Origin of the sequence: Streptomyces sp. NPDC004539, from assembly GCF_040610055.1 — a bacterium.
GTDB lineage: Bacteria > Actinomycetota > Actinomycetes > Streptomycetales > Streptomycetaceae > Streptomyces.
The window spans coordinates 1-115,343 of the sequence record NZ_JBEXLS010000014.1 but is presented as its reverse complement, the minus strand read 5'-3'; the positions used below and the strand labels follow the sequence as shown (position 1 = coordinate 115,343).

The 115,343-nt window shown below is 72.2% G+C and carries 90 protein-coding genes, 6 pseudogenes and 1 riboswitch (1 of these 97 running past the window's edge); of the genes and pseudogenes, 53 read left to right on the top strand and 43 right to left on the bottom strand.

From position 1 onward, the window contains the following. Both ABZX85_RS27485 and ABZX85_RS27480 read right to left on the bottom strand, forming a co-directional pair. A protein-coding gene (locus ABZX85_RS27485) for a hypothetical protein (protein ID WP_355873822.1) crosses the window boundary here: on the bottom strand, nt 1-303 show its 5' portion. The gene continues 87 nt to the left of window position 1, outside the view; only the first 303 of its 390 coding nucleotides appear in the window; it begins with the start codon at nt 301-303; its stop codon lies off the left edge, out of view. 66 nt (nt 304-369) lie between these two features. Beyond that, the gene (locus ABZX85_RS27480; RefSeq protein ID WP_355873819.1) at nt 370-1,482 is read right to left on the bottom strand and encodes an epoxide hydrolase family protein; all 1,113 of its coding nucleotides are present in this window, start codon (nt 1,480-1,482) and stop codon (nt 370-372) included. A 40-nt stretch (nt 1,483-1,522) separates the two neighbouring features. On the opposite strand from ABZX85_RS27480, the gene ABZX85_RS27475 reads away from it, so the two are divergent. Next, the gene (locus ABZX85_RS27475) at nt 1,523-2,524 is read left to right on the top strand and encodes a YafY family protein (protein WP_355873816.1); all 1,002 of its coding nucleotides are present in this window, start codon (nt 1,523-1,525) and stop codon (nt 2,522-2,524) included. Between the two features lie 419 nt (nt 2,525-2,943). Here the strand turns inward: ABZX85_RS27475 and ABZX85_RS27470 are convergent, their stop codons facing one another. The 5 genes from ABZX85_RS27470 to ABZX85_RS27450 all read right to left on the bottom strand — a co-directional run bounded on the left by ABZX85_RS27470 (nt 2,944) and on the right by ABZX85_RS27450 (nt 8,198). Next, on the bottom strand, nt 2,944-3,402 hold the full coding sequence (locus ABZX85_RS27470) for a hypothetical protein (RefSeq protein WP_355873814.1): 459 nt from the start codon (nt 3,400-3,402) through the stop codon (nt 2,944-2,946). A 348-nt stretch (nt 3,403-3,750) separates the two neighbouring features. Next, nucleotides 3,751-4,953, bottom strand: coding sequence for a Gfo/Idh/MocA family oxidoreductase (locus ABZX85_RS27465; RefSeq protein WP_355873811.1), 1,203 nt, complete (start codon nt 4,951-4,953; stop codon nt 3,751-3,753). Nucleotides 4,954-4,992: 39 nt separating this feature from the next. Next, nucleotides 4,993-6,339, bottom strand: a complete 1,347-nt coding sequence (locus ABZX85_RS27460; protein ID WP_355873808.1) for a sugar ABC transporter substrate-binding protein — start codon at nt 6,337-6,339, stop codon at nt 4,993-4,995. A gap of 10 nt (nt 6,340-6,349) precedes the next feature. Continuing rightward, nucleotides 6,350-7,279, bottom strand: a complete 930-nt coding sequence (locus ABZX85_RS27455) for a carbohydrate ABC transporter permease (RefSeq protein ID WP_355873805.1) — start codon at nt 7,277-7,279, stop codon at nt 6,350-6,352. Nucleotides 7,280-7,295: 16 nt separating this feature from the next. Further along, on the bottom strand, nt 7,296-8,198 hold the full coding sequence (locus ABZX85_RS27450; RefSeq protein WP_355873802.1) for a sugar ABC transporter permease: 903 nt from the start codon (nt 8,196-8,198) through the stop codon (nt 7,296-7,298). A gap of 165 nt (nt 8,199-8,363) precedes the next feature. Between ABZX85_RS27450 and ABZX85_RS27445 the strand changes: the two genes are divergently transcribed. Then, nucleotides 8,364-9,524 carry an ROK family transcriptional regulator gene (locus ABZX85_RS27445; protein ID WP_355873799.1) on the top strand — a complete coding sequence of 387 codons (1,161 nt, stop codon included), beginning with the start codon at nt 8,364-8,366 and terminating at the stop codon, nt 9,522-9,524. A gap of 159 nt (nt 9,525-9,683) precedes the next feature. On the opposite strand, the gene ABZX85_RS27440 is transcribed toward ABZX85_RS27445, so the two are convergent. Together ABZX85_RS27440 and ABZX85_RS27435 are read right to left on the bottom strand one after the other, a co-directional pair. After that, a complete protein-coding gene (locus ABZX85_RS27440) occupies nt 9,684-10,703 on the bottom strand; it encodes an aldo/keto reductase (RefSeq protein ID WP_355873796.1) in 1,020 nt (339 codons plus the stop codon). Between the two features lie 20 nt (nt 10,704-10,723). Continuing rightward, nucleotides 10,724-11,626 (bottom strand): helix-turn-helix transcriptional regulator, encoded by a 903-nt coding sequence (locus ABZX85_RS27435; RefSeq protein ID WP_355873793.1) that lies wholly within the window; start codon nt 11,624-11,626, stop codon nt 10,724-10,726. A gap of 176 nt (nt 11,627-11,802) precedes the next feature. Between ABZX85_RS27435 and ABZX85_RS27430 the strand changes: the two genes are divergently transcribed. Continuing rightward, complete coding sequence (locus ABZX85_RS27430) at nt 11,803-13,248, top strand: MFS transporter (protein ID WP_355873790.1); 1,446 nt, start codon at nt 11,803-11,805, stop codon at nt 13,246-13,248. Between the two features lie 170 nt (nt 13,249-13,418). Here the strand turns inward: ABZX85_RS27430 and ABZX85_RS27425 are convergent, their stop codons facing one another. Beyond that, on the bottom strand, nt 13,419-14,060 hold the full coding sequence (locus ABZX85_RS27425) for a superoxide dismutase (RefSeq protein ID WP_355873788.1): 642 nt from the start codon (nt 14,058-14,060) through the stop codon (nt 13,419-13,421). 133 nt (nt 14,061-14,193) lie between these two features. On the opposite strand from ABZX85_RS27425, the gene ABZX85_RS27420 reads away from it, so the two are divergent. Beyond that, entirely contained in the window at nt 14,194-14,661 is a 468-nt protein-coding gene (locus ABZX85_RS27420; protein WP_355873785.1) for a Fur family transcriptional regulator, read from the top strand. Nucleotides 14,662-14,764: 103 nt separating this feature from the next. Here the strand turns inward: ABZX85_RS27420 and cobN are convergent, their stop codons facing one another. Beyond that, entirely contained in the window at nt 14,765-18,346 is a 3,582-nt protein-coding gene (gene cobN / locus ABZX85_RS27415; RefSeq protein WP_355873782.1) for a cobaltochelatase subunit CobN, read from the bottom strand. A 33-nt stretch (nt 18,347-18,379) separates the two neighbouring features. Further along, a riboswitch (cobalamin riboswitch) is annotated at nt 18,380-18,517 on the bottom strand. 44 nt (nt 18,518-18,561) lie between these two features. On the opposite strand from cobN, the gene ABZX85_RS27410 reads away from it, so the two are divergent. From ABZX85_RS27410 to ABZX85_RS27400, 3 genes are read left to right on the top strand one after another with little or no spacing between them, the layout of a single operon-like run. Next, nucleotides 18,562-19,782 carry a cobalamin biosynthesis protein CobG gene (locus tag ABZX85_RS27410; RefSeq protein ID WP_355874155.1) on the top strand — a complete coding sequence of 407 codons (1,221 nt, stop codon included), beginning with the start codon at nt 18,562-18,564 and terminating at the stop codon, nt 19,780-19,782. Then, the gene (locus ABZX85_RS27405) at nt 19,779-20,423 is read left to right on the top strand and encodes a precorrin-8X methylmutase (protein ID WP_355873779.1); all 645 of its coding nucleotides are present in this window, start codon (nt 19,779-19,781) and stop codon (nt 20,421-20,423) included. Before ABZX85_RS27410 ends, ABZX85_RS27405 begins: the two co-directional genes overlap by 4 nt. Next, nucleotides 20,420-21,907, top strand: a complete 1,488-nt coding sequence (locus ABZX85_RS27400) for a precorrin-2 C(20)-methyltransferase (RefSeq protein ID WP_355873776.1) — start codon at nt 20,420-20,422, stop codon at nt 21,905-21,907. The genes ABZX85_RS27405 and ABZX85_RS27400 overlap by 4 nt, the downstream gene beginning before the upstream one ends. A 10-nt stretch (nt 21,908-21,917) precedes the next feature. Here ABZX85_RS27400 and ABZX85_RS27395 read toward each other — a convergent pair whose 3' ends face one another. Both ABZX85_RS27395 and ABZX85_RS27390 read right to left on the bottom strand, forming a co-directional pair. Continuing rightward, nucleotides 21,918-23,009 carry a HoxN/HupN/NixA family nickel/cobalt transporter gene (locus ABZX85_RS27395; protein ID WP_355874153.1) on the bottom strand — a complete coding sequence of 364 codons (1,092 nt, stop codon included), beginning with the start codon at nt 23,007-23,009 and terminating at the stop codon, nt 21,918-21,920. Between the two features lie 110 nt (nt 23,010-23,119). Then, nucleotides 23,120-23,881 (bottom strand): cobalt-precorrin-6A reductase, encoded by a 762-nt coding sequence (locus ABZX85_RS27390; protein ID WP_355873773.1) that lies wholly within the window; start codon nt 23,879-23,881, stop codon nt 23,120-23,122. A gap of 14 nt (nt 23,882-23,895) precedes the next feature. On the opposite strand from ABZX85_RS27390, the gene ABZX85_RS27385 reads away from it, so the two are divergent. Next, nucleotides 23,896-25,011: a cobalt-precorrin-5B (C(1))-methyltransferase gene (locus ABZX85_RS27385; RefSeq protein WP_355873770.1), complete on the top strand. Its 1,116-nt coding sequence runs from the start codon at nt 23,896-23,898 to the stop codon at nt 25,009-25,011. 4 nt (nt 25,012-25,015) lie between these two features. Here the strand turns inward: ABZX85_RS27385 and cobM are convergent, their stop codons facing one another. Continuing rightward, on the bottom strand, nt 25,016-25,765 hold the full coding sequence (cobM, locus tag ABZX85_RS27380; RefSeq protein ID WP_355873767.1) for a precorrin-4 C(11)-methyltransferase: 750 nt from the start codon (nt 25,763-25,765) through the stop codon (nt 25,016-25,018). Then, nucleotides 25,762-26,346: pseudogene (cbiT, locus tag ABZX85_RS27375) on the bottom strand (precorrin-6Y C5,15-methyltransferase (decarboxylating) subunit CbiT); the annotation flags it as partial. The pseudogene cbiT and the gene cobM, both read right to left, overlap by 4 nt. Nucleotides 26,347-26,511: 165 nt before the next feature. On the opposite strand from cbiT, the gene tsaD reads away from it, so the two are divergent. The 9 genes from tsaD to ABZX85_RS27330 all read left to right on the top strand — a co-directional run bounded on the left by tsaD (nt 26,512) and on the right by ABZX85_RS27330 (nt 36,960). Further along, nucleotides 26,512-27,546, top strand: coding sequence for a tRNA (adenosine(37)-N6)-threonylcarbamoyltransferase complex transferase subunit TsaD (gene tsaD / locus ABZX85_RS27370; RefSeq protein WP_355873764.1), 1,035 nt, complete (start codon nt 26,512-26,514; stop codon nt 27,544-27,546). After that, a complete protein-coding gene (locus tag ABZX85_RS27365) occupies nt 27,543-28,112 on the top strand; it encodes a GNAT family N-acetyltransferase (RefSeq protein WP_355873762.1) in 570 nt (189 codons plus the stop codon). Before tsaD ends, ABZX85_RS27365 begins: the two co-directional genes overlap by 4 nt. Nucleotides 28,113-28,257: 145 nt before the next feature. After that, entirely contained in the window at nt 28,258-29,355 is a 1,098-nt protein-coding gene (locus ABZX85_RS27360; RefSeq protein ID WP_355873759.1) for a LacI family DNA-binding transcriptional regulator, read from the top strand. Nucleotides 29,356-29,414: 59 nt separating this feature from the next. Then, nucleotides 29,415-31,013: an FAD-dependent oxidoreductase gene (locus tag ABZX85_RS27355; protein ID WP_355873757.1), complete on the top strand. Its 1,599-nt coding sequence runs from the start codon at nt 29,415-29,417 to the stop codon at nt 31,011-31,013. Nucleotides 31,014-31,056: 43 nt separating this feature from the next. After that, nucleotides 31,057-33,186, top strand: a complete 2,130-nt coding sequence (locus ABZX85_RS27350) for a hydantoinase/oxoprolinase family protein (protein WP_355873754.1) — start codon at nt 31,057-31,059, stop codon at nt 33,184-33,186. Then, the gene (locus ABZX85_RS27345; RefSeq protein ID WP_355873751.1) at nt 33,183-33,761 is read left to right on the top strand and encodes a hypothetical protein; all 579 of its coding nucleotides are present in this window, start codon (nt 33,183-33,185) and stop codon (nt 33,759-33,761) included. The genes ABZX85_RS27350 and ABZX85_RS27345 overlap by 4 nt, the downstream gene beginning before the upstream one ends. A 3-nt stretch (nt 33,762-33,764) precedes the next feature. After that, nucleotides 33,765-35,036: a transporter gene (locus ABZX85_RS27340; protein WP_355873748.1), complete on the top strand. Its 1,272-nt coding sequence runs from the start codon at nt 33,765-33,767 to the stop codon at nt 35,034-35,036. Between the two features lie 26 nt (nt 35,037-35,062). Continuing rightward, nucleotides 35,063-36,064, top strand: a complete 1,002-nt coding sequence (locus tag ABZX85_RS27335; RefSeq protein WP_355873745.1) for a hypothetical protein — start codon at nt 35,063-35,065, stop codon at nt 36,062-36,064. A gap of 53 nt (nt 36,065-36,117) precedes the next feature. After that, on the top strand, nt 36,118-36,960 hold the full coding sequence (locus ABZX85_RS27330; protein ID WP_355873743.1) for a hypothetical protein: 843 nt from the start codon (nt 36,118-36,120) through the stop codon (nt 36,958-36,960). Nucleotides 36,961-37,050: 90 nt separating this feature from the next. Here ABZX85_RS27330 and ABZX85_RS27325 read toward each other — a convergent pair whose 3' ends face one another. The 4 genes from ABZX85_RS27325 to ABZX85_RS27310 all read right to left on the bottom strand — a co-directional run bounded on the left by ABZX85_RS27325 (nt 37,051) and on the right by ABZX85_RS27310 (nt 41,773). Next, the gene (locus ABZX85_RS27325) at nt 37,051-38,181 is read right to left on the bottom strand and encodes an SGNH/GDSL hydrolase family protein (protein ID WP_355873740.1); all 1,131 of its coding nucleotides are present in this window, start codon (nt 38,179-38,181) and stop codon (nt 37,051-37,053) included. Between the two features lie 121 nt (nt 38,182-38,302). Further along, nucleotides 38,303-39,049, bottom strand: coding sequence for a helix-turn-helix domain-containing protein (locus ABZX85_RS27320; RefSeq protein ID WP_355873737.1), 747 nt, complete (start codon nt 39,047-39,049; stop codon nt 38,303-38,305). 84 nt (nt 39,050-39,133) lie between these two features. Beyond that, entirely contained in the window at nt 39,134-40,138 is a 1,005-nt protein-coding gene (locus tag ABZX85_RS27315) for an NADP-dependent oxidoreductase (protein ID WP_355873734.1), read from the bottom strand. Nucleotides 40,139-40,219: 81 nt separating this feature from the next. Beyond that, complete coding sequence (locus tag ABZX85_RS27310; RefSeq protein WP_355873731.1) at nt 40,220-41,773, bottom strand: GH32 C-terminal domain-containing protein; 1,554 nt, start codon at nt 41,771-41,773, stop codon at nt 40,220-40,222. A gap of 164 nt (nt 41,774-41,937) precedes the next feature. Between ABZX85_RS27310 and ABZX85_RS27305 the strand changes: the two genes are divergently transcribed. From ABZX85_RS27305 to ABZX85_RS27290, 4 genes are read left to right on the top strand one after another with little or no spacing between them, the layout of a single operon-like run. Further along, nucleotides 41,938-43,347, top strand: a complete 1,410-nt coding sequence (locus tag ABZX85_RS27305) for an extracellular solute-binding protein (RefSeq protein ID WP_355873728.1) — start codon at nt 41,938-41,940, stop codon at nt 43,345-43,347. Next, nucleotides 43,344-44,294 carry a sugar ABC transporter permease gene (locus ABZX85_RS27300; RefSeq protein WP_355873725.1) on the top strand — a complete coding sequence of 317 codons (951 nt, stop codon included), beginning with the start codon at nt 43,344-43,346 and terminating at the stop codon, nt 44,292-44,294. The genes ABZX85_RS27305 and ABZX85_RS27300 overlap by 4 nt, the downstream gene beginning before the upstream one ends. A 13-nt stretch (nt 44,295-44,307) precedes the next feature. Continuing rightward, a complete protein-coding gene (locus ABZX85_RS27295; RefSeq protein ID WP_355873722.1) occupies nt 44,308-45,171 on the top strand; it encodes a carbohydrate ABC transporter permease in 864 nt (287 codons plus the stop codon). Then, nucleotides 45,168-46,556 (top strand): glycoside hydrolase family 32 protein, encoded by a 1,389-nt coding sequence (locus tag ABZX85_RS27290; RefSeq protein WP_355873720.1) that lies wholly within the window; start codon nt 45,168-45,170, stop codon nt 46,554-46,556. The genes ABZX85_RS27295 and ABZX85_RS27290 overlap by 4 nt, the downstream gene beginning before the upstream one ends. 397 nt (nt 46,557-46,953) lie before the next feature. On the opposite strand, the gene ABZX85_RS27285 is transcribed toward ABZX85_RS27290, so the two are convergent. Both ABZX85_RS27285 and ABZX85_RS27280 read right to left on the bottom strand, forming a co-directional pair. After that, entirely contained in the window at nt 46,954-48,018 is a 1,065-nt protein-coding gene (locus tag ABZX85_RS27285) for a LacI family DNA-binding transcriptional regulator (RefSeq protein ID WP_355874151.1), read from the bottom strand. Between the two features lie 161 nt (nt 48,019-48,179). Further along, nucleotides 48,180-48,674, bottom strand: a pseudogene (locus tag ABZX85_RS27280) (ATP-binding cassette domain-containing protein); the annotation flags it as partial. Nucleotides 48,675-48,873: 199 nt separating this feature from the next. Here ABZX85_RS27280 and ABZX85_RS27275 point away from each other — a divergent pair. From ABZX85_RS27275 to ABZX85_RS27260, 4 genes and pseudogenes are all read left to right on the top strand, one after another. Further along, entirely contained in the window at nt 48,874-49,254 is a 381-nt protein-coding gene (locus ABZX85_RS27275) for a hypothetical protein (RefSeq protein WP_355873717.1), read from the top strand. Further along, nucleotides 49,251-49,946 (top strand): nucleotidyl transferase AbiEii/AbiGii toxin family protein, encoded by a 696-nt coding sequence (locus ABZX85_RS27270; protein WP_355873714.1) that lies wholly within the window; start codon nt 49,251-49,253, stop codon nt 49,944-49,946. Before ABZX85_RS27275 ends, ABZX85_RS27270 begins: the two co-directional genes overlap by 4 nt. A 20-nt stretch (nt 49,947-49,966) precedes the next feature. Next, a pseudogene (locus ABZX85_RS27265) lies at nt 49,967-50,246 on the top strand (transcriptional regulator). Nucleotides 50,247-50,455: 209 nt separating this feature from the next. Next, nucleotides 50,456-51,348: pseudogene (locus ABZX85_RS27260) on the top strand (IS982 family transposase). A gap of 38 nt (nt 51,349-51,386) precedes the next feature. On the opposite strand, the gene ABZX85_RS27255 reads toward ABZX85_RS27260, so the two are convergent. The 4 genes and pseudogenes from ABZX85_RS27255 to ABZX85_RS27240 form a co-directional block, all read right to left on the bottom strand. Then, nucleotides 51,387-51,881: a hypothetical protein gene (locus ABZX85_RS27255; RefSeq protein ID WP_355873712.1), complete on the bottom strand. Its 495-nt coding sequence runs from the start codon at nt 51,879-51,881 to the stop codon at nt 51,387-51,389. 320 nt (nt 51,882-52,201) lie between these two features. Further along, nucleotides 52,202-52,351: a hypothetical protein gene (locus ABZX85_RS27250; protein WP_355874175.1), complete on the bottom strand. Its 150-nt coding sequence runs from the start codon at nt 52,349-52,351 to the stop codon at nt 52,202-52,204. A 116-nt stretch (nt 52,352-52,467) separates the two neighbouring features. After that, nucleotides 52,468-53,259, bottom strand: a complete 792-nt coding sequence (locus ABZX85_RS27245; protein WP_355873709.1) for a serine/threonine protein kinase — start codon at nt 53,257-53,259, stop codon at nt 52,468-52,470. Nucleotides 53,260-53,330: 71 nt separating this feature from the next. Next, nucleotides 53,331-53,540: pseudogene (locus ABZX85_RS27240) on the bottom strand (VOC family protein); the annotation flags it as partial. Nucleotides 53,541-53,695: 155 nt separating this feature from the next. Between ABZX85_RS27240 and ABZX85_RS27235 the strand changes: the two are divergent. Beyond that, on the top strand, nt 53,696-54,442 hold the full coding sequence (locus ABZX85_RS27235) for a phosphotransferase (protein WP_355873707.1): 747 nt from the start codon (nt 53,696-53,698) through the stop codon (nt 54,440-54,442). Nucleotides 54,443-54,628: 186 nt separating this feature from the next. On the opposite strand, the gene ABZX85_RS27230 is transcribed toward ABZX85_RS27235, so the two are convergent. Beyond that, nucleotides 54,629-54,985, bottom strand: coding sequence for a metalloregulator ArsR/SmtB family transcription factor (locus ABZX85_RS27230; RefSeq protein ID WP_355873704.1), 357 nt, complete (start codon nt 54,983-54,985; stop codon nt 54,629-54,631). Between the two features lie 32 nt (nt 54,986-55,017). Then, nucleotides 55,018-56,349 carry an MFS transporter gene (locus ABZX85_RS27225; RefSeq protein ID WP_355873701.1) on the bottom strand — a complete coding sequence of 444 codons (1,332 nt, stop codon included), beginning with the start codon at nt 56,347-56,349 and terminating at the stop codon, nt 55,018-55,020. A gap of 519 nt (nt 56,350-56,868) precedes the next feature. Between ABZX85_RS27225 and ABZX85_RS27220 the strand changes: the two genes are divergently transcribed. From ABZX85_RS27220 to ABZX85_RS27205, 4 genes are all read left to right on the top strand, one after another. After that, on the top strand, nt 56,869-57,981 hold the full coding sequence (locus ABZX85_RS27220) for a polyprenyl synthetase family protein (RefSeq protein ID WP_355873698.1): 1,113 nt from the start codon (nt 56,869-56,871) through the stop codon (nt 57,979-57,981). Further along, nucleotides 57,978-59,345 carry a cytochrome P450 gene (locus ABZX85_RS27215; protein ID WP_355873695.1) on the top strand — a complete coding sequence of 456 codons (1,368 nt, stop codon included), beginning with the start codon at nt 57,978-57,980 and terminating at the stop codon, nt 59,343-59,345. The genes ABZX85_RS27220 and ABZX85_RS27215 overlap by 4 nt, the downstream gene beginning before the upstream one ends. After that, nucleotides 59,345-61,126 (top strand): hypothetical protein, encoded by a 1,782-nt coding sequence (locus tag ABZX85_RS27210; RefSeq protein WP_355873693.1) that lies wholly within the window; start codon nt 59,345-59,347, stop codon nt 61,124-61,126. The genes ABZX85_RS27215 and ABZX85_RS27210 overlap by 1 nt, the downstream gene beginning before the upstream one ends. Before the next feature lie 178 nt (nt 61,127-61,304). Then, nucleotides 61,305-62,102 (top strand): alpha/beta fold hydrolase, encoded by a 798-nt coding sequence (locus ABZX85_RS27205; protein WP_355873691.1) that lies wholly within the window; start codon nt 61,305-61,307, stop codon nt 62,100-62,102. A 25-nt stretch (nt 62,103-62,127) separates the two neighbouring features. On the opposite strand, the gene ABZX85_RS27200 is transcribed toward ABZX85_RS27205, so the two are convergent. The 3 genes from ABZX85_RS27200 to ABZX85_RS27190 form a co-directional block, all read right to left on the bottom strand. Continuing rightward, on the bottom strand, nt 62,128-64,824 hold the full coding sequence (locus tag ABZX85_RS27200; RefSeq protein WP_355873688.1) for an AAA family ATPase: 2,697 nt from the start codon (nt 64,822-64,824) through the stop codon (nt 62,128-62,130). A 527-nt stretch (nt 64,825-65,351) separates the two neighbouring features. Continuing rightward, nucleotides 65,352-72,611, bottom strand: a complete 7,260-nt coding sequence (locus ABZX85_RS27195) for a type I polyketide synthase (RefSeq protein WP_355873685.1) — start codon at nt 72,609-72,611, stop codon at nt 65,352-65,354. Between the two features lie 55 nt (nt 72,612-72,666). Beyond that, nucleotides 72,667-73,473 carry a methyltransferase gene (locus ABZX85_RS27190; RefSeq protein ID WP_355873682.1) on the bottom strand — a complete coding sequence of 269 codons (807 nt, stop codon included), beginning with the start codon at nt 73,471-73,473 and terminating at the stop codon, nt 72,667-72,669. A gap of 167 nt (nt 73,474-73,640) precedes the next feature. On the opposite strand from ABZX85_RS27190, the gene ABZX85_RS27185 reads away from it, so the two are divergent. Next, nucleotides 73,641-74,300: an O-methyltransferase gene (locus ABZX85_RS27185; RefSeq protein ID WP_355873679.1), complete on the top strand. Its 660-nt coding sequence runs from the start codon at nt 73,641-73,643 to the stop codon at nt 74,298-74,300. Nucleotides 74,301-74,544: 244 nt separating this feature from the next. Here ABZX85_RS27185 and ABZX85_RS27180 read toward each other — a convergent pair whose 3' ends face one another. The 4 genes from ABZX85_RS27180 to ABZX85_RS27165 all read right to left on the bottom strand — a co-directional run bounded on the left by ABZX85_RS27180 (nt 74,545) and on the right by ABZX85_RS27165 (nt 80,455). Next, nucleotides 74,545-75,609, bottom strand: coding sequence for a histidinol-phosphate transaminase (locus ABZX85_RS27180; RefSeq protein WP_355873677.1), 1,065 nt, complete (start codon nt 75,607-75,609; stop codon nt 74,545-74,547). A gap of 120 nt (nt 75,610-75,729) precedes the next feature. Further along, nucleotides 75,730-77,073 carry an MFS transporter gene (locus ABZX85_RS27175; protein ID WP_355873674.1) on the bottom strand — a complete coding sequence of 448 codons (1,344 nt, stop codon included), beginning with the start codon at nt 77,071-77,073 and terminating at the stop codon, nt 75,730-75,732. A gap of 94 nt (nt 77,074-77,167) precedes the next feature. Next, on the bottom strand, nt 77,168-78,475 hold the full coding sequence (locus tag ABZX85_RS27170; RefSeq protein WP_355873671.1) for a cation:proton antiporter: 1,308 nt from the start codon (nt 78,473-78,475) through the stop codon (nt 77,168-77,170). 237 nt (nt 78,476-78,712) lie between these two features. Next, a complete protein-coding gene (locus ABZX85_RS27165) occupies nt 78,713-80,455 on the bottom strand; it encodes a tryptophan 7-halogenase (protein ID WP_355873668.1) in 1,743 nt (580 codons plus the stop codon). A gap of 451 nt (nt 80,456-80,906) precedes the next feature. Here ABZX85_RS27165 and ABZX85_RS27160 point away from each other — a divergent pair, with 451 nt between their 5' ends. After that, the gene (locus tag ABZX85_RS27160; protein WP_355874148.1) at nt 80,907-81,866 is read left to right on the top strand and encodes a PDR/VanB family oxidoreductase; all 960 of its coding nucleotides are present in this window, start codon (nt 80,907-80,909) and stop codon (nt 81,864-81,866) included. A gap of 24 nt (nt 81,867-81,890) precedes the next feature. Here the strand turns inward: ABZX85_RS27160 and ABZX85_RS27155 are convergent, their stop codons facing one another. The 5 genes from ABZX85_RS27155 to ABZX85_RS27135 form a co-directional block, all read right to left on the bottom strand. After that, nucleotides 81,891-84,215 carry a pyruvate dehydrogenase gene (locus ABZX85_RS27155; protein ID WP_355873665.1) on the bottom strand — a complete coding sequence of 775 codons (2,325 nt, stop codon included), beginning with the start codon at nt 84,213-84,215 and terminating at the stop codon, nt 81,891-81,893. 27 nt (nt 84,216-84,242) lie between these two features. Then, on the bottom strand, nt 84,243-85,124 hold the full coding sequence (locus ABZX85_RS27150; RefSeq protein WP_355873663.1) for a fumarylacetoacetate hydrolase family protein: 882 nt from the start codon (nt 85,122-85,124) through the stop codon (nt 84,243-84,245). Further along, nucleotides 85,121-87,205, bottom strand: a complete 2,085-nt coding sequence (locus ABZX85_RS27145) for an FAD-dependent oxidoreductase (RefSeq protein ID WP_355873660.1) — start codon at nt 87,203-87,205, stop codon at nt 85,121-85,123. Before ABZX85_RS27145 ends, ABZX85_RS27150 begins: the two co-directional genes overlap by 4 nt. 162 nt (nt 87,206-87,367) lie before the next feature. Beyond that, complete coding sequence (locus ABZX85_RS27140) at nt 87,368-88,462, bottom strand: LuxR C-terminal-related transcriptional regulator (protein ID WP_355873657.1); 1,095 nt, start codon at nt 88,460-88,462, stop codon at nt 87,368-87,370. A 159-nt stretch (nt 88,463-88,621) separates the two neighbouring features. Next, a complete protein-coding gene (locus ABZX85_RS27135) occupies nt 88,622-89,581 on the bottom strand; it encodes a LysR substrate-binding domain-containing protein (protein WP_355873654.1) in 960 nt (319 codons plus the stop codon). Between the two features lie 47 nt (nt 89,582-89,628). Here ABZX85_RS27135 and ABZX85_RS27130 point away from each other — a divergent pair, with 47 nt between their 5' ends. From ABZX85_RS27130 to ABZX85_RS27085, 10 genes are all read left to right on the top strand, one after another. After that, nucleotides 89,629-90,567, top strand: a complete 939-nt coding sequence (locus tag ABZX85_RS27130) for a nitrilase-related carbon-nitrogen hydrolase (RefSeq protein ID WP_355873651.1) — start codon at nt 89,629-89,631, stop codon at nt 90,565-90,567. 118 nt (nt 90,568-90,685) lie between these two features. Next, nucleotides 90,686-91,606: an alpha/beta fold hydrolase gene (locus ABZX85_RS27125; RefSeq protein WP_355873649.1), complete on the top strand. Its 921-nt coding sequence runs from the start codon at nt 90,686-90,688 to the stop codon at nt 91,604-91,606. A 96-nt stretch (nt 91,607-91,702) separates the two neighbouring features. Continuing rightward, on the top strand, nt 91,703-92,506 hold the full coding sequence (locus ABZX85_RS27120) for an IclR family transcriptional regulator C-terminal domain-containing protein (protein WP_355873646.1): 804 nt from the start codon (nt 91,703-91,705) through the stop codon (nt 92,504-92,506). 190 nt (nt 92,507-92,696) lie between these two features. Next, a complete protein-coding gene (locus ABZX85_RS27115) occupies nt 92,697-93,326 on the top strand; it encodes an ABC transporter permease (RefSeq protein WP_355873643.1) in 630 nt (209 codons plus the stop codon). Between the two features lie 25 nt (nt 93,327-93,351). Continuing rightward, nucleotides 93,352-94,323 (top strand): ATP-binding cassette domain-containing protein, encoded by a 972-nt coding sequence (locus ABZX85_RS27110; RefSeq protein WP_355874145.1) that lies wholly within the window; start codon nt 93,352-93,354, stop codon nt 94,321-94,323. Beyond that, nucleotides 94,320-95,081: an ABC transporter permease gene (locus tag ABZX85_RS27105; protein ID WP_355873640.1), complete on the top strand. Its 762-nt coding sequence runs from the start codon at nt 94,320-94,322 to the stop codon at nt 95,079-95,081. The genes ABZX85_RS27110 and ABZX85_RS27105 overlap by 4 nt, the downstream gene beginning before the upstream one ends. Nucleotides 95,082-95,139: 58 nt before the next feature. Then, nucleotides 95,140-96,090 (top strand): glycine betaine ABC transporter substrate-binding protein, encoded by a 951-nt coding sequence (locus ABZX85_RS27100; protein WP_355873637.1) that lies wholly within the window; start codon nt 95,140-95,142, stop codon nt 96,088-96,090. Further along, a complete protein-coding gene (locus ABZX85_RS27095) occupies nt 96,087-96,944 on the top strand; it encodes a nitrilase-related carbon-nitrogen hydrolase (protein ID WP_355873634.1) in 858 nt (285 codons plus the stop codon). The genes ABZX85_RS27100 and ABZX85_RS27095 overlap by 4 nt, the downstream gene beginning before the upstream one ends. Next, complete coding sequence (locus tag ABZX85_RS27090) at nt 96,937-97,770, top strand: DUF6282 family protein (RefSeq protein WP_355873632.1); 834 nt, start codon at nt 96,937-96,939, stop codon at nt 97,768-97,770. The genes ABZX85_RS27095 and ABZX85_RS27090 overlap by 8 nt, the downstream gene beginning before the upstream one ends. Before the next feature lie 33 nt (nt 97,771-97,803). Further along, nucleotides 97,804-100,656: an FAD-binding and (Fe-S)-binding domain-containing protein gene (locus tag ABZX85_RS27085; protein ID WP_355873629.1), complete on the top strand. Its 2,853-nt coding sequence runs from the start codon at nt 97,804-97,806 to the stop codon at nt 100,654-100,656. 52 nt (nt 100,657-100,708) lie between these two features. Here ABZX85_RS27085 and ABZX85_RS27080 read toward each other — a convergent pair whose 3' ends face one another. Continuing rightward, nucleotides 100,709-101,677, bottom strand: coding sequence for an acetylxylan esterase (locus tag ABZX85_RS27080; RefSeq protein WP_355873626.1), 969 nt, complete (start codon nt 101,675-101,677; stop codon nt 100,709-100,711). Between the two features lie 210 nt (nt 101,678-101,887). Between ABZX85_RS27080 and namA the strand changes: the two genes are divergently transcribed. Continuing rightward, nucleotides 101,888-102,964: an NADPH dehydrogenase NamA gene (namA, locus tag ABZX85_RS27075; protein WP_355873623.1), complete on the top strand. Its 1,077-nt coding sequence runs from the start codon at nt 101,888-101,890 to the stop codon at nt 102,962-102,964. A gap of 93 nt (nt 102,965-103,057) precedes the next feature. Then, nucleotides 103,058-103,441, top strand: coding sequence for a helix-turn-helix domain-containing protein (locus tag ABZX85_RS27070; RefSeq protein WP_355873620.1), 384 nt, complete (start codon nt 103,058-103,060; stop codon nt 103,439-103,441). Between the two features lie 2 nt (nt 103,442-103,443). On the opposite strand, the gene ABZX85_RS27065 is transcribed toward ABZX85_RS27070, so the two are convergent. The 3 genes and pseudogenes from ABZX85_RS27065 to mmsB all read right to left on the bottom strand — a co-directional run bounded on the left by ABZX85_RS27065 (nt 103,444) and on the right by mmsB (nt 106,572). Continuing rightward, complete coding sequence (locus ABZX85_RS27065; protein ID WP_355873617.1) at nt 103,444-104,415, bottom strand: LysR family transcriptional regulator; 972 nt, start codon at nt 104,413-104,415, stop codon at nt 103,444-103,446. A gap of 90 nt (nt 104,416-104,505) precedes the next feature. Beyond that, a pseudogene (locus ABZX85_RS27060) lies at nt 104,506-105,620 on the bottom strand (MFS transporter); the annotation flags it as partial. A 19-nt stretch (nt 105,621-105,639) separates the two neighbouring features. After that, entirely contained in the window at nt 105,640-106,572 is a 933-nt protein-coding gene (gene mmsB, locus ABZX85_RS27055) for a 3-hydroxyisobutyrate dehydrogenase (protein ID WP_355873614.1), read from the bottom strand. A gap of 234 nt (nt 106,573-106,806) precedes the next feature. Between mmsB and ABZX85_RS27050 the strand changes: the two genes are divergently transcribed. Genes ABZX85_RS27050 through ABZX85_RS27010 form a run of 9 tightly spaced genes read left to right on the top strand, consistent with a single transcriptional unit; the run spans nt 106,807 to nt 115,165 of the window. Beyond that, nucleotides 106,807-107,112, top strand: a complete 306-nt coding sequence (locus ABZX85_RS27050) for an MSMEG_0570 family nitrogen starvation response protein (RefSeq protein ID WP_355873611.1) — start codon at nt 106,807-106,809, stop codon at nt 107,110-107,112. Beyond that, the gene (locus ABZX85_RS27045) at nt 107,109-108,425 is read left to right on the top strand and encodes an MSMEG_0569 family flavin-dependent oxidoreductase (RefSeq protein ID WP_355873609.1); all 1,317 of its coding nucleotides are present in this window, start codon (nt 107,109-107,111) and stop codon (nt 108,423-108,425) included. Before ABZX85_RS27050 ends, ABZX85_RS27045 begins: the two co-directional genes overlap by 4 nt. 8 nt (nt 108,426-108,433) lie before the next feature. Beyond that, a complete protein-coding gene (locus ABZX85_RS27040; protein ID WP_355873606.1) occupies nt 108,434-109,249 on the top strand; it encodes an amidohydrolase family protein in 816 nt (271 codons plus the stop codon). Between the two features lie 48 nt (nt 109,250-109,297). Continuing rightward, nucleotides 109,298-109,822: an MSMEG_0572/Sll0783 family nitrogen starvation response protein gene (locus ABZX85_RS27035; protein ID WP_355873603.1), complete on the top strand. Its 525-nt coding sequence runs from the start codon at nt 109,298-109,300 to the stop codon at nt 109,820-109,822. A gap of 10 nt (nt 109,823-109,832) precedes the next feature. Then, complete coding sequence (locus tag ABZX85_RS27030; protein WP_355873602.1) at nt 109,833-110,918, top strand: MSMEG_0568 family radical SAM protein; 1,086 nt, start codon at nt 109,833-109,835, stop codon at nt 110,916-110,918. Then, entirely contained in the window at nt 110,888-112,420 is a 1,533-nt protein-coding gene (locus ABZX85_RS27025; RefSeq protein ID WP_355873599.1) for an MSMEG_0567/sll0787 family protein, read from the top strand. Before ABZX85_RS27030 ends, ABZX85_RS27025 begins: the two co-directional genes overlap by 31 nt. Continuing rightward, complete coding sequence (locus ABZX85_RS27020) at nt 112,417-113,265, top strand: carbon-nitrogen hydrolase family protein (RefSeq protein ID WP_355873597.1); 849 nt, start codon at nt 112,417-112,419, stop codon at nt 113,263-113,265. Before ABZX85_RS27025 ends, ABZX85_RS27020 begins: the two co-directional genes overlap by 4 nt. Next, the gene (locus tag ABZX85_RS27015) at nt 113,262-114,098 is read left to right on the top strand and encodes a carbon-nitrogen hydrolase family protein (RefSeq protein WP_355873595.1); all 837 of its coding nucleotides are present in this window, start codon (nt 113,262-113,264) and stop codon (nt 114,096-114,098) included. Before ABZX85_RS27020 ends, ABZX85_RS27015 begins: the two co-directional genes overlap by 4 nt. After that, the gene (locus ABZX85_RS27010) at nt 114,095-115,165 is read left to right on the top strand and encodes an MSMEG_0565 family glycosyltransferase (RefSeq protein ID WP_355873593.1); all 1,071 of its coding nucleotides are present in this window, start codon (nt 114,095-114,097) and stop codon (nt 115,163-115,165) included. Before ABZX85_RS27015 ends, ABZX85_RS27010 begins: the two co-directional genes overlap by 4 nt. Nucleotides 115,166-115,343: the final 178 nt, after the last annotated feature.

Here is a 115,343-nt window from a genome sequence, read left to right as displayed (position 1 = left end):
GCGCTCGTCCGCGAGGCGGGTGGCGATGGACACGTTGCGCTGGGACCACATCGACCGCGGCCTACGCGGCGTGTAGCGCTGCGCGAAGGTGGCCTCGTCCCAGCCGCACTTCTGTCCGTCGATCCACCCGGCGCACAGCGCCTCCTCCAGACCCTCGTCGTAGGTGAGGGTCGTGGGCGCGGTGGTCCCCTTCTTCGCGATCAGGACCCAGACGGAGGCGGCGGTGTCCTCGTTGGCGATCAGCCACGCGCGCCAGGCGGCGGCGTCCTCCACGACGACGATCTCGTCGGGATGGGGAATCATCAGCGCAAACTCCTTCGGGGTGCGGACGGCGGGAAGGCCGTCCGCACCCGGACCGGGGGTAGGGGGTCAGGTGCGGTCGCGGAAGAACGCGCGCAGGTCGTCGGCGAGGGGTTGGGGTGCTTCCCAGGCGGTGAAGTGGCCGCCGGAGGGCATGTCCGTCCAGTGTTGGAGGTTGAGGGAACGCTCGACGAGGGAGCGGGGTGGGTGCTGGAGGTCGGCGGGGAACTGCACGAAGCCCACGGGGACGGTGGTCGGGGGGCGGGAGAGGATCTCCGGGAGCGTGGTGGAGTTCTCGTAGTAGTAGCGCACCGAGGACGGCCCGGTCTGTGTCACCCAGTACAGGGTCAGGTTGTCCAGGATCGCGTCGATGCCCAGTGCGGTCACGGCGTCGCCGTCGGACCAGGACTGGTACTTCTCGAAGAACCAGGCGGCCAGCCCTGCCGGGGAGTCGTTGAGGCCATAGGCGAGGGTCTGCGGTTTGGAGGACTGCACCATCTGGTAGGCGCTCTCCTGCCGCGACCACTCCTGGGCGTCCTGGAGGAACTGCCGCTCGGCGTCGTCCAGGGTGGACGGGTCGACGAAGGTGTGCCAGAACGGCAGGTCCGTGAGGTGCAGGCCGGTCACGCGGTCGCCGTGGCCGCGCGCAAGGGCTTCGGCGATCTGTCCGCCGCAGTCGCCGCCGTGGACGCCGTACCGCTCCAGACCCAGGCGTTCCATCAGGCCCGCGAACAGGTCGGCGGTACGAGCCGCGCCTGTGCCGGGAGTCTGCGGCCGGTCGGAGAAACCGAAGCCGGGGATGCTCGGGACGACGAGGTCGAAGTCGTCCGCCAGCAGCGGCACGATCTTCTCGAAGCGCAGGAACGAGTCCGGCCAGCCGTGCAGGAGGAGCAACGGCGGCTTGCCGCGGGTGCCGGCGCGTACGAAGTGGATGCCGTCCGACATGAAGTGGTCCAGCCGGTTCAGCCGTTCCTCGCTCGCCTTCCAGTCATGGCCGCTCCAGCGGTCCACCAGAGTGCGCAGCGCGGACAGCGGGGTTCCCCGGGACCAGTCGTCGGCGACCGCGTCCGGCCATCGGGTGGCCGCCAGCCGCTCGCGCAGTTCCGCGAGGTCCTTGTCGGGGACGTCGATGGTGTAGGGGGTGGGGTGGTTCTCGTTCATGACGTCCATACTTACAGCCATTGCGGAAGATTAGCTTCCGCAATCCGGTACGATTTATCCCGTGGCCGCCACCTCGGAACGCACCCTGCGCCTGCTCTCTCTCCTCCAGACCAGACCCGTCTGGTCCGGCGACGACCTCTCCCGCCGCCTCGATGTCACCTCCCGAACCCTGCGCACCGACATCAACCGGCTGCGGGAACTCGGCTACCGCATCGAGGGTGTCCCCGGCGCCGGCGGCGGCTACCGCCTCGGCTCCGGCGAGAGTCTCCCCCCGCTCCTGTTCGACGCCGACGAAGCCTTCGCCGTACTGATCGGCTTGCGCCGCACGACCGCCGCAGGCGGGGACGAGGCCGCCGAACGCGCCGTCGCCAAAGTCGTCCGCCTCCTGCCTGCCCGGCTGCGCGCGCAGGCACAGGCCGTCGCCGAATACACCACCGCCGACCCCCAGACCGTCCCCGACCCCGACCTCGTCACCGTCCTCACCACCGCCTGCCGCGAACACACCCGTGTACGCGTCGACTACACATCCGCCACCGGCGACACCACCACCCGCGAGATCGAACCCCACCGCGTCGTCGGCGCGCGCCGCCGCTGGTACCTCCTGGCCTGGGACCTCACCCGTGACGACTGGCGCACCCTGCGCCTCGACCGTATGCACCTCACCCAGGTCATCGCCGCCCCCCGCTTCACCCTCCGGCCCCTGCCGGCCGACGACATCACCGCGTATGTCCTCGACCGCGTCCTGCGCACGCCCTGGCCGTACCAGGCCGAACTCATTGTTGAGGACGCCGCACACCACGTCGCCGACCGGCTGCCTTCCAACGCCGTCGTCGAACCACTCACCCCCACCACCAGCCGCGTCACCCTCTCCGCCGACTCCCCCCGCCACCTCGCACCCCTGCTCGGCCACCTCGAAGCCGACTTCCGCCTCGCACACCCCGACCGCGACACCGAACTCGCCACCGAGATCCGACGCGTCCACCAGCGCTACGCCACAGCCCTCGGACCGGGACGCCCCGGACCGGCCCCGTCCGACAGTCCACCCGCCCCGGCTGAGGGGTGAGGTGCCAGCCGCCATTCTTCGTCGTCTTCGAGAGTGCCGGGGTCCCACAAGAAACGCGGCCCTGTTCGGGTTCGCCGGTTGTGACGGTGAACGTAGCGGCTCTGATCGGCGCCGCCGTGATGTTCGCCGCGAGCGACACCACGATCCCCAGCAGAAAAGCCGCCCGTGTCCCGGCTGGGGCTTCAAGATCCGTTCCCAGTGCACAATTTTTCGGGAGCTTCCGGGAACTCGCAGGTGGAAGCGGGATGTACTCCCGGACGGAAAAGGGCCATGATCCGGCAAAAAGCAGATGATCCGGGCCGTACGCCGAGTTCTGTTCGGCGAGAGAAGCCGTGCGTCGTCTCGGCGTACCGGCAGGGATCGAGGGCCCTTCGTGCGGCCCCCGATCCCCGTCACCGATCAGCCCGCGACAGCCTCCGTCAGGCGACGACCGAGAAGGACGCGCAGCTGGAGAACGTGCCCTTCACGACGCACGCGTCGCCGTAGTACGTGTCGCCCTCCGTGAGGTTCCCGGTCCCCCAAGGGCTCCAGTACGGCGAGGAGTGGCCGCGGGTGGTGGCCTTGTGGGAGTCGGAGGTGCGCAGGGTCGCTTCGATGCCGTAGCCGTCGGCGACGTTGTCGTAGGCGATGAGCGCGTCGCCGGGGTCGGTGTTCCCGTCGCCGTTGAGGTCGCCGCCGGGGTCCTGGCTCCACCAGACCTGGCCGGCGTAGACGCCGTCGAGGTAGACGTTGACTCCGCCGTACGGGGAGCGGAGGGTGCTGATCGCGACGGCGGTGGCTTCCTTGGTGGTGGGTTCCGCCTGGGCTGCGGTCTGCGTGCCCAGGACGAATCCGAGAGCCGCGAGGCCCACCAGGGCATGCTTGAGATGTACGCGCATGAGAATCCCCCAATTTCAGTGCTGCGTGAGTGGGCGGCCTCGGAGCCGCCTCGGCGCATATGCAAGCACCTCATTTTGTGCTGGACACATCAAAAAACGAGATCCGGACATGGATCTGTCCGAAAACCAACTCCGGTGCGGCGGAGCCGAGTTGACGCCGGAACATGCTCAAAAAAGGAGGGCGCCGTACAAGTGGAAGCGGAATCGCGCCTTGCGTGTGTTCCGGAGGCGCTCGGCCGATGGCCTCACCCCGTCCCCGGTCCTCCGCACCACAGCCGACCGCCCGGCGCCACGCCGTTCCCCGCGGCGACGGACGCCGGACGGCCGTGCCATGCCGTCCGCCGCGCGTCACCCCTGCGGCGCGTCTCCGAAGTCAGGGATCTCCAGGCGTGCCCCGCCCTGCCGCGCCGAGTCGTGGGCGATGACGCCCGGGAGGGTGTAGCGGGCGGCCTGCCAGGCGTTGACCGGGGGAAGGGTGCGGGTGGTGACCGCGGTGACGAAGTCGTCGACCAGGAAGTGGTGGCTTCCCTCGTGGCCGTTGTGGAGGTGGTCGAACTCCCGGGGGAGGCGGGTGCGGTCGTGGACCGGGGCGGAGCCGGAGGTGAAGGCGGCGCGCAGGTCGGGGGCGATGTGCTGGAGCGACGGGTCGTCGGGAGAGAGGGTGGGCTTGGGTTCCAGTAGGTCGCTTATGTCCTTCACCCCCTTCTTGTCCTGCCAGAACGCCACCGTCGCGAGCTGCTCCATGCTGGCCTCCGTGCCGAAGAACCGGAACCGCGATTCACGGATGTGGGAGGGGTAGCCGACCCGCCGGAACTCGTTGGTGCGGAACGACCCCCCGCCCGCGACCTCGAACAGCGCGGTCGCGTTGGAGAAGTCGTTGCCGAACTGGCTGACCTCTTTGTCGAACACCCCGTCACCCCGGCCGTCCACGACCCCGATCGCCGAGACGCTCACGGCGTGGGTCTGCCAGGCACCGAGCACCCCGCCCACCGAGTGCGTCGGGTACAGCAGCGGCGGATAGCTCGCCGTGGCCTTCCAGTCGTCGCCGCCGCTGTACTGGTACGCCTCGTAGAACCCGAGGTCCATGTCGTGGACGTAGTCGCCCTCGGCGTAGAAGACCCGTCCGAAGGCGCCCTTGGCGATCTGGTCGCGGGCGTGCACGGTCGCCGGGTTGTACTGGCTGGTCTCCCCCATCATGTACGTCAGCCCGGTCGCCCTGACGGCGTCGATGATCGCCGCGATCTCCTGCGTGCTGACGGCCATGGGGACGGCGGAGTACACGTGCTTGCCCGCGTCCAACGCCTGGAGCACCAGCGGGCCGTGGGTCCAGCGCTGGGTGAAGATCGCGACGGCGTCCACCGACGGAGACTCCAGCATGGCCTCGTAGGAGGGGAAGGTACCGGCGAGGGAGTGCGTGGCGGCGAGCTGGTCGGCGCGTTCGGGCAGCAGGTCGGTGACGTGGACGTCGCCCACTCCGGGGTGGGCCTGGAACAGGGCGGCGAACTGGCCCGAGAACTGGCCGGCGCCGACGATGCCGAGCGAGAACGTCATGAGGTGGGTGTCCTTCACTGGTCGGTGAGCTGAGGGGGGTTACTGGGAGAGGATCAGGTCGATCTGGCGGTTGGTCTTGTCCAGGTCGCTCACGGGTTTCCCGTTGGCGTAGATGTCCTGCATCGCCGGGCGCATGAGCGCGAAGACGTCCGCCGCGTAGTTGGTGATCGGGAAGGAGAACGTCGTGAAGTCCTTCGGGTCGGCGATCGGCCGGGTGAAGGCGGTGACGTCGATGCCCTTCTTCCGGTAGGCGGCGACCGCGGCCCGGGTGCCCTCGGGGGTGGCCGGGAAGACGATGCCGTACTCCCCGACCGTCTTCTGGCAGGCGTCGGAGGACAGGTACTTGACCCACTTGAGCGCGCCGGGCTTGTTGGCGGCGTGGCGGGAGACCGAGTCGGCGAGGCCGTTCATCATGGTGGCGCGTTTCCCGGTCGGGCCTGCGGGCGGGACGGCGGTGGCGACGTCCAGATCCTTGAAACCGGCGTACGTGGAGATCATCCAGGCGCCGTCGAAGGCGGTCGCGGCTCGGCCGGAGGAGACCTGGACATTCGCCTGGTTGGAGGAGTTGTAGGCGGTGAAGGGGGCCAGGTAGCCCTTCTTCGCCAGGCCGAAGTACCAGTCGACGACCGACTGGAACGTGCCGCTGTCGTACTGGTACTCGGTGCCCCAGCGCTTCTTGTCGGTGTAGGTCCAGCCGGCGGAGGCGGCGAAGGTGCTCCACTGGGTCTGGCCGTCGGCGTCCCCGGCGCCGTTGGTCGCGAGGCCGTACACCTTGACGTTGTTCTTGTCGAAGCCCTGCTCGTCGCCGCGCCGGCCGTTCTTGTCGACGGTCAGGTGGGCGATGGCCTTCTCGAAGGTGCCGCCGTCCTCGGGGTTCCACGACAGGTCGTTGAGCCGGTCCGCGGTGAGGCCCGCCGCCGTCGTCAGTTTCTTGTTGTAGAAGAGGGCGACGGTGTCCCAGTCCTTCGGGGCGCCGTAGCGGTGGCCGTCCTGGCCCGTCCAGTTGTCGGCCAGGCCGGGCTGGTAGGCGGAGGCGTCGATGCCGAGGCCGTCGAGGGGTTCGAGGACCTTGAGGTCGGCGAACTGGCCGAACTTCTGGATGTGGTCGGTGAAGACGTCCGGCTGGGTGCCCGCGATGAAGCTCGCGGTGAGCTTGGTCCAGTAGTCGTCCCAGCCCAACTGGGTGATCTTCACGCGCAGTCCGGGGTTCTCCTTCTCGAAGCCCCGGGCGCAGGTCTGGTAGGCGGGGAGCTGGTTGGCGTCCCACAGCCAGTACGTCACCGTGTCCGACGACGATCCCGTCCCGGCGCCTCCCGCGCAGCCCGCCGTCAGGGCCAGCGCCAGTGCTCCGGTCAGGGCCGTCGCCCCGCGCAGCCGTATCCGCATGTCAGCCCCTCTACTTGATTCCGGTGAAGCCGATGGAGCCGACGATGCGGCGCGCGCTGAACGCGAACAGCACGAGCATCGGCAGGGCCGTGATGAGCGTGGCGGCCATCAGCCCGGACCAGTCGGCGCCGGACTGCGGGGTCTGCGAGCGGAACACGGCGAGGGCCACGGTGAGGACCCGCGAGCTGTCGCTGTAGGAGACCATCAGCGGCCAGAAGTAGTCGTTCCAGGCGGTGATGTACGTCAGGACGGCGAGCGTCAGGACCGGTCCGGACGCCATCGGCAGCAGCACCCGGAAGAAGATCCGGATCTTGCCCGCGCCGTCGAGCAGGGCGGCCTCCTCGACCTCCTTGGGCACGTTCATGAAGAACTGGCGCAGGAAGAACACCGCGAACGGCGTCATGAACATCGTCGGCAGGGCGATCCCCGGCAGGGTGTCGATGAGGCCGAGTTCCTTGATGAGGACGAAGTTGGGCAGCAGCGTGAAGAGCGCCGGCACCATGAGGCCCGCCAGGAACAGCCCGAACACCTTGTCCCGGCCGGGCCAGCGCAGGCGGGCGAAGGCGTAGGCGGCCATCGAGGAGAAGAAGATCTGGCACACGGTCACCAGCGTCGAGACGATCACCGAGTTGAGCAGGTAGCGCCAGAACTCCAGCCCGCCGCCCGCGCCGCCCTGCGCGATCGCCTCCTTCGTCGACTGGAGTCCGAGCGCGCGGGCGAACCCCGATCCGGTCAGGTCGACGGGCAGCGGATCGGTGGGGTGGGCGGCGAGTCCGGCGTTGGTGGACAGCGCGGTGCGCAGAATCCAGTAGAACGGCAGCAGGGTGATCAGTACGACCCCGGCCATCACCAGCCAGGCGGCGGCCCGGCCCGGGGAGATCCGGCGGGCTCGCGCCGGCCGTCCCGGGCGGGTCTTCGTCGTCACGGTCACGGTCGTCATGGCGGCTCCTTTCCCGTCAGCCGAGGTCGGTCCGGCCGGCCCGGGTGAGCCGGTACTGGAGGACGGTGATGGCGCTCAGCACGACCAGCAGGGCGACGGACATGGCGGACGCGTAGCCGAACTGGAAGCGGCCGAAGGCCGATTGGTAGATGTAGAGCTGGAGGACGTTCGTCGCGTTCGCCGGTCCGCCGCCGGTCGTCACGGCGACCGTGTCGAACACCTGGAACGATCCGATGACCGTCATGATCAGGACGACCGCGAGGACCGGCCTCAGCAGCGGCATCGTGATCCGCCAGAACATCCGCCACTCGCCCGCGCCGTCCACCCTGGCCGCCTCGTACAGACCGTCGGGGATGGCCTGCAACCCGGCGAAGAGCAGCAGCGCGGTGTAGCCGACGTGCCGCCACACGTTGATGAAGGCGATGGTGGGGAGCGCCCACGTCTCGTCGGCGAGGAACGGGATGCGGTCGAGGCCCAGCGCCGCGACGATCTCGTTGCCGACGCCGAGCTGGGTGTCGAGTATCCACAGCCAGACGACGCCCGCGACCACGTTCGACATGAGGTAGGGCGCGAGGACGACCCCGCGCAGCAGGGCGGAGCGGGTCAGCCGCTGGAGGAGGACGGCGATCGCGAGGGCCGTCACCGTCTGGACGCCGATGTTCATGAACACGTAGGAGACCGTGACCTTCAGGGAGTCCCAGAAGATCGGGTCGTGCGCCATGCGGACGTAGTTGTCGAGGCCGGTGAACTCGGCCGGGGTGAGCAGGTTGTAGCGGGTGAAGCTCAGGTAGACGCCCCGCAGGGTGGGCCAGAGCAGGAACACCAGGAAGCCCAGGAGGGCGGGGGCGATGAAGACGGCGGCTAGTCGTCCGTCACCGCGCGGGGTGCGCGATGGTGGACTGTGGGCGGCGATGGTCATCGGGAGACTCCCTTGTCTGCGGCGGCTCACCCTCGGCACATACTTTTGAGCCAAAAGTATGTGCCGTCAAGGGGTGCGCACAGACCTTCCTCGCGGACCGTTCCTGACCTAAAATCGAGTTACTTGCTTTCACGCCAGAAGAAACCATGTGAGGGTCCGCGTTCCATGACCACAGCTGCCGCCAGTTGGCTGCCCCTGAGCCCCGGTGAGCGTTCGGTGGCGATCGAGGTGCTCGGCCACGGCCCGCTCTCGCGCACCGAACTCGCCCGCCGGCTCGGCCTCTCCCAGGGCAGCCTGACCCGGCTGACCAAGCCGCTCATCGAGTCGGGCGTGCTGATCGAGGTCCCCGAGTCGGGCGCTCCCGCCGGTCTGCGCCAGGGGCGCCCCTCGCAGCCGCTGGACATCGTCGCCGAGTCCCGTTCCTTCGCCGGCTTCAAGGTCACCGCCGACATGGTCTACGGCGTGGTCACGACCCTCCGGAGCGACATCGTCGACCGCCTCGACCGTCCGCTCACCGGCCACGACCCCGGTGAAGTCGCGGGCCTGCTGGCCGAGATGACCGCCGAGCTCGCCGCCCGGCATCCGGCGCTCGCCGGGATCGGCATCGGCGTGGGCGGGCGCGTCCGCGACCGGGCCGTGGTCGCGGAGTCACCCTTCCTCCAGTGGCACGACGTACCGCTGGCCGCGCTCGTCGAGGAGCGCACCGGGCTGCCGGTGGTCGTCGAGAACGACGTCGCGGGGCTGGTCGAGGCCGAGACGTGGTTCGGCGCAGGCCGTGGCCTGGACCGTTTCGTCGTCCTGACCATCGGCGCGGGCATCGGCTACGGCCTGGTCCTCGGCGGCCGGCGGGTGCCCAGCACCGAGGAGGACGGCGGTTTCGGCCGGCACTGGCTCCTCGACCCGAACGGCCCGCTCACCCCGTACGGCGAACGCGGCAGCGCGGTGTCCCTGCTGACCATCCCCAGCATCCGCTACCAGCTCCGCGCCGCCACCGGCCACGACCTCGGCTACGACGAGATCCTCGCCCTAGCCGCGCAGGGCGAGCCCATGGCCGCCCGGGTCGTCGACGAGGCCGCCCGCGCGCTGGGCACGCTCGTCGCCCAGATCGCCAACTTCGCGATGCCCCAGAAGATCCTGCTCGCCGGGGAGGGGGTCGGGCTCCTCGACACGGCCGGGGAGAGGGTGTGGGCGACGATCCGCGCCAACCGGCATCCCCTGGCCACCGCCGTCGACCTGGAGACCAAGGTCTCCGACTTTCATGACTGGGCTCGGGGGGCGGCTGTTCTCGCGATCCAGATGCTGGTTCTGGGGATGGTGGAGGCGTGACGCCGTCCTGAGGGGAGCGGCGGGCGTCAGATCCGTAGCACTCGGGTCCGGCCGGCAGGCAGTCGGCGCGTCGGCTCTCCCCGGCGTCCGCCGGCTCCGCGAGCGGCGTACGGAGACACCGCCCTCCCCTCGGCGGAACCCCTGCGTGCCACTCCGGTGTCAGCGACGTCGCTGGTCCGCCCGGAGGTCGAAGTCGCCGTAGCTGTTGTCGACGGGGTTGACGGTCACGCCGGGGGCCACGATCTCGTCGATGCGGTCGAGGACCTCGGTCGGGAGAGTGATGTCGGCGGCGGGGAGGAACGCCTCCAGTTGCTCCATGGTGCGGGGACCGATGATCGCCGAGGTGACGCCGGGGTGGTTGATCGCGAAGGCGACGGACAACTCGATGAGGGTGAGGCCGGACTTCTCCGCCAGGACCGAGAGCTCCTCGACGGCGTCGAGCTTGCGGCGGTTGGCGGGGGTGGTCATGTCGAAGCGGGCCCGGGGACGGGCCGTGGAGACCGGTTCGGTGGACGCGTCCTTGCGGTAGCGGCCGGAGAGCCAGCCGCCGGCGAGGGGGCTGTAGGTGAGGGTGCCCATGCCGTGGCGGCGGGCGGTGGGCAGGACGTCCTCCTCGATGCCCCGGACGAGGATGGAGTACGGCGGCTGCTCGGTGACGAACCGTTCCAGGTTGCGTTCGCGGGAGACCCACTGGGCCTCCACGATCTGGGAGCCGGAGTAGGAGGAGGAGCCGAGGTAGCGGATCTTGCCCTGGTGGACGAGGTCGGAGAGGGCGCCGAGGGTCTCGGCGACGTCGGTGTCGGGGCTGGGCCGGTGGACCTGGTAGAGGTCGATGTGGTCGGTGCCGAGCCGGCGCAGCGAGTCCTCGACCGCGCGGACGATCCAACGCCGCGAGCCGCCCTGGTGGTTGGGGTCGTCCTGGCTCATCGGCATGAAGAACTTGGTCGCGAGGAACACGTCGTCCCGGCGGCCCTTGAGCGCCTTGCCGACGATCTCCTCGGAGACACCGCCGGAGTAGACGTCGGCGGTGTCGACGAAGTTGATCCCGGCGTCGAGGGCGCGGTGGATGACGCGTACGGAGTCGGCCTCGTCGGGGTTGCCCCAGGGGCCGAACATCATCGCGCCCAGGCACAGGGGGCTGACCTTGACGCCGGTGCGGCCGAGCGGTCGGTACTGCATGGGAAGTGCTCCTTGTCGTGTCACGCGGGGAGGGCGGTGTCCGTGCTCGCCCAGCCGGCCAGGAGGGCGAACGCCTCCCGCTCGGGCGAGTCCGGTTCGGGGGTGTAGACGTTGAGGCGCAGTCCGGGATCGGCCGGCAGGTCCAGCGCCTCGTAGGGCAGGGCGAGTTCACCGACCAGGGGATGGCGGAGGTGCTTCACGCCGGAGCGGTGGAGTTTCACGTCGTGGCGGGCCCAGCGGCGTGCGAACTCGTCGCTCCTGGTGGTGAGTTCCCCGATGAGGTCGGTGAGCGCCTTGTCGTGCGGTGCCCGGCCGGTCTCGGTGCGCAGAAAGGCCACCGCGTCGTCGGCCCCCTTGGACCAGTCCACCCAGAAGGCGGGGGCCGCCGGGTCCAGGAACAGGAAACGCGCGGTGTTCACCGGGCCGTGCTGCGCGAACAGGGGGGAGTCGTAGACCGGCGCGTACAGCGCCCTGCCGAGTGTGTTCGCGGCCAGGACGTCGAACCGTCCGTTGCGCGCGTAGGCCGCCGCGCCGGTCATCGAGTCGAGAATCCGCAGGATCGTGGGCCGTACCCGGGAGACGGCCGGTGCGGGGCGCCGTCCCGAGGGGTTCGCGGCGCGGGCCAGGTCGTAGAGGTGGCCGCGTTCGGCCTCGTTGAGCTGGAGCGCGTGGGCCAGGCCGTCCAGCACGGAGTCCGAGGCGCCGCTGAGGTTGCCGCGCTCCAGCCGGATGTAGTAGTCGACGCTCACCCCCGCGAGCAGGGCGACCTCTTCGCGGCGCAGCCCGGGGACGCGGCGATGGCCGCCGTACGTCTGGAGCCCGGCCTGTTCCGGAGTGATCCGTGAGCGGCGGGTCCGCAGGAACTCGCGGATCTGGTCGGCTGGGGACACCGGTCTCGGGGCGGGGCGGGGGTCTGGGGCCATGGGTGGTTCCTCCTGCGTGCCGTGCGAAAAACCTGTCGGCCCTTTCACCGTAGATCCGAAGGCGATCACCAGGGAGGCACTGTCGTTCCCTGGAACAGGAGGGACTCCCCCGCGCGACCGGAACGGCGTTGCATGGCCGAGGCCGTCAAGGGCCGAAGCCGAACCGAAGGAAGAACGTGCGCGCAGCACCCCTGTCCACAGCCGGCGGGACGACGAGGGAGCCGGACACGACCGCCCCGGCCCGTCCCGCGCTGATCCTCGCGATCATCTGCGTCAGCTATTTCATGGTCATCCTGGACAACTCGATCGTGTTCACCGCGCTGCCGCAGATCCGTGACGCGATGGGCTTCTCCCAGACCGGCCTGTCATGGATCACGAACGCCTATGTCCTGGTCTTCGGCGGTCTGCTGCTCCTGGGCGCGCGGGCCGGTGACCTGTTCGGGCACCGCCGGATGTTCCTGTTCTCGCTGATCGTCTTCTCCGTCACCTCGCTCCTGGTCGGTGCCGCGCAGACCGACTGGTGGCTGATCGGTGCCCGTGCCCTGCAAGGCGTCGGGGCCGCCGTGCTGGCGCCGTCCGCGCTGTCCCTGCTGACCCGGAGTTTCGCCGAGGGACGCGCGCGGGACCGGGCGATGGCGGCGTACAGCGCGGTCGCCGGGATCGGCGCCGCCCTCGGTCTGGTCGTCGGAGGGCTGGTGGCGGACCTGATCTCGTGGCGGGCCGGGTTCCTCCTCAACGTCCCGATCGGCGTCCTGATGATGGCGCTGGCGGTGCGGTTCCTCCCGGAGACCGTCCGGCAGCAGGGCCGTTTCGACGTGCCGGGGGCGCTGTTCGCGACGCTGGGGTCCACCTCGCTGGTCCTGGGGATCGTGGAGGCCGCCGACCGGGGCTGGACGGCCGGGTTCACCGTGGTGCTGCTCGTGGCCGGGGCGGTCGTGCTGGGACTGTTCGTCCTGGCGGAGCGCCGGGCCGTCCAGCCGATCGTGCCGCTGCGGCTGTTCGCGAGCCGTGAGCGCGGCGGCGCCTATCTGGCGCGGATGCTCTACATGGGCGGGATGATGGGATTTTTCTTCTTCACCGCGCAGTTCCTCCAGGGCGTCTACGACTGGACACCGCTCCGGGCGGGGCTGGCCTTCCTTCCCATGACGCTGGTCAACTTCGCCTTCGCCGTCGCGGGGCCCCGGCTCCTCGACCGGGTCGGCGCGTCCGTGACCCTCGGCACGGGGACCGTCCTCACCGCGATCGGCATGGTCTGGCTCAGCCGTCTCGGCCTCGACACGCCGTACGCCACCGGGGTCGCGCTGCCGATGGCCGTCATCGGCGCCGGTCAGGGGCTGGCGCTGGCCCCGCTGACCTCCAGCGGCGTCGCGGGGGTCTCCCCGGCGGACGTGGGGGCGGGGTCGGGGCTGGTCAACACCGTCCACCAGATCGGCAGCGCGCTGAGCCTCAGCATCCTGACGGCCCTCGCGGCGGCCGTGTCGACGGGCACCGCCGCCGCCGACATCGCCGACCGCACGGGGACGGCGCTCACCGGCGCCGCCGTCCTGCTCGTCCTCGCGGCCCTGGCCGTCCTGACCCTCGTCCTGCCGGCCCGCGCGTCCCGCACCTCCCGCATCGAATAGCCCCTGATGACGCAGGCCCTCGGCCTCGTGGCCCTCGGTGGACCGGCTCCGGAACGGGTGAAGGGCTCCCCCGAGTCACGTCCTCGGGGGAGCCCTTCGTCCTACCGCCCGCCGCACGTGAAGGTTGAGAAGACGATCACGAGGCGGGACGCCCAGAAACCCGCGGAAGATCAGGGGTTGAGCAGCAGCACGTCCGCGCGGGACTTCGCGGCGGCGTACCGCTTCGCGACGTCCTGCCAGTTGACGACGGCCCACATCGCGTCGATGAAGTCGACCTTCTGGTTCTTGTACTGGAGGTAGAAGGCGTGCTCCCAGGCGTCGAAGACGAGGACCGGCACGGAGCCCTGGCCGACGTTGCCCTGGTGGTCGTAGACCTGCTCGACGATGAGGTGGCCGCTGAGCGGCTCGTAGGCGAGGACGCCCCAGCCGGAGCCCTGCGTGGTGGCGGCGGCCTTGGTGAGCTGCGCCTTGAAGTTCGCGAAGGAGCCGAAGGACTCGGCGATCGCGTCCGCGAGGTCGCCGACGCCGTCGGCCGCGAGGGGCTCGCCGCCGCCGTCACCGGTCATGTTGTGCCAGTAGATGGAGTGCAGGATGTGGCCGGAGAGGTGGAACGCGAGGTTCTTCTCCAGGCCGTTGATCGACCCCCACTGTTCCTTGTCGCGCGCTTCGGCGAGCTGCTCCAGCGTGTCGTTCGCGCCTTTGACGTACGCCGCGTGGTGCTTGTCGTGGTGCAGTTCGACGATCTGCGGGTTGATGACCGGTTCGAGCGCGGCGTAGTCGTAGGGAAGCTCCGGGAGCGTGTAAACCGCCATGTCCAACGTCCTCCGACATAATTGCAAAGAGTGTGCAGTTGCACGCTAACAGCAGAAGCGGCGGAACGCGGCTCGGGCATTGGTCCTAGGTCCGCGGTCGTGTCGCGCAGCCGTGGAACGAGGTGGCGTCACCGTGCCGGAAACACGCCGATCACCGCAGACCGGCAACCCGACGGAGGCTCACGCCCTGTTGCGGCGGCACGGGTTCAGGTGCACGCCGGGGCGCCTGCGGATTCTGGAGACGCTCCGCGCGGCCGGCGGGCATCTCTCGATCGGCGAGGCGTGCGCGCGGCTGGCGGAGAGCGGGAAGGCCGTCCACCCGGCCACCGTGTACCGGACGCTGGAGGCGCTGACCGACGCCGGACTGACGCACACGATGCCGGGCCCCGGTCCGGCGCGGTACGGCCTGACCGAGCGGCCCCACCATCACGCCGTGTGCCGCGCCTGCGGGGCCGTCGCGACGCTGGAGCCGGAGCGCCTCGCGGATGTCGCGGCCAGGATCGAGGAGGTGACGGGGATCGGGCCGGACGCGTCGGGGTCGCTGTTCGTCTACGGGCACTGCGCGGGCTGCGCCGGCCGGCGGACACGCGGGGAGGGGTGAGGCGGCGCCGGACGGGACGCTGTCAAGCAGAGCACCGCCTCACACTTGTTGCAGGCTAGTTGTTATTGCAACTCATAGGCAATAGCTCCCGCCCGGCCCGCCCTCACTCCCCGCCCTCCAGATCCCCCTCCGTCTCCAGGTACACCCGCCGCAGCGCGTCCAGCACCGCCGGGTCCGGCTTCTCCCACATCCCCCGCGACTCCGCCTCCAGCAGCCGTTCCGCGATCCCGTGCAGCGCCCAGGGGTTGGCCTGCTGGAGGAACTCCCGGTTGGCCGGGTCCAGGACGTACGTCTCGGTGAGCTTGTCGTACATCCAGTCGGCGAGCACCCCCGTCGTCGCGTCGTAGCCGAACAAGTAGTCCACGGTCGCGGCGAGTTCGAAGGCCCCCTTGTAGCCGTGGCGGCGCATCGCCTCGATCCAGCGGGGGTTGACGACGCGGGCGCGGAAGACGCGGGAGGTCTCCTCGACGAGGGTGCGGGTGCGGACGGTCTCGGGGCGGGTGGAGTCGCCGATGTACGCGGCGGGGGCGGTGCCGCGCAGGGCGCGGACGGTGGCGACCATGCCTCCGTGGTACTGGAAGTAGTCGTCGGAGTCGGCGATGTCGTGCTCGCGGGTGTCGGTGTTCTTCGCGGCGACCTCGATGCGCCGGTACGCCGTCTCCATCTCCTCGCGCGCGGGACGCCCGTCCAGCTCACGGCCGTACGCGTAGCCGCCCCACACCGTGTAGACCTCCGCGAGGTCAGCGTCGGTGCGCCAGTCGCGGGAGTCGATGAGCTGGAGGAGACCGGCGCCGTACGTCCCCGGGCGGGAGCCGAAGATGCGGGTGGTGGCCCGGCGTTCGTCGCCGTGCGCCGTCAGGTCGGCCTGGACGTGGGCGCGGACGTTGTTCACCGAGGCGGGTTCGTCGAGCCCGGCCACCAGGCGTACGGCGTCGTCCAGGAGGGCGATGGTGTGCGGGAACGCGTCCCGGAAGAAGCCGGAGATGCGCAGGGTGACGTCGATGCGGGGGCGGCCCAGCTCGTCGCAGGGGATGGGCTCCAGGCCCGTGACCCGGCGTGAGGCGTCGTCCCAGAGCGGGCGGACGCCGAGCAGGGCGAGGGCCTCGGCCACGTCGTCTCCCGCCGTGCGCATGGCGCTGGTCCCCCACAGGGAGAGGCCGACGGACGTGGGCCACTCGCCGTTGTCGGCGCGGTACCGCTCCGCGAGTGACTCCGCGAGGGCCTGGCCGGTCTCCCAGGCCAGCCGGGACGGGACCGCCTTGGGGTCGACGGAGTAGAAGTTGCGGCCGGTCGGCAGGACGTTGACCAGGCCGCGCAGCGGGGAGCCGGAGGGGCCGGCCGGGACGAAGCCGCCGGCCAGCGCGTGGACCGTGTGCTCCAGCTCCGCCGTGGTCGCCGCCAGACGCGGGACGACTTCGCGGGCCGCGAACTCCAGGACGGCGGCGACCTGTTCGCCGTGCGCCGTGGGGACTGCGGCCGGGTCCCAGTCCGCGTCCTCCATCGCCTGCACGAGCGCGCGGGCCTGTTCCTCCGCCGCGTCGGCCGTGGTGCGGGTCGCCGCCGACTCGTCGAGGCCGAGCGCCTCGCGCAGGCCGGGCAGGGCGGTGGTGCCGCCCCAGATCTGGCGGGCGCGCAGGATCGCGAGGACGAGGTTGACGCGGTCGGCGCCGGCCGGCGGGTTGCCGAGGACGTGCAGTCCGTCGCGGATCTGGGCGTCCTTGATCTCGCAGAGCCAGCCGTCGACGTGCAGGAGGAAGTCGTCGAAGCCGTCGTCCTCGGGACGGTCCTCCAGGCCGAGGTCGTGATCGAGCCTCGCGGCCTGGATCAGGGTCCAGATCTGGGCGCGGATCGCCGGGAGTTTCGCCGGGTCCATGGCGGCGATCTGGGCGTGTTCGTCGAGGAGTTGCTCCAGGCGGGCGATGTCGCCGTAGGAGTCGGCGCGGGCCATCGGCGGGACGAGGTGGTCGACGAGGGTGGCGTGGACGCGGCGTTTGGCCTGGGTGCCCTCGCCGGGGTCGTTGACGAGGAAGGGGTAGACCAGCGGGAGGTCGCCGAGGGCCGCGTCGGGGCCGCAGGCGGCGGACAGGCCCGCGTTCTTGCCGGGGAGCCACTCCAGGTTGCCGTGCTTGCCGAGGTGGATCATCGCGTCGGCGCCGAACCCGCCGTCCTCGGCGCGGGCCGCGATCCAGCGGTAGGCCGCCAGGTAGTGGTGGGAGGGCGGGAGATCGGGGTCGTGGTAGATCGCGATGGGGTTCTCGCCGAAGCCGCGCGGGGGCTGGATGAGGATCAGCAGGTTCCCGAAGCGCAGCGCCGCGAGGACGATGTCCCCGTCCGGGTTCGCGCTGCGGTCGACGAACATCTCGCCCGGCGCCGGCCCCCACTTCTCCTCGACCGCCTCCCGCAGCTCCCCGGGCAGCGAGGCGAACCAGCGCCGGTAGTCGGCCGCCGGAATCCGCACCGGGTTGCGGGCGAGCTGCTCCTCGGTCAGCCAGTCCTGGTCGTGCCCGCCCGCCTCGATGAGCGCCCGGATCAGCTCGTCCCCGTCACCGGAGGCCATCCCGGGGACGTCGTCGAAGACGTACCCCGCCTCGCGCAGCCGGTGCAGCAGCGCGATCGCGCTGGCGGGGGTGTCCAGGCCGACCGCGTTGCCGATCCGGGAGTGCTTCGTCGGGTAGGCGGACAGCACCAGCGCGACCCGCTTCCCGGCGGCCGGGATGTGCCTCAGCAGCGCGTGGCGTACGGCGATCCCGGCGACGCGGGCCGCGCGCTCGGGGTCGGCGACGTACGCGGGGAGGCCGTCGGCGTCGATCTCCTTGAAGGAGAACGGCACGGTGATCAGGCGGCCGTCGAACTCGGGGACGGCGATCTGACTGGCCGCGTCCAGCGGGGAGACGCCCTCGTCGCTCTCCTCCCACGCGGCGCGCGAGCCGGTCAGGCACAGGGCCTGGAGGATCGGTACGTCGAGGGAGGTGAGCGCGCCCGCGTCCCAGGACTCGTCGTCACCGCCGGCCGACGCCTCGGCGGGGCGGGTGCCGCCGGCCGCGAGGACCGTGGTGACGATGGCGTCGGCGGCGCCGAGCGTGGCGATCAGCTCGGGTTCGGGGGCCCGCAGCGAGGCCACGTACAGCGGCAGCGCCCGGCCGCCCGCCGCCTCGACCGCGTCGCACAGGGCGTGCACGAAGCCGGTGTTGCCGCTCATGTGGTGGGCGCGGTAGTAGAGCACGGCGACCGTCGGGCCCTCGGCGTCGCGGGGCGCGCGCTCCAGCGCGCCCCAACTCGGCGCGGGCGCGGGCGAGTCGAAGCCGTGGCCGGTCAGCAGGACCGTGTCCGACAGGAACCGGGCGAGCTGCTCCAGGTTGGCCGGGCCGCCGTGCGCGAGGTAGGCGTGCGCCTCGGCGGCGATCCCGACGGGAACCGTGGAGGCCGCCATCAGCTGGGCGTCGGGCGCCTGTTCACCGGTGAGGACGACGACCGGCCGCCCGTCGGCGAGCAGCAGGTCGAGCCCGTCCTGCCAGGCCCGCAGCCCGCCGAGGAGGCGGACGACGACGAGGTCGGCGCCGTCGAGGAGCGCGGGCAGGTCGTCCAGGGGGAGGCGGGCGGGGTTGGCGTACCGGTAGGGGACCGGGCCGTTCGCGGCGCGGGCGCTGAGCAGGTCGGTGTCGGACGTCGACAGGAGCAGGATCATGCGGCGTCGGCCTTCCTCGGGGTGTCCACGCCCCGGGCGAGAACTGGACGGCGGGAGTTCCTGACTCGCCCGGCGGCCGGGCTCACAGTGGCGGGACCGTGCCGGAGTCGCACCGGCTTCCTCCCCTGGTCGGTGACGGACCCTCATGATCCGCCGAGGAGCATAGTAAGGGTCACTGAAAGAGGGCAGGGCATACATCCGGTGTGATCGTAGGTATGCTCACGGCCGTGCCCACGCCTCCTGCCCGTCCGTCGTCCCAGGCCACAGCCCTCTCGCGGGGCCGCGACGACGCCTGCCCCGGCGCGCTGCGCCTGCACGCGGCGGACGACGGCGCGCTCGCCCGCGTCCGGATTCCCGGTGGGGTGCTGCGCACCGGACAGGCGCGTGCGCTCGGCCTCGCCGCCCGTGAACTCGGCGACGGGGAACTGCATCTGACCTCGCGCGGAAACGTTCAGCTGCGCGGCCTCACGCCGGACGGCGGGGCCGAACTGGCGGAGCGGCTGGAGGTGGCCGGGCTGCTGCCGTCCTGGCGGCACGAACGCGTCCGCAACGTCGTCGCCTCCCCCCTGTCCGGTCTCGACGGCCGTAGTCTCCTCGATGTCCGGCCGTGGCTGCGGGAGCTGGACGCGCTGCTGTGCGCGAGCGGGCCGGCGGCGAGGCTGTCCGGGAGGTTCCTGTTCGCGCTGGACGACGGGCGCGGGGACGTGGCGGCGCTCGGCGCCGACGTGAGTGTGCTGGCCGCGCCGGACGGGGGCGCGTGGGTGCGGGTCGGGGCGTCGCCGGATGCCGTGCGCGTGCCGGCCGGGGACGCCGCGCGGGCCGCGGTGCGGGCGGCCGAGGCGTTCGTGGAGGTGAGCGGCGGACGGGTCTGGCGGGTGTCCGAACTCCCCTGCGGCGGCAAGGAGTTGGTCTCGTACCTGGGTGAGCCGGCGCGTCCCGTGTGGCCCCGGTCCGCCGAGCCGGCCCCCGGTACGGTCACCGCGCCCGACGGGACGACGAGCCTGTCCGTCCTGGCCCCGCTGGGCCGCCTGACCGCCGCCCGGTGGGACGCGCTCACCGACGCCTCCTCCGACGAACTGCGGCTGACACCGTGGCGCGGAATGGTCCTCCCGGCCGTTCCCGCCGGCCGGCTCGCCGGTCTCGACGCCATGGGCCTGGTCACCGGACCGGACTCCCCCTGGCTCGGGGTCGGCTCCTGCGTCGGGCGGCCCGGCTGCGCGAAGGCGCACGCGGACGTCCGTACCGACGCGGCGGCCTGCCTCACGGGCGGCGGCGGACTCCCCGTCCACTGGTCCGGCTGCGAGCGCCGCTGCGGACGCCCGCGCGGCGACCACGTCGACGTCCTCGCCGTCCCCGGCGGCGGCTACCGGATCTCCGGTGCGCCGTCCTCCCTGTCCACCCTCGCCGCCGATGTGGCGGCGGCCCGTCACGCATGACCCGTAGGAGCACGGTGTTCGAGTACGAGAAGGACGGCGCGGCGATCTACCGTCAGTCGTTCGCCACCATCCGCGCGGAGGCCGACCTCGCGGGGCTGCCCGCCGACGTCTCCCAGGTCGCGGTCCGGATGATCCACGCCTGCGGGATGACCGACCTCGTCCGGGACCTCGCGTACACGCCGGGCGTGGTGGCGCGCGCCCGCGAGGCCCTGCGGGCCGGGGCGCCGATCTTCACCGACGTCCAGATGGTGGCCAGCGGCGTGACCCGCAAGCGCCTCCCCGCCGCCAACGACGTGCTGTGCACGCTCTCCGACCCGGCCGTCCCCGCGCTCGCCGCGAAGCTGGGCACGACCCGCAGCGCCGCCGCCCTCGAACTGTGGCGGGACCGGCTGGAGGGCGCGGTCGTCGCCGTCGGCAACGCGCCCACCGCGCTGTTCCGGCTGCTGGAGATGATCGAGGAGGGCGCGCCCCGCCCCGCCGCCGTCATCGGCGTCCCGGTCGGTTTCGTGGGCGCCGCCGAGTCCAAGGACGCGCTCGCCGGGCACCCGTCCGGTCTGGAGCACCTGGTGGTGCGCGGCCGGCGCGGGGGCAGCGCCATCGCCGCCGCCGCGCTCAACGCGATCGCGAGCGAGGAGGAGTGACCGGCAAGCTGTACGGCGTCGGACTCGGCCCCGGCGACCCGTCCCTGATGACCGTACGGGCCGTCGAGGTCATCGCCGAAGCGGATGTGATCGCCTATCACAGCGCCCGGCACGGCCGGTCCATCGCGCGCTCGATCGCGGCGAAGCACCTCCGCGCCGACCACGTCGAAGAACCGCTGGTCTACCCCGTCACGACGGAGACCACCGACCACCCCGGCGGCTACCGGGGCGCCATGGAGGAGTTCTACACCGAGGCGTCCGCCCGGCTCGCCGCGCACCTCGACGCCGGGCGCACGGTCGCCGTCCTCGCCGAGGGGGACCCGCTCTTCTACGGCTCGTACATGCACATGCACAAGCGGCTCGCCGACCGCTACGACACCGAGGTGATCCCCGGCGTCACCTCGGTGTCCGCCGCAGCCGCCCGCCTCGGCACCCCGCTCGCGGAGGGCGAGGAGATCCTGACGATCCTGCCGGGCACCCTCCCCGAGGAGGAGCTGACCGCACGGCTCGCCGCCACGGACACGGCCGTGGTGATGAAACTGGGCCGGACCTTCACCAAGGTCCGCACCGCGCTGGAGAGTTCGGGCCGCCTCGCCGAGGCGCGGTACGTCGAGCGGGCCACCATGGACGGGGAGCGGCTCGCCCCGCTCGCCGACGTGGACGCCGGGTCGGTGCCGTACTTCTCCGTCGCCGTCCTGCCGAGCCGGGTCGACGCCCCGGCGCCCGTGCGGGAGTCGGGCGAGGTCGTCGTGGTCGGCACCGGTCCCGCCGGGCCGCTGTGGCTGACCCCCGAGTCGCGGGGTGCGCTGGCGAGCGCGGACGACCTGGTCGGCTACACGACCTACCTGGACCGGGTGCCGGTCCGTCCCGGCCAGCGGCGGCACGGCTCGGACAACCGGGTCGAGGCCGAGCGCGCCGAGTTCGCGCTCCAGCTCGCCCGCAAGGGGCGCAAGGTCGCCGTCGTCTCCGGTGGCGACCCCGGGGTCTTCGCGATGGCGACCGCCGTCCTGGAGGCCGCCGCGCAGGACATGTACGCGGACGTGCCGGTGCGGGTCCTGCCCGGGGTGACCGCCGCCAACGCGGCAGCCGCCCGCGCGGGGGCTCCGCTGGGCCACGACTACGCGACGGTCTCCCTCTCCGACCGGCTCAAGCCCTGGGACGTCATCGCCGGGCGGCTCCGCGCCGCCGCCTCGGCGGATCTGGTGCTCGCGCTGTACAACCCCGGTTCGCGCAGCCGTGACTGGCAGGCCGGCAAGGCCCGTGACCTGCTGCTGGAACACCGGTCCCCGGACACCCCGGTGGTGGTCGCCCGGGACGTGGGCGGCTCCGGCGAGCGGGTGCGGATCGTGCGGCTGGCCGACCTGGACCCGGCCGAGGTCGACATGCGCACGATCCTGCTGGTCGGCTCCTCACAGACCCGGGTCGTACGGCGCGGGGGCGGCGAGGAGGTCGTCTGGACCCCTCGCCGGTATCCGCGGGCGTGAAGTGAGCGTGCTACTCGGCGCCCTGTTCGACGGTGGCGGGGGCCGGTCCCTGGGCCAGCCCCGCCGTCCACTTCTCCTCGATCCGGCCGACCTTCCACACGATCAGGGCGAGCGCCCAGGTGGCGAAGAAGAGGCCGACGATGACGTATCCGATGATGTTGAGGTCCAGGCCGGAGACCCAGTCCCAGAACGGTCCGTGCAGGTCCGCCTTGTCGGCGATCAGGCCCAGGAGTTCGACCGTGCCGATGATGAGGGCGACGGCGACGGAGAGGCCGGTGATGGTGAGGTTGTAGTAGACCTTGCGGACCGGCTTGGAGAACGCCCAGCCGTAGGCGAAGTTCATGAACGAGCCGTCGATGGTGTCGAGGAGCGACATGCCGGCCGCGAAGAGGACCGGCAGGCAGAGGATCGCGTACCAGGGCAGGCCCGAGGCCGCTCCGGAGCCGGCCAGGACGAGGAGGGCGACCTCGGTGGCGGTGTCGAAGCCGAGGCCGAAGAGGAGGCCGAGGGGGTACATCTGCCAGGGCTTGGTGATCGACTTCATCAGGCGGCCGAGGATGCGGTTCATGAAGCCGCGGTTGTTGAGCTGCTCTTCGAGGGCGGCCTCGTCGAAGTGGCCCGAGCGCATCTGCCGGAACACCTTCCAGATGCCGGCCATGATCACCAGGTTGATGATCGCGATGAGGTAGAGGAACGTCCCGGAGACGGTCGTACCGATCCAGCCGGTGACGCTGTGCAGCGCGGAGTCGTCGTTCTCCACGGGGCCGGCCAGCTCCTTCACGCCGAGGGAGAGCAGGAAGGCGAGGGCGAAGACGATGCTGGAGTGGCCGAGGGAGAACCAGAAGCCGACCGACAGCGGGCGCTGGCCCTCGCTCATCAGCTTGCGGGTCGTGTTGTCGATCGCGGCGATGTGGTCGGCGTCGAAGGCGTGGCGCATGCCGAGGGTGTAGGCGGTGACGCCGATCCCGATGCCGAAGGTCTTCGTCCCCAGGCTGTAGTGCTCGGGCGCGACGATCGCGACGAGCGTGAACCAGCCGATGACGTGCAGTGCCAGGATGAAGGCGGCCATGCCGCCGACGCTCGCCCACTCCTTGCGGGTCATGGACGTGCGGATGCGGTGCCAGCTCAGCGATCGGTTTTCAGCCACACATTCCAGGTTGCTGCAACAAGGTCGCAGGTAAAAGAGGATCTCAGCAAAGCCCGGGTCAGGGTTCAGCCAGCGTCCGGGAAACTCCCCTGGTCGCGTACGTCCGTGAGCCACCTGACCGCCTGCTCCGGCTCGGCCACCGTCGGCACGCCCTCGGGTACGGGCGGCCGGCGCACCACGACCACCGGCACCCCCGCCTGCCGGGCCGCCGCCAGCTTCGGCGCGGTGGCCGCTCCCCCGCTGTCCTTCGTGACGACGACATCGATCCGGTGCCGGAGCAGCAGTTCGCGCTCCCCGGCGAGGGAGAACGGGCCCCGGTCGAGGAGGACCTCCATGCGGGCGGGGTGCGGGGGCTCGGGCGCGTCGACGGAGCGGACGAGGAACCACAGGTCGTCCAGATCCGCGAAGGCGGCGAGTCCCATGCGGCCGGTCGTCAGGAAGACCCGGCGGCCGAGCGCGGGCAGCAGGGTCGCCGCGTCCTCCAGGGACCCGGCCTCGTGCCAGTCGTCCCCCTCGCCGGGGACCCAGCCGGGGCGGCGCAGGGCGAGCAGGGGGACACGGGTCGCGGCGGCGGCGAGTGCCGCGTTGAAGCTGATGGTCCCGGCGAAGGGGTGGGTGGCGTCGACGACCGCGTCCACCTCCCGCTCGCGCAGCCACGCGGCGAGCCCGTCGGCGCCGCCGAAGCCGCCGATGCGCACCTCGCCGGGCGGCAGCCGGGGGGCGGCGACCCTCCCGGCCAGCGAGGACGTCACCCGCAGCGCCCGTCCCGTCAGGAGTTCGGCGAGGCGGCGGGCCTCACCGGTGCCACCGAGAATCAGTACGTGCACGAGAGACACCTTCCTTGAACGAGCCCAAGGGCGCGCGCGGCGCCCAACTGAAGCACACCGGTCTGCGTCCCGGCTGGACGACCGGCGCCTGCGCGACCGCCGCGACGACGGCCGCGTACACCGCCCTGCTGACCGGGGACTTCCCGGACCCGGTGACGATCACCCTGCCCCGGGGGCAGACCCCGGCTTTCGCGCTGGCCGCCGAGGAGCTGGCCCAGGGGCGCGCGACGGCCGGGATCGTCAAGGACGCCGGTGACGACCCGGACGTCACGCACGGCGCGCTGGTCCGAGCGAGCGTACGGCGGCTCCCGGCGGGGTCCGGCGTCGTCTTCCGGGCCGGTCCCGGGGTCGGCACGGTCACCCGGCCCGGTCTGCCGCTGGCCGTCGGTGAACCCGCCGTCAACCCCGTCCCCCGGCAGATGATGCGCGAGCACGTCGCCGCGCTCGCCGAACGGTACGGCGACGGCGGCGACGTCGAGATCACCGTCTCCGTCGACCACGGCGAGGAGATCGCCCGCTCCACCTGGAACCCCCGCCTCGGCATCCTGGGCGGCCTGTCGATCCTCGGCACGACCGGGATCGTCGTCCCGTACTCGTGCTCGGCGTGGATCGACTCCATCCGGCGCGGCGTGGACGTCGCGCGGGCGGCGGGGCGTACGCATGTCGCCGGGTGCACGGGGTCGACGTCGGAGAAGACGGTCACCGGCGTGTACGGCCTCCCCGAGGACGCGCTCCTGGACATGGGGGACTTCGCGGGGGCGGTCCTCAAGTACGTACGGCGGCATCCCGTGGAGCGGCTGACGATCTGCGGCGGGTTCGCCAAGCTGTCCAAGCTGGCGGCCGGTCATCTGGACCTGCACTCCGCGCGCTCCCAGGTCGACAAGGGGTTCCTCGCGGACCTCGCCCGCCGGGGCGGCGCCTCGCCGGAGCTGGCCGCCGAGGTCGCCGGTGCCAACACCGGGCTCGCCGCGCTCCAGGCGTGCGCGGCGGCCGGGGTTCCGCTCGGGGACCTGGTGGCGGTCGCCGCGCGCGACGAGGCGCTGGCCGTGCTGCGCGGGGCACCGGTCGCGGTGGACGTCATCTGCATCGACCGGGCGGGGGCGATCGTGGGGCGCAGTCCGGTGGCGTGAGCGGTCAGCAGACGTGCCGTTCGCGCTGCGGCGAGTACAGGTGGCTGTCGCCGAACTCCTCGGCGCCCAGGGTCCGTCCGACCATGATGACGGCCGTCCGCAGCACCCCCGCCTCCTTCACCTTCCCGGCGATCTCAGCCAGGGTCCCCCGGAGGATCAGCTCGTCGGGGCGGGAGGCGTAGGCGACGACGGCGGCCGGGCAGTCGGCGCCGTAGTGCGGGAGGAGTTCGGCGACGACCCGGTCGACGTACTTGGCCGCCAGGTGCAGCACGATCAGCGCGCCGCTGCGGCCGAGGGTGGCGAGATCCTCACCCTCGGGCATCGCGGTGGCCCGGTTGGCGACGCGGGTGAGGATGACGGTCTGGCCGACGGTCGGCACGGTCAGCTCCCGCTTGAGCGAGGCCGCCGCCGCGGCGAACGCCGGTACGCCGGGGACGACTTCGTACGGGACGCCGGCCGCGTCGAGGCGGCGCATCTGCTCGGCGACCGCGCTGAACACCGACGGGTCCCCGGAGTGCAGCCGGGCCACGTCGTGGCCCTCCTCGTGCGCGCGCAGCAACTCGGCGGTGATCCGGTCGAGATCGAGCTGCGCGGTGTCCACCAGCCGGGCGTCCGGCGGGCATTCGGCCAGCAGCTCGCGCGGGACGAGGCTGCCCGCGTACAGGCACACCCGGCAGGCGGCGAGGGTGCGGGCGCCGCGCACGGTGATCAGGTCGGCGGCGCCGGGTCCGGCGCCGATGAAGTACACGGTCAACTGTCCACTCCTGGTTCGGGGTTCTTCTGTACGGCCCACTGCGTCACCGGCATCGCCTGCCGCCATCCGGTGAACCCGCCGACGGGCACGGCGTACGCCACCGCGAGCTTCGTCAGCTCGCCGCCGAGGCGCCGGTACGCGTCGGTGAGCAGCGCCTCCGACTCCAGCGTCACGGTGTTGGCGACGAGCCGTCCGCCGGGGCGCAGGACCTGCCAGCAGGCGTCGAGGAGTCCGGGCGCGGTGAGGCCGCCGCCGATGAACACCGCGTCGGGCGCCGGGAGTTCGGCCTCGGTGAGGACGGCGGGGGCGGTGCCGGTGACGACCCGCAGCGCGGGCACACCCAGGCGTTCGGCGTTGCGGGTGATGCGCTCGGCGCGGACCGGGTCGCGTTCGACGCTCACCGCCCGGCAGGAGGGGTGGGCGCGCATCCACTCGATGGCGACCGAGCCGGAGCCGCCGCCGACGTCCCACAGGAGTTCGCCGGGCGCGGGGGCGAGGACGGCGAGGGTGGCGGCGCGGACGTGGCGTTTGGTGAGCTGGCCGTCGTGGTCGTAGGCGTCGTCCGGGAGGCCGGGGACGGCGGAGGGACGTGCGGGGGTCACGGCTCGGTACCTCGGGGTCGGGGCGGGGCGGCAGGGCAGCACTCTACGGGGCCGTGGCCTGCGGCTCCCTGTTCGGGTACACATCCCCGGCGTCTTATTGCACACTACTTGCAACAACTTTCACCGCGCAGAAGAGGGTGGGCGATGGCAGCTCCGGTCGTACTCGGCATCGAGTCGTCCTGCGACGAGACCGGCGCCGGACTGGTCCGGGAGGGCCGGCTCCTGGGACACGCGATCGCGTCGAGCATGGACGAACACGCCCGCTACGGCGGTGTAGTCCCCGAGATCGCCTCCCGCGCGCACCTCCAGGCCCTGCGCCCCGTCGTCCGCCGGGCCCTGGACGCGGCCGGCCTCACCCTGGCCGACGTCGACGCCGTCGCCGTCACCACCGGACCGGGGCTGTCCGGCGCGCTCCAGGTCGGGCTGGCCGGCGCGAAGGGCATCGCGTACGCGCTCGGCGTCCCCCTGTACGGCGTCCACCACCTGGCCGGTCACGTCGCCGCCGACACCCTGGAGCACGGCCCGCTGCCGGACCCCTGCATGGTGCTGATCGTCTCCGGCGGCCACACCTCCCTCCTCCTGGTCCGCGATCTCGCCCGCGACCGGATCGTCCACCTCGGGGACACCCTGGACGACGCGGCCGGGGAGTGCTTCGACAAGGTCGCCCGGGTCTTCGGACTGCCCTATCCCGGCGGACCGGCGATCGACCGCACCGCGCGCGACGGCGATCCGCGTGCCGTCGCCTTCCCGCGTCCGCTGCCGGGGTCGTACGACTTCTCCTTCTCCGGGCTGAAGACGGCCGCCGCGCGCTGGGCCGAGGGGTACGCGGGCCGGGAGCTGCCGGTCGCGGACGGGGCGGCCTCGCTCCAGGAGGCGGTGGCCGACGTGCTGACCCGCAAGGCGGTGGCCGCCTGCCGGGAGCACGGCGTGGGGACGCTGGTGGTGGTCGGCGGGGTCGCCGCGAACTCGCGGGTGCGGGCGCTGGCCGAACAGCGGTGCCGGTCGGCGGGGATCGAGCTGCGGGTGCCTCCGCTCGGGCTGTGCACGGACAACGGCGCGATGATCGCCGCCGTCGGTGACCTCCTCGTCCGCGCCGGCGCCGACCCCGCGCCGCTGGACGTGTCGATCGACCCGTCGGCACCCCTGGAGTACGCGTCCCTGGCGCCGGTGACCGTATGAGGGTCCAGATCATCACCGGCGCCGAACTCCTCGCCCACGCCGACGCGTTGCGCTCGGTGTACGTCTCCGCGTTCTGCGCGCCGCCCTGGGACGAGGACGAGGAGAGGGCCGTCGAGTTCGTCGGCCGCCTCGTGCACGACGTGCGCCGTCCCGGCTTCACCACGGCGCTCGCCTTCACCGGCACCGGCAGCCTCGCCGGCTTCGCCACCGCCTGGACGACCCGCGCCCCCTTCCCCACCGACCGCTGCTACCCCCAGGCCGCCGCCGGCCTGGGCACCGACCGCACCCTCGACTGGCTGGTCGGCGCCCGCGAGATCGACGAACTCGCCGTCCGCCCCGCCCACCACGGCACCGGACTCGCTGGCGACCTCCTCTCCGCCGTCACCGCGGACGCCCCCGAGGGCCGCACCTGGCTCCTCACCTCCCACCGCTCCCCCCGCGCCCTCGCCTTCTACCGCCGCCAGGGCTGGGCCCAGGCCACCCACCCCTCCCCCGACGGCAAGGGCATCGTCGTCCTCCTCGGCCCCCGCCACCCGGCCCGCCACCTGGCGCCCGAACCGCTCTGACCGCCTCGGCGCCGCCGCGCCCGGCAACAGCCGCACCGGCTCGGGGACTTGGCGCCTCTTCGTGAGTTCCGGCCCGCCGTTCGGGTGCTACCCTTCTCGTTAATGCGTATGAGGTAATACGCATTAACGAGAAGGGGAGGCCGCCGTGGAACCGAGGAAGCGGCCCGGCCGGACGCCCGCGCCGGCCGGACGTACGGCACGGCCCCGACAGGCCGAGGTCGCGCGGCTCGCGGGCGTGTCGCAGGCGACGGTGTCGCTGGTGCTCTCCCCGAAGCCCGGCGCCAAGGGGAGGATCATCTCCGAGGCGACCCGGCAGAGGGTCATGGAGGCGGCCCGCAGCCTGGGGTACGTGCCCGATCCGGCCGCCCGGCGGCTCGCCGCCGTCCGCAACAACCTCCTCGGCGTGTTCAGCTTCACCGCCACGTTCCCGACCGACGTGCAGCACTCGTACTACCCCTTCCTGGTCGGCGTGGAGCGTGAGGCGGCGGCGCTCGGATTCGACCTGGTGCTGTTCACGGGGTCGAGCACCGGCGGCGCGGGGGCGGCGGTTCCTGACGCGCTGGGCCGGGTGCGGCTGGCCGACGGCTGTCTGTTCATGGGCCGGCACACGCCCCGGGCGGAGCTGAAGCGACTCGTCGAGGACGGCTTCCCGGTCGTGCACCTGGGCCGCCGCGAGGAGCTGGAGGGCGTGGCGTCGGTCGGCGCGGACTACGTCGAGGCGACCCGTGAGGTCGTGGGCCGGCTCGCCGAGTCGGGGCATCGGCGGATCATGCTGGTCCGCGAGGACGACGACGCGCTGGCCTCGGTGGATCGTCAGCGCGGCTTCCTGGAGGGGCTGGAGGCGGTGGGCCTGCCCTCGGGGACGGCGAGTGTCTTCCGGTCCGCCGATCCGCAGCGGGAGTTGACGGCCGAGCGGCTGCGGGCCTGGACCGACGACGGGGTGACGGCGTTCGTCGTGGAGGAGACGGACACCGGGGCTGCGTGGCGGGGCCTGCTGGGCGCCGTGCGCGAGGCGGGCCTCGACTGTCCGGGCGACGTGTCCCTCGCCCTGCTCGGGAGCCCGCCCGCCGATCTGGCGGACGAGCCCGTGCCGACCGGATTCGACATCCCCAGGCCACAGTTGGGCGCGGCGGCCGTACGGCTGCTGGCCGCGCTCGTGGCGGGAGAGAAGGCGCACGAGCCGCTCGTCCGCTGTGTCTTCCGGCCGGGTCCGACGAGCGGACCGCCGCCCGCCCGTCCTTGAGCACGGCCCGCACGGGCCCCACTAATGTCATGCACCTGACTCGAACATCAAGGACATTCGTGTCACGCGAAACAGACATCCTCGTCGTGGGCGGCGGCCTCGGTGGCGTCGCCGCCGCCCTCGCCGCCTGCCGCGCCGGACGCAGCGTCGTCCTCACCGAGGAGACGGACTGGATCGGCGGCCAGCTCACCAGCCAGGCCGTACCGCCGGACGAGCACCCGTGGGTGGAGCGGTTCGGTACGACGGCCTCGTACCGACGGCTGCGGGAGGAGATCCGGCGCTACTACCGCCACTGGTACCCGCTGCGGGCCGAGGCCCTGGCGCTGCCCGACCTCAACCCGGGGGCGGGCCGCGTCAGCAAGCTCTGCCACGAGCCGAGGGTCGCCCTCGCCGTCCTGGAGGGCATGCTCGCCCCCCACCGCGCGGCGGGCCGGCTCACGGTCCTCACCGAGCACCGGCCGGTCTCCGCCGAGTCCGACGGCGACGCCGTCCGGTCGGTGACCCTGCTGGACCTGCGCGACGGCACGCACCGCACCCTCACCGCGCGCTACGTCCTGGACGCCACCGAGACCGGCGAACTGCTCGGCCTCGCGGACGTCGAGCACGCGAACGGGGCGGAGTCCCAAGCCGAGTTCGACGAACCGCACGCCCCCGACGAGGCCCAGCCCCTCAACCAGCAGGGCGTCACGGTGTGTTTCGCGCTCTCCCACCACGAGGGCGAGGACCACACGATCGACCGGCCCGAGGAGTTCGCCTTCTGGCGCTCCTACCGGCCCGCGTTCTGGCCCGGCCCCCTGCTCGACTTCACCGCGCCCGACCCGCGCACCCTGGAGCCGGCGACGCGGACCTTCGTCCCCAACCCCGAACTCGACCCGCTCGCCGTCTCGGCCGACCAGAGCGCGGACGCCGGGGACAAGGAGCTGTGGGGTTTCCGCCGCATCCTCGCCCGCAAGCTGCACACGCCGGGCGCCTTCGACTCGGACGTCACCCTCGTCAACTGGCCGCTCAACGACTACTGGCTCAAGCCGTACATCGGGCAGCGGGACGAAGCCCTGCACGAGGCACGGCAGTTGTCGCTGTCGCTGCTGTACTGGCTCCAGACCGAGGCACCGCGCCCGGACGGCGGCACCGGCTTCCCGGGCCTCAGGATTCGCCCGGACGTCACCGGCACGGCGGACGGCCTGGCCAAGGCGGCGTACGTCCGTGAGTCCCGCCGGATCAAGGCCGTCACGACGGTCACCGAGCACGACGTGGCGATCGACCTGGTCGGCCCGTACGGCGGCACCCGCTACCGGGACTCCGTCGGCGTGGGCGGCTACCGCATCGACCTGCATCCCTCGACCGGCGGGGACACCTACGTCGACATCGGCTCGGTGCCGTTCGAGATCCCCCTCGGGGCGCTGGTGCCGCGCCGGGTGCGCAATCTGCTGCCCGCCGGCAAGAACATCGGCACGACCCACATCACGAACGGCTGCTACCGGCTGCACCCGGTGGAGTGGAACGTCGGTGAGGTCGCGGGCGCGCTGGCCGCGCACTGCGTGGCGGAGGGGGTCGAGCCGCGGCAGGTGCAGGGCGACGAGAAGCGGTTCGAGGAGTTCGCGCGGCTGCTCGACGGCGCCGGGGTGCAACGCCACTGGCCGGACGTACGCGGCTACTGAGCACACGCGTTGTGAACCGATCCAGCACAAGGAGGTGCCTGGTATGACCGCATCCCGTATCCGCGTCGGCATCGACGTCGGCGGAACCTTCACCGACGCCGTGGCCGTGGACGCCTCGACCCTCGGACTCCTCGGGCAGGTCAAGGTCCCCACCAGCCATCGGCACGCCGACGGTGTCGCGCACGGCGTCGTCGAGGCGCTGGAGCGGCTCCTGGCGAAGACCGGTCACGCCCCGGTCGACGTCGTCTTCCTGGCGCACGGCACGACCCAGGCGACCAACGCCCTGCTGGAGGGCGACGTCGCGACCGTCGGCCTGATCGGCGTCGGCGGCGGCCCCTCGGCGGCGTTCACCCGCCGCCTCGCCTCCTTCGCCAAGCTGGAACTCGCCCCGGGCAGAAGGCTCCCGCTGCTCTACGCCCACGTCACCGACCCGCACGACACCCCGGCCGTCCGCCACGCCGTCGAGCAGCTCAAAGAGGCGGGCGCCCAAGTCCTCGTCGCCAGCCAGCCGTTCAGCGTCGACCGGCCCGAGGGCGAGCGGGCCGTCCTGGACGCGGCCCGGCCGTACGGGCTGCCGGTGACCGCCGCGCACGAGATCACCTCGCTGTACGGGCTGCGCAAACGCACCCGCACGGCCGTCGTCAACGCGGCGCTCCTGCCCCGCATGCTGGCCACCGCCGACCTCGTCGACGCCTCGATCACCAAGGCGGGGGTGACCGCTCCCCTGATGGTGATGCGCTGCGACGGCGGCGTGATGACCCTCGCCGAGATGCGCCGCCGCCCGCTCCTGACGGTGCTGTCGGGACCGGCCGCCGGAGTCGCGGGCGCGCTGCTGCAAGAGCGGGTGAGCGAGGGCGTGTTCCTGGAGACCGGGGGCACCTCGACGGACATCAGCGTCGTCCGCCGGGGCCGGGTCGCCGTGCGGCACGCCACCGTCCTCGGCCGGACGTCGTACCTGAACGCCCTCGACGTGCGCACGGTCGGGGTCGGCGGGGGCTCCCTGGTGCGGATCGGCGCGGGCCGGGTGACCGGCGTGGGGCCGCGCAGCGCCCATATCGCGGGGCTGCCGTACGCCTGTTTCGCCTCCCCGGAGGAACTGCGCGACGCGACGGTGGCCACCGTCCGGCCGCTGGACGGCGATCCCGACGACCATGTCGTGCTGGACGCGGCGGGCGGGCGGTTCGCGGTCACCCTGACCTGTGCCGCGAACGCCCTCGGGCGCGTCCCCGAGGGGGACTTCGCCTACGCCGACCCCCGGACCGCGCACGCGGCGCTGGCACCGCTGGCCGCCCTGCTGGGCACGGACGTGGAGGCCGTGGCGGCGCGGGTCCTCGACTCGGGGGTCGCGCAGGTGAGGACGGTCGTGGACGCCCTGATCCGCGACTACCGGCTCGACCGGGACACGGCCGTGCTGGTCGGCGGGGGCGGCGGGGCCGCGTCCGTCACCCCGCATCTCGCCCTGACCAGCGGCATCGAGGGCCGTATCGCCCGTCACCACGAGGTCATCAGCCCGATCGGCGTCGCCCTCGCGCTCGTCCGGGAGCAGATCGAGCGGATCGTGCCCGGCGCCTCGCGGGAGCAGATCCTCGCCGTGCGCGCCGAGGCGGAGCGGGCGGTCGTCGCCCAGGGCGCCGCCGCCGGGGCCGTCGAGGTCGAGGTCACCGTCGATCCGCAGACCCACACCGTGCGGGCGGTCGCGACCGGCGCCACCGAACTGCGCGCCCAGGACCGCACCCACCGCGCCGACGCCGACGAACGCCTGCGCGCGGCGTCGGCCAGCCTCAAGGCCGACCCCTCCGACGTCCGCGTCCTCGCGGGCACCGCCGCCCACACCGTCTACGGCACCCGGACGCACCGTCCCCTGCGCCCGGCCCGCCACCCCGTCCGGATCGTCGACCTGGACGGCGTCGTACGCCACCACGCCGCCGACGCCCGCGTAGAGAGCACCACCGTGGCCGGCGCCCCCGAACTCCTCGCCCGCCTCGTGGGCGAGTCCACGTCGTACGGCGACGGCGGGGTCCGCGCGCCTGCCGTGCGGCTGCTGTTCGGGTCCCGGATCGCGGACCTGTCCGGCGTCCTCGATCCGGGGCCGCTGCTAGCGCTGGCCCACAGCGAGCTGGGTGGCCGCGCGGGCGACGAAGCGGTGGTCGCGGTCGTGGAGGTGCGGGCGTGACGCACTCTCACCTCGCCGCTGTCACCGACCTCGAATGGGCCGTCCGGCTGCTGGCCGCCACGCCCACCCACGAGGGCCGCTCCCCCGAGCTGCTGCGTCGATGGGCCGTCCGCGCCGACGAGTTCGGGTCGCGGCTCATCCCGGTCGCGTCCACCGCGCGCGTCGTCGAACGGCAGGACGGTCTGGAGCGGATGCTGCTCGCCCGTTACACGTCCCGGCCGCCGACGGTCGAGCTGTACACCGACACGCTCGCCCGCGCCGAGGACCTCGTGGACGACCTCGGCTGGCGCGCCTGGTATCCGCCGGGCTCGGTGCGGGCCGCCGCGCTCGCCCACGAGGCCGCGCACGCCCACCTCCACCACGGTCCGGCGAAGGCCGCGCTCAGGCGGGCGCTCGGCCACACCGTGCTGCGGCTCGGCCGCCACCACGTGAACGGGCATGTCGCCGGGGCCGAAGAGGTCGCCGCGCACGCCTACGCCAGAACCGTCTGCGGGCTCGGCCGCAGTCCCCTCCTCCTCACCGCCGCGCTGCGCACGGCGCTCACCCGGCCCGTCGGGCACAGAAGAGAGAACTGACCCATGGGCGTCGTCATCCTCCTCGTCATGGCCGCCGGTGTCGGCCTGATGCTGACCCGAAGACTTCCCACCGCGTTCGCGCTGGTGCTGCTCGCCGTCGTCGTCGCCCTGCTCGCCGGGGCGCCGCTGACCGGCAAGAACAGCGTGCTGGACACGGTCCTCCAGGAGGGCGCGCCGACCCTGGCGGCCACCATGGTCGCGATCGTGCTGGGCTCCTGGCTGGGCAGGCTCCTCGACGAGACGGGCGTCGCGGGGACCCTCGTCCGCAAGATCGTCGAGTTCGGGGGCGACCGGCCGACGGTGGTCGCGCTCGGGGTGCTCGGGGTGTCCGCCCTCGTCGGGACGGTGACGGGGTCCGCGCCCGCCGCCATGCTCGCCGGGATCATCGGCATCCCCGCGATGATCGCCGTCGGTGTCCCGAAGGTGACCGCCGCGGGGACGGTGCTGATGGGGATCGCCGTGGGTGTCCCTTTCGAGCTGCCGGTGTGGCAGTTCTTCTCGACCGCGCTGGAGCTGCCGGTCCCGACGGTGCGCGGCTTCATGGTGAAGCTCTTCCCGTTCGCCCTCGTCGCCGCCCTCGCGTTCGTCCTGGTCGAGACCCGGCGGCGGGGCACGGAGCACGCCTGGTCGCTCACGTCGATGGACAAGGCGCGCCGTACGGAGCTGGGGGACGCGCCCTGGTACGCGCTGCTCGCCCCCGCCGTCCCGCTCGTCCTCGCGCTCGGGTTCGAACTGGCCATCATTCCCTCGCTGTTGGCGGGCGTCCTGTACACGCTGGTCACGACGACGCGGCCCGGGGAGATGAACAAGCGGCTGCTGCGCACCCTGTACGGCGGTTTCGAGGTGGCGGCCCCGCCGATCGCCCTGTTCATCGCGATCGGCGTGCTGCTCGCGGCGGTGAAGCTGCCCGGTTCCGTGGACGCCCTCGAACCGCTCGTGAAGGCCGTCAGCCCGCACCAGCCCGTGCTGTTCGTCGCCGTCTTCACGCTCCTCGTCCCGCTGTGCCTCTACCGGGGCCCCCTCAACGTGTTCGGGCTCGGCGCGGGGATCGCGGGCGTCCTCATCGCCACCGGCATCTACCCGGCGGCGGTCGTCCTCGGCATGGCGACCTCGTACAACCAGGTCTTCGGCGTCGCCGACCCCACCAGCACCCAGACCGTGTGGAGCGCCCAGTACGCGGGCGTCACCCCGCAGCAGGTCATGGCGCGCACCCTGCCGTACGTGTGGGCGGTCGCCCTCGGCGGCCTGTGCGTCACGGCCGCCCTCTACCTCTGAACCGACCCCTTCCTGGAGCCCTCCTGATGCCTGAACACCCCCTGGACCGGCGCCTGTTCCTGCGCGCCGGTGCCGCCACGACGGCCGCGCTCGCCGTCGGGACCACGCTGGACGCGCAGCCCGCAGCCGCCGCGCCCGGCGGTTTCCCCGACTACAAGTACGTCCGCACCCTGCTGACGGCGTCCCAGCTCAAGTACAACCCCACCAACGAGATCATCTTCCCGTGCGTGCGGGGCGTCTACGACAAGCTCGCCTCCCCGCTGGGCCGCTACTACCTGTACTACGCGCCGCACGACCCGCCCGGCGGGATCTGCCTCGCGTACGGCGACTCGCTGGAGGGGCCGTTCACGGAGTACCCGGCGAACCCGATCGTCTCCAACAAGTGGGCGGGGCACTACTCCGTCAGCCATGTCTCGTCGCCGCACGTGCTGTGGAACCAGGACGCCAAGGAGTTCTGGCTGTACTTCCACGGCGAGAACACCACGACCCGCCTGGCCCGCTCGGCGGACGGGATCAACTTCACGTACGACAAGGTCGTCCTGACGGCGTCCATGCTCCCGGCGGGCACCACCGAGACGTCGTACGCGCGCGTCTTCCGGCACGACCTGCCCGCGCGCGGCGCCCGCTACGTGATGGTCTTCATGCTGAACAACACGACCAACCACCGTGACATCCACTGGGGTTGGTCCGCCGACGGCCGCAACTGGACCTACGACCAGCAGGCGTTGATCCGGCACAGCGACGTCGACGCCGTCAACGTCGGGGGCGCGCACCTCCTGTACCGGAACGGCAGCACGTTCGTCGTCTACAACAAGGACAAGTCGAGCGGCGGCGACATCATGATCACCGAGGTCGGCAACGACTTCTCCAAGCGCGAGCACCTCGGCGTCTTCTACAACTCGCGCAGCGCGGCACCGGAGAACGGCCGCGCCGCCGCGCCCGCCTTCGGCACCGACGGCGGCGTCTCGTACATGGTCTACGAGGCCGGCGAACGGCTCTCGGGAGCCATCGCCGTAGCCCGGGCCTGACCCCAGCCAACCACCCCTTCTGTATCAACCACCGACGTAAGGAACCACCCCTGATGAACCGCCACCTGCGTACGGCCGTCGTCGCCACCTCCGCGATCACCGCCGCACTGCTGATGACGGCATGCCAGAGCGGCAGCGGCGTCGACTCGTCCGACAAGGCCGGGACGAACGCGACGGCGGACGCGGCCGGCTCCAAGACCTCGACCGGCGTCAGCGGCACGTTCGCGGGCGGCAAGGTCAGCTATGTCGCCCCGGGCAAGTACCTCGTGTCCGTGACGGGCAAGGCCGACCAGGCGTTCGTGGTGGCCGACGACACGAAGGTCGTCGGCGCGGGCACGATCTGCGGCGGGTCCGACTGCACACTGGCCCAGTTGGAGACGGCCGCCAAGAAGGGCGCCGTGAACGCCGATGTGGAGCTGAAGGCCGGGATCGCGACCGTGGTGACCGAGCGGGGCACCACCGAGCAGGGCGGCAGCTCCGGCTCGTCGTCCTCGTCCGGGGGTTCTTCGTCGTCCGGGGGCTCTTCGTCCTCCGGCTCCTCGTCGTCCTCGGGCTCGGGCTCCTCCGGCTCCGGTTCCTCCGGCTCCGGTTCCTCCGGCTCGTCGTCCGGGTCCGCCAAGGGGGTCAGCGGGACCTGGTTCGGGGTCGTCTCCTACCTGGCGCCGGGCAAGTACACGGTCTCCGACGCGAAGGGCACCGAGCAGGCGTTCTTCGTCGCCGAGGACACGAAGATCATCGGCTACGACGACATCTGCGACGCCGTGAACACCGGGCCCGGCGGCGAGGGCGGCACCGAGTGCACCGAGGCCCAGTTGGAGAAGGCGGCGAAGAAGGGGTTCGACGCGGAGGTCGTGATCAGCGGAGGCATCGCGACGAGCATCCGCGACTCCAACTGAGCTGATCCCGACGCGGAGTTGGTGGCCGGTCTCGCGATGACGCGGGGTCGGCCACCGGCGTCTCCGCCGTCCGGAGGACCAGGCTTCGGGTCAGGTCAGTGCCCCGCGGACGGCCTTCTCGACCATGGCCGCGGTGTTGGCGTGGCCGGCGGCGTTGGGGTGGACGAGGGTGGCGCGTTTGCCGTCGGAGCAGGTGAGGGTGAAGACGCCGAGGGTGATCTCGTCAGGCCAGTAGGAGCCGGCGTCTCCGCAGACGCCCTCCACCCACTTCGTGCCCCGCGGCTGACACAGGTCGTGGCCGACGCTGGAGGTGGCGGTGTCGACGTAGGTGCCGCCGCTCAGTTCCGTGACGGCACGGATGATCGAGTTGAGGTGGGTCGTCACCTCGTGGAGCCAGGCGATGTCCCCGTGGGTGGCCGAGAGCAGGCCCAAGTTCTTGATCTGGGCGGCGAGTTCGGTGGTGTCCCGGCGGTCGCAGGCGGTGGGGTCGGACGGGACGATCGTGGGGTAGCCGACCGTGATGACCTTGGCGTTGGGGGCCTTCTGGTGCACGTCCCTCAGCACGGCGGCGTACTCGCGGACGATCCGGTCGTACTTGTCGTGGATCGACTCCGGGTCGAAGACCGACCCGCCGGACTCGTAGGCGTCACGGCACGGGGTGGCGTCGTCCGGCTGTCCGAAGCCGGCGACCAGGCAGGACGTGAGCATCGTGGCGAACGGCACGCTGTTGCCGCCGGCGCCGATCGTGACGACACCGGTCTCCGCGTTCAGCGCGGCGCGCTCGACCTGGGGGGCCACGGCCGGCCAGCCGTCCTCGGGGGCCTCGACGGGGCTGATGGGAACCTGTCGGGTGGTGGCGATGTCGCCGATGGTGGCGCCGCCGCAGCTCACGTCGGTGAGCCGGACCGTCCGCCCCGCCGGCGGGTGGGCCGCGAGCCCAGCGGCGACGAGGTTCGGGTACGCGCCCGTCGTCCGGTCGCAGCCGTCCCGCTCCGCGCTCCCCAGCGCCGGAACGGGGTCACCGACGAACACACCGGCCGTGTACGAGTCACCGAGCGCCGCCCACCGCACGGGTTCCGGCGCGGCGGACGCCGTGCCCGGCAGCGCGGCGGCGAGGGTCAGCGTGGCCAGCGCTCCCAGCGCGACGCGGTGGACGAGACCTCTGCTCCGCGCCGGGCTCTGGTCCTGTGGGGGCGGCGTGGGCGCTTTGGTGCGGAACACGTGGTTCTCCCGAGAGCAACAGAACGGTTGTTACGTTCCACAGCCAAGCAGTTACCCTGCGTGTCCATCCAGCGATCCTGTGATCGTTCACTCCACCGTGTTCGCACCCCGAAAGTCCGGATCAGCGGGCGAGCTTCACCCGTACACCCGCGACCAGCCGACGGATGCCGTCCGCGTAGTACGTCTCGGGATCGGCGCAGTCCGCGAAGACGTCGGCGGCGGCGATGACGAGGGGGTGGCGGGCCGGGTCGAGCGCGAGCAGGCGGGCTCGGCGTTCGCGGACCGCCTGGGCGTGGGCCTGTTCGTCGTCCGCGCCGGCGGTGCGCCCGGGTTCGCCGGTGACCAGGGCGACAAGCGCGTTGAGCAGGAACTGGCTGGCGGCGGCTGCCTCGCGGGGGGTGTGGCCCTCCTCGCCGAGGCGGGTCAGCACGGACTCGACGACGTCCCGGCCGGCGTCGCAGTCCAGGATGCGGCGGGCGGCCAGCGGGGCGAGGACGGGGTGCGCGCGCAGGACGGTCACGAACCCGGTGAGGAGGTCTTCGAGACCCCGCTCCCCCGCCCCGAGGGAACCGCCTCCGAGGCCGGCCCGCCTCTCACCGGGCGAACCGTCCTCATGCCCCCCACCGCCCAGCCCCTCCAGCGCCCCCGTCTGAGCCAGAACCGCGTCCCCCAGCGCGTCGAAGAGCGCCTCCTTGTCGCTGAAGTGCGCGTAGATCGCCATCGGCGACACCCCGTGCCGCTGTGCCAGCCGCCGGATCGTCACGGCGTCCAGCCCCTCGGCGTCGGCGAGTTCGGTCGCCCCGGCCACGAGTACCGGTCGGGACAGACCGACCCGGCGTCCACGGCCCTGCGAGGGAGAGGTCGTCACGGTCTTCGCTTCCTTCCTGACGGGCCCGCACCCTCGATGCGACAGGGCGGGAGCCCACCGTACGCGATACGAGACCGGCGCTGATCAGGGCATCCTCACGATCACCTTGCCCTTGGCCCGCCCGGTCTCCAGGTAGGCGAACGCGTCCGCCGCCCGCTCCAGCGGGAAGCCCCGGTCCACGACCGGCCGCACGTGCCCCTGCTCGACGAGGTCGGCCAGCACCCGCAGGTCCGTCCCGCTGGGCCGCATCATCAGGAAGCGGTAGCCGACGCCGCGCGCCTTGGCCTGCCGGCGCGGCTTCGCGCTCATCACGGCGAACACGGAGGCGAGCACGAACCCGGCGTCCAGGTCCTTGCGCGCGGTGAGCGGTTCGGGCACGCCGCCCACGGACACCACTGTCGTCCCGGGCCGGACGATGCCGAAACTGTCCGTCAGGTCCTGGCCGCCGACCAGGTCCAGGGCGCCGTCCATGTCGCGCAGGACGTCCTTGAAGCGCGTCGACTTGTAGTCGATGACCTCCTCCGCGCCCAGCGACCGCACGAGTTCGGCGCCCGCGGGCGAGGCCGTCGTCGTCACGTGCGCGCCCATCCACACGGCGAGTTGGATGGCGAGCGTCCCCACTCCCCCGGCCCCGCCGGAGATGAAGATCCGCTGCCCCGGCCGTACGCGCATCTCGTCGCGGAGTGCCTGGAGTGCCGTCAGTCCGGCCAGCGGCAGCCCCGCCGCCTCGTCGAAGTCGAGTTTCTCGGGCATCGGCGCGACCAGGCCGGCGGAGACGACGGCGTACGTGGCGAGCGCTCCCAGCCGGTTCGGGTCGACCCGGGTCATGACCCGGTCCCCGACGGCGAAGCCCTCGACCCCGGCGCCCACCTCCTCCACGACGCCGGCCAGCTCGGAGCCGGCCACTGTCGGGAGGGCGAGGCGGTGGATCACCTTCAGCTGTCCCTCGCGGATCTTGTAGTCCACGGGGTTCAGCCCCGCCGCCCGAACCCGGATCAGCAGGTCCCCGGGGCCCGCCACGGGCTTGGGCACCTCTCTCAGCTCCATGACGTCCGCGTTCCCGTACTTCGTCAGGACGTATCCCTGCATCGCGCCGCTCCCTGCCCTCTTCGAGATACGGCGGTACGCCGTACATGTATAGCGTACATGTACGGCGTACATATCGAAGTCTCACACGGAGAACTCCCGGATCACGGTGTTGCGGAACACCGCGCCGCCGCCGATCGTGAACAGCGCGAGCCCGGTGTCCAGCAGGTACGGGAACACCTGGCTGGTGTGCGTGTAGCGGCCGTCGTCGACGAACATCTCCACCGACGTGCGGTCGACGAGGATGCGCAGCCTGACCATGCCGGCGGACGGGTCGAACGGGGTGCGGCTCTCCTGCCATCTCCCGGACGTGTCGGCGTTGACCGTGCCGCGCCGGTTGAGGAAGGCGTAGGTGCCGTAGATCCCGGCGTCGATGTGCCGGCCACCGTCGGGTGAGCGCCGCAACTGGAGTCCGGCGCCGGTGAGTTCGGACCAGGTGACCTCGGTCGTCACCTCGTAGGAGACGCCGGTGTAGTCGAGCACCTTCGTGCCGTCGACGGTGACGTCACCGAGGTTCACCGTGCGGGAGACGTAGGAGTCGAGGCCGGTGACGGGGCGGGAGGCGAGGTAGTAGGTGCCGTCGGACGCCCGTTTGAGGGTGATCTCGCGGACGATCGAGTCGGTGCCGTTGAAGCCGTCGCAGTCGATGGTGGGGGTGGTGTTGGCATAGTCCCAGTTGTTCACCCAGCCGATCGCGTACCGGGCGGCCGGGTCCACGGCGCCGCTCGCGGTCCGCTTCTCGAAGGTGACGGCGGCGTACCAGTCCCAGCCGTGGTCGAGCCACTGCGGTTCGCCCGCGTCGGCGGCGAACGTGGTGCCGTCGAAGGAACCCGTCCAGTAGGCGTACGTGTTGGGCAGCCCCGCGCCCTTGCCGTTGGCGCTCACGCCGAGCACCCACTTGACCGTGCCGTCGGCGGCGGTGACGCGGAACAGGTCGGGGCACTCCAGGACGCCGATGCCACCGTGGACGAAACCGCTCACGTACGTCCAGGACTTGAGGTCGGCGGAGTGGTAGAAGCCGACCTTGTCGTTCTCGGCGAGGGTCATCACCCAGCGGCCCCGGTCCACGTCACGGATCACCTTGGGGTCGCGGAAGTCGGCGACGCCCGGGTTGGGCAGGACGGGGTCGGTGCCGTGGTTGGTGAAGGTGAGGCCGCCGTCGGTCGAGTAGTACAGGTACTGGGCCTGGCGGTCGGTGCCGCCGCCGGGGGACATGGTGGCGATGACGACGACCGCGCCCGCGCCGAACCCGGCCGTGTTCCCGGTGTCGACCACCGCCGAGCCCGACCAGAGGTCGCCGTTCGGCGTGGTGTCCTTCGGTACGGCGACCCCTCGGTCGGTGAAGGAGACCAGGTCCCTGGTGGTGGCCAGACGCCAGGCGGTGCCGACGACACCGGTGGAGTAGTCGGCGTTGTAGAGGTAGTAGTAGCGGTACTCACCGTCGATCCAGACGGGTTGCTGCGGGTCGTTCATCCACTGGTCGGGGACCGTGAAGTGGTAGTCGGCGCGGTAACTCGCGCAGCTCGTGGCGGACTCGGGTGCGGCCGTGGCCGTACCGGTCGACAGCAGGACGGCGGCTCCGCCCGCTGCCGATCCCGTGAACAACGTCCTCCGGGAGATCCCCGGGGTTCCGGGCATGACGCATCGCCCCTTTCAGGACACGTGAAACTGCGGCTCGTGTGATCGAGGACTGTAGACCTAACTCGTTAAAGGTCAACCCTTCCCGACCCTTGACAGGCCGCTCGCCCGGTTCCCATCATCTGGGGCATCACCCCTGAACTAACACGAGTTAGGCCCATTGGATGACTGACTCGCACCTCCCTCGCCGCACACTGCTGCGGTACGGCGCGTACGGGGCGGGGGCCGCCGCCCTGGCCGGTACCGCCGCGAGCTGGGACCGGCTCACGGGAGCCGACATCCCCGGCCGCGACGACGGTTCGCTCGTCGTCGCCACCCTCGGCTCCGCCTTCGACCCCGCCACCGTCAAGGCCCTCACCGAGGGCTTCCGCAAGCTCCATCCCGACATCCCGCTGCGGGTCAACGCCGTGCAGGCCGTCGACTGGTCGGACTTCTTCGCGAAGATCCTCACCCAGATCGCCGCCGGTTCCGCGCCCGACCTGGTCTATGTGGCCACCGAGGGCGTGCAGTTGTTCGCCCAGAAGCTCGGCGTCCCCCTGGACCGCTGGGTGCGGCGGGACGCGGCCGAACTGCGCGAGTACTTCGCCGACGTCCACCCCTCGCTGGTGGAGTCGATGATGTTCGAGGGGAGCCTCTACCAGCTCCCGATGGAGTTCAACGCCGCCGACATGTACCTCAACAAGCGGGTGCTGAGCCGGGCGGGCGTGGACTTCCCGGCGGCCGACTGGACGCGTGACGACTTCACCGCGCTGCTGCGGGCGACGAAGCGGTCCGGCGGCGAGCACTTCACCCCGTACTTCTGGACCAACCGGCTGTGGGGCGGCGTCGTCCCCTGGCTCTTCGCGAACGGCACGAACCTCCTCAAGGAGTCGAAGGCGCCCGGCGGTTCCTGGCTGTGGGACACCTTCTACCCGCCCGCCGACCGGCGCGGGCGCGGCGGCGGCTTCCGCTGGACGACCCCGCAGGCCACCGACGCCCGCGTCGAGGAGGCGTACGGCTATCTCGCCTCCCTCGTCCAGGAGGACCTGTGCTCCCGGCCCGAGGGCGGCAACGGCAGCAACCTGGTCGGCGTGTTCTCCACCGGCCGGGTCGGCGTCACCCCGGCGGGCGGCTTCTGGGCGGGCGGCCTGCGGCTGGCCGGTATGCGGGCGGGCGACTACGACGTCCAGTACTTCCCCCGCTGGCGCACCCAGCGCCACCAGTTCGGCGCGGCCGGCTACGCGCTGCTGCGCACCTCCAAGAAGCAGGACGCCGCCTGGGAGTTCATCAAGTACGCGGCCCTCGAGGACACCATGACCCGGCTGTTCCAGGGCAACCAGACGACCCCGGCCCGCCGTTCGATGCTGAACCCCGCCCGCTACGCCGAGGGCGGTCCCGCGCACTGGCGGGTCTTCTACGACACCCTCGACCGGTTCCCCGACACCGGTCCGATCCCGGCGCCGCCGCAGGTCGCCGAGGTGACCGACGTCCTGCTGAAGCACACCGGCACCGCGCTGGCCTCGCCGCGCGCGGTGGGTCCGGCGCTGCGCCGGATGCAGGGCGACCTGGAGCGGGCCATGGAGCGTGAGGTATGACGAACACCCAGGTACAGGAAGTGAGTTCACAGGCGGTCCCGCCGGCCGCCGTCCCCGTCCGGCCCTCCGTGCGCGACCGTGGCAGCCGGCTGCTGGCCGGGCTGTTCCTGGCGCCCACCATCGTCGGCATCGTCGTCTTCACGGTCGTACCGATCGTCGGGTCGGTCGTGCTGAGCCTGTTCCACTGGAACGTGATCGATCCGCCGCGCTTCGCCGGGGGTGCCAACTTCCGTACGGCGTTCACGGATTCGACCGTGCTGGTGTCCTTCCGCAACACGCTCGTCTTCATGGTGCTCGCGGTCGCGCTGCAACTGCTGATCGCGCTGGTGCTGGCGCTCGCGGTGAACGGGCGGATGCCGGTGTGGCTGCGGTCGGTGTTCCGGTCGGCGTTCTTCTTCCCGCTGGTGCTGTCCGCCGCGTCGATCTCGGTGGTGATGAAGTACCTGTTCAACCAGGACTTCGGGGTGGTGAACTGGCTGATCGGGCTCGTCGGGATCGCGCCGGTGCCCTGGCTGACCTCGGAGCACGCGGCGATGGCCACGGTGATCCTGGTCTACGTCTGGCAGCAGTTCGGGTTCTCGTTCCTGCTGTTCGTCGGCGGGCTGAACAACATCCCCAAGGAGATCGACGAGGCCGCCGCCCTCGACGGCGCGACCGGGCTGCGCAAACACCTCGCGATCACGCTGCCGTTGCTGTCCCCGACGCTCCTCGTCGCGTCGGTGGTCGGCATCATCAACGCCCTCCAGGTCTTCGAGCAGCCGTACGTCCTCACCGACGGCGGTCCCGGTGACGCGACCCGGACCGTCGTCATGGTGATCTACGAACGGGCCTTCGAGCAGCTCGACTTCGGCGAGGCGTCCGCGGTGGGCGTCCTGCTCTTCGCGCTGATCATGGCGGTCACCGCCCTCCAGTTCCGGCTGAGCCGGCGTTTCGTCCACTACGAGTGAGCCGGTGAGCCGCATGAGCGCCGTAAGCCAATCGCCCCTGACCCTGAGCCGCGTACGCCACCGGCTCACCCCCTGGACCCGGATCACCGCGCTGACCGTGTGCGCCCTGCTGACGCTCGGCCCGGTCATCTGGACCGTCTCCACGTCCCTGCGCACCCCCGCCGAGTCCTTCGACCTGCCCCCGCAGATCATCCCGACGCACCCGACGACCGCCGCCTACCACGGGGTGTTCCAGCAGCTCGACGTATGGCTGCTGGCCCTCAACTCCACGCTGGTGACGGCGCTGATCGCCGTCGGCCAGATGATCACGGCCGGGCTGGCCGGATACGCCTTCGCCCGCCTGGAGTTCCGCTTCAAGAAGCCGCTGTTCGGCCTCGTCCTGGCGACGATGATGGTGCCGTTGCAGGTCACCATCGTGCCGGTGTTCCTGGTGCTGAAGTCGATGGGTCTCACCGACACGCTCCTCGGCCTGATCGTCCCGGCCTTCCCGACCGCCTTCGGCACGTTCCTGATGCGCCAGTACTTCCTGGGCATGCCGAAGGACCTCGGCGAGGCGGCGATGCTGGACGGTGCCGGCCCCTGGCGGATCTTCCGCTCGGTGTACGCCCCGCTGGCCGCACCCGGGTTGGCGATCGTCGGTGTGCTCGCCTTCAACTACCACTGGAACGAGTTCTTCCGGCCGCTGATCCTGGAGACCTCCGGGCAGAACTACACGCTTCCGCTGGGCCTGGTCTCCTTGCAGGGCAACCTCGGCACCGGGTCGATCTCGGTGGTCCTGGCCGGGGTCGTGCTGTCGATGCTGCCCGCCGTCGCCGTGTTCGCCGTAGGCCAGCGCCCGTTGCGTGAGGGCATCACCTCGGCAGGAGTCAACCGTTGAGCAACACCCCCCGTTTCCGGGTCCGTCCGCCCGCCGGCTGGATCAACGACCCCAACGGCCCGTTCCGTTGGCGCGAGCGCCACCACCTCTTCTACCAGTACAACCCGAACGCCCCCGTCCACGCCGACATCCACTGGGGCCACGCCTCCAGCCCCGACCTCGTCCACTGGGAGCACCATCCCATCGCCCTCACCCCGACCCCCGGCGGGCCCGACGAGGCCGGCTGCTGGTCGGGCTGCGTGGTCGACGACGCCGGCACCCCGACCGCCGTCTACACCGGCATCGACCACACCCACACCGGCCTCGGCACGATCTGCCTGGCCCGCGCGACCGACCCGAACGACGCCCTGCTCACCGAGTGGCAGCCGCTCCCCACACCGGTGGTCTCCGGCCCCCCGCCCGGACTGGACGTGGTCATGTTCCGCGACCCGTTCGTCTTCCACCACGCGGACCACCGCTGGGCCCTCGTCGGCGCCGGCCACGCCGACGGCACACCGTCGGTCCTCCTCTACGACTGCGACGACCTCACCGACTGGCGGTTCGCCGGTGTCCTCCTGGACGGCAACGACCCGGTGGCGGCAGGGGTGTTCGGCGACAAGGGGGCGGTGGGGTGGGAGTGCCCGCAGGTGTACGGGACGCCGGGGGGCGACCACGTGCTCCTGCTGTCGCTGTGGGACGGGGACCCGTACTCGACCGGTTATCTGACGGGCCGTCTGGACGTGGGCGGCGAGGGCGAGTTGAGGTTCGTGACCCGGGTCGGCGGCCGGCTCGACCAGGGCCGGGATTTCTACGCCCCCGCCGTGCTCCAGGAGCCTGACCGCGCCCTGCTGTGGGGGTGGTCGTGGGAGGCCCGTCCGCAGGAGGAGGTGGACCGGGCCGGGTGGGCGGGGGTACTCACGGCGCCCCGGGTCGTCGACGTCCACCCTGACGGGTCGCTGCGGGTGAGTCCGGCGCCGGAACTCGAACTCCTGCGCCCAGTCGAGCCGTTCATCAGCACGCCGGGCGGCATCACTCCACTCCCCGACGCGTACGACCTGACGGTCACGGCGTACGCGCCGACCACGGTGAGCCTCCTCCGCGACGCCTCGGGCCACGAACTGACCATCCATACGGACCCCGCCGAGGGAACCGTCCTCCTCGACCGCACCGCCTGGCCCCGAACCGGCAGGGAAGGTTCCGCCCCGATCACGGTCCACGTCCCGAAGGCACCGGACCTCACGCTACGGCTCCTGGTGGACGGCTCGCTGCTCGAACTCTTCGTGGGGGAACGGGCGATGGTCACCGAACGCGTCCACCGACGCCCTGGCGACGTCGCCGAGCTGCGGGTCGATGGTCCGGGCGCCCGGGTCAGGGGGTGGGCGCCGGACCCACGGAGGCCCGGGTGACCACGGGTCCAGGCCAGCCGCCGGGCGGGTGAGCGGCGGTCACTTGGCGCGTCCACTGACGTCCCGGCGACTTGGCCGAGGCGCAGGGCGGTGGGTGGGCACCGGTCCCTCAGAGGCCCGGCCGCTCGGCGGGCAGGCCGCTCGGCGGGCAGGCCGCTCGCCGGGCAGGCGCGGCGGGCGGCAGGCGGCAGGCGGCAGGCGGCAGGCGGCAGGCGGCAGGGGATGGTCCCCAGCACGTCCGCCGCCCGCCCCGCGACCTTGCCGAGCTACGGGTCGACGGTCCGGGCCCCCGGTCAGCGGGCGGGCGCCGAACCTACGGAAGCCCTGGCAGCCCCCGGACGGGCCGTGGTCCCCCAACGCGTCCACCACCATCCCGGCACCCTCGCCGAGCCGCCGATCAGCAAGCAGGCGCCGGCCCCACCGAAGCCCGGGTGACCACCGGGCACGCCAGCCGTCGGACGGTGGCCGGTGGGGTGCGGCCCGTGTCGATGGCGTCCAGGAGCAGCCGGGTGGCCGTCTCGCCCATCGCGCGGTGTGGGAGGGCGATCGAGGTGAGCGGTGGGGTGAGGAACGCGGCCATGTGTTCCTGGTCGTCGTAGCCGACCACCGAGAGGTCGGTGGGGACGTCGATGCCGAGGCGGGTCGCGGCGTGCAGGACGCCTGCCGCGACCCGGTCGTTGTAGCAGAGGACTCCTGTGGGGCGGCGGTCCGGGGCGACGCCGTCAAGCAGGCGCAGCGCCCCCGCGTGACCGGCGGAGATCTCGCCGCCGTCGCGCACGATCCACTCCTCCGGGACCGTGACGCCCTCGGCGCGCAGGGCGTCGCGGAAGCCTCGGGTGCGTTCCGTCGAGGCGATGTCGTCCAGGCCGCCGATGACGGCGAGCCGGCGGTGGCCCGCGCCGAGGAGGAGGCGGGCGGCGGCACGGCCGCCGGCGCGTTCGGCGGGGACGACGACGGGCAGGGAGCCGTCCTCGGGCAGGCAGTTCGCCAGCACGGAGTGGGTACGGCGCAGGCCCTCCGGCACGCGGACCCGGCGCAGCGACATGGCCGCGTAGATGATGCCGTCCACCCGCCGGTCGAGGAGTTCCGCGACGGCCGCGTCCTCCTTGGCGGGGTCGCCGCCGGAGTCGACGGTGAGCACGAGGTGGTCCCGGTCCCAGGCGGTCTCCATGGCCCCGCGCAGCAGCCGCCCGGCGAACGGGGACGACGCGATCTCGTCGGTGACCAGCCCGATCACGGCCGTACGGCGGCTGCGCAGCCCCCGGGCCACCGGGTCGGGGCGGTAGCCCAGGCGGGCGGCGGCCTCCCGGATGCGTTGCTGCGTGGCGGGCGCGATGTTGCCCTCGGCCCGGCCGTTGAACACGAAGGACACCGCGGTGTGCGACACCCCGGCGAGCCGGGCGACGTCCTTCGACGTCGGACGCCCGGTGCCCGCGTTCCCGCTCTCCTCGGCACCGCCCATGCCGTCCGCCACCCTCACCCCGGCCCGTCCTTGTCGATCACGGTCCACTCTATCGGCGGCGGACGGGACGGCACGACGGGCGGGACGCGGGAGCCGTGGGCACGTATCCCGCCGGAGGCCGGTCCACCCCCCGGACAACCTGTCTCAGCCAGCGCCAGGAATCACCGTGCCAGCGTGAGGAGTCGGGTCGCCGCCAGCCTCCCGTACAGCTCGTCCCTGGCGATCAGTTCGGTGTGGGTTCCGGTCGCCCGGACCCGGCCGGACTCCATGACGACGATGCGGTCGGCGCCGGTGGCGGTGGGGAGCCGGTGGGCGACGACCAGCATCGTCGTCTCGCGAGCTGCCTCGGTGACGATGTCCCTGACGGCCAGTTCGTTGACGGTCTCGAGCTGGGAGGTCGCCTCGTCGAGGAGAAGGCGCCGGGGGCGGTGCAGGACGTCGCGGAGGTCATCGTCGGTCGCGGCGGGTGCGGCGAACAGGAGGTTCTCGCGGAGGGTGCTGGCCAGGACGGGGGCGTCCTGCTCGACGAAGCCGATGGTGGCGCGCAGGTCGGGCAGGGGCCAGTCCCGTACGTCCCGGCCGTCGACGAGGACGCAGCCGTCAGTCGGATCGTAGAAGCGTTCCAGGAGCGCGAACAGGGTGGACTTGCCGGCGCCGGGACACCGGGGCCGGTAATCGTAAAGGTGTCGACCTGGGCAGCATATGGAGAAATAGCAGTCCAACCAGGGGTTTTCCGCCTGGCTGACGACCTCGCGGGCGCCATGAGCGTCAAAGGAGCGTCACAGTCGACGGTTCAACCCCAAACTCCTGCTCCCGCGCCTCGCCCAGGAGTCACGACCCACTATCGTTGGCCCCATGGTTTCGTACGGCCCCGGTCACCAGCACACCGCAGAGCGCGACGTGTCCACGCCTTCCCGTTGGGGCCCCGCCTCCGACCAGCTGCCGTCGAACCTCACCGAACTGACCGGCCCCACCCGCGGCCCTGTGGATCTGCCTCTGCACCTCGCCTGGTCCGGACTGCGCACCTTCGATCTGGACGACGACAAGCTGCTCCTCGGCATGTACCGCATCGTCCTGGCCACGGGCCTGCACGACGACTACATCCAATTCCTGAACGGCGACCTCCTGACCTCCCACTGGCCCCGACTCCGGAAAATGGTCGGCCGCGGCGTCCGCGCGGCATGGGAGGACGCCTTCCCCCGCTTGCGCCCGCGCACCGGCCAGGCTGCCGCGTGACCCACCAGGAGCTACCGGATCTCCCCACGCACCACCGCCGGCTCCTCATCGACACCCTCGACCTGGGCCGCCCCTACGGACTCGCTCTCATGGGTGGCTACGCGATCCAGGCGCACGGCATCGTCCATCGCCCCAGCCAGGATCTCGACTTCGCCACCACCCACCCCACCGCGCTGCCGCAGATCGCCGACCACCTGACGCATGGATTGAGTGCACGCGGCTGGCGGATCTCCGCACTGCATGCCACGCCCCTCAAGGCCCGTTTTCTGGCCACCGACCCCGAAACCGGACAGTCCTGCGAAGTCGACCTTCTCAAGGAGGTGCTCTGGCAGCCACCGGTCTTGCTGGGACTCGGCCCGGTCATCGCCCTGGAGGACCTCATCGGGACCAAGGTACGGGCACTGGGAGACCGCGGACTGCCGCGCGACGTGATCGATGTGCACGCGGCCTCCGAGCAGTTCAGCATCGGCGAGCTGGAGGCGCTGGGGGCACGCCGTCCTGAGGAGTTCGACGTTCAGGAGCTGCATGATCGCCTGGAATCGGTGGCATGGGTGAGCGATGCCGAGTTCGAAGCCTACGGTCTGGATGCCGCACGTATCACGGAGCTCCGGCACTGGGCCCAGCAGTGGCAGGACGACCTCGCCCAGCGCCTTGCCGAGCCGTTTGTCGAAGGCGACGGCGAGTACAGATGAAGCCGCCTTGACCAGCCTGTCTGCACGAAGTCGCTGTCGAACTCGCGTCGTGCAGGAACAAGTTCCGGCGTCGTCTGCCGGAATCGCCGCACGAACTGCACGGTCCGGCCCAGAGGGTCGTGGACCTACCGCTACACCTGACCTCGTCCGGGATTACCTCTTACGACCTGCGCAAGTACCTCAGCCTCGGTCTGCTTCTCAGCTGTGGCCGGTATTGCGCACCTCGTCGGCCGAGCCGTGCGCACCGTATGGGAAGACGCTTTCCCAGCGCTCGCCTCCCGCCCCCGGGCACCCGTGTGACGGAAATGCCGGAGCCGCACGCACCACCCCTGACAGATGTGATCGCCCTCGATTTCCCGTACCGCGGACAAGAGCGACGCGGTTGAGGAGCTACCCGGCGTCACGGTATGCCCGCGCCGTGACGCCCTGGCTGTACACCGCGGACGGACTAGACGAGTAGATCCGAAGTTCCGCCCCGTCAAAGGTACGAGGGTGTCCAAGATCAGTTTGTGACGACCGACCTGAACACCCTCTTGACCTCACTCTACGTAAAGATCGACGACGAGATCGAAGGGACGCGATGGCTGGGCCGCTCGCCCCTGTTCAGTGACTCCGAACTCATCTGCCTCGCAGCGGCCCAAGCCCTGCTCGGCTACCACTCCGAGGCCCGCTGGTTGCGCTACGCGCACAGGCACCTGTCCGGCATGTTCCCGTACCTACCCCAGCGCGCGGGCTACAACAAGCGTCTGCGCTCGGCTCTGCCGCTGGTCAAGCGCGTGATCCGGGAACTGGCCCGGGGCAGCGACTTCTGGACGGACACGGTGTGGATCACCGACTCCACGCCGGTGTCGTGCGGCATGTCGCGCGCGACCGTCCAACGATCGAACATCGCGGGTTGGGCAGGCTACGGCTACTGTGCCTCCCACTCCCGCTTCTTCTGGGGTCTCCGTCTGTACCTGGTGTGCACCCCGACCGGCATGCCGATCCTGTGGCACTGGCGAACCCAAAGCTGGACGAGCGGGAGGTACTGGCCGCGATGCTCGAAGTCGACGCGGAGCTCGTCGCCCGCCGCGAGGGCATCATGCTCGTCTCCGACAAGGCCTTCGTCTCGAAGGTGTTCGAGCGGGAACTCGCTGAGCTGGGCGTCGAGTTGCTTCGGCTGTCGTTCAAGCGTGAGAAGCAGCGGTACGGCGAGCCGATGCTCAAGAAGGTCCGCCAGCTCATCGAGTCGGTCAACGACACCCTCAAAGGCCAGCTTGACCTGGAACAACACGGCAGGCGGACTTTCGAGGGCGTCGCGATTCGGGTGGCCCAGCGGGCCCTGGCGATGGCTGCCGGGATCTGGCATAACAACCGGACCGGCGAACCTGTCACTCGCTCGCTGATCGCGTTTGACCACTGACGGCATCCGGCAGTGACCGCAGGCAGGCTCTCGCCGAGTCAGAGGACCTCGGTCTCCTGCGGGGTCACGCGGTGGGAGTGCTCGCCAACCTGCACGATGTAGCCCTTCGGCGGCTCCAAGGACGTCGTCCACCAGATCCCGGCGACCTCCCCGACAGCTTCCGTCGTCGCGCCCGATGTACCTGATTCCGGGCGGATTCGGACGCGGGTTCCTTCGGGCAGGTCGCTGCGATAGCGGGGCGGCATGTCGGGATGAAGTCCTCCCCGGGAGACCAGGAACTCCGGCCGCAGCCTCCAGGGGCTGCCGTCCTCGGTCTCCACCGCGTAGAGCGGTCCGACGTGGCCATCACGCTCGTCCTGCTCGATGACACACGCGACGATCACACCGCGGCTGCCCACGATCTCCGGCCCAAGCCAGCCCAGTCTCGGAATCGGTGGGTGTGGCGTCACCAGTTCCACCATCTCGCCGTAGACGAGCGTTGCCTGCTCGGGCCAGGGAGTCTCGTCCAACAGCCACCGATACTCGATGGTCATGAGCCCGCCCCTCCTGTTCATGGCCTCGGCAGACCACCACACCATAACGACGAGGCGTCCGGACGGAGCGGCCTGGCCAGTTCTCCAGTCCCGCGCTCATGAGGCTCCGGCCGGCCGGGCGGCGACCACCGTCACATCGGATCTACTCGTCTAGGTCATCAACGCGATGTACGGATGCCCGGGCTTCACCGGGCTGACGAACAGATGCTGCCGCTAGCCGCTGCCTGTCTGGACCCCGGTCGCGTTGTAGCCAAAGTGGCCGGGGTACGGTCCCGCGTCAGGCTGGGGAGACTGAGGCCAGTTACTCCCCGCGTCCTCCCCTACCGGTCGAGGAGTGTCTTCGTGGCGAGCGGCTGGAGGAGTCCGCCGGCGGCGCCGAGGAGGGAGAGGCTCAGGCCGAGGGCGATCGTCCAGCGGTGGGGACGGGCGTGCGCGTACAGGGCTTTGAGGGTCTCCGGGGAGGTGGTCACGTGCGGTCGTCCTCGGGTGCGTGCTGTCGGGCGGCTTCCTTCTCCCCATCCCACCCGGTGCGTCCGCCGGTTTCACTCCCCCGACCGGCGGGAGGGCCCCCGCCGACCGGCCGGGATCAGGTGGCCGTCGGGAGTGTGCCTCGCCTGCGGGAGGGGAGCAGCGCGAGGTGTTCCTCGCGGACGAGGCGGAAGCGCAGGGCGACGGAGACGAGGGCGGCGCGTTTGGCTCCGATGCGGCGGGGTGTGTCCGTGTCGGGGGTGTCGGCGGGGTCCAGGCGGAGTTTGCGGGTGGCGAGGTAGTCGATGTGGTAGTTCACGGCGGACCGGGTCAGGTCGTGGCAGTCCGGCAGGGGGCGCAGGCGTCCCACGATGTCCCCGGCGCCGGGCAGGGTGCTGTCGGAGGGGTCCCGCAGCCGGGGTTCGCACAGGGCGACGAGGACGAGGAAGTACTTGGCCGCCGTGTCGAGCGGGTACGGGTGCAGGGTCCGCTCCCCCGCCCTGGGGGCCGGTTCCTCGCCCCGGTAGGCGTGGCGCGGGGCGAACACCTTGAACCCGGCGGTCCCCCGCACCCCCGGCAGGACGACCCGGGAGAACTCGAACGGCACCGGCGCGGCGAGCCTGCCCGGGCCGACGGAGATGTACTCCCCCGCGCCCTCCAGGTTCTCGACGAGGTACGCGGTCCCGGCGCTGTAGTTGGACAGCCGCCAGTGGTCCTCGGCGGCCTCCAGCAGTCCGGCCCGCCGGGAGATCCCGGGGTCGGGCAGCACGATGGACACGCCCTCCCCGCCGGGCAGTCCCCGCCCGAACTCGGCCACGTCACCCGGCGCCATCTTCAGCAGCCCGGCCACTCCCACCCCGCCCGCACCGGCCCGCGCCAGCCCTAGCGGCTGCACGATGATCGTCTCCACTCCGCTCTCCCCCGTATACGTCACCGGCCCCGAACGCCCGCCCCACCGCTCCCCGCACGGGAGCAGCCATGTCACAGACATCCGCCCGACACTGTCCGGTTCCTTCCCCGGGCGACCGGATTCACGCGACGAAGCGGGGACGTCCGTTCGGTGCGGCGCCGCTGTCCGTCGTCTCGGCAGAGGCAGAAGGGGTGGCCTGCCGGGTCGAAGAGCACCCGGACGGCGTCCTGCGGCTGGAACTCCGCGACGGTGGCGCCCAGGGCACGGCGGGACGCCTGGTGACGTCTTGCGTCTCCTCACGAAGGTGGTGAGCTTGGCCTGGTCAGAGATCGATGTCGTGCACGAGGCCGCGAGATGGGTGACACGCGGTCAGCCGCGTAGTCGCCTGCGATATCCCCGGCGACATCGGCGATCATCCCCGGGATACTGGTCGCCCATGGATGAGGTCGAAGTCGTCGTCGCCCATTCCGAGCGCGCGACCCTGCGCGTCGGCGACGTGTTCCTGAAGGTGGACGCCGATCAGGCGCGCGTCGACGCCGAGGTCGAGGCGATGTCCCTCGCACCGGTCCCGACCCCGGAGGTCCTGTGGCACAAGCCGCCCGTGCTCGCCCTCGCCGCACTGCCGGGGACGACGCTCGGGCGCCTCGGCGGTCCGTCGACCGGGTCGCCGGCGGCGTGGGGCGCGGCGGGCGCCGCCATCCGGAGACTGCACGACGCGCCGCTGCCGCCCCGGCAGGGCCAGGCCGGCCGGAGCATCTTCGCGCTGGCGGCGGAACTCGACGACGAGTGCGAGCGGCTCGTGGCGAACGGCGTCTTGCCTGCTGACCTGGTCGCCCGTAACCGCCAGGTCGCCGAGGCCGCGCTCCGGCCATGGACGCCGGCGTTCACGCACGGCGACCTCCAGATCGCGCACGTCTTCGTCGACGGCGACGAGGTCACCGGCATCATCGACTGGTCCGAGGCGGGCCAGGGCGACGCCCTGTACGACCTCGCCACCTTCACGCTCGGACACGAGGAGCACCTCGACGACGTCATCGCCGGTTACGGCGCCGCCGTCGACCTCAACGTGATCCACGCCTGGTGGTCGCTGCGAAGCCTACTGATCGTTCGCTGGCTGGCCGAGCACGGCTTCGACCCGTTCGCTCCGGGCTGTGAGGTCGACGTGCTGAGATCCCGGATGTGAGGCCGCGCGGGTCCGACTGCCACGTACATGTCCTGGCGCGTCGAGAAGGCCCTCCCCTGGACGATCGCCTGCGCTGACTCCCACAGAGGCGGTACGCAGACCGCACCGGCAGACGGCTCAATGCGCGCCCGCGGCCCGGCGGTGGTCTTCCCCATCTCGACCGACTCACCCTTTTGTCAGGAGTCGTCAGTCGTGGGGCGGCAACTGCCCGATCTGGTGGTCGGCGGCGTTGAGTGCCTCGGTGACGAGGCGGCGGAGGTGGCCGTGGCGGAGGGTGTAGACGACGTGGCGGCCGTCCTTGCGGGTGGCGACGAGGCCGGCGAGGCGGAGTTTGGCGAGGTGTTGGCTGACGGAGGGGCGGGCGGCGCCGCTGGACTCGACGAGGGTGGTGACGTCGGCCTCGCCCTCGATGAGGCGGCGAAGCAAGGACAGGCGGGTGCGGTCGGCGAGCAGGGCGAGGATGGCCGCGGCGGCGTCGAGGCGCTCGCCGTCGTCGTGCTGCTGCGAGGGGTGTGCATCTGCCATGTGCGTGCTTGCGCTCATACGCACATGGTAGGTGCGGGGCAGGCCGGTATTCAGTGGGTCGCGGGCCGGGGCCAGCGGTGGTGGAGGTCGTCGATGACGTAGTCGTGGGTGTGCCGCCATCCGGCGCCCGAGGGGTGGGCGCCGGTGAGGTGCGGGTGGGCGCCGGTCAGGCGGTGGTGGACGTGTTCGACGCGGGCGGGGTCGTGGGCCGGCCACAGCCGCAGGGCGAGCAGTGCCGCGCCGCCGGCGAGCGCGGCTAGGGCGAGGGCGGCGGTGGACAGGCCGGCGGTGGCGCCGAGCCAGCCGGCCAGGGGGTAGGTCAGCAGCCAGCAGCCGTGCGAGAGGGAGAACTGCGCGGCGAACGCGGCGGACAGGTCGGCCCGTGCCGCCGAGCGGCGGATGAGGCGTCCGGTGGGGGTGAGGATCAGGGAGGTGGCGGCTCCGACGGCGGCCCAGGCGACCAGGAGGGCGGGCCAGCGCCAGTTCGTCGGCGCGTGCGAGCCGGCCGCCGTCAGGCCGAGGAGGGCGGCGAGGGCGAAGGCGGCGGGGAGCATGAGCGAGCGGTCGGTGCGGCGGTCCAGGAGGCGGGGCAGCAGGAGGGCGCAGGTCATGGAGCCGGCGCCGTAGGAGCCCAGGGCGAGCGGGACGTCCGCGGCGGACCGGTGGAGGTGGTCGCGGACGTAGACGACGGTGTTGACGGTGACCATGGCGCTCGCGGCGGCCACCGCGAGGTTGAGCGCGAGGAGGGCCCGCAGACGCGGGGTGGAGCGGAAGAGACGGACGGCGCCGCCACGGACCTCCTTCGACGCCCCGAGGTCGGGCAGGGTGACGGAGACGACGAGCGCGGCGGACGCCAGGAAACCCGCGACCGTGCCGAGGAAGAGCCGGTCGTAGCTGACCAGCGTCAGCAGGGCGGCGGCCAGGGCCGGGCTGAACAGGCTCTCCAGGTCGTAGGCGAGCCGGGAGAGCGACAGGGCCCGCGTGTAGTCGCGCTCCTCGGGCAGGATCTCCGGAATCACCGCCTGGAAGGCGGGCGTGAAGGCCGCGGAGGCGGACTGCAACAGGAAGATCAGCAGGTAGACCTGCCAGACCTCGGTCACGAACGGCAGCGTCAGCGCCGCACCGGCCCTGGTGACGTCCGCCCCGATCAGCAGCGTCCGCCGCGGCAGCCGCCGCGTGGCCGCACCGATCAACGGCGCCGTCCCTACGTACGCGACCATCTTCACCGCCAGCGCCGTACCGAGCACCGATCCGGCGTCCGCCCCCGCCAGGTCGTAGGCGAGCAGGCTCAGCGCGACCGTCGCCAGGCCGGTGCCGACCAGTGCGACGACCTGTGCGGTGAACAGGCGGCGGTAGGTGGGGTGGCGGAGTACCGACGGCATGGGCCTCTCCCGGGGGTGGGGTTCGACCGCACCAGCATAGACATCATGTGCGCATGAATGCACATGATGTCTGGTGAGCCGCAGGGGTGGGCGGCGTTTCACGGCGGTTACCGCCGCTCGGTGACCGGTCACGGCCCAGGGACGAGCGGGTGACCGAGAAGCCGTTTGCGATCGCACTCACTTGAGGCGGCTGGCGCAGATCACGGCATTATCGGCGGAACCGCCCGCCAGACGAGTAAAGCAATTCCTCGAACTCCACTCATTCCGCCAGAGGTATACGAAACGCCGCTTCCTCATATCCGCGTAAACTTTCGGAAGTTCTTGCTATTTCAAATGTCTTGAAGCTACGGTTCTCCACCAAGCGTGGGAGCGCTCCTCCCTGACGAACAAGCAGCGATCCTGCTTTCTTTATCGGGTGTTCACGCTCACCGTTTCGATTTCCCTCACCTAAACCCCCACTCTCGCTTTCTTACCTTTTTCCAGTAGACCAGCTCGCCCCCCAGACCATTTGAGGGACCGATGAAAAGTGACACCTACCTGCCCGCTCCACCCCCGCCTCGTGTGCAGAACGAGTGTCCGAACCTCGACCTCACCGCCGTGCGGCACCGGGTCGACCGGAGACTGGAAGAGTTCCTGGACGCCAAGGCCGAGGCGGCGCACGCACGGCATCTGCCTCCCGAAGTCACCTCACTGCTGCGGGACTTCGTCCTCAACGGCGGCAAGCGCGTACGACCGCTGCTGTGCGCGGTCGGCTGGTGCGCGGCGGGCGGGGACCCGCAGCCGCCGGAGTACGTGATCCAGGCCGCGGCGTCTCTGGAGATGTTCCACGCGTTCGCGCTGATCCACGACGACGTGATGGACGGCGCCCTCCTGCGGCGCGGGACGCCGACCGTGCACCGCGCCCTGGCCGCCACGTACTCCCACCTCCGCGACCCCGACCGGTTCGGGGAACACTCCGCGATCCTGCTCGGCGACCTCGCCCACGCATGGTCCGACGAACTCCTGCACAGCGCGGGAATACCGGATGGCCGTGCGGCTGCCGTACGGACGGTCACGAACGCCATGCGCTCGGAAGTGATGTTCGGCCAGTACCTCGACCTCCTGGCGACCGGTCCGCCGCAGGACGACGCCGACGCCGCGCTGCGGATCGTCCGCTACAAGACCGCCCGCTACACCGTCGAGCGACCGCTGCACCTCGGCGCGGCCCTCGCCGGGGCGGAGCCCGACCTGCTGACATCGTTGTCCGCCTACGCGCTCCCGATCGGGGAGGCGTTCCAGCTGCGCGACGACGTCCTGGGCACCTTCGGCGATCCCCGCGAGACCGGCAAGCCGTGTCTGGACGATCTGCGGGACGGCAAGGGCACCTTGCTGGTGGCACTTGCCATGCAGCACGCCGACGAGGAACAGCGGCGCACCCTGCGCGCGCTGATCGGCAGTCCCGGCCTCGGTGAGGAGGACGCCGAACGGATTCGGCACCTCCTGTGCGTCACCGGCGCCCGGGCGGCGGTCGAACAGCTCATCGGCGTCCGCCGGGAACAGGCACAACAGGCGCTCGACCAGGCGAATCTCACGCCCGCCGCGACCGCCGCTCTCCAAGAGATCGCCCTGACCAGCACTGTGAGGACCTCATGACCACCGTCTCCGCTCCCCCGTCCACCGTCCCGAACGCACCCGGTGGGCTCCCGCTCCTGGGCCACATCCCCAACATGGCGCAGGACCCGCTGACTTTCTTCCGGGGACTCCAGCAGATCGGCCCCGTGGTCCGCATCCGCTTCGCCAACCAGCCCGCCTACGTCGTCACCAGTCCCGAACTCGTACGCCGGCTGCACACCACCGAACAGGACCTCTTCGACAAGGGCGGCCCCCTCTTCGACCGGGTCCGCCCGTACGTCGGCAACGGACTCGCCAGCTGCCCCGCCCACGATCACGCCCGGCAGCGGCCGGCGATGCAGCCGGCGTTCCAGCGCAGCCGCATCGAGCGGTACGCGGAGGTCATGACGGACTCCGCCGACGAGGTCACCGGGTCGTGGCGGCCGGGACAGGTCCTGGACCTCTACAAGGAGATGCACCGCCTCACCACCCTGGTCATCGGCCGTACGCTGATCTCCGCCGACCAGGCGGACCCCGCCGCCCGGCACATCGCACAGGCGGTCCCCGACATCATGCGGGGCGTCTACTGGCGGATGATCGTGCCCGGCCGGTTCTTCGCCGCGCTGCCGATCCCCGTCAACCGCCGCTACGAGGAAGTCACCGCGCACACCCGGAAAGTCGTCGACAAGGTCGTCGACCACTACCGGGCCGACGGCACCGACCACGGCGACCTCATGTCGATGGTGGTCGCCGCCTGCGAGCAGGAGCCCGACCCACACGCCGCCGTCTACGACCAGGTCGTCACCTTCCTGACTGCCGGCCTGGAGTCGGTGGCCTCCTCGCTGACGCACACCGTCCGTCTGCTCCACCGCCACCCGCAGATCCTCGCGCGGCTGCGCGCGGAGCTCCAGGAAGCGCTGGGCGGCGGCCCCGACGGGGAACCCCGGCTGCCGGGGTACGGCGATCTGCCCAAGCTGCGCTTCACCCAGCACGTCATCACCGAGGGCCTGCGCATGTACCCGCCCGCCTGGCTCGTCAGCCGCGTCACCACCGAGGACGTCCCCTGGGACGAGGGACACATACCCGCCGACGCCGGAGTCTTCTTCAGCCCCTACGCGCTGCACCGGGACCCCTCGGTCTTCTCCGACCCCGACACGTTCGACCCCGACCGCTGGAGCCCCGACCGCGTCACCAACGTCCAGCGCCAGGGCTACTTCAGCCTGGGCGCCGGCCGCCGCAAGTGCATCGGCGACGTCTTCGGCACCGTCGAGGCGACCATCGCGCTGGCCACCCTGCTCAGCCGCTGGCGCCTCTTCCACCCGCCGGGCTCCGCCGACGCCAGACCCACCGTCACCGCGCTCCTGCTTCCCCCGCGCACCCTCGTGCGGGTCGAGAGGAACCGCTGATGACCACGGCCGCCCCCCTCACCCGCGAGAACCGGCCCGACGCCTGGAACGCCGAGCGCTGCGGACTGGTCTGCGGCCCCGCCGCGCTCGCGCTCCTCGACCGCGTGCACACCGTCGACGACGGCCCGGCGGCACCGGACGGCGCGACGACGTACCTGGTCGGCGAACCCGCCTACGTGCCCTACGGGACCGCGACGATGCCCTCCCCCGACAGCGGGCTGCGGATGGCGCGGCGGATCATGCGGACGGTGTACGAGCCGGAGCTGATCCGTGCCGTCGAGGCGAGTCCGCTGGCCGACATAGCGCGCCGCACCACGGCGGTGCAGGCCGCCGCTCTGTGGCGCGCCGACGCGACTCCCGCCGCGCGGGGCCTGGCCCGGCTGGCGGAGGTCTCGCCCGCCAAGGGGGGCGAGACACGGGAGCTGTGGAAGGAGTACCTACGGCGCGTCCCGGCCGCCACGGACCCCATCATGGCCATGCGCGACCTGTGGGGCAGCGTCTACGCCTGGCAGTTCATCCGCGGTGACGACGCGCGGCTGCACGACCTGTGCGCCTCGATGATGTCGCTGACCTCGGCCGTGGACTTCTGCGACGCCTTCGACGACTCCGGCGCGGGCGGCCACGACCTGTACATGGCCGCCGCCGGCGAGGGGCTCGTCCACCTGTCGGGCCCCGCGGCGACGCTCGCGGTCCGGGAGGTGGTCGCGGTCGGCGGACTCATGGTGGTGAAGGACGCGATGGCCGCCGAGTCCTACGACGGCGTCGTACCGCGTCCGGTGACGCCCGACGAATACATGGGTGCGCGTTCCTGGGACGGTGCGATAGCCCCGTACTACCGTCTGATGCTCAGCAGCGGTCACTACCGTCAGGTCGGGGACGCCCGGGGGGAGTTCGCCTCCGCCGCGGCCTGCGACAACGTCCAGCGGGCCATCGACAACATCATGCGGTACAACGACGTCACGGACGCGGTGGCGGACTGCGCGCACCACGAGAGCTTCAACCAGCTCCTCCTGGCGCTGGCGGTCCGTGGTCCGAGCGCCGTCACCGGCTACGGCGCCGCCCTGGCCGAGGTCACGGACACCGTCCTGGAATGCCCCTGCGGACAGCCGGGTCACGACGAAGCCGCCGAACTGTCCATGGGTGCCTGCCTGTGGTACCTGCTGACCCCCCGTTACCAGGTGAGACGTCAACTGGCCGCGTACACCGGCGCGGTCCCCGACCTGGCGTCCGCCTACGCCGCCCCGCAGCGCACCGGCTGGACACTGCGTCCCGGACACGACCTCTACGGCTCCGGCTGGGAGCCGCTCTGGGAGCCGGTGTCCCCCCTCCCGGCCGAGGACCGGGCCCGGCGCATCGCGCGCAGGAGCCTGGCGGACGGCACCGACCCGGCCCTCCGCACGGCTGCCGCCGAGGTCCTCTCCCTCTGCGACGGCGCCGAGGACGAGGGTGAGCTCCTCGCTCTCGGCGACGGCTGGCGGCGGGTGTTCGACACCGCTGTCGCCGGTGCCCCGGCCGCTGGCGCGGACCACACCGTCGTCCTGCGCGACCTCGTCGCCCGGTTCTGGTGCCAGGTCGTCGTCGGTCAGGAGGGTGCGCCCGGTGTGGACGCGCGGCTGCTCATGGACGTCGACGAGGCGGTCCGCGCCACCTTCCGGCTCCCCGCTGCCGAGGGACTGCGGCTGCGCCGCGCGTTCTTCGGCGTGCTGAGCGGGGCCGCCGAACTCTCCGGCCGCAACCCCTTCGCCCGCCTCACCGACGGACTGGCCGCCGTCTGCCGGTGACCGAAGCACACCGGCCCGCCGAGGCGGAGCACCGATGGCGGCGGCATCCACCGGGTGCCGCCGCCGGGACACGGTCTTAGGGGGTGATAGGGGGACGCTCCGACCGGACGGTCCGGCTAGCCTCCGGTCAGAGATCTGGTGGGCGGACGACCGACTTCGGCGAAGGAGCAGGCGGACGATGGATCGATCTACCGACGAATCGCCGCTGTGGCTCCGGTGTTTCACGGCCGCTCCCGAGGCCCCGGTCCAACTGGTCTGCCTCCCCCACGCCGGCGGTTCGGCCGGCTCCTATCTCTCCCTGTCGGCCGCTCTGGCTCCGGAGGTGGAGGTGCTGGCGGTGCAGTACCCGGGCCGGCAGGACCGGCGGGCCGAGAGGTGTGCCGACAGCATCGCGGAACTGACCGACCGGCTCGTCCGGGTGCTCGTCGCCCGGGAGGACGACCGGCCGATGGCGCTGTTCGGCCACAGCATGGGCGCCGTCCTCGCCTTCGAGATCGCGCGGCGGCTGGAGGAGTCGGGCGGGGCGCGGGCCCCGGTCGCCCTCCTCGTCTCCGGACGCCGGGCGCCGCATCTCAGGGGCGAGGACGGCGACCTCCGTGACGACGAGGGCATTCTGCGCAACGTCCGCCTGCTGGACGCCGCCACGGCCACGGCACTCGACGATCCGGATCTCCGCGAGTTGGTGATGCCGGCTCTGCGCGGCGACTACCGGGCGACGGAGACGCACGTGCACGTGCCCGGACCGCCCCTGCGCTGCCCGGTCGTGGCGCTGACCGGCGACGCCGATCCCGTGGCCCCGGTGGCGGACGTCGCGCGGTGGCGCCCGTACACGCGAGGGCCGTTCGCCCTGCACGTCTTCGACGGCGGCCACTTCTACCTCACCGCCCGGTCCGGGGAGGTGGGTTCCGTCATCCACGACCACCTGGTCCACGCGGCCCGCCAGAGCTGCGGACGGGCCGCAGGTCCGCGTCCGTAGACACTCCGGCGGGCTGAACGCGCCGCTACCGGTGGGGAATTCCGAGATCTTCCCGGCGGCTGATCCCCAGTTTCCGGTAGATCCGGGTCAGATGCTGCTCCACGGTGCTGGGCGTCACGAAGAGCCTTGCCGAGATCTCCCGGTTCGTGTGGCCCTGGGCGGCCAGCAGGGCGACGCGCCGCTCGGCGAGGCTCAGCTTCGACCAGTCGGGCCGGCTCTCGGCGGGCGCGTCGACGGTGATGAGCCGCTGGAGTCCGCCCGCCTCGCAGCTCCCCGCGATGCGCTGGGCCCGTTTCATCGCCGTACGGGCGAGGCGCGGCTGCGCGGCCTCCTGGTGGGTGTGCGCGAGATCGGCCAGGGTGTAGGCGAGCTGGAGGTGGTTCCCGTGCCGCTCCAACTGGTCGGCCGCGTCGTCGAGGCCACGGACGCGGTCGGCCGGTTCACAGGTCAGGGCGAGCAGGCGCAGTGCCGTCCCGCGGACACCCGATTCCCCGTCGGGGAGGAGAGCCAGTTGCTCCCCGAGGAGGTGCCGGGCCCCCTGGACGTCGCCCGTCCTCAGGTACGTCTCCGCGATGTCGCAGCGCCAGGGCAGGAGCATCGGCAGTTCGCACCCCGACAGCGCGCAGGCGTCCCGGCACGCCTCGAAGTCGGACAGCGCGGCGGGCAGCCGGCCGGTCGCCAGGTGGTGCCGGCCCCGGGCACGCGTGTACAGCAGCCCGCTCGTCCCGCGCAGCGCGGCGGGATGGAGCGGCAGGGCGAGTACGTCCGCCGCCTCCTCGTGCCGGCCCATCTCCGTCAGGACCTCCACCAGGGCGGCACCCAGCAGCCCCGTCAGCGACCCCCAGGTGTCCCACGGCTTGTGTCCCAACGCGGCCCGGAGCTGCCCGTGGGCGTCGGCGAGGTCGCCCGCCGCCGTCGCGCACCTCGCCCGGAACAGGCACAGCAGGGCTCGCCACAGCGGGGAGGGGGAGTCCTCGAACGCCTCGGAGATCCCGGCGCACGACGTCCCGGCCAGGGGCAGGGCGTTCACCGTGGCGAGCGCCCACCAGGCCGCGAGAAAGGGCTCCAGCCCGGACGCCTCGTCGCGGACGCCTTCGAGAATCCGCTCCGCCGCGAGAACGGCACCGGGCCTGTCTCCCGTCTCCAGCAGCCCAGGGATCTTGTAGAGGGCGCTCCGCAGCGAGGGCTGCTGATAGGTCGCCAGGCGTTCGGCCGCCTCGGTGGAGGGGCCGGGGCCGATGAGGTCCGCGAGATGCCGCAGGTGCGGAGCCGGCCCCTGCCACAAGGCGTACAGCGTCTCGGCGAGCAGCATTTCGCGATGGGCGCCTGGCTCGGGGGTCCTTTCCCGCAGCGCGCACAGCAGTTCGTCGGCCTCGTCGGGGAAACCGTGCACGGTCGTCACACGCACGAGGAACGCGAGGTCCGCCGACCGGAGAACGCCCCGCCGTGCGGCGGCGACCGTCGACGGCACGAGGGAAGCCGCCAGGGACGGGTTCTCCAGCCAGGTGGCGCGCAGCAGGAGCATCTCCACCGCCGCGCACTCGGCCGGGTCCAGGGAGGTCCGGGCGAGTCCCAGTACCGTCTCGGCGACATCGGTGTCACCGGTCTCCAGCGAGCGCCGGACGAGCCGCAGCACCAGCGGGGGGTGCCATGGTCCGCCGAGCCGGCCGGCGGCCGTCAGGTGGTGCGCCACGGCATCCGGGGGAAGGCCGTCATCGAACAGGACGTGTGCGGCCTCCAGGTGCATCCCGGCCCGGTCGACGAATCCGTGGTCGTCGAGGAGCGCCGCGCCTATCTGCCCCCGCAGGTGCGCGCCGTGCATCATCCCGAGGTCCTCAAGCATCCGCAGGACACGGTCCGCCGCCACGGAGTCCCCGTGCAGCAGCCGGGTCAGCCTCCGCGGCGAGCAGTGCCGGCCGAGAACGGCCGCCGCCCGCGCGCCGCGCCGCAGCACGGGTACGCCGCTGTCGTCGACGATGCCGCGAACGGCGTCCTGGAAGTCGGCTCCGGCGTCCTCGGCGTCGCCCCGGTCCGTGGTGCCGAAACGTCTCTCCAGGAGAATTCGGGACAACAGGACGTTGCCGCCGCCGACTTCGTGGACACGGGCCGCGATCCGCCTCGCCGTCGCACCGGTGGGGTCGTGGGCCGGGGTGCTCTCCACGATCCACTCGGCGAGCCGCTCCCGGGTGAGCGGACCCAGCCGGATCACCTGTGTGTGGGGCAGCCACATCACGTCCGTGCCGAGATCACGCGGGCCGGCCGGGGGTCCTCCTCCCGTCGTCCGTTCGGCCAGCGCGAGCCGTACGGACGTCCCTCTCAGGTGCCGTGCGGCGAACCGCAGGAAGTCCTGCGACGCCGGGTCGGCGTGGTGGACGTCGTCGACGACCAGGAGAAGCGGACGTCTCGCGGTCACGCGGAGAAAGTGGCGGAACAGCTCGTCGTGGCCGGTCGGCTCCCGTGATTCCCGGTTCCGTGCGGGCTCCGCCGGACGAAAGGGCGGTGCCTCGCCGGACTCGGCCAGCCGGTTCAGCAGTTGCCGCAGGACGCCGAAGGCGAAGGCGCGCTCGCTGGGCCAGCCGGTCGCCCGCAGGACCAGGGCCCCCGACTCGGCGGCCGAGTCACCGATCGTCCCGAGGAGCACGGTCTTGCCGGAGCACTTCGCTCCTCGGACGAGCAGAATCCCGCTCTCCCCCCGCCACTCTGCGGCACCGGGAGCCGTCACGGAGGGGGAGCATGTCTTCTCGACGGCCGGTGTCACTGCGGGGTGTTCCTCTCGCGAAGAGGGGTGTGCGGCGGGGAAGGCCGGCGGACCGTCCCCTGGTTCCGCGGAAGGCGCCGAAACGTTTCGGTGGCGGCGCGCCCTCGGACGAGAGCCGCCGCTCCCCGCCGCCGGACGAACACGGGGCCGGCCTCACCGCCGACGAGCCGCGCCGTGGCCGGCGTCCCGGGCGGTTCGTCCTCCGCCGCCTCGGACACGGCGTGCGCGCCCGATGCGAGGCGGCCGGGTGCGGCCCGAACGGCTGAAGACGGCGGCACCCCTCCCCCGGCCGGGCCCTCCCGCCACGCCGGTCGCCATAACCCGGGGTCCGACCGGACCCGCCGTGGGCGAGGACATCGCGGGAGAAGGCGTCCCAGGAGAGGGCGTCGCCGCCCCGTCCCGGGAGAGGGCGTCGCCGCCTCGACCATGTCCGGGGGGGGGATCACCGGGCTCCCCGGGACGCCCGGGTGGCCCGGTTCGCCGTGGCCTCCTCAGGCGTTCTCCCGCACCGGGGTGTCGAGCGCCCGGTGGAGGTACTCGGCCTGGTCCCGGGGGACAGGGTGGTCGAACACGAACGTGGCGGGCAGGCGCAGCCCGGTGAGTGTGCTCAGCCGGTTGCGCAGTTCGATCGCGGTCAGGGAGTCGAGGCCGGACTCGATCAGGCTGCGGTCCGGGGACAGCGCGTCGGCGTCCTCGTGGCCGAGCAGTTCGGCGGCGGCGGCGCGGACCTCCGTCAGCAGCCGTTCGGCCCGCTCGGCGGGGTCCAGGTCGCGCAGGCGCACGACAGGGGTGGCGGCGGCCGGCGTGGCGGGCACCAGACCGCGCAGCAGCGCGGGCGCCCCACGGGTGCGGAGCCTGGCGAAGTCGAACCTGGCGAGGGTGAGTGCCGCGTCCTCCTGCCGCAGCGCCTCGTCGAACAGGGCGAGCGCGAAGTCGGTGGGCAGGGGCAGGGTGCCGTCGGCGGAGGCGCCGGACCGGCCGGGCTCGCGCAGCACCTCGGTCATGGCGGAGGTCTCCTCCCAGCCGCTCCACACCAGGGACTTCGCGGGCAGCCCGGCGGCCTTGCGGCGCTCGGCGAGGGCGTCCAGGAAGGCGTTGGCGGCGGCGTAGTTCCCCTGCCCCGCGCTGCCGAACACCCCGGCGACCGAGGAGTACATGACGAAGGCGGCCAGCTCTGTGTCCTGGGTCAGTTCGTGGAGGTTCAGCGCGCCGTCGGCCTTGGGGCGCAGCACTTCGTCCACCTGGTCGGCGGTCAGCCCCGTCACCACGCCGTCCGCGAGCACCCCGGCCGCGTGCACGACCGCGACCAGCGGGTACGCGGCGGGCACCAGGGCGAGGGCGGCGGCGAGGTCGTCCCGGTCGGCGACGTCGCAGGCGGCGACGGCGACTTCCGCGCCCAGCTCTTGCAGCTCCGTGACGAGCGGGCCGGCGTTCCGCGCGCCGCTGCGGCTGGTGAGCAGGAGGCTGCGGACGCCGTACCCGGTCACCAGGTGCCGTGCGAGGAGCGACCCGAGCGTGCCCGTGCCGCCGGTGATCAGTACGGTGCCGTCGGCGAGGGACGGCCGGGCGTGCCGCGTCGGGGTGGTACGCGCCAGTTCCGGTGTCTGGAGCCGGCCCGCGCTGATCCGGACGTACGGCTGCCCGGCGGCCACCGCGTCGGCCAGCCGTGCGGCGGAACGCGGATCGTCGTCCGTCTCGACCTGCACGAACCGTCCGGGGTGCTCGGACTGCGCCGACCTCACCAGGCCACGCGCGGCGGCGTGCGCCAGGTCGTCGCTGCGGGTGAGCACGACGAGCGGGACGTCGGCCGGGCGGGTGGCCGCCAGCCAGTGCTGGAGGTGCGCCAGGGTGTCCAGCGTCGCCGCCCTGACGTCCTCGGGCGCCGGGGTGCAGATCACCGCCTCGGCGTCGGCCGGATCGACCAGGTCGGCCGTCACTCCGAGGTGGTCGGTGCCCAGCAGCGCCCATTTCGGTGCGGGCGCCCCTGTCGGGCCGGGGAGTTCGGTCCACCGCGTCCGGTACACCGCGTCCGTCGGCACCGCGCCGGCCAGGTCGCTCAGCGCCACCTCGCGGGTCGCGAGGATCGCCCGGAAGAGCGGTTCGCCCTCGCCGGTGGTGACGGTCACGGCGGACTCGTCCCGGCCGACGGGGGTGACGTGGGCGTACGCGTGGGTGGCGTGGCCGTCGCCGGTCCACACGTCGTGCCACGCGAACGGCAGCGCGACGTGGCCGTCCGGCTGCGGTTCGGCCAGGACGCGGGTGTGCAGGGCGGCGTCGACGAGCACGGGGTGCAGTCCGGTGCCGGTGAACCCGCCGGGTGCCTCCTCGGGCAGCCGCAGTTCGGCGAAGAGTTCCTCGCCCCGCCGCCACAGCCTGTGCACGGCCCTGAACGCCGGACCGAACTCGTAGCCGCGCTCGGCCGGCGAGGCGTAGTCGACCTCGATCTCCTCGGCGTCCGCCGGGACCGCCTCCCCGGCGAACGGCTCCGCGTGCGGGTCGTCCATCGTGCCCCGCGCGTGCCTGCGCCACGGGCTGCCGGGCTGCTGCGGCCTGCTGAACACCTGCACCGTGCGCAGCTTGGGATCGGCCACGACCTGGAGGTCCACCGCGCCCTGCCGGGGCAGCACCAGGGGCGCCTCGATGACCAGCTCACCGACTCCGGTGCCGCCGGCGCCGTGCGCGGCGCGCAGCGCGAGGTCGAGCAGCGCGGTGCCGGGCAGGATGCGGGTCCCGTCGACCGCGTGGTCGGCCAGCCATGGCTGCTCGGCCGGGGAGACCCGGCTGGTGGCGACGTACTCCCCGCTGCCGGCGGACTCGACCAGCGGGCCGAGGAGCGGGTGGCCCGGACGCGTCGTGGGCGAGGGGGCCGCCGTGAGCCAGAACCGGCGCCGCCGGAACGGGGTGGTCGGCAGGGGCACCGGCCGCCCGGAGCCGGTGCCGAGGCGCACGCCGTCCGTCCCGCGCGTGTGCAGCAGGGCGGCGGACATCAGGAACCGGGCGAGGCCGCCGTCGTCCCGGCGCAGGGTGCCGGTGACGGCTCCGGTGGTGCCGCTCTCCTCCAGTGTCTGCTCGATGCCGGAGGTCAGCACCGGGTGCGCGCTGGACTCGACGAAGACCCGGAAGCCCTGGCCGACGAGGTGCTCGACGGCCGGCTGGAACAGCACGGGCTGCCGGAGGTTGCGGTACCAATACGCGCCGGTCAGCGTGGAGCCGTCCACCCAGTCGAGGTCCACGGTGGAGTACATCGGCACCGAGGGCGCGGTGCTGCGGACCTCGCCCAGCCTGGTGACCAGCCTGTCCTGGAGCGCCTCCATCAGGGGGCTGTGCGAGGCGTACCCGATGCGGACGCGGCGGGCGTGGAGGCCGTCGAGGACGGCCTCGGTGAGCAGCCCCTTGAGCGCCAGGTCGTCACCGGCGACCGTGGTGGAGGACGGGCCGTTCAGCCCGGCGACCCAGAGGCGGTCGGGCCAGCGCTCCAGCAGCCAGTCCAGGTGGGCGCGCGGCGCGGTCACCGACACCATGCCGGTGCCGTCGCCGAGTTCGGCGATGACCTGGCCGCGTATCGCGACGACGCGGGCGGCCTCGTCGAGGGTCAGCGCGCCCGCGACGTACGCGGCGGCGACCTCGCCCACGGAGTGGCCGAGCACGGCGTCCGGTTCGACGCCCCGGGAGCGCCACAGCGCAGCCAGCGACACGGTCACCGCGAACAGCGCGGGCTGGACGACGTCCACCCGTTCGAGGCGTTCGGCGTCGCCGGCCAGTACTTCGGTGAGCGACCAGTCCACGTGGGGTGCGAGTGCCCGTTCGCAGGCGCGGACCGATTCGGCGAACACCGGCTCGTCCATCAGCCCGGCGGCCATGCCCGCCCACTGCGTGCCGTGTCCCGGGAAGACGAACAGCGTCTTCCCGTCCGTGTCGGCCTCCCCGGTGACGACGTTGCGCGCGGGTTTCCCCTCGGCGACGGCCCGTACCCCGGCGAGGAGTTCCTCGCGGTCGCCGCCGACGACGACGGCGCGGTGGGCGAAGCCGGCGCGGGAGACCGCTAGCGAGTGGGCGAGGTCCACCGGTGCTTCGTCCCCGGCCACGGCGAGCAGCCGGCCCGCCCAGTCCCGCAGCCGCTCGGGGGTCTTGCCGGACAGCGTCCAGGCGACGACGGGCGGTTCGGCGGCGGGCGCCGGTGCGGGGTGGAGCGGTGGCGCCTCCAGGATCAGGTGCGCGTTGGTGCCGCTGATCCCGAAGGAGGAGACGGCGGCGCGCGGCGGCCGGTCGTGGTCGGGCCACGGCCTGCTCTCGGTGAGCAGCCGGACGTCCCCCGCCGCCCAGTCGACGTGCGGGGACGGCTCGTCGACGTGCAGGGTCTTCGGCAGGGTGCGGTGCCGCATGGCCTGGACGACCTTGATGACGCCGCCGACCCCGGCGGCGGCCTGGGTGTGCCCGATGTTCGACTTCAGCGAGCCCAGCCAGAGCGGGGTGTCGCGGCCCTGCCCGTAGGCGGCCAGCACAGCGCCGGCCTCGATCGGGTCGCCGAGCCGGGTGCCGGTGCCGTGGGCCTCGACCACGTCCACGTCGGACGCGGTGAGGCCGGCGTCCCGCAGGGCGAGCCGGATCACCTGCTGCTGCGCTGTGCCGCTCGGCGCCGTCAGGCCGTTGGACGCGCCGTCCTGGTTCACCGCGGAGCCCCGGATCACGGCCAGCACCGGGTGCCCGGCGCGGCGGGCGCTGGAGAGGCGTTCCAGTACGACCATCCCGGCGCCCTCGGCCCAGCCGGTGCCGTCGGCCGCGGCGGCGAACGCCTTGCAGCGCCCGTCCGGGGCGAGTCCGCGCTGCCTGCTGAACTCGACGAACCGCTGCGGTGTCGCCATGACGGTGACACCGCCAGCGAGCGCGAGTTCGGACTCGCCCCGGCGGATCGACTGCACCGCGAGGTCGATGGCGACCAGGGAGGAGGAGCAGCCGGTGTCGATGGTGAGCGCGGGACCGCGCAGCCCCAGTACGTAGGCGACCCGGCCGGAGGCGACGCTCCCGGCGGTGGCCGTGCCGACGTAGCCCTCCACTTCGCGCGGCACCCGGTCGCTGTCGGTGACGTAGTCCTGGTCCAGCATCCCGGCGTAGATCCCGACGCGCTTGCCGCGCAGGGACGTCGGGTCGATGCCCGCGTGTTCCAGGGCTTCCCAGGAGGTCTCCAGGAGCAGCCGGTGCTGGGGGTCCGTCGCCAGCGCCTCGCGCGGCGATATCCCGAAGAACTCCGGGTCGAAGTCGGCCGCGTCCTTGAGGAAGCCGCCCCACCGGGTGTGGGAGGTGCCGCTGCGGTCGGGGTCGGGGGCGAACAGCCGGTCGAGGTCCCAGCCCCGGTCGGCGGGGAACTCGGAGGCGGCGTCGACCCCGTCGGCCACCAGCCGCCACAGTTCGTCGGGGGACGTGACTCCGCCGGGGTAGCGGCAGCCGATGCCCACGAGCACGACGGGATCGTCGGTAGCGGAGGCCGGGCCGGCGGCCGTGGTCCGTTCCCCGGGATCGGGCTCGGGCTCGGGTGCGTCGGTGAGCCGGCGTTGCACGTACCCGGCGAGCGCCCGCACCGAGGGCTGGTCGAAGGCGAGCGTCGTGGGCAGGCTCAGCCCCGTGACGGCGGCGATCCGGTCGCGCAGCCGGACGGCTCCCATCGAGGTGAGCCCGTACTCGCGCAGTGCCCGGTCCGGTTCGACGGCGGCGGTGTCGCCGATCACCTCGGCGACCTCGGCCGAGACGAGGTCGAGGAGCCTGCGGCCGAGGTCGGCTCCGGTGAGCCCGGACAGGTCGGCCCTGGCGGGCAGTCGCTCCGACGCGGTGGGCTGTGCCGTTCGCGTGGTCGCGGCCAGTGTGTCGCCCGGCCGGCTGAGCGCGACGTCCACGGCGTTGCGGATGCGGTGGGGGGACAGCCCTTCTTCCAGGACCAGCGTGGTGAGGGCGGCGCCGTCGGCCGCGATCGTCACGGTGGAGCCGGTGACGGTGATCGTGACGCCGTCCTCCGGGGCGTCCGCATCCGCCCGCCGGGCCTCGTGACCGGCCACGAGGTGGTGGGCGATCAGGTCGGCGAGTTCTCCGGTGTCTCCCGTCAGGACGACGTCGCGGCCGGCGACCGGACTGGCCGCGGGCAGTTCACCGCCCGCGAGTGCGGCCTGCGTCTCGCCGTCGGCTCCGGCGAGACGCAGGCCGTGGTGGGGGCCCGCGACCGCGAGCAGCCGGCCGGGGAGCTGGGCCAGCGGCTCACGGGCGACCTTGCCCGTGGCCGTCCTCGGCAGGGCGGACACGGTGCGGATCTCCACCGGTACCTTGAAGTAGGCGAGTTCCCGGCGGCACCGGGCGAACAGCTCGGCGCAGTCCACGCCGTCGGGGCCGGGCACCACCACCGCCACCGGGACCTCGCCGAGTTCGGTGTCCGCCGCTCCCGTCACCGCCGCGTCCCGGACGCCGGGTACCTGGGCGAGCACGGCCTCGATCTCGCTGGGGTGGACGTTCTCCCCGCCCCGGATGATCACGTCGTTGGAGCGGCCGGTGATCCAGAGGTAGCCGGCGTCGTTGCGGCGGGCGAGGTCGCCGGTGCGGTACCAGCCGTCGCGGAGCACGGCGGCGGTGGCCTCCGGCTGGTTGTGGTAGCCCAGCATCACGTTCGGGCCGCTGACCCAGATCTCGCCGACCTCCCCGGTCGGCACCTCGTCGCCGGTCCGCGGGTCGACGACGCGCAGGTCCAGTCCCGGCAGCGGCAGTCCGCAGGAGCCGGGCACCCGTTCCCCGCCGGGCCGCATGGTGGCGATCGGCCCGCTCATCTCGGAGCAGCCGTAGTTGTCGGTGAGCTGGATGCCGAAGGCGGCCTCGAACCGTTCGGCGAACTCCGCCGAGGTGACCGCGCCCGCGATGAAGCACACGCGCAGCGTCGACAGGGTGAGCCCTTCGGCCTCGGCGGCCTGCACCAGGTTGTGGTAGACCGTCGGCACGCCGACCAGGAAGGTGTAGGGCCGGGAGCGCAGTTCCTGGAGCACCTCGGCCGGGGAGAAGCCCGCGACCAGATGCACCGAGGCACCGGCCGCGGTGACACCCATCACGCACAGGTTGTAGGCGAAGGCGTGGAACAGCGGCAGCGGCCACAGCAGCGTGTCCTGCGGCGACAGTCCGATGATCGGGACGTAGCAGGTCGCGGCGTTCCACAGCACGGCGCGCAGCGCGACCAGCACGCCCTTGGGGCGGCCCGTGGTCCCGGAGGTGTAGAGCAGGTAGGCGGGTTCGTCGAGACCGAGGTCGTCACGGGCCGGGACGGCGGGCTCGCGCGTGGCCAGGTCCTCGTACGACGCCTCGTGCGGGTGGTCGCCCACGACCACGAGGAGCCGCAGGCCGGGCGGGAGGGCCGCGCGGGCCTGTTCGGCGTGCTCGGTGTCGGTGATCACCGCCTGCGCGTCGCTGTCGGCGAACAGGTGGCGCAGTTCCGCGTCGGAGGAGTGCGGGTTGACGGGCACGCCGACGCAGCCGGCGCGGTGGATGCCGAGGTAGCTCTCCACCATCTCCACGCGGTTGCCCAGCAGGATCGCCACCCGCGCGCCCCGGGGCAGGCCGAGTGCGACGAGGTTGCCGCCGAGGCGTGCCGTGCGCCGCTCCAGTTCCGCGTGGGTCACGGCCCGCCGCTCGTCGGAGTACGCGACCTTGGTTCCGCGCGACTCGGCGTGGGTGCGCAGCAGTTCGTGCAGCGGGCGGATCAGTTCGGCGCGGTGGGGCGCGGACATCTTTGCCTCTTCTCTCGACGTGGCCATGGCCGGGATCTCGGGCTTCAGCTGCTCATCACGCCGCGCGAGGGAGGGGGCGCATGCCCCGGGTGGAGATCATCATCGGGGAGGACACCATGTAGGCGGGGTCGGTGGTCGCCGTGAACCACGCGTCCAGTTCCTCGTCCGTGATCACACCCGTGTCGGTCATCTGGTCCCTGAGGAGCCGGTAGGAGGCCCGCCACAGCTCCGTGCCGGCCGAGTCGGCGCCGCAGCCGACGACGTAGCCCGCGGCTGCGACGCCGGCCAGCCCGGCATCCCGCAGCGCCGCGTACTGGCGCCTCCCCCAGTCGGGGTCGAAGCCGCCCTTGCGCAGGGCCTCCGTCCCGGCCCGCAGCACCTTGTCGACCAGCGTCGCCGTGTCCGGGGCGGGGCTGCCGAGGACCGCGGTGTACTCCATGTCGCAGTCCTCCAGCAGCAGCCAGCCGCCGGGGCGCAGCGCCCGCACCAGTTTGGCGATCACCTGCTCCCGCTCACGCAGGTGGTTGAGCACGAGCCGGGCGTGGATCAGGTCGAAGGTGTCGGCCTCCAGTTCGTCGGAGACGACGTCGTGCCGGCGGACGCGCAGATTGCCGCTCTCGATGCCTTTCAGGAAGCGGATGTCGAGGTCGGTGACCACCACCTCGCCGTCCGGTCCCACGCGCCGGGCGAGCCAGCGGGCGATCGAGCCGCTGCCGCCGCCCACTTCCAGGCACTTCCAGCCCTCGCTCACCCCCACGTCCGCGAGCTGGGCCTTCGTCCATCCGTCGTAGACGGCCTCGAAGCCGGTGAACCGTGCCTGTGTCTCGGGAGATTCATTCGGCAGCAGATATTCAGACTTCACAATTCACCCGTATTTCGCACACGTCGGCCGGTGGGTTTGAAAATCGAGCTGCGGGTCACGCCCGGTACTGACATCACAACGTGTAAGGAAGTGGTTCGAGAAGGCCGTGTGCCACAGGACGGCACATGGTATTTCCGTATACGCGGTCATCCCTGAGGCTCGGAGATATGACGCGGACAACGGAAGCTCTCATCCCGAAGCTCCAGGAATATGTGGCGGCGAACAGCAGCGCGCCGGACCAGGTCCTTCTCGACCTCGCGGCCGAGACCGAGAAGCTTTTCCCCGACGACAATTTCATGCAGATCGGCCCCGAGCAGGGGACGTTCATGACCCTGATCGCCCAGATCTCCGGCGCGAAACAGGTCATCGAGATCGGCAGCTTCACGGGCTACTCGGCCATCTGCCTGGCCCGGGGTCTGCGGCCCGGCGGCACGCTGCTCGCGTGCGACATCAGCGAGGAGTGGACCTCCGTCGCCGAGCGGTACTGGAAGCGTGCCGGGCTGGACGACACGATCACGCTGAAACTCGGTCCGGCCCTCGACACGCTGCGCGCGCTGCCGGCGGAGCCGCAGTTCGACCTCGCCTTCGTCGACGCCGAGAAGGAGGACTACGTCGACTACTGGGAGGAGCTGGTGCCGAGGATGCGGCCCGGTGCGCTGATCCTCGCCGACAACACCCTCCACCACGGACAGGTGGTCGACCCCGACGAGAACGCCACGAACGTGCAGGGCATCCGCGCGTACAACGCCCGTGTCAGCGCCGACGACCGGGTGGAGCAGGTGCTCATCCCGATCGGCGACGGCGTGAACCTGGCCCGCGTCAAGTAGAAGCGGCCGTGTGCCCGGAGAGCCACCGCACAGGGGCTCTCCGGGCACTTGAGGCATGAGGTGGAGGGACGGTCCCGTCCGGCCCGGACGCCGGAACTCGTGGACGCCGCCCCGGTGTCCACGACACCGCCGTACGGTCCGCTCTGCCGACCGGTGTCCGTCCGAAAGGCCGGTCTCCGCCGTCCGACGACGGCGGAGGCCGGCCACATCGCTGTCGAGCGCGCGGCGCGTGCCCATCGGCGGTCTACGGGACCGCGCAGGCGGCGAGGGCCGTTTCGAGGCGGTTCATGAGGATGAGGACGTCGGAGGGGGTGCCGACGGAGATCCGCATCCAGCCGGGCATGCCCATGTCCGAGGCGTCCCGCACATGGATGCCCTCGGCGAGCAGCTGGCGGGTCACCTCGGCGACCCGCCCGGGCAGGTGCGCCGTGACGAAGTTGGTCTGCGAGGGCAGATAGCGGATGCCGAGCCGGTCCAGGCCGCAGCACAGGGTCATGCGCGCCGTGGCGGTGTAGACCCTCGTCTGCTCCAGGAACGCCTGGTCCTCCAGCGCCGCGCGGGCCGCCGCCTGCGCCAGCCTGTTCACGTGGTACGGCATGGCGTCCTGCACGGTCTCGATGCGGGAGACGGTCTCGGCCCCGCCGATCAGCGCGCCGACGCGCAGGGAGGCGAGGCCGTACGCCTTGGAGAAGGTCCGCAGCACGCTGACGCAGCCGTTCTGCCGTGCCCACGGCAGCGCCGAGGTGAAGGACTCGTCGGCGAACTCCGCGTACGCCTCGTCGAAGACGAGGTGCGATCCGGTGGCGCGGGCGGTCTCGCACAGGCTCGTCACCTCGCCGGCGTCCAGCACGGACCCGGTGGGGTTGTGCGGATTGCAGACGAAGACGAGGGCCGCGCCCCGGTTCATCTCCTCGACGAGCGCCTCGGTGCCCACGCGGTGGTGTTCGAGGGGGATCTGTACGACACGCAGGCCCACGGCCTCCAGGCTCTTCGGGTACCCCTGGTAGGTGGCCTCGTTGACCACCGCCCGGCCGATGCCGCGCAGCGCGATGGCGAGCATCATGATGAGCTCGTCCAGGCCGTTGCCGACGGCCACCCTGCCCGGGGGGACCTGGTAGTGGGCGGTGAGGGCGTCGATCAGCGCGGTGTGCCGGGGGTCGGGGTAGCGGTGCACGCGCAGCAGCTCGGCCCGTGCCGCCTCCACCGCCTTGGGGCTCGCGCCCCAGGGGTTCTCGCTCCGGTGGAGCAGGAGCGGGGCGAGGGGGGAACCGTCGGTGACAACGTGGGGATTCGGTGTCCTGGTACGCATCAGGTCTCCTGCCGTCCGGGGGTTGGAGATTGTGTTGCGAGACTGCTGCAAGCAGACATCCTTGAAGTTTCATGCGTCACTCGCCCGTGCCACGGAGCAGCACGTGCGCGTGAGGGGGCGTCAGGCGCTGAAGTCCTTGTCGCGGGTCTCGGGCAGTGCCAGCAGGCAGCCGAGGCTGACCAGGCACAGCAGACCGGAGTAGAGGCCGAGGACGAGCGGCGACTGCCAGTGCGAGGTCAGCCAGGTCGCGACGAGCGGCGTGAACCCGCCGCCGAGGGTGAGCCCGAGGATGAAGGTCGCGGAGGCGCCGGTGTACCGCATCCGGGCCGGGAACAGCTCGGGCAGGAAGGCCGCCAGCGGCGCGAACATCAGCACCATCAGCGCCAGGCCCACGGTGAACGCCCCCGCGATCAGCACCCCGTCACGCGTCTGCAACGCCCCGAACATCGGCAGCGCCCACAGAGCCGACCCCGCCGCGCCGGCGAGCATCACCGGCCGTCTGCCGACCCGGTCGGCCAGCATCGCCACCGGCACCGTCAGCGCGACGTCGGCGACCGCGGCGACACTCGCCGCCGCCAGCATCGTCGACTGCGGAATGCCCAGTTCCGCCGGACCGTAGGAGAGGGAGTAGACGGTCGCCAGGTAGTACACCGCGGCGCCGCCGAGCGCAGCGCCCATGCCCAGCAGCAGCCGGCCGGGGTACGCCTTGACCAGGGCGCCCAGCGGAAAGCGGGGCGCCTCGTGCGCGGTGGCGGCCCGGGTCCGCTCCTCGAAGACCGGCGACTCGGAGATCCGGGAGCGCACCCACAGGCCCACCACGATCAGACCGGTGCTCAGCAGGAACGGGATGCGCCAGGCCCAGTCGGCGAAGCCGTCCTTGCCCACGAGAGCCAGCGTCGGCAGGATCACCGCGCTGGACAGCAGGAACCCGAGCGGCGGACCGGCCTGGGGCACCGACGCGTACAGTCCGCGCCGGCCGGGAGGCGCGTGCTCGGCGGCGAGCAGCACGGCTCCGCCCCACTCGCCGCCCATGCTGACGCCTTGCAGCAGGCGCAGGACGACCAGGAGCACGGGGGCGGCGATCCCGGCGGTCTCGTAGGTGGGCAGCAGGCCGACGCCGACCGTCGACACGCCCATCAGGAGCAGGGAGAGGAACAGGGCGCGTTTGCGGCCCAGCCGGTCCCCGATGCCGCCGAACAGCACCACGCCGACCGGGCGGGCGACGAACGCCGCGGCGACGGTGAGGAAGGCCGCGAGCGTCGACAGGGTGGCGTTGCCGGACGGGAAGAACGCCGGTCCGAGGACGAGGGCCGCGGCCGTGCCGTACACGGCGAAGTCGTAGTACTCGATCACCGTGCCCACGAGGCTTGCCGTGGCGACCCGGGAGGCGGTGGACTTACGGGCCGGGGCGGCGGCCCCCGGGGAGACTTCGGTGAACGGGGCGTTCCCGGCGGTCTCGGTCATGGAGCGGCTCGCTTCCGGTCGGGCCCCGAGGGGCTCGGTGGTCCAGGACACGGGTGCGGGGGCCGACGGCCGTACGCGGCGCCGGCCCTCGCCGTCAGACGCCTTCTTCCATGCTCTTCGTGGGAACCGGCACCGGCCTGGGCTCCTCCTGGGGGCGGAGGCGTTGCAGCAGCGGCCCTGTCATGAACGTGGTGACCAGCGCCATGACGACCATGGCGCTGAACATGCGGCCGTCGATCACTCCGAGCCCCAGCCCCACGTTCAGGATGACCAGTTCGGTGAGTCCCCGGGCGTTGAGCAGGACGCCGAGCGTCATCGACTCGGCCTTCGAGGCACCGGTCAGGCGTGCGGAGCCGGCGGCGCCGACGAACTTCCCCGCGCACGCCACGACGACGACGGCGAGGGTCATGATCACCCCGTGTCCGCCGAGCCCGCCGAGGTCCACCGACAGCCCTGTCACGGTGAAGAAGACCGGCAGCAGGAAGAGGCTGGTCTGCTCGATGCGCTCGGTGACCTGCGGGGCCTGCGCCTCGATGAGGCCGCGCGGCACGGCGGCGCCGAAGGCGAAGGCACCGAAGACCGCGTGCAGTCCGATCTCGTTGGTCGCCCAGGCGGACGTCAGCAGTCCGGTGACGAGGACGGTGTGGATGAGGGAGCTGCTGCCCGCCCAGGGCCGCCCCGGAGCCATCAGCCAGCGGAGCCCGGGGCGCACGGCGTACAGCAGGACGACCAGGAAGAGGCCCGACTCCATCAGCATCCGCGCCAGCGGCCACAGTCCGCTCGCGGTGGCGATGACCACGATCACGGCCAGCACGCACCAGGCGAGGACGTCCTGGATGGCGGCGCAGGCGAGCGCCATGGAGCCGATGCGGGTGCGCTGCATGCCGCCCTCGGCGATGATCCGGGCCAGCACCGGGAACGCGGTGATCGACATCGCCGCCCCGAGGAAGAGCGCCGGGGCGAGCACCCCGTCGGTGCTGAGCTGCGATTCGTCGTACCAGGGGAACAGGAGGACGCAGAGCCCCGCCCCCAGCGCGAACGGCAGCGCCACGGAGCTGAGCGAGACCAGGGTGACCCGGCGTCCGGTGCCCTTGAGGCGGGCGAAGTCCAGTTCGTAGCCGATGCCGAACATGAACAGGACCAGGCCGAGCTGTGCGAGCGCCTGGAGGACCGGCCGCGCGTCCGCCGGGAACAGCGCTCCGACGGGGTCTCCCGGCAGGAGGCCCAGCAGGCTCGGTCCGAGGGCGAGACCGGCGACGATCTCTCCCATCACCGTGGGCTGCCGGACGCGCCTGGCCAGCCGGGCGAAGAGGTAGGCCGCGGCGAGGATCACGGCGAGTCCCGCGAGCACGTCGCCGGTCAGGGCGTCTCCGGCACCGGCGGCGATCGAGAAGTGGTCCAAGGTGATCAGCTCTCCCCATTGAGAAGACGCGATTGAGAAGGCGCGGTTGAGAAGGCACATCGGTGGTCACGGCGGAGGTGACTCGGGGCCGTCTTCGCGGTGGCAGCGTCGCGGTGGCGGCACCGCGGAATCACCGAATCGTTTCGCCCGTGCCGACGAGGCGCGGGTGCGACGAGGAACGTCTCTCGCGCGGAGCCCGGCCGGGTCCGGCCGCGGGCGGGCTCCGCGCGAGACGTCTCAGCCGGCGAGCTGCGCGGGCTGCTCGGCACGCTTCCTGAGGGTGATCCAGAGATCGATGACCGGGTTCTCCGGGGAGTCCTCCTCGTAGACCTTGACCAGGTTCATCAGCGCCGCGTCGCTCTCCCAGAGCTTGAGCTGCTGCTGTACGGCCTCGTCGGCCGGCTTGGCCCTGCACTCCTCCATGACCGTGCTGACCAGCTGGCCCGTCAGCTGCTGCATGAAGCGCACGTTGGCGGCGAACTTCTCCTCCAGCTCGCCGTCCTCGTTGTTCTCGGTCATGCCGACGTGCAGCCTGCGCATGAAGTTGAGGTCGTAGTAGCGGACGAACTTGTCCGTCTCGCTCGACCCGTCGACGCCGTGCCAGTCCCGCAGGAAGTCCTGGGCCAGCTTGGTGGTCTCGTGGAAGCGGGCCAGATCGGCCTCCAGCCGCGGGAACTCGGCCAGCCGGCGGAACACGTCGTGGAAGTAGAGCCAGCCGGGGCCCGCCCAGTAGCGGGTCGTGTCCCAGATGATCTTCGTCATCATGACCCGGGTGTTGCCCATCAGCGGGTACTGGTTCTCGAAGAGGTTCAGCCAGTCCTTGAACACCTTGAGGACCGTGCGGTTGTGGTTCGCCGCCCTCTCCTCGACGTCCTCCCCGTCCAGGAAACGGGTGACGAGATCGGTGATGAGGCCGTTGCTGATGGCGATCATGTCCAGGCCCGGCGAGTACAGCGGGTCGAGGAAGACCCCCGCCTCACCGGTCATGGCCCACCGGCCGCTGCCGGACATGACCTGCTCACAGCCGTAGGAGTAGTTGCGCAGCGTACGGAAGTCCTGGAGCTCGTCGCGGTGCTCCTCGACCACGCGGGCGCATTCCGGCTCGTTCGCGCGCAGCCACTCCATGGCCTTGTCGAAGCGGTTCATGGTGGAGATCGGATGCATGTCCGCGTCGGTGACGATGCCGATGCTGATCGCGTCCGAGGCCAGCCGGATCAGCCAGACCCAGTAGCCCGGCCCCATCAGGTGGTTGGTGGACAGCTCGCGGTCGCTGTACGGGACGTCCTTCTCGATCCGGCCGTGCCAGTCGGCGCTGTCCGACCACTTGTCGATGTCGATGGGGTGCCCGATCCGGAACCAGACCGCGTTGGCGCGGTGCCCCACCGTCCGGGCCAGCCCGAGCTGGCGCTTGATGACCGACGACCGGCCCGAGGCGTCGGTCACCCACCGGGCCTCGACCCGGCGTTCGGCGCCGTCCTCACCGACGAGGTGCAGCCGATGGGGCTCCTGGTCCGGCCGAAGCTCCAGCTCCTCCGTCTTCCAGCCGGAAAGAAACGTTACGCCGAGCTCCTTCGCCTTCTCCCCCAGCGCGTTCTCCAGCCGCCCGCGGTCGATCTGGTAGCTGATGACCTTGTGGGGCGGGAAGGCCGAGTGCCCGATCTCCGGCCGCTTCGCGATGTCGTCGTTGGTCTCGTCGCTGAAGAACATGCGGATGCCGAACTTCTTGAGCTGGTCGTGCTCCATGTGCTCCTCGAAGCCCAGCACGTTGCGCAGGTAGCGACCGCCGATCTCGACCGTCGACTCACCCACCTTGTGCGCGGCCTCGGGCACGGGGTGCTTCTCCCGCTCGACCACCAGGATGCTGGTGTCGGGGCGGGCCTGCTTCACCTGGATCGCCAGGGTGAGGCCGGCCTTGCCGCCCCCCATGATCACCACGTCGTACACGTCGGGCTGCCGGTCCACGGTGTGCGTCACGCTCATTCGAGTCCTCCTGCTCCTTCGGTTCCTGCTGCCCGAGGGGGCCCAGCGGGTGTCGATCGGATGGGATGCGTCGTCCCTGCGGCTCAGGGGCTGCGGGGCCGGCTGAATGACTACGCCTCGGAGCGGGCGGACAATACGCGAGGGGCATTCCGGGACTTCTTGTCCGTCATTCCGGTCACCCTGTCCGTGCGTGAATTTCCAGGGAAGTCGGACACCTCGTACCGCATCAGATCTCCTTTCATTTCTGGAGGGAGAACTTGCTACCGGGCGGCACCAGGAAATGATCCGGAACGCTTACATGTCATCCCGTCGTGCCACAGTGCGGCACGTAAGCAGGCGGAGCGCGGACGGGAAAGGGCACTCTGGAAGCGAGAGCAATTCCGGCTGTCCGTCACACCGCAACGTCCTCCGTGCCCTCACCGACCTGGAAGACTGAGACATGATCGCTGATATGTCCGCGCGCGCCGAGGCCGAACTCGATCTCGTCCTGCGGCGCAAGGAGGATCTCGCCGACGGAGTCGTCCGCCTCACCCTCGCCCACCCCGGGGGGAGCCCCCTGCCCGCCTGGGAGCCCGGCGCCCATCTCGACGTCGTCCTCTCCCCGGACCTCGTCCGCCAGTACTCCCTGTGCGGCGACCCGGCCGACACCTCGGCGCTCCAGGTGGCGGTGCTGCGCGAGGAGTCCGGCCGCGGCGGCTCCCGGCACGTCCACGACGAGCTCGGGGAGGGCGACCGGGTCCGCGTCCGCGGCCCGCGCAACCACTTCCCGCTGGTCGACGCCGCCGGCTACCTGTTCATCGCCGGAGGGATAGGCATCACGCCGATCTTCCCGATGATCGCCGCCGCGCAGCACCGCGGCGCCGACTGGCGGCTCGTCTACGGCGGCCGTACCCGCGCCGGCATGGCCTTCGCCCGGCAGTTGGCGGAGGCGTATCCGGCGCGGGTGGACCTCTACCCGCAGGAGGAGTGCGGGCACATCCCCCTGGACGCGGTACTGGCGGGGCCGCGCGACGGCGTCGCGGTGTACTGCTGCGGCCCGGAGCCGCTGCTGGACGCGGTGGAACAGCGGTCCGCCTCCTGGCCCGCGGGGTCTCTCCACGTCGAACGCTTCACCCCCAGGACGGCCGCCGGGACGGCGCGGAACACCGCCTTCGAGGTGGAACTCGCCCGGACGGGAGGCGTCCTCACCGTGCCCGAGGACCGCTCGCTCCTCCACGTCCTGGAGAAGGCCGGGGCCCCGGTGTACTCCTCCTGCCAGGAAGGCACCTGCGGCACCTGCGAGACGACCGTCCTGGAAGGGGAGCCGGAGCACCGGGACTCGGTGCTGACCGAGGAGGAGCGCGCGGCGGGCGACGTCATGCTCCCCTGTGTGTCGCGCTCCCGCACGAAACGGCTCGTGCTCGACTTGTGAGGCGGCCCGCGCCGCACGACGCCGTCACCCGGTGAGGTCCAGGGCGGCGCCGACGATGCTGTCGGCGTCGAGTCCGTGGTGGCGGTACACGTCCTCGATCGACCCGGACTGCCCGAACCGTGTCACCCCGAGGGCGGAGGTCGGCACCCGGTTGACCGTGGCGAGGAAGGCCAGCGTGTGCGGATGCCCGTCCAGCACGGTCACCAGCGGCGTGGCCCGGTCCGGGGGAAGGACCTGGTCGAGTATCCAGGAGTCGGCCCGTTCGTGTCCCTGCCGGGCGCGCACCGCCCGGTACAGCAGATCCGGGCTGGTCACGCAGACGACGTCGGCGGTCGTGCCGGCCGCCGTCAGCCGGTCGGCCGCCGTGAGCGCCTCGGGCACCACGGCGCCCATCGCCGCGATCGTCACCCGGGCGCCCGCGCGCCGCCGCAGCGGATAGGCGCCGGCCACGACCTGCCTGCGCCTGTGCTCCCGCGCCGCGGGGTCGGCGGGCACCGCGGCCAGGGACTGGTCGACCGGCCTGGTGGACAGCCGCAGGTAGACGGAGCCGCCGTCGGGTCTGCCGAGGCGGGCGAGTCCGGCCAGCAGCGTCCACTCGGCGTCGAGCGCGAACGCCGGCTCGTAGGCCGTGCACCCGGGCTGTTCCAGGCCGATGGACGGCGTCTTGACGGACTGGTGCGCGCCGCCCTCCGGCGCCAGGGACACCCCGGACGGGGTACCGACCAGGAGGGACTGCCCGCCCGCGTAGACGCCGTACGACCACGGCTCCAGCGCCCGTTCGACGAACGGGTCGTAGAGCACGCCGATCGGCAGCAGCGGCTCCCCCCATCTGCTCCACGTGGCGCCCAGCTCGCCGAGCAGGCCGACCAGGTTGACCTCGGCGATACCGAGTTCGATGTGCTGTCCGGTCGGCTTCTCGCGCCAGTGCAGGACGGTCTGCGCGTCGTCCGCGAACCAGTCCCGGCGTTCGGCCGGGGACCACACCCCGACCTTGTTGACCCAGCCGCCGAGGTTCGTGGTGGAGCTGACGTCGGGGCTGACCGTCACGACGCGCCGCGCCGCCTCGGGCGCCTCCCGGGTCAGGTCGAGCAGCAGCCGGCCCAGCGCCGACTGGGTGGTCGCCGACCCTGACGGGGTGCGCCCGAAGTCGGCGGGCAGCTCGGGCGGCGGCCTGAGCGCCACGTCCGGCCGCTGGAGGCGGCGCGCGGTCCGCGCGCACAGGAGCTGGGCGGGGCTGCCCTCGGGGAGGGCCCGCCAGGGGTCGTCCGGGTCGGCCCCGGTCCGCCCGGCCAGCTCGCGCAGCTGATCCTCGGTCAGCAGCGCCGAGTGGTTCTGCGGATGCCCCCGCGTCGCCAGCCCGTGCCCCTTCACGGTGTAGGCGAGGACGACGGTCGGACGGGTGTCGTCGATGGACGCGAACGCCCGGTCCAGCGCGCCGAGATCGTGCCCGCCGAGATTGGCCGCCGCCCCGACGAGAGCGGCGTCGTCCAGGCCGGCCAGCAGGGCGGCGATCCGGCCGGCGTCCGGGCCCGTGCCGGGCAGCCGGCGCCGCAGCTCCGGGCCGTCGCAGCGCAGCAGCCGCTGGTACTCCGGGTTCGTCATGCCGTCGAGCCGCCGCCGCAGTTCGCCGCCTCCCGGGCGGGTGAACAGCTCCTCCAGCAGCCGCCCGTACTTGAGCGTGACGACCTGCCAGCCGGCGGCCGTGAACATCCCCCGCAGCTTGTCGGCGGCGATGTCCGGCACCACCCGGTCCAGCGACTGGCGGTTCAGGTCGACGATCCACACGACCTCCCCCAGCTCCGCGACCGCCGGGTCGAGCACCGCCTCCCACACCGCGCCCTCGTCCAGCTCCGCGTCCCCCACCAGCGAGTACTGCCGCCCCCTGCCCGCGCGGCCGGTGCGGGAGTCGACGTACCGCCGGGAGAGGGCTCCCCAGATCGGGGCGGTCGCGCCGATGCCGACCGAGCCGGTGGAGTAGTCCGCCGGATCGGGGTCCTTGGTGCGGCTCGGATAGCTCTGGAGGCCGCCGAACTCCCGCAGCCTCGGCAGGTAGGAGGCGTCCAGCCGGCCCAGCAGGTGGTTGATCGCGTGCAGGGCCGGCGAGGCGTGCGGTTTGACGGACACCCGGTCCTGCGCGCGCAGGTGCCGGAACCAGAGCGCCGTCATGACGGAGACCATCGACGCGGACGACGCCTGGTGGCCGCCGACCTTGAGCCCGGACGGGTTGGGCCGTACCCGGTTCGCGTGGTGGACGATCGCCGTGGACAGCCACAGCACCCGGTTCTCCACCTCGCGCAGCGCCTCGTACTCCGCCGCGAGGTCCGGCAAGTTCGTCGCGGGACCGCTCATGACCACTGCTTTCTCCAGAACCCGGGGTCAGCGGCCGGGGGCCGTGACCGTGAACGCGTATCCGAGCAGCGGGCCGATGCTTCCCTCGACGCGCTGGCCCACGCGCAGATAGCTCGGGGCGGCGAGTCCGGGCGGGGTGGCGCCGGTGCCGCCGAGTTCGGGGTCGGCTCCCCAGCCGGTGCCGCCGGGCGTGCCGGTGGCGATCACCGCGCCCGGCCGGAGGGTGAGCATCCGGGAGACGAAGGCGATGATCTCGGGGATCGAGGAGATCAGATGCCGGGTCGTGTTGCGCTGCCGGATCTCGCCGTCCACGGCCGTGACCAGGAGGAGGTCCTCGGGGTCGCCGATCTCGTCGGCGGTGACGACCTCGCGGCCCATCCGCGTCGACCCGTCGAAGTTCTTCCCGGGGCCCAGTGCCATGCTCCGGCTGCCGTCGGGGTGCACCACGACCTGCCGGTCGCGCGCGGTGAGGTCGTTGAGGGCGACGTAGCCGTAGACGTGGTCGTACGCGCGGTTCTCCGGGATCGCCCGGCCGGCCCGGCCGATGACGATGCCCAGTTCGGTCTCGTAGTCGAGTTTCGCCGTCACCAGCGGGTCCAGCGGGGCGGGTTCGCCGGGCGCGGCGACGGTCTGGCCGGCCTTGAGGAAGAACTCCGGCTCCGGCCGGTGGATCTGCTCCTTCTCGGCCAGGTGGTCGGCGTAGTTCTGGCCGACGCAGAAGACGACCGGGGGCCGCAGGGGGGCGTCGAACGTCACCTCGGACAGGGCGGCCCGGGTGTCCGGCCGGAGCACGCCGTCGGCGGCCAGGACCGCGTCCAGTCCGCCCGGCCGGGTGTCGACGTGCACCGTGTCGCCCTCGACGACCGCCGCGTACCGGATGCCGTCGATCAGGACGCTCGCCGTCCTCATATGATCCTCCGCGCTGCCCGGTGGCCCTCGTAGACCGCTTCGTAGGTGGAGCGGGGCGCGACCGCGTCGCCGATGGTCTCGACGCTCACGCCCCGCTCGGCGAGTACCACGTTCAGGTCGTCGACCGAGGTGCGGGCGGTGACCATGACGATCCAGTCGGACCCGACGGTCTGCTCGGCGCTCTTGCGGTGCACGTTGTGCAGGACGGTCCGCGCCCCCTCGATGCGCTCCACGAAGTGGTCGACGATCACGCGCGTCCCGGACTCGTAGACGCGCGGCATGAGCCACTCGAAGTAGACGTCGTCGAGGTTCTCGATGCCGAGCATCGGCCAGCGGGTGACGACGGTGGCGCGGGCGCCGGACTCCTGGAGCCGGCAGGCGACCAGGGGCGCCACGAGGTCGCTGGTGTCGTCGACGACGAGGACGTCTCCCCGGGGCCGGACCCGGCCGGTGACGACGTCGTCCCAGCCGACGCACCGTCCGCTCTCCCAGCCGGGCAGCGGTTCCCCGGTCCAGCCCTGGAAGCCGTCCGCGCGGACACGGGAGCCGGTGGCGATCACGACGTGGTCGGGGGCGAGGGAGTCGAGGAGGGCGTCGACGCCGTCCGGCCGCACCGGCGAGGACAGGGAGATCTTCGCGCCGTTGCGGCGGGCCTGGTCGGCGAGCCAGGTGCCGATGCGCCGGTACTCCTCGCGGCCGGGCAGCAGCGACTGGAGGTGCGCGTGCCCGCCGACGTGCTCCTCGGCCTCCAGGACCGTGACGTCGTGCCCGCGCGCGGCGGCGATCCGCGCGTACTCCAGGCCGGCCGGACCCGCGCCCACGACGACGATCCGCTTCGGTCCGCGGACCGGGATCAGGGTGCCCGCGCCCCAGCGACCCTCCCGTCCGATGGTCGGGTTGTAGACGCACTGCACCCGCGCACCCCGGATGACGCTGCGCCAGCAGTGGTTCGCCGCCACGCACCGGCGGATGTCCTCGGCGTGTCCGGACGCGGCCTTCACCGCCCACTCCGGGTCGGCGAACATCTGCCGGGCCAGCAGGATCGCGTCCGCGTCCCCCGTGTCCAGGGCGGCCTCCGCCTGCTCGGGGGTGGTGAACCGGCCGACCATGAACACCGGTTTGGAGCTGACGTCCTTCACGGCCTTCGCGTACTCGTGCTCCCACCCGGCCTCGAAGTGCATGGGGGTGTGGATGAACGCGTGGTGCACTCCCGCCGAGACGCTGACGTAGTCGATGTCCAGGCGTGCCTCCAGGTCGGCGACGATGCCGGTGACCTGCTCGGTCTCCAGGTCGTTCGGCCAGAACGACGTCGAGTTGACTCGGTAGCCGAGGAAGGGTTCGTCGCCGATGGCCTCGCGGATGCGGCGCATCGCCTCGACGGGGAACCGGAGGCGGTTCTCGTAGGAGCCGCCCCAGCGGTCGGTGCGCTTGTTGTAGAGCGGGGAGAGGAACTGCCAGGCGAGGTAGCCGTGGCTCAGGTGGAACTCGACGCCGTCCAGGCCGGCCGTGACGGCTCGGGACGCGGCCGAGGCGTAGGCGTCGAGGATCTCCTCGATCTCGGCGTCGGTGAGTTCCTTGGGCGTGACGCCGCCGGTGCCCTCGCCGAGCGGCACCTGGCTCGGGCCGACCGTGTGCCAGGTGGCGTCGGGGTCGTAGCCCGGTTCCATCTTCGGGAACGGGTGGCCGCGCACCCCCGAGTGCCACAGCTGGATGCCGATCTTCGCGCCGTGGGAGTGGACCGCCTCGGCGATGCGGCTCAGGGGTTCGATGTTGCGGTCGTCGAACAGCTGGCCCACCGCGAGGGGGGCGGCCAGGGAGGAGGGGTGCACGTGGGTGGCGCCCATCAGGATCAGGCCGACGCCGCCCTTGGCGCGCTCGGCGTAGTAGTCCACCGCCATGTCCGTGAACACGCCGTTGAGTCCGTCGGTCACCCAGGTCGCGCATGTCGGCGGGAAGACGACCCGGTTGCGGACGGGGGTGTTGCGCAGGCGCCAGGCCCCGAACAGCTTCGGGTAGCGCTCACGGCCGCCGTCGAGGATCTCGTCGAGCGCGGGGCCGGTGGCGGGCAGGTCGTTCGGCATCGGGTACACCTCGTCGTGTCCGTCGAGTGCCGGCCGGCCGCGACACCGCGCGGCCTGCCGGGGGCAGACCCATGCTGGTGGCGACGGCGGAGCGCGCGCAGACCCCGACGAACGCTCAGGGCCCCGTCCTTTCGGACGGGTGGATCGCGGGCGGGGCGTGTGCTAGCCGTCCGCCCGGGTGGTCGTGGCGGCCAGGAGGCCCAGTACGCGTGCCCGGTGCAGGGCCTCGGTGCGTGAGTGCACGTCGAGTTTCGTGAACAGGCCGCGCAGGTACCCCTTGACCGTCGCGTCGGTGAGCCCGAGGGCGTGCGCGGTCGGCCGGACGGACAGGCCCCGGTCGAGGGCCGACAGGACGTCCGTCTCCCGCCCCGTCAGACGGACCGTGGCGGCGGGACCGGGTGGCAGCGACGGGTCGGACGGCGGCCGGCGGCCCGCGAGGAGGTCGCGCACCTGGGTACGGACCTCCTGCGGCCGTTCGCCGAGGAGGAAGCCGCCCATCGCCGCCGCCTGGGCCCTCACCTCGCGGTCGCGGTACTCGGACAGCACGGCCAGTTGGGCCGCCGGGTACGTGCGGCGCACCCGGCGCATCAGCCGGTCGGCGGGCTCCCCGGCGAAGTAGGGGTCGCTGATGACGAGGGACACGTCGCCCTCCCCGGCGAGCAGCGTCGCGGTCTCGTCCCCCGAGGTCGCGACCCGGGTGGCGATGCCGTCGGCCTCCAGCAGCCGGGCGACGCCGTGGGCGAGCAGGGCCCGTTCGCTGCACACGAGCACGCGGCCGGTCCTGCGGCGGGGCGCGCCCGTGAGGTGCGCCGCGAGCATCGCCGCGACCCCCTCCAGCCGGGGAATCCGCTCGGCGGCCGGGACCCGGGCGTCGGCGCAGGACACCGACAGGGCGCCGACGGGGGTGTCGCCCACCCACAGGGGCAGCGAACAGCCGGACCGGAAGCCGCTGTCGAGCACGAGCTGGTCCACCGGTCTGGTGAAGCCGGGCTGCCGGGCGAAGTCGTCGGTCAGGTAGGTGCGGCCCGCGGCGGCGGTGGCGAAGTGCGTCGAGGTCGCCAGCAGCAGGGTCGCGTCCTTGCCCAGCAGTCCGCGGCCGGCGTGGGCGACGATGACGAAACGCCCGTCGCTGAACGAGGCGAGGGAGACCCGGTCGGCCTGCTCGGCCGAGCGCACGGCCTCCGCCGTCGACCACAAGGCGTCCTCGTCGCCGCGCGCGATGATCTCCGCGAGCCTGGCGAGAAGCTGAACCGCCACGGAGCCTCCTCCCACCTGTCCGCCGGACCAGCCGTCCACCGCACGCGCGCCGTGCGGGCCGGCACGCGGCGGCCTGTGCCCATGGTCGTCCGTTCCGGCGCGGAGATCCAGGTCTCGGCCCGGCGCGGTGGCGGCGCCGGACGGGCGCGGGAGCCGGGGTCAGGTGGGGGACGAGTCGGGTGCGGCAGGGGCCGTCGTCCTCTCGGGCCCGTCCGCTTCGTCGAGCAGCCCGCGCAGCCAGGTGTGGGCGGGGTCCTCGGTGAGGGTGGTGTGCCAGATCGTGCTGACCGTGTAGGAGGGCATGGGCAGGGGTGGTGCGGTCGCGGTGAGGGCGAGGGCGGTGGCGTAGACGCCGGCCGCGTGGGTGGGGAGGGTGGTCAGGGCGGGGACGGTGGTGAGGTGGAGGGCGGCGCCGGTGAAGTGGGTGGTGGAGGCGAGGACGCGGCGGGTGAGTCCGCGCGCTTCCAGGAGGTCGTCGACGATGCCTCGGCGGCCGTCGTAGGAGATGAGGAGGTGGGGGTGGGCGAGGTAGTCGGCCAGGTCCAGGGGGGTCGGCAGGGGGAGGAGGCGGGGGTTGAAGAGGCAGGTGTAGCCGGAGGTGAACAGGCGGCGGGTGCGGTGGTCGGGGCCGTGCGCGGGGGCGGCGGCGATGCCGAGGTCGATCTCGCCGCGGTCGAGCATGCCGGCGACGGTGTTGCGGTTGGCCTGCCGTACGGCGATCCGGATGCCGGGGAGGCCGGTGGTGGCGGCCAGGAGGCGGGGCAGCAGCGCGGCTTCCAGGTCGTCGGACATGCCCAGGGTGAACGTGTGCCGGGCCGTGGCCGGGTCGAAGCGGTCGCGGCCGGTGACGGCGCCGTGGATCAGGCCGAGGGCGGGTTCGATGCTGCGGGCCAGTTCGAGGGCCCGGCGGGTGGGTTCGACGCCGGTGCGGGTGCGGGTGAACAACGGGTCGTCGAAGAGCCGCCGCAGCCGGCCGAGCGCCGCGCTGACCGCGCCCTGGCTCAGGTGCAGGGAGGTGGCGGCCCGGGTCACGCTGCCCTCGCGCAGGAGGGCGGCGAAGACCACCAGCAGGTTGAGGTCCGCCTTCCTGAATTCATTGCCGTAGATGTCGATCATCATGAGTATCAGTTTGATCGATGAACCCGCCGCTTCCTAGCCTTGACGCCATGACCGCCACCCCCCGCACCGTGACCGCCGCCGTCGTCCAGGCCGCCGCCCCGCTCTTCGACACACCGGCCGCGCTGGCCCGCGCCGAGGAACTCCTCCGGGAGGCCGTCACCGGGCACGGCGCGGACGTCGTCGTCCTGCCCGAAGCCTTCCTCGGCGGCTACCCCAAGGGCCTGGACTTCGGCATCACCGTCGGCAGCCGCACCCCGGCCGGCCGGGAGCTGTTCCGCCGCTACCACGCCGCCGCCGTCGAGGTGCCCGGCCCCGAGGTCGACACCCTGGCCGCCCTCACCCGTGAACTGGGCTGCCACGCCGTCGTCGGCGCGGTCGAACGGCGGGGCGCCACCCTGTACTGCGTCGCCCTCTTCTTCGGCCCCGGCGGCTACCTCGGCCTGCACCGCAAGCTCATGCCGACGGCCGCCGAGCGCTACCTGTGGGGCCAGGGCGACGGCTCCACCCTCCCGGTCGTCGACACCGGCACCGCCCGGCTCGGCGCGGCGATCTGCTGGGAGAACTACATGCCGCTGCTGCGCACCGCGATGTACGCCAAGGGCGTCGACCTGTGGTGCGCGCCGACCGTGGACGACCGGGACGCCTGGCAGGCGACGATGCGGCACATCGCGCTGGAAGGCCGCTGCTTCGTCCTCGGCGCCGGCCAGTACCTGCGCCGCGACGCCCTCCCCGCCGACCTCCACCCCGTCCAGGGCGACGCCCCCGACACCGTCCTCATCAACGGCGGCTCCGTCATCGTCTCCCCCCTCGGCGAAATCCTCGCGGGCCCCCTCCGCGACGGCGAGGGCATCCTCAGCGCCGTCCTCGACCTCGACGACCTCGCCCGCGCCCGCTTCGACTTCGACCCGACCGGCCATTACGCCCGCCCCGACGTCTTCAGCCTCCACGTCGACGAATCGGCCCGCGCGACCGTCAGGGGGGTCTGAGGCAGGCGTGAGCGCGGAGGCCCCCGGCCCGGGGCCGTTGCAAAATATGCATGCGCTGGTTGCGTTCGTCACACCGTGCCCAGAGAGTGGCCGCCCGAACCCAACCGAAGGAATCATCGTGATCGAGAAGGAATCCTCGTTCTACAGCGAGGGCAGCCGCCTCAAGGCCACGGTCTACTACCCCGACGACGTGCCCGGCGCCGGAGAGCTGCCGGCCCTGGTGATCAACTCCGGCTACCAGGGCTTCAACGAGTTCTACCCGAAGCTGTTCGCGCGGCGGCTGACCGAGCGCGGGTTCGTCTGCCTGGGCTTCGACTACCGCGGCATGGCGGACAGCGAGGGCGAGAAGGGCCGGGTCCTGATCGAGGAGCAGGTCCAGGACGTGCGCAACGCGGTCACGTTCATCCGCTCGCAGAGCGACGTCGACCCGCGCCGCGTCGGCCTCGTCGGCTGGGGCATGGGCGCCGCGAACGTCGTCCTGGCCGCCGAGAAGGACGGCGACGTCGCGGGGGTCGCCGCTCTGAACGGTTTCTACGACGGCGAGCGCTGGCTCAGGTCCATCCACACCTACGACGAGTTCACGAAGATCGTCGGCGAGGTGGAGGAGGACCGGGTCAGCCGGGTCCTCAGCGGCGAGTCCAGGCTCGCCGACACGTTCGCGCACTATCCGCTGGACCCCGCGACGGGCGACTACGTCGAGAAGGAACTGTCCCGGGTCCACGGCTTCGGGCACCCGACCCGCCTCCAGTTCACGGAGTCCGTCCTCGATCTGAAGGCCGAGACCGTGGTGGCGAACCTCGCTCCCACGCCGCTGTTCATCGCGCACGGCGAGCACAACGCGCTGCACCCCTTCGACGAGGCCCGCTCCCTGTACACGTCCGCCGCGTCCCCGAAGACCCTCTACACGATCCACGGCCGGCACAACGACTTCATGTACGGCGACCACCCGGAGTTCCTGTCGCTGTGCGACCGCTTGGGGGACTTCTTCGACGAGGCGTTCCGCGTCCGCGCCGAGCCCGCCCGGAGCGTCTCGGCCTGACGCCGGCCTGGCGCCACAGGTGCAGAAAACGCAACGCCGTGTTGCACTCGCCCGCACCCCGCACCTAGCTATGCATACCGCTACCGAGGAGTCGGCATGGCTCTTGAGCAGAGACAGACCCCCGCCGCGCGCAGCGGCGCTTCGCGGGTGATGGCGATCCTGGACGTCCTCGCCTCGGCGGATTCGGCCGCGTTCCCGGACGGACTGAGTGTGGCCGACGTCGCCAGGCTGCTGGGGCGGGAGAAGTCGGTCGTCTCCCGGCAGCTCAAGAGCCTGCTGGAGACAGGGATGGTCGCCCGGCGCGATTCGGGCCGGTACGAGCTGAGCTGGCGGCTCTTCGCGCTGGCGGTCCGGGCGGGTGACCAGCGGCTGACCCGGCTGGCGGCCCCGCTGCTGCTCAGGCTGACGGAGACCGTCCGGGAGCGCACCTATCTGAGCGTCCTGAGCGACGGTGAGGTGCTGACCGTCCTGTCGGAGGGTTCCCGGCGGTCGATCGAGGCGGTGAACTGGGTGGGCCGGACGATCCCGGTGCACCGGAGTTCGAGCGGCATGGCCCTGCTGATGGACTACGAGGACGAACACGTCCTCGACGTGGTCCGGCGCGGCCGGGAGCGGGTCTCGGACCGTGAGGCGCGCGAGTTCCTCGCCCAGGTGCGCGAGGCCCGCCGCCGGGGATACACCGTGGCGAACCGGATCTTCGACCCGGAGCTGATGGGTATCGGGGCTCCGGTGCGGGACTTCACGGGCCGGATCACGGCGGCGGTGAACATCTCGGGTCCCGCCTTCAGGATCGAGCCCCACGTCCAGGCGTTCGGCGGGCACCTGCTGGCCTCCGTGCGGGCCCTCCAGGCGTCCCTCTGCTCCGCCACGCGTCCCGGCGCCGATCCGGGCGAACTCTGACGGCCCCGCTCAAGGCCACCGACCACCATCCGTTCGCGCCCCGCGGCACCGGAGTACCGGAGTACCCCATGCGACATCCCGTCCAGCCCGCTTCCGTAGGCGGCCCCACCGCACCGCGCACGCCGGTCCTCAGCGCCGTCGAGAGCTGTGCCCGCAGAAGGCCGGCCACCCCATGAGTCTCCTCTCGTACATGTCCGACAACGCCGGCCACCTGCTGTTCCTGGCCGAGCAGCACATCGAACTGGTCCTGGTCAGCGTCACGTTCTCGGCGGTCATCGGCGTCGGGCTCGCCCTGCTCACCCAGTCGGCCCCGGGCCCGCGCCAGGCTCTGCTGTCGCTCACCGGGTCCCTGCTGACGATCCCGTCGTTCGCCCTGTTCGCCCTCATGATCCCGGTCCTCGGACTGGGTGTGGCCCCGACGATCGCCGCCCTCACCGTGTACGGCGTCTTCCCGATCCTGCGCAACACGGTCACCGGCATCGAGGAGGTCGACCCGGCGGTCGTCGAGGCGGCGCGCGGGCTCGGCATGGGGGCGGGACAGCGGATGCGCACGGTCGTCCTGCCGCTGGCCTGGCCCGTGATCCTCAACGGGATACGGACGGCGACGATCATGCTGGTCGCGACGGCGGCCATCGGTGCCGTGGTGCGCGGTCCCGGTCTGGGACAGCTGATCTTCCGCGGTCTGGAGCGCGTCGGGGGAGCCAACGCCCTGGAGGAGGCCCTCTCGGGAGTGATCGGAGTGGCGCTCGTCGCCCTCGCCCTCGACCTGCTGTTCATCGCGATCGCCAAGATCACCGCCCTGCGAGGACTGAATGTCTGACAACCCGACCCCGAGCCCCGACACCATGATCTTCCTCGACGGGGTCTCGAAACAGTACCCGGGGCACCAGGCCCCGGCCGTCTCCGAGCTCTCGATGAAGATCGGGCGAGGCGAGTTCGTGGTCCTGGTGGGCCCGTCCGGATGCGGGAAGACCACCACGCTGCGGATGATCAACCGCCTCGTCGAACCGACCAGTGGCCGCATCCTCATCGACGGCGAGGACGTCACCCACGCGGACGTGGACGGCCTCCGGCGCGGCATCGGCTACGTCATCCAGCAGATCGGCCTCCTCCCCCACCTGACGATCGCGGACAACATCGCCCTGGTGCCCAAGATGCTCGGGGCGCGGAAGCCGCAGCGCCGTGAGCGGGCGAGGGAGCTTCTGGAGACGGTGGGGCTCGACCCGGCCACCTACGCCGACAGGTACCCCCGGCAGCTCTCCGGAGGCCAGCAGCAGCGGGTGGGCGTGGCCCGCGCCCTGGCCGCCGATCCGCCGGTGATGCTGATGGACGAGCCGTTCGGCGCGGTCGACCCGATCGCGCGGGAGAAACTCCAGCTGGAGTTCCTGCGGCTCCAGGAACGCATCCGCAAGACGATCGTGATGGTGACGCACGACATCGACGAGGCGCTGCGCCTGGGCGACCGCATCGCGATCTTCGGCCCCGGCTCCCGGCTCGCCCAGTTCGACACCCCGCTGGAGATCCTCAGCAACCCCGCCGACGACTTCGTCCGCGACTTCGTCGGTTCCGGCGCCCCGGTCCGGCGGCTGTCGCTCCTGAAGGTCGCGGACGTCATCGCCACCGTCCCGGCCGACACGCCCGGCCGTGCGCACACCGTCACGGTCGACGCCGGCGAAAGCATCCACCGGGCGCTCGAAACGGCCCTGGCGGCCGGCGCGGAGGGCGTGCGGGTGAGCGTTCCCGGGCAGGACGACCGTCATCTCGACCTCCAGACCCTGCTCACCGCCGCCGCCCGGCCCGCGAAGGTGCTCTCATGAGCACCGCGGCGGTCCAGGCGGTCGGCGCCCGCTCGGCGGCACGCCGGTCCCGGACCTGGGTCACACCGCTGGTCGTCCTGGTCGCGCTGGGAGCGCTCTGGGCCTACGTCGGCTCTCTCGACCTGGACTCCATCGAGACCCGCACCCTGGCGCCCGACGTGGTCCTGACCGCGCTGTGGGAGCACGTTCAGCTGGTCGCCGTCTCCACCCTGCTGACCATCGTCGTCGGCGTCCCCCTCGGCGTGCTGCTCACCAGGCCCGGCGTCCGCGGGGCGGGGGCGATCGTGCTGGCGGCGGCGAACGCGGGCCAGGCGGTGCCGTCGATCGGGGTGCTGGTGATCCTGGCGATGGTCTTCGGCGTCGGCTTCTGGATGGCCGTGGTGGCGCTGGTGCTGTACGCGCTCCTGCCCGTGCTGCGCAACACCATGGTCGGTATCCGCCAGGTGGACCCCGCGCTGACCGACGCGGGGCGCGGGATCGGGATGAGCTCCCGGGAGGTGCTCCTCACCATCGAACTGCCTCTGGCGGTCCCGGTGATGCTGGCGGGCATCCGGGTGGCCCTGATCCTGAACGTGGGCGTGGCCACCCTCGCGGCGTTCACGAACGCCGGCGGCCTCGGGTCCGTCATCTCCTCCGGCATCGCGCTGGACAGGACGCCCGTGCTGATCGTCGGCAGCACCCTCACGATGGCGCTGGCCCTGACCGTCGACTGGCTGGCCGGTCTCGCGGAACAGGTCCTGCGGCCCCGCGGCCTCTGAACTCCCCCCACCCGAAGAACCCCCACCACCACTTCACGCACCAGGAAAGGACTTCAGCATGCGCAGACACCTGCCGGCCGCGGCGATCGCGCTCGGCCTCACGCTCACCGGCGGCTGTGCTCTCGGCAGCAGCGACACCGGCGAGGGCGGCGGCACCGCGGCCGACGGCCCCCTCAAGGGCGTCACGGTGACGGTCGCCTCCAAGAACTTCACCGAGCAGCTGCTGCTGTGCGAGATCACCGCCCAGCGGCTCGAATCACAGGGCGCGAAGGTCAAGCGCACCTGCGGCATGAGCGGCACGAACGCTGTCCGCGCCGCGCTGACCAGCGGCTCCGTGGACATGTACTGGGAGTACACGGGCACCGGCTGGCTGGCCCTCCAGCAGTCGGGGGTCGTCACCGACTCACAGGTCATGTACGAGAAGGTCAGCGGCCTGGACAAGGCGAAGAACGACGTGGTGTGGCTCCCGCCCGCCGCCGCGAACAACACCTACGCCGTGGCGGTGAAGACCGGGACGGCCGAGAAACTGGGTGTCACCACGCTCTCCGAGTACGCGGCGCTCGCCGAGAAGGACCCGGGGAGCGCCGGCTTCTGCGGTGCCTCGGAGTTCTTCGGCCGCGACGACGGCTGGCCCGGACTCCAGAAGGCGTACGGTTTCAGCCTCCCGAAGAGCGATGTGGCGGAGCTGGCGGAGGGCCCGATCTACAACGCCGTCGCCAAGGGGAATCCGTGCGACTTCGGCGAGGTGTTCGCGACGGACGGCCGGATCTCCGCACTCGGTCTGACCGTCCTGGAGGACGACAAGAAGTTCTTCCCGCCCTACAACCTGTCTTTGAACGTCCGAGGGTCCGTCCTCAAGAAGTACCCCAAGATCGAGACGGTCATGGAGCCGGTGAGCAAGCTCCTGACCACCGCCGAACTCCAGAAGCTGAACGCGCGCATCGACGTGGACGGCAAGAGGCCCGAGGAGGTCGCGAGCCAGTGGCTCAGCGCCGGCAAGCTGAAGTGACGGAGAGCCCGGAGGAGCCCCGCACCCTGCGGGTGGGGCTCCTCCAGACCGCGCCCGTCCTCGGTGCCGTGGAGGAGAACCTCTCCGGCATCGCCGAACTGCGCGACGGGCTCGGACCCGTCGACCTGGCCCTGACACCGGAGCTCTCGGCCGACGGGTACGGCTTCGCCCCGCACCCGCGGGCCGGGCTCCTCGCCGCCGACGACCCCCGCCTCACCGCTCTCGTGGCGGCGGGCGTCGGGGTGGGCTTCGCCGAGCGGAACCCCTCCGGGCTGCCCTGGAACTCCTACCTGCTGGCCGACCCCCTGACCGGCACCCGCCACCTGCACCGCAAGCTCCAGCCCGTCTCCTACGCCCCGTGGAACGAACACCTGTCGTTCCAGCCGGGCGAGGAGCTGCGGACCGCCGGCTTCCGCGCCGCCCGGATCGCCACGGCCATCTGCAACGACATGTGGCATCCGGTCATCCCCTGGCTGGCGGCCCGAGCCGGCGCCGAGGTCCTCATCGTGCCCGTGGCCAGCATGGACGGCACCGACCCCGTGCGCGTCCGCCGCACCTGGGACCTGATCCTGGAACACACGGCCGTGCTGTTGCAGTGCTATGTCGTCTTCGTCAACCGCTGCGGTACGGACGACGGCGCCCGGTTCTGGGGCGGCTCCCGCGTCCTGGGCCCGGACGGCGGCGTGCTCGCCCGCCTCGGCGACGAGCCGGGCGCCACGGCCGTCGAGCTGGACATGGCGGGTCTGCGGCGTCTTCGTGCGGAGGTGCCCCTGCTCGCGGAGTCCCGGACCGGGTTCGTCGCCGGAGCCCTGTCGCCCGGCCGTCACCGCGAGGGAGAACAGTTCCGTGTTTGACGTACACGTCCACGCCGCCCCCGACGTGCTCGACCGGATCGGCTTCGACGACCAGATCGGGGCGAGCTATGCCGCCGCCGGGTACAGCGGCTTCGTCCTCAAGGCCCACCACGAGTCGACGGTCGGCCGGGCCAGCGCCCTGAGCCGGTCGTCCGGGCTGGACGTCGTGGGCGGTCTCGCCCTCAACCGCGCCGTGGGCGGCGTCAACCCGGCCGCCGTCCTGTCGGCGCTGTCGACGGGCGGCCGGGTGGTGTGGTTCCCCACCGCCGACTCCCACACCCAGGAGAGCGCCGGGCTGCCGAGGCTCCGAGACCTCGACGGGCGGCTGGGCCGCGCCGCGCTGGCCGTCCCGCCGGTCCTGGCCCCGGACGATCCGGCGGTGCGGGACGTCGCCCACGTCCTCGACCTGATCGCCGAGCACGACGCGGTGCTGTGCACCGGGCATGTCAGCGCCGCGGAGTGCCGGTGGCTCCTGGACGAGGCGCGGCGCCGGGGCATCGGCAGGTTCCTGCTCACGCATCCCTCGTACACCGTCCCCGGCATGGCCGCGCCGGAGATCGCCGAGCTGGCCGAGCGCGGCGCCCACGTCGAGATCACCGCCTACCAGCTCCTGCACCAGCCCGGCATGACGGCCGCCCGGCTCGCCGCCGTCGCGCGAGCGGCGGGCCCGCGTCTGGTCCTCGCCTCCGACGCGGGGCAGCCCGACAGCCCCGAGCCCCCCGCCGCGCTCGAACGGCTCATCGCCGCGCTGACGGCCGAGGGGCTGGACCCCGGACAGCTCAGGGACGCCGCCTCCGGCATCCCCCGGCGGCTCGTTCTCGCATGACGGACTCACGGACCGCACGACAGGAACGCGACCATGACAGCTGACCCCACGCCCGCCGAGGCGTTCCTCGACGCCGTCCGCGCCGAGCTGGGCGCCCTCGTCGACGGCTCGTCCCTGACCAGGGCGCTGTACTCCACAGACGCCTCCAACTACCGGATCGTCCCCGAGGCCGTCCTCACCCCCAGGTCGACGGGCGACGTGGTCACCGCCGTCGCCCTCGCCCGCGCCCACCGCGTCCCCGTCACCGTGCGGGGAGGAGGCACCTCCTGCGCGGGCAACGCCGTCGGCCCCGGCCTCGTGATCGACTTCTCCCGCTTCATGAACCGCGTCCTGACGATCGACCCCGGCGCCTCCACGGCGGTCGTCGAACCGGGCGCGGTCCTGAGCACCCTCCAGGACGCGGCCCTCCCCTTCGGGCTGCGCTTCGGCCCCGATCCCTCCACCGCGAGCCGCTGCACGATCGGCGGGATGATCGGCAACAACGCCTGCGGACCGCACGGCCTGTCCTACGGCCGAACCGCCGACAACGTCGTGTCCCTGACCTGGCTGACCGGGAACGGCGACATCGTCACGGCCGGCTCGGGGGGCGACGCTCTCGCCGCCGTGCCCGGTCTGGACTCCTTCGTCGCGCGCAACCTCGCCGTCCTGCGTACCGAGTTCGGGCGCTTCGGGCGGCAGATCTCCGGCTACTCCCTGGAGCACCTGCTCCCGGAGAACGGCCGCAATCTCGCCGCTGCCCTGACCGGCACCGAGGGCAGCTGCGGCATCCTCCTCGAAGCGACGGTGCGGCTCGTCCCCCGGGCCCCCGCTCCCGCGCTGGCCGTCCTCGGCTACCCCGACATGGCCACCGCTGCCGACGACGTACCGAACCTGCTCCCCTTCCGGCCGCTCGCTCTGGAGGGGCTGGACGCGCAGCTCGTCGACGTCGTCCGCAGGGCGCACGGCGACGCCGGTGTCCCCGCGCTGCCCTCGGGCGGGGGATGGCTGATCGCGGAGGTCGGCGGGGCGAGCTCCGAGGCGGCCGTCGAGGCGGCGGGGAAGCTGGCCGCGGCCTCCGGCGCGTCCGACGCCGTCGTGCTTCCGGCGGGCCCCGAGGCGGCCAGGCTCTGGCAGATCCGCGCCGACGGCGCCGGACTCGCCGGACGCACCGCCGACGGCAGGCAGGCGTGGCCCGGCTGGGAGGACTCCGCCGTCCCCCCGGAGCGGCTCGGGGCGTACCTGCGCGGGCTGGAGGCGCTCATGGCCGACGAGAACGTCTCCGGTCTGGCGTACGGCCACTTCGGCGACGGCTGCGTCCACGTCCGTGTCGACTTCCCGCTGGAGGCCAACGGCACGCTCATGCGCCGGTTCCTGGAGCGCGCCGCCGCCCTGGCGGCCGAGCACGGCGGCTCGCTCTCCGGCGAGCACGGCGACGGGCGGGCCCGTTCCGAACTCCTGCCGGTCATGTACAGCGCCGAGGCCCTGCGCGCGATGGAGGGATTCAAAGCCCTCCTGGACCCCGACGACTTGATGAACCCCGGGGTCGTCGTGCGCCCGGCACCCCTGGACGCCGACCTCCGGCGCCCCCAGGCCCTCCGCCTGCTCGCCGGGGACGGTTTCGCGTTCGCGCACGACGGGGGTGACATCACCGACGCCGTCCACCGGTGCGTCGGGGTGGGGAAGTGCCGGGCCGACCTGCGCGGGCAGGGCGGGTTCATGTGCCCCTCGTACACCGCCACGCGGGACGAGAAGGACTCCACCCGGGGCCGGGCCCGGGTGCTCCAGGAGATGCTCAACGGCGGTGTCGTCACCGGTGGTTGGCGCTCCCCCGAGCTCCACGACGCCCTCGATCTGTGCCTGGGCTGCAAGGCGTGCGCCAGTGACTGCCCCACCGGCATCGACATGGCCACGTTCAAGTCGGAAGCCCTGCACCGGTCGTACAAGGGACGGCTGCGTCCGCTCAGCCACTACACGCTCGGCCGGCTCCCGCAGTGGCTCAGGATCGCCGCGCCCCTGGCTCCGCTCGTCAACCTCACCGGTCGCGTCCCCCTGTTCCGGGCGGCCGTGGCGGCTCTGATGGGCGCCGACCGCCGCCGCTCGCTCCCGGTGCTGCCCCGCAGGCCGTTCCGCTGGAGCAGGGCGTCGAGGACCGGCACCGGGCGGACGGGCGGTCCCAAGGTGCTGCTCTGGGTCGACTCGTTCTCCGACGCCATCGAACCGGATCTCCCCCGGGACGCCCTCCAGGTCCTCTCCGCGGCCGGATGCGACGTCGAGATCGCCGCCCCTGGGGCCTGCTGCGGCCTGACCCTCGTCTCCACCGGCCAGCTCACCGCCGCCAGGGCGAGGCTCCGCAGGACGCTCGATCTGCTGCTCCCCCATGTCAGGGACGGCAGGACCGTCGTCGGCATCGAGCCGAGCTGCGTCGCGACACTCCGCTCGGACCTCGTGGAACTCCTCCCCGACGACCCGCGCGCCGCCGAACTCGCCCGCTCGGTCAAGACCGTCGCCGAGTTCGTCACCGCGATCGGCTGGACCCCGCCGCGGGCGGCCGAGAAACTCCTCGTCCAGCCCCACTGCCACCACCACGCCGTCATGGGGTACGACGCGGACCGGGCGCTGCTGGACGCGATGGGCTGTGACGTCGAGACCTCCTCGGGCTGCTGCGGCCTCGCCGGGAACTTCGGCATGGAGAAGGGTCACTACGACGTCTCCGCGCGGATCGCCCGGGACGGCGTTCTCGCCAGGGCTTCGGCGAGCCCCGACCGGCGGATTCTCGCCGACGGCTTCTCCTGCCGCACTCAAGTGCGTGACCTCGCCGGGCTCGACAGCCGTCACCTGGTGCAGGTCATCGCCGAGGCCCTGAGGAACTCGGCGGACACGCCTGGCGCTCCGCCGGCCGAGCGGTGAGCGCCGGGCCGGGGGCGAGGGGACGGCCGTCCCTGTGCCGCTCCCTCGGCCCCTACCTGAGCCCGGCCAGGAACCTCAGCTGCTCCCCCCGCTGATGGATGCCCCCGCCCTCGTGCCCGTTCCACGGCCACACGGTGATCCGCTTCTCGCCCTGCCAGCGGTTGTAGGCGGCGAAGACGGTGGAGGGCGGGCAGTCGGCGTCCATCAGGCCCACCGAGTAGAGGGCGGGGACGGTGGCGCGGGCGGCGAAGTGGACGCCGTCGAAGTAGTCGAGGGTCTGGAACACCCGCTCCTCGCGCAGGCGCTGGCCCGCGAGGAACTGGACGATCTCGCCGTAGACGGGCGCGTCGGTGATGGTGACGGCGCGGCGGACGTGGGAGAGGAACGGTACGTCGACCATGGCGCCGGCGAGGTCGTCGCGAAGGCCGGCGACGGCCTGGGTCATCGCGCCGCCCTGGCTGCCGCCGGCGACGACGATCCGGTCGGGGTCGATGCCGTCGACGCCCTTCACGACGTCGACGGCGCGATGGGCGTCGGTGAAGACCCGCCGGTAGTAGTAGTGCTCGGGGGCGTCGAGGCCCTGGGTGGCCCAGCCCTTGGCGGTGGGGCCGGTCGTGCCGTACGGGTCGCCGGTGTCGCCCGGGTTCCCGTTGCCGTGACCCTGGCCCCGGGTGTCCATGACGAAGTGCGCCCAGCCGGCGGCGGGGTAGCCGGTGTGCGCCCACGGGTAGGAGCGTCCGCCGGTGTAGCCGATGTACTCGACCACGCAGGGCAGCGGCCCCTCGACGCCCTTGGGCAGGACGAGCCACGCCTTGATCGGGTGGCCGCCGAACCCGGCGAAGCTCACGTCGAAGACGTCCACGGTGACGAGGTCGGTCTCGTACGGCTCGATCCGGGCGGCGAGGTCGTGCGCGGCGGTCTCGGTGAGCGTGGACTTCCAGAACTCGTCGAAGTCGGCGGGTTCCGGCACCTCGGGCCGGTAGTCGCGGAGCTGTTCCAGCGGGAGATCGAAGTGGGCCATGTGAATCCAGACTCCAAGCGGTACGAGATCGCCGGCGGGGACGAACGGCACGGGCGCCGCCCATGCTAGAGACAGATCGTTCGTTCTTCCACCCTGGGCCCATACTGACATTTCTGTCAGTACTGGAATTAATTGTGCGTACTGGTGCATCCACCAGGTACCTCATAGCGTGAAGCCGCAGCGAATTCCCGAACCGAGGCAGGAGCCCCCTTGTCCGCCATGCTCTACGAGCCGATCACCATCCGTGGCACCGAATTCCGCAATCGCATCGCGATGTCCCCGATGTGCATGCACTCGGCCGATTCCCACGGCCACGTCTCCGATTTCCACCTCGTGCATTACGGCGCGCGGGCACTGGGCGGCGCGGGCCTGGTGATGCTGGAGACCAACTCGGTGCTGCCCAACGGCCCGATCGGCCCCGGCGACCTCGGCATCTGGGACGACGACCACGTCGAGGGACTGTCCCGGCTGGCCGGGGCGATCCAGCGCTTCGGCGCCCGCGCGGGCGTGCAGATCGGCCACGCCGGACGGCAGCTCGGCATCGACTCGGCCACGCCGGTGGCGCCGTCGGCCCTGCCGTTCGCGCCCGGCTCGCGCGTGCCGGAGGCGCTGACGGCCGAGGGGATCAAGGACGTCGTCGAGGCGTTCCGCAAGGCCGCCGTCCGCGCGAAGGCGGCCGGCTTCGACGTGATCGAGGTGCACGCGGCCCACGGATATCTGCTCCACGAATTCCTCTCGCCGATCTCCAACAGGCGCACCGACGAATACGGCGGAAGCCACGAGAACCGCTATCGGTTCGTGCGCGAGGTCATCGACGCCGTGCGCGGGGAATGGGACGGCCCGTTGTTCGTCCGTATTTCCTCGACCGATTACTCGGAGGGCGGGAACACCCCCGCCGACCACGTCGTCTTCGGCCGCTGGATGAAGGAGCAGGGCGTGGACCTGATCGACGCCTCGTCGGGCGGCATCGCCCCGGTGAAGGTCGACTCCTACCCGAGCTACCAGGTGCCGGCCGCCGAGCTGATCCGCCGCGAGGTCGGCATCAGGACGGGCGCGGTGGGCCTGATCGAGAGCGGCCGGCAGGCGGAGGAGATCCTGCGCAACGGCCGCGCGGACATCGTCCTGGTCGGCCGGGAGATGCTGAAGGACCCGTTCTGGGCCCGCACCGCCGCCGACGAACTGCGCACGCCGATCGCCCCGCCCCAGCAGTACACCCGCTACGGCTCGGCCTGGCAGCGCTCCCAGCCGCCCCTGCCCGCCGCTCCCCTGGCCGCAACCACGGCCTGAGACCCGGCCGGGGTGACGACGTACGCTACGGAGCGCACTCACCCCCGGCCTCGTACGCGCATTGGTGAGCCACGGACCGGAAGCGAGGCCCTCATGCCCAGAACGCGACTCTCCGACGACCTGCCCGGTTGCGCGATGGAGGCGACCGTCACCATCATCGGCGGCAAGTGGAAGGGCGTCATCCTCTTCCATCTGCTCGACGGCACCATGCGGTTCAACGAGTTGCAGCGGGCGATGCCGGGGGCCGCTCCCCGGGCGCTGACCCGGCAGCTCCGCGAGCTTGAGGAGGACGGGCTCGTGACGCGCACCGTCTACGCGGTGGTGCCGCCGAAGGTGGAGTACTCGCTGACGGACGAGGCGCGCTCGCTGGAGCCCCTGCTCATCGGCCTGAACTCGTGGGGCAAGGAGTGGCTGGCGCGGCGGGACCTGCCCTGCCGGGAAGCCGTGCCGGCGGGGCGGGGCACCCCGGCGCCGTAGGTTCAGCTCCCGGGCCTCAGCAGCTCGTCGCGCCGGCGGCGGACCTCCTCGTGCAGGGCGTTCCTGACCATCCGCACGGCGGGCCGGGACACGCTCTCGCGCCGGGCGGCGAGGGTGAACGTGAGCGTGATGTCCACCCCCAGCCCGTCGAGTTCGCGCAGTTGCGGGACGCCGACGGTCATGAAGCGCGGCAGCAGTCCGATGCCCGCGCCGGCGACGGTGGCCTCCCGCTGGGCGAAGATGCTGGTCGACGTGAAGCGTCCGGTCACGCCCGGCAGGTTGAGCCCGAGGTCGAGGTCGCCGACTTGCAGCAGGGAGTCGACGTAGAAGATCACGGTGTGGTCGCGCAGGTCCTCCACGCGGTCCGGTGTCCCGTGCTCCGCGAGGTACGCCTCGCTGGCGTACAGCCCCAGGGAGTAGTCCGTCAGCGACTCGGAGAACAGCCGCCGGGTGACGGGTTCGCCGACCGCTATCGCCAGGTCGAAGCCCGACTGGTGGAGGTTCAACTGGCGGGTGGCGGTGATCAGTTCGACGGTCAGCCCGGGGTGCTCGCGCTGGAGGCGGGCCAGGGCCGGGGCCGTGAACAGGGCGCCGAAGCCGTCCGGCGCGGTGATGCGGAAGTTGCCCACCAGGGTGTCCTGGGCCATGCCGCGCGCCGCGAGGACCACGTGTTCCAGCGCGTCCTCGATCGGCCTGGCCCGTTCGGCGACGATCCGGCCCAGCTCGGTCAGCTCCCAGCCGTCGGAGCCGCGTTCCAGGAGCCGGGCGGAGAGGGTCTTCTCCAGGGCGCGGATGCGGCGGGAGACCGTGGTGTGGTCGACGCCGAGCGCGGCGGCGGCAGCGACGAGGCGGCCGGTGTGGGCGACGGCCAGCAGATACCGCAGATCGTCCGCGCGCGGCTGCCGTGCCTCGTGAACTCTGGGCCGGTCCCCGCCGGTCGGGGTGCCCCTGCCGGTTGAGGTGTCCTTCAGCACGCCGTCATCATGTGGGCCGTAAGAATGGGCGCACAAGAGCGGCGTCGGCACCGGCTCCGTGCAGAAACGCACACGCCGGGTGCCGGCCCGTCACGCCGAGGGCGCCTCTTCCCGCCGCCCTGCGGCGGCCCGCGTGCCGGGCGGCGTCTGCGCCAGGTCGCGCCCCCGGGTCTCCCTCGCGCAGAGGACGGCGCCGACGGTCACGGCCGAAGCCAGCGTCAGGTAGAGGGCGATGGGCTCGCGGAGCCGTACGACCGCAGCAGGGAGACGGCGATGATCGGCGCGGGGGCGCCGGCCGCCACCGAGGCGAGCTGGGCGCCGACGGAGGCTCCGGAGTAGCGGACGCGGGTGGCGAACAGCTCGGCGAAGAACGCGGCCTGCGGGGCGTACATGGCGCTGTGGAAGACCAGTCCGACGGTGATGGCGAGGACGGCGTTCAGGGCGGCCTGTCCGCTCATCCCGAGGTGGTCCACGCAGTACACGAGGACGAAGGTGGTCAGCACGTAGTAGGCGATGTTCTCGGCGAACCTGGCCCCCATCGCGACGAGGACGTCCCGCCAGTGGTGGCGCAGGAGGTCGGCCAGCGGCCGGTGGCGTCCGCCGGCCGGGGTGCTCCTGGCCGCCGCCTCCCGCGCGAAGACCGGGGACTCGTCGATGGACAGGCGTATCCACAGGCCGACCAGGACCAGGACCGCGGAGAGCAGGAAGGGCACGCGCCAGCCCCAGGCGACGAAGTCGTCCCGGCTCTGGAACCCGGACATCAGGGCCAGCGCGCCCACCGCGAGCATGTTCCCGGCGGCCACCCCGCTCTGCGGCCACGAGGCCCAGAACCCGCGCCGCCGGGCGTCGCCGTGTTCGGAGACCAGCAGCACCGCGCCGCCCCACTCGCCGCCCATCGCGCAGCCCTGCACCAGGCGCAGGAGGGCGAGCAGCACGGGCGCGGCGGGCCCGATGGCCGCGTAGCCCGGGAGGCAGCCGATCAGCATCGTCGAGCCGCCCATCATGACCAGGCTGACGACCAGGACCTTCTTGCGTCCCACCTTGTCGCCGAAGTGCCCGAAGACGACGGCGCCGAAGGGGCGGGCGAGGAATCCGACGGCGAAGGTCAGGAAGGCGAGGAGCGTGCCGGTCAGCGGGTCGGACGACGGGAAGAAGACCTCCCCGAAGACGAGGGCCGCGCTCGCCCCGTACAGGAAGTAGTCGTACCCGTTCGAAGTCACTCGGTCAGGCAATTCGGTCGAGCGGTCCAAACCGCTCCCCCGGCGTTCGGACCACGGCCCCCAGTTCCAATGCCAGCGCGGTGAGATCGCGTTTTCCCGCCCCCGATTCAGACGCCTCCGCGAACAGCCGCATAGCGGTGCGCACGACGTCCATGCGTACGTCGAACTCCTCGGCGGTCTCGGTGGCGAGGCGCAGGTCTTTGTGGACGAGGTCGACCATGAATCCGGGTTCGTAGCCGTGGGAACTCGGCGAGGTCGGGACCACGCCCGGGAGGGGGAACCAGTTGCGGAAGGTCCAGCTGTCGCCCGAGGAGCGCAGGACGACGTCGTAGAAGACCTGGGGGTCGAGACCGAGCCGCTGGGCGAGTACGGCGGCCTCGCAGGAGGCGGCCATGCTGATGCCCATCATCGCGTTGTTGACGACCTTCATCGCCTGGCCGTCGCCGCTGGCCCCCACGTGCACGATGTACGAGCCGATCGACTTGAGCAGCGGCTCCACGCGGGCCACGTCGACCGCGTCACCGCCCAGCATGAGCGTGAGGGACGCCTGTTCGGCGCCCTGGACCCCGCCGGAGACGGGGGCGTCGACGAAGCCGACCCCGTGTTCCTCGGCCCGGCGGTACAGCGAGCGGGCCATGTCGATGCCGATCGTCGAGCAGTCCACGACGACCGCTCCGGGGGCCAGGTGGGCGAAGGCGCCCGCCGGCCCGGTCAGGACCTCCTCGACGACCGGCCCCGACTGCAACATCGTGAAGACGACGTCCGCGCCCCGGACGGCCTCGGCGACCGAACCGGCCGGCTCGACGCCGGCTTCCCGGGCCGTCCGCCGGGCGGTCCCGTCGATGTCGACGCCGCGCACGGTGTGCCCTGCCCCGACCAGATGGGCGGCCATCGGAACGCCCATGTGCCCCAGCCCGATCCAAGCGACCTCACTCATCGCCCACTCCTCCCGTGCTTCGCCTCCGGTGTCGTGACCTCATGATGCGAGCCGCCGACTGGGGCGCCAATAAGCATCGGTACACAGCGGCTGTGCACATACGCAGACGCCGTGAGGTTTCGGTAACACCCGTTTATTCCGGATGACTCGGACCGGTAATGGAGCGGGGCTGAAGTGGTGTTCACAAGGCCGCCGAGCGGAATTCCCGACTCGGCGCCTCCCTTGGAGGATCTCATGCCTGAGACGTATTTCCACGTGCGCTGGCCCGACGGCATGACGCAGCGCTGCTATTCCCCTTCGACGGTGGTCCAGGACTATTTCACGGCGGGCGGCGAGTACGAACTCCCGGACTTCGTGGAGCGCAGCCGTACGGCGCTCGGCATCGCCGGGGAACGGGTCCGGGAGAAGTTCGGCTTCTCCTGCTCCGGCGCCTCGGACCAGCTCGCGCGGATCGAGGAGACCGCCGCCGGGTACGGCTCCGCCACGGGCGCCAGGGTGACGGTCGAGTCGCTGACCTACGCGGACGGGAGCCCGCTGTGAGCCGGGTACCGGAGATCGCGGGAGCGCATTACCCGGTCGCGGTGATCGGCGGTGGTCAGGCGGGGCTCTCCGTCAGCCACGCCCTGACGCGGCGCGGTGTCGGGCACGTCGTGATCGAGGCGAACCGGGTCGGGTACGAGTGGCGCGAGCGCCGCTGGGACTCCTTCTGCCTGGTCACCCCGAACTGGCAGTGCCGGCTCCCCGGTTTCCCCTACCAGGGGGACGACCCCGACGGGTTCATGGTCCGCGCCGACATCCTGCGGTACATCGAGGACTACGTCGCCTTCTTCCGGCCGCCGCTGGTGGAGCAGGTGGCGGTGACGCGACTGCGCCGGGCGCCGGAGGGGACGTACGAACTCACCACGACAGCGGGGAGATTGACGGCTGATCAGGTCGTCGTCGCGACCGGCCCGTACCACACGCCGTCCACTCCGGTCCTCGCCCACCGGCTGCCTCCCGGTGTCGAGCAGGTGCACTCCTCCGGCTACCGCAACCCCGGGCGACTCCCCGACGGGGCCGTGCTGGTGGTGGGTACGGGGCAGTCCGGCTGCCAGATAGCCGAGGACCTGCATCTCGCCGGACGGCAGGTGCACCTGGCCGTGGGCAGCGCGCCCCGGGTGGCCCGGTTCTACCGGGGCCGGGACTGTGTGGCCTGGCTGGACGACATGGGGCACTACACGAAGTCGATCGACGAATTCGACGACGCCAGCGCCGTACGGATGCGCGTCAACCACTACGTCACGGGGCGGGACGGCGGGCGTGACATCGATCTGCGGGCCTTCGCCCGGGACGGGATGCGGCTGTACGGGCGGCTCACCCAAGTCATGGGCGAGCGGCTGGAGTTCGCCGACGACCTGAAGGTGAACCTCGACCGTGCGGACGCCGTCGCGGAGGGCATCAAGGACGCGATCGACGCGTACATCGCCGCGCACGGGATCGACGCGCCGGACGAACCCCGGTACACACCCGTGTGGGAGCCGGCCGGGCACGTCCCGGAACTCGATCTCGCCGCCGCCGGTGTCACCTCCGTCGTCTGGGCCACCGGCTTCGCCCGCGACCACCGCTGGATCGAGATCCCGGTGTTCGACGGGCGCGGCTACCCGATGCACTGGCGCGGTGTCACCAACGTCCCCGGCCTGTACTTCCTGGGCCTGCCCTGGCAGTACTCGTGGGGCTCGGGCCGGTTCGAGGCGGTGGGCCGCGACGCCGAGTTCCTGGCCGGCCACATCGACGCCTCCCGCCGCCTGGCCGACGTCTGCGGCACCCTCACCGGCGCCCCCGGCGGCCTCTCCCCCGCGCTCCCGATCGGCTGAGGACACCCATGGTCTTCGACGCGCACCGCCATATCGGCGTCCTGCCCGCCTTCCCCTTCTACGGCGGACCCCCGGTCCACCCCGACACCACCGCCCGCGCCACGATCAGGCACCTGCTCGCCGATCTGGACGCGGAGGGCACCGAACGGGCCCTGGTCATCCCGAACTACGGCGTCCCGGACCCCGCGATCGCCTTCTCCTTCAACGAGTTGGTGATCGAGGCCGCCCAGACGGACGACCGCCTCCGCGCCGGACTGTGGGTGTCCCCGCGCCCCGAGGACGAGCAACGCACCGCGCAGGCACTGGCGTTGGCGGGCGAACCCGGCGTGAAGGCGCTCAAGCTGAGCTTCCTCCTCGGGGGCCGGCCCACCGACCCCGCCTGCCGCCCGCAACTGGACCGCATCTTCGCGACGGCCGCCCGGCACGACCTGGTCGTCCACGTCCACACCTCGCCCGGGGCCGCCTCCGACATCGACGAGGTCGGCCACCTCGTCGACTGGTACGCCGATCAGGTCGCCGTGCATCTCGTGCACTTCGGCGGCGGCATGAGCGGCCACATCAAGCTCGCCGGCGCCCGGTTCTTCGACTGGATCGCCGCCGGCAAGCGCGTCTACACCGACCTCTCCTGGGCCATCGGCTTCCTGCCGTACTGGCTGGCCCGGGAGATCGAGCACCGGGGCATCGGCCACGACCGCGTGCTCTTCGCGAGCGACCAGCCGTGGGGCGACTTCACCGGCGAGTACGCCCGGCTCGCCGCCGCGACGGGTGGCGGCGAACTCGGCGACCTCGTCTTCCGGGACACGTTCGCCGCCCTCTACGACTGACCCGGCTCCCTCACCCCGCTCCATCCCCAGCAGAAAGGCAGCCCAGCCATGTCCGCATCCCCCGCCGAACTCAGCGACGTCGAGCGGAAGTCCCTCGACGAGATCCCCCACCCCTCCCTCGCCGACGGCTCCAGCATCTACGGCTCCACCAAGGTCTTCCCCGACTACCAGGCCGAGGACGGCGAGACCTACTTCACGCTCGTCCACGGCATCGCCCACGAGTCGTCGGTGTCCTTCGTCGCCGTCCTCCAGGCGACCCGGGCGCTGCGCAAGGGCTTCGAGACCGCGATCTACTTCTACGGCCCCGGCTCCCTCAACTGCCTCGCCACGCGCGGTTTCCCGACCGTCGGGAACTCCGCGTTCCCCGGCGAGCACAACATCAACAACCAGCTCAAGACGTTCATCGCCGAGGGCGGCAAGGTGTACTGCTGCCGCTTCGGCCTCTCCCTGCACGGCGCCCGCGAGGAGGACCTCATCGAGGGGGTCATCCCCACCCACCCCCTCGACGTCCAGGACGCGCTGATCCACTACGCCCGCAAGGGCGCCGTCATCAACTCCACCTACCAGCTGTAAGGAGCGAGCCGTGAGTGTTGGCACCGGACCGACAGCCGTGGACGTCCGCATCCTGAACCGCGCCGAACTCGCCCTGCACGGGGTGGCGTCGGACACTCCCGTGCGGCGCCCCGACGGCGCGGGCCCCAGCGACGACGGCCACGTCCTCGTCGACGGTGCCAACGCCGCCCTCCCCCGCAACCCCGCGAGCCCCTACCGGGTGCGCGACGGCAAGGTGTGGCTCGGCGAGAACGACACGGGCCTCAGCCTCACCCCCGTACAGCGCCCCAGGTTCTACGGCCTGGCCACCGCCGACGGCGTCCCCTACGAGCACATCGCCCGCCTGCACGGCGCCGACGTCCTCGCCACCACCGTCGTCCAGACCTGTGTCCGCTACGCCGAACCGGACCGCTGCCGCTTCTGCACCATCGAGGAGTCCCTGCGCTCCGGCGCGACGGTCGCCGCCAAGACCCCGGCGCAGCTCGCCGAGGTCGCGGAGGCCGCCGTACGGCTCGACGGCGTCAGGCAGATGGTGATGACCACCGGTACGACGACCGGTCCGGACCGGGGCGCCCGTGCTCTCGTGCGGTCCGTGCGCGCCGTTCTCCAGGCGGTGCCGGGGCTGCCGGTGCAGGTGCAGTGCGAGCCGCCCGGGGACCTCTCCTGGATCACGGCGCTGCGCGACGCCGGGGCCACCGCGATCGGCATCCACGTCGAGTCCCTCGACGACGAGGTGCGCCGCCGCTGGATGCCCGGCAAGTCGACGGTCCCGCTGGCCGACTACCGGGCCGCCTGGGACGAGGCGGTGCGTGTCTTCGGACCCAACCGGGTCTCCACCTACCTGCTCGTCGGCCTCGGCGAGAACCCGGACGATCTCATCGCCGGGGCGGGCGAGTTGATCGACCGGGGGGTGTACCCCTTCGTCGTCCCCTTCCGGCCGATGCGCGGCACGCTCGCCGCCCGCGACGGGATCGAGGCGCCGAGCGCGGACCTCCTGCGGTACGTCACGGAGGGCGTCGCCGCCCGGCTGCGCGAGGCCGGGATGCGCGGCGCTGACCAGCGGGCGGGGTGCGCGGCCTGCGGGGCGTGCAGCGTCCTGTCGACGGCGGGCGGGTGAGCGGCGTGCTGCTCGACGGAACCCCGGCACCGGCGGCGGAACGGCCGTACGACATCCTCGCCCTCCTCGGCGACCGCAGCACCCTCGCCCGGCGCCCGGCCTTCCGCATCCGGCAGGCCGGCAGCGCCGAGGAGCTGGCCGCGTACCGGCGGCTGCGGCGCGAGGTGTTCGTGCGTGAGCAGGGGCTGTTCGACGGACACGATCTCGACGACCGCGACGCCGATCCCCGGACCGTCGTCCTGGTCGCCAGGGAACGGGACGGCGAGGTCGTCGGCGGGGTGCGGCTCGGGCCGGTCGACGACGGACCGGATCTCGGCTGGTGGGCGGGCGGCCGGCTCGTCGTCGCGCCGAGGGCGCGCGGGCCGCACGGGATCGGCGCGGCGCTGGTGCGGGCCGCCTGCGCGCGGGCGGAGGCGGACGGGGTGCTGCGGTTCGACGCGACCGTGCAGCGCCGCAACGAGGTGCTGTTCCGGCGGCTGGGCTGGCACTCCGTGCGGCCGGTCACGGTGGCCGGCGCTCCCCATGTGCTGATGCGGTGGCCGATCGGCCGGATCGCCGCCCTCGCCACGGCCACCAAGGCCGCCCTCGGCCCGCTGCTGGCGGGCCTGCCCGGACCGGCGGCCCGCACCGCACGGCAGGACCCGGTCGGCGGGGCCCTGCCCGCGGTGCGGGCCGCCCCCTCCGCGACCGGTTTCGTGGGCGACGACGGAGCGCCCGTCCCCGGCACGGACGTGATCGCTGCGTGCGACGCGATCCTGCCGTCCATGGTCGAGCGCGACCCCTGGTGGGCGGGCTGGTGCGCCGTCCTCGTCAACGTCAACGACCTGGCCGCGATGGGCGCCTCACCGCTCGGCCTGCTGGACGCGGTCGGCGCGAGGGACGCCGCGCACGCCGCCCGGGTACTGGCCGGACTGGGGCGCGCGGCACGGGCGTACGACGTCCCGGTGCTCGGCGGGCACACTCAACTCGGCGTGCCCGCCGCCCTGTCGGTGACCGCGCTGGGCCGTACCGCGCACCCCGTCCTCGGTGGCGGGGGCCGTCCCGGACACGCCGTCCGGCTCACCGCCGACCTCGGCGGCGGCTGGCGGCCCGGATACCGGGGGCGGCAGTGGGACTCGACGAGCCGGCGCCGTACGGACGAACTGCGGGCCATGACCGGTGCGGTGGCCGCCGGGCGGCCGGCCGCCGCGAAGGACGTGTCGATGGCGGGGATCGCCGGGACGCTGGGAATGCTCGCGGAGGCGAGCGGCTGCCGGGCCGTCCTCGACGTGGCCGCCGTGCCCCGGCCGTCCGGGGCGGGCGTCGGGGACTGGCTGACGTGTTTCCCGGGCTGGGCCATGCTCACCGCCGACGCCCCGGGCGCCCCGCCGCTGCCGGCCGGGCCCGCCTCCGGTGCCGAGTGCGGCGAACTGGCCACAGGAGAAGGCGTCGGGCTGCGCTGGCCCGACGGAGAGATCACCGAAGCGGTCACGTCCACGGTGACCGGGATGGGACCCGCATGAGCACCCTGCGCATGGCGGCCGTGGCCGCCGAGTTCGGCCGCGACCTGGAGGAGGACTTCGCGATCGCCGGACGGCTGATCGGGGAGGCCCGCGAGCGGGGCGTACGGCTGCTGGCCCTGCCGGAGGCGTGCCTGGGCGGCTATCTCCTCAGCCTCGACGACGACGCCGAACTCGACGCGGGCCCGCCCCCGCTGGCCCTCGACGGCCCCGAGATCCGCCGGCTCGCCGCGCTGGCCGGGGAGCTGACCGTTGTCGCCGGGTACTGCGAGGACGCCGGGGACGCGCGCTACAACAGCGTCGTCTGTGTCACCGGTGACGGCGTCCTCGGCAACCACCGCAAAGTGCACCAGCCGCTGAGCGAGGACGCCAGCTACGCCTCCGGGGACCGGTTCCGCGCCTTCGACACGCCGGTCGGCCGGATCGGCATGATGATCTGCTACGACAAGGCGTTCCCGGAGTCCGCGAGAGCGCTCGCGCTGGACGGCGCCCAGATCGGGGTGTGCGTGTCGGCCTGGCCCGGCGCGCGCACGGCGGCGGTCGCCGACCTCGAACAGGACCGCTGGAAACGCCGCTTCGACCTCTTCGACCGGGCCCGCGCGCTGGAGAACCAGATCGTGTGGCTGTCCGCGAACCAGGCGGGCACGTTCGGGTCGCTACGCTTCGTCGGCAGTGCCAAGGTCGTCGACCCCGGCGGTGAGATCATCGCCGGCACGGGTGTCGGGGCGGGGGTGGCGGTCGCCGAACTCGACGTCGCCCGGGCCCTGGAGACCGCGCGGCGGTCGATGGGGCATCTGCGCGACCGGCGCCCGGACACCTACACAGCCGCGGGAGCAGTCAGCGTATGAGCACCATCCGGATCGCGGCCGTGGCCGCCCACTTCGGCCGCGACCTGGAGTTCGACCTGGCGAGGGTCGCCAAGGCGATCGACGACGCCCGCGCGCAGGGCGCCGGACTGCTCGTCCTGCCCGACGCCGCGCTCGGCGGCTACCTCTCCGACCTGCGCGACCCCGACCCCGAGGCGCTGCCCCCGGCCCTCAAGCCGGACGACCCGCTGATCCTGCGGGTGGCCGGGCTGGCGGCGGAGATGGTGGTGTGCGTCGGCTACTGCGAGGACGGCGGCACCGACCGCTACAACGCGGCGGTCTGCGTCAGCGGGGACGGCGTGCTCGGCCGGCACCGCAAGGTGCACCTGCCGGCCGGGGAGACGGCCGCCTACTCCCCCGGTGACCGCTTCGACGCCTTCGACACCCCCGTCGGGCGGCTCGGCATGCTCATCGACTACGACAAGACGTTCCCCGAGTCCGCCCGCTCCCTCGCCCTGGACGGCGCCGAGATCCTCGCCTGCCTGTCCGCGTGGCCGACGTCGATCACCAACCGGGCCCCGCGCATGGCCCAGGACCGGCAGGCCCGCCTCTTCGACCTCTACGACCAGGCGCGGGCCGCCGAGAACCAGGTCGTCCTGGCCTCCTCCAACCAGACCGGCGCGCTGGGCGGGATGCGCTTCCTCGGGCAGGCCAAGGTCGTAGGGCCCGGCGGTGACATCCTCGCCCGGACCTGGGCGAAGGCCGGGCTCGCCGTCGCGGAGGTCGACGTGCGGGAGGAGATCGAGCGGGCCCGCCGGGTCCTGCGCCACCTCGACGAGCGGCGGCCGGCCGCGTACCGGGAGGGTCCCTCGTGAAGATCGCCCTGCTCAGCTACTCCACCAAGCCGCGCGGCGGCGTCGTCCACACCCTCGCCCTCGCCGAGGCCCTCGCCGCGCTGGGCGAGGACGTCACCGTCTGGAGCCTGGGCCGGGGCGGCGACGCGGGCTTCTTCCGGCCCGTCGATCCCGCCGTACGCCTGCGGATCGTGCCCTTCCCCGACGGTCCGCCCGGTGAGACGACCGGTGCGCGCATCCTGCGCTCGATCGCGGTCCTCCGCGACGCGTTCGACGCCGCGCCCTACGACGTCGTCCACGCGCAGGACTGCATCAGCGCCAACGCCGTCGGCCGCTGCGTCCGTACGGTCCACCATCTCGACCGGTTCACCACGCCGGAACTGGCCGCCTGCCACGAGAAGGCGATCGTCGAGCCGTACGCCCACGTCTGTGTCTCACGTCCGGTGGCTCAGGAGCTGCGAGAGGGGTGGGGGCTGGCGGCGGAGGTGATTCCGAACGGGGTGGCGTACGAGCGTTTCGCGGGCGTCGACCCGGTGGCGCGGGACAGGTGGCGTTCGCGGTTCGGCCGGTACGTCCTGACCGTCGGCGGGATCGAGCCCCGCAAGGGCTCCCTGGACCTGTTGGAGGCGTACGCGCGGCTCGGCGAGAACGATGTCCGTCTGGTGATCGCAGGCGGCGAGACCCTGTTCGACTACCGCGACTACCGGGCTCGGTGGGAGCGGCGGGCCGCCGAACTCGGCGTGGAACCGGTCGTCCTGGGACCTGTTGTGGACGACGAACTGCCGGCTCTCGTGAGCGCCGCCTCGGTCTTCGCCTTCCCCTCTCTGAAGGAGGGTTTCGGGCTCGCCGCGATGGAGGCGCTGGCGGCGGGGGTCCCGCTGGTCGTACGGGATCTGCCGGTGCTGCGGGAGGTGTTCGGCTCGGCCGCACGCTTCGCGAAAACGCCGTCGTCTCTGGCCGACGCGCTCGACCGTGCCATGACGACACGGGACCCGGCCCGACGGGACGCCGGGCGCGCACTCGCCGCCGGGCACACGTGGGACCGGGCGGCCCGGCTTCATCTGGCTTTCTATCGGGGGCTGGGGTGAGCGGGGGCTGGCGGTGAACGGGACCTGGCGGTGAGCGGGACCTGGCGGTGAGCGCGGACCGGCTGGTCAGCGGGCTGGGCGGTGAGGGCAGCCTGGCAGCTGGCTCGGCCCGCGCGGGCTGGCGGGCTGGCGGGCTGGCGGGCTGGCGGGCTGGCGGGCTGGCGGGCTGGCGGGCTGG

Excerpts from the sequence above, each read along its gene's own strand:
- ABZX85_RS27480 (WP_355873819.1), bottom strand. The coding sequence starts at position 1,482 with ATGGCTGTAAGTATGGACGTCATGAACGAGAACCACCCCACCCCCTAC.
- ABZX85_RS27470 (WP_355873814.1), bottom strand. The coding sequence starts at position 3,402 with ATGCGCGTACATCTCAAGCATGCCCTGGTGGGCCTCGCGGCTCTCGGA.
- ABZX85_RS27465 (WP_355873811.1), bottom strand. The coding sequence starts at position 4,953 with ATGACGTTCTCGCTCGGCATCGTCGGCGCCGGCCAGTTCTCGGGCCAG.
- ABZX85_RS27460 (WP_355873808.1), bottom strand. The coding sequence starts at position 6,339 with ATGCGGATACGGCTGCGCGGGGCGACGGCCCTGACCGGAGCACTGGCG.
- ABZX85_RS27455 (WP_355873805.1), bottom strand. The coding sequence starts at position 7,279 with ATGACGACCGTGACCGTGACGACGAAGACCCGCCCGGGACGGCCGGCG.
- ABZX85_RS27450 (WP_355873802.1), bottom strand. The coding sequence starts at position 8,198 with ATGACCATCGCCGCCCACAGTCCACCATCGCGCACCCCGCGCGGTGAC.
- ABZX85_RS27445 (WP_355873799.1), top strand. The coding sequence starts at position 8,364 with ATGACCACAGCTGCCGCCAGTTGGCTGCCCCTGAGCCCCGGTGAGCGT.
- ABZX85_RS27440 (WP_355873796.1), bottom strand. The coding sequence starts at position 10,703 with ATGCAGTACCGACCGCTCGGCCGCACCGGCGTCAAGGTCAGCCCCCTG.
- ABZX85_RS27435 (WP_355873793.1), bottom strand. The coding sequence starts at position 11,626 with ATGGCCCCAGACCCCCGCCCCGCCCCGAGACCGGTGTCCCCAGCCGAC.
- ABZX85_RS27425 (WP_355873788.1), bottom strand. The coding sequence starts at position 14,060 with ATGGCGGTTTACACGCTCCCGGAGCTTCCCTACGACTACGCCGCGCTC.
- cobN (WP_355873782.1), bottom strand. The coding sequence starts at position 18,346 with ATGATCCTGCTCCTGTCGACGTCCGACACCGACCTGCTCAGCGCCCGC.
- ABZX85_RS27410 (WP_355874155.1), top strand. The coding sequence starts at position 18,562 with ATGCTCACGGCCGTGCCCACGCCTCCTGCCCGTCCGTCGTCCCAGGCC.
- ABZX85_RS27405 (WP_355873779.1), top strand. The coding sequence starts at position 19,779 with ATGACCCGTAGGAGCACGGTGTTCGAGTACGAGAAGGACGGCGCGGCG.
- ABZX85_RS27395 (WP_355874153.1), bottom strand. The coding sequence starts at position 23,009 with ATGACCCGCAAGGAGTGGGCGAGCGTCGGCGGCATGGCCGCCTTCATC.
- tsaD (WP_355873764.1), top strand. The coding sequence starts at position 26,512 with ATGGCAGCTCCGGTCGTACTCGGCATCGAGTCGTCCTGCGACGAGACC.
- ABZX85_RS27365 (WP_355873762.1), top strand. The coding sequence starts at position 27,543 with ATGAGGGTCCAGATCATCACCGGCGCCGAACTCCTCGCCCACGCCGAC.
- ABZX85_RS27350 (WP_355873754.1), top strand. The coding sequence starts at position 31,057 with ATGACCGCATCCCGTATCCGCGTCGGCATCGACGTCGGCGGAACCTTC.
- ABZX85_RS27340 (WP_355873748.1), top strand. The coding sequence starts at position 33,765 with ATGGGCGTCGTCATCCTCCTCGTCATGGCCGCCGGTGTCGGCCTGATG.
- ABZX85_RS27335 (WP_355873745.1), top strand. The coding sequence starts at position 35,063 with ATGCCTGAACACCCCCTGGACCGGCGCCTGTTCCTGCGCGCCGGTGCC.
- ABZX85_RS27330 (WP_355873743.1), top strand. The coding sequence starts at position 36,118 with ATGAACCGCCACCTGCGTACGGCCGTCGTCGCCACCTCCGCGATCACC.
- ABZX85_RS27315 (WP_355873734.1), bottom strand. The coding sequence starts at position 40,138 with ATGCAGGGATACGTCCTGACGAAGTACGGGAACGCGGACGTCATGGAG.
- ABZX85_RS27310 (WP_355873731.1), bottom strand. The coding sequence starts at position 41,773 with ATGCCCGGAACCCCGGGGATCTCCCGGAGGACGTTGTTCACGGGATCG.
- ABZX85_RS27305 (WP_355873728.1), top strand. The coding sequence starts at position 41,938 with ATGACTGACTCGCACCTCCCTCGCCGCACACTGCTGCGGTACGGCGCG.
- ABZX85_RS27300 (WP_355873725.1), top strand. The coding sequence starts at position 43,344 with ATGACGAACACCCAGGTACAGGAAGTGAGTTCACAGGCGGTCCCGCCG.
- ABZX85_RS27295 (WP_355873722.1), top strand. The coding sequence starts at position 44,308 with ATGAGCGCCGTAAGCCAATCGCCCCTGACCCTGAGCCGCGTACGCCAC.
- ABZX85_RS27285 (WP_355874151.1), bottom strand. The coding sequence starts at position 48,018 with ATGGGCGGTGCCGAGGAGAGCGGGAACGCGGGCACCGGGCGTCCGACG.
- ABZX85_RS27275 (WP_355873717.1), top strand. The coding sequence starts at position 48,874 with ATGGTTTCGTACGGCCCCGGTCACCAGCACACCGCAGAGCGCGACGTG.
- ABZX85_RS27255 (WP_355873712.1), bottom strand. The coding sequence starts at position 51,881 with ATGACCATCGAGTATCGGTGGCTGTTGGACGAGACTCCCTGGCCCGAG.
- ABZX85_RS27235 (WP_355873707.1), top strand. The coding sequence starts at position 53,696 with ATGGATGAGGTCGAAGTCGTCGTCGCCCATTCCGAGCGCGCGACCCTG.
- ABZX85_RS27230 (WP_355873704.1), bottom strand. The coding sequence starts at position 54,985 with ATGAGCGCAAGCACGCACATGGCAGATGCACACCCCTCGCAGCAGCAC.
- ABZX85_RS27225 (WP_355873701.1), bottom strand. The coding sequence starts at position 56,349 with ATGCCGTCGGTACTCCGCCACCCCACCTACCGCCGCCTGTTCACCGCA.
- ABZX85_RS27220 (WP_355873698.1), top strand. The coding sequence starts at position 56,869 with ATGAAAAGTGACACCTACCTGCCCGCTCCACCCCCGCCTCGTGTGCAG.
- ABZX85_RS27215 (WP_355873695.1), top strand. The coding sequence starts at position 57,978 with ATGACCACCGTCTCCGCTCCCCCGTCCACCGTCCCGAACGCACCCGGT.
- ABZX85_RS27210 (WP_355873693.1), top strand. The coding sequence starts at position 59,345 with ATGACCACGGCCGCCCCCCTCACCCGCGAGAACCGGCCCGACGCCTGG.
- ABZX85_RS27205 (WP_355873691.1), top strand. The coding sequence starts at position 61,305 with ATGGATCGATCTACCGACGAATCGCCGCTGTGGCTCCGGTGTTTCACG.
- ABZX85_RS27195 (WP_355873685.1), bottom strand. The coding sequence starts at position 72,611 with ATGTCCGCGCCCCACCGCGCCGAACTGATCCGCCCGCTGCACGAACTG.
- ABZX85_RS27185 (WP_355873679.1), top strand. The coding sequence starts at position 73,641 with ATGACGCGGACAACGGAAGCTCTCATCCCGAAGCTCCAGGAATATGTG.
- ABZX85_RS27180 (WP_355873677.1), bottom strand. The coding sequence starts at position 75,609 with ATGCGTACCAGGACACCGAATCCCCACGTTGTCACCGACGGTTCCCCC.
- ABZX85_RS27175 (WP_355873674.1), bottom strand. The coding sequence starts at position 77,073 with ATGACCGAGACCGCCGGGAACGCCCCGTTCACCGAAGTCTCCCCGGGG.
- ABZX85_RS27165 (WP_355873668.1), bottom strand. The coding sequence starts at position 80,455 with ATGAGCGTGACGCACACCGTGGACCGGCAGCCCGACGTGTACGACGTG.
- ABZX85_RS27160 (WP_355874148.1), top strand. The coding sequence starts at position 80,907 with ATGTCCGCGCGCGCCGAGGCCGAACTCGATCTCGTCCTGCGGCGCAAG.
- ABZX85_RS27155 (WP_355873665.1), bottom strand. The coding sequence starts at position 84,215 with ATGAGCGGTCCCGCGACGAACTTGCCGGACCTCGCGGCGGAGTACGAG.
- ABZX85_RS27150 (WP_355873663.1), bottom strand. The coding sequence starts at position 85,124 with ATGAGGACGGCGAGCGTCCTGATCGACGGCATCCGGTACGCGGCGGTC.
- ABZX85_RS27145 (WP_355873660.1), bottom strand. The coding sequence starts at position 87,205 with ATGCCGAACGACCTGCCCGCCACCGGCCCCGCGCTCGACGAGATCCTC.
- ABZX85_RS27135 (WP_355873654.1), bottom strand. The coding sequence starts at position 89,581 with ATGATGATCGACATCTACGGCAATGAATTCAGGAAGGCGGACCTCAAC.
- ABZX85_RS27130 (WP_355873651.1), top strand. The coding sequence starts at position 89,629 with ATGACCGCCACCCCCCGCACCGTGACCGCCGCCGTCGTCCAGGCCGCC.
- ABZX85_RS27120 (WP_355873646.1), top strand. The coding sequence starts at position 91,703 with ATGGCTCTTGAGCAGAGACAGACCCCCGCCGCGCGCAGCGGCGCTTCG.
- ABZX85_RS27115 (WP_355873643.1), top strand. The coding sequence starts at position 92,697 with ATGTCCGACAACGCCGGCCACCTGCTGTTCCTGGCCGAGCAGCACATC.
- ABZX85_RS27110 (WP_355874145.1), top strand. The coding sequence starts at position 93,352 with ATGATCTTCCTCGACGGGGTCTCGAAACAGTACCCGGGGCACCAGGCC.
- ABZX85_RS27105 (WP_355873640.1), top strand. The coding sequence starts at position 94,320 with ATGAGCACCGCGGCGGTCCAGGCGGTCGGCGCCCGCTCGGCGGCACGC.
- ABZX85_RS27100 (WP_355873637.1), top strand. The coding sequence starts at position 95,140 with ATGCGCAGACACCTGCCGGCCGCGGCGATCGCGCTCGGCCTCACGCTC.
- ABZX85_RS27085 (WP_355873629.1), top strand. The coding sequence starts at position 97,804 with ATGACAGCTGACCCCACGCCCGCCGAGGCGTTCCTCGACGCCGTCCGC.
- ABZX85_RS27080 (WP_355873626.1), bottom strand. The coding sequence starts at position 101,677 with ATGGCCCACTTCGATCTCCCGCTGGAACAGCTCCGCGACTACCGGCCC.
- ABZX85_RS27070 (WP_355873620.1), top strand. The coding sequence starts at position 103,058 with ATGCCCAGAACGCGACTCTCCGACGACCTGCCCGGTTGCGCGATGGAG.
- mmsB (WP_355873614.1), bottom strand. The coding sequence starts at position 106,572 with ATGAGTGAGGTCGCTTGGATCGGGCTGGGGCACATGGGCGTTCCGATG.
- ABZX85_RS27050 (WP_355873611.1), top strand. The coding sequence starts at position 106,807 with ATGCCTGAGACGTATTTCCACGTGCGCTGGCCCGACGGCATGACGCAG.
- ABZX85_RS27040 (WP_355873606.1), top strand. The coding sequence starts at position 108,434 with ATGGTCTTCGACGCGCACCGCCATATCGGCGTCCTGCCCGCCTTCCCC.
- ABZX85_RS27035 (WP_355873603.1), top strand. The coding sequence starts at position 109,298 with ATGTCCGCATCCCCCGCCGAACTCAGCGACGTCGAGCGGAAGTCCCTC.
- ABZX85_RS27020 (WP_355873597.1), top strand. The coding sequence starts at position 112,417 with ATGAGCACCCTGCGCATGGCGGCCGTGGCCGCCGAGTTCGGCCGCGAC.
- ABZX85_RS27015 (WP_355873595.1), top strand. The coding sequence starts at position 113,262 with ATGAGCACCATCCGGATCGCGGCCGTGGCCGCCCACTTCGGCCGCGAC.